Source organism: Kitasatospora sp. NEAU-CNBT7 (assembly GCF_057220535.1).
On record NZ_JBXQQB010000030.1, the window covers coordinates 1 to 107,604 of the forward strand.

Genomic DNA, 107,604 nt, shown 5'->3' on the forward strand with positions numbered 1-107,604 from the left:
AGAGCTCGTAACACGATCTTGTGAATCGGTGCAGGTCGGCCGTAACCGGTACGACGATTGAGCTGTTCGTGATGGCGTGAGCACCAAGCCGTGGGCCGTGGATGACGAGTTGTGGGCGATGATCGAGCCGGTCCTGCCGGCCTGGCCCGAGCGGTCACCGGGACCGAAGCCCGTGTCGGACCGGCTCTGCCTGCAGGGCATCCTCTTCATTCTCTACACCGGGATCCCGTGGCAGCAGCTGCCCCTGGAGCTGGGCTTCGGCTCAGGCCAGACATGCTGGCGGCGCCTGGAGCGCTGGCAGGAGGCCGACGTCTTCGACCGGCTGCACCGGATACTGCTCGCCGAGCTCAACGCGGCTGGCGAACTGGACTGGAGCCGCGCGTGCGTGGACGCCTCCCACGTACGCGCGAAAAAAGGGGACCGGCGACGGGCCCGTCGCCGGTCGACCGCCGCAAGACAGGCAGCAAACACCACCTGATCTGTGACGGTGGCGGCACCCCGCTCCACATGATCACCACCGCGGCCAACGTGAACGACGTCACCCAGACCCTCGCCTTGGTGGACGGAGTACCGCCGGTGGCCGGCCGGGTCGGCCATCCCCGCAAGCGCCCCGACGCCCTCCTCGGTGACAAGGGCTACGACAGCAACCCCAACCGGCGCGAACTCCGCAGGCGCGGGATCCTGCCGGTCATCTCCCGCAAGGGGCAGCCCGACATCAAGGGACTTGGCAAGCTCCGCTACGTGGTGGAGCAGACCTTCGCCCTGCTCCACCAGTTCAAGCGACTGGCCATCCGCTGGGAACGACGCCTCGACCTTCACAACGGCCTCGTCTCCCTGGCCTGCTCCCTGATCTGCTGGCGCCGCCTCAAGAAGGCTGCCCCATGATCGTGTTACGAGCTCATAGCCAGCAGGTTTTCTACATCCCCGGCCGCCTGGTGAACCGGGCGGCCGACGGCTACCGCGGTGAGGGCAAGACCGACGCCCGCGACGCCTACGTGATCGCCGACCAGGCCAGGATGCGCCGCGATCTGCGTCCGATCCGCCCCGGCGACGAGGCCGCCATCGAACTGCGGCTGCTGACCGGCCGCAGGGCCGACCTGGTCGAGGACCGCACCCGCGCCGTCAACCGCCTGCGCGGCACCCTGCTGAGCATGTTCCCGGCCCTGGAACGCTCCCTGGAGCTGACCAACGTCGGACCGCTCAAGCTCCTGATCGGCTACCAGACCCCCGCGGCCATCCGCCGCGCCGGCGTCGCCCGGCTGGCCAAGTGGCTGGCCAACCGCAAGGTCAGAAACGCAAAGTCCCTTGCCGAAACGGCAGTTGAGGCCGCCGAGCGACAGTACACCTCCGTTCCCGGGGAGAAGACCATCGCCACGCTGGTCCACACCATGGCCGAGGAGGTGATGGCCCTCAACGAGCACATCGCCGAGATCGACAAGCTCATCGAGGGCCGGTTTCGCGAGCACGAACTCGCTGACATAGTCCAGAGCGTCCCCGGCATCGGGGCGATCCTCGGCGCCGAGTTCCTCGCCGCCGTCGGCGGCAGCCTGGAAGGCTTCGACTCCCCGGACGCCCTGGCGGCCTTCGCCGGTGTCGCGCCCGCGCCGAGGGACTCCGGCAAGGTCAGCGGCAACCTCCACCGGCCGATCATCTACCACCGCCGGCTCCAGCGTGTGTTCTACACCTCCGCGCTGGTCAGCGTCCGATGCGATCCCAACTCGAGGAAGTTCTACGACCGCAAACGCGCCGAGGGGAAGAAGCACGTCCAGGCCGTGCTCGCCCTGGCCCGCCGACGCGTCAACGTCCTGTGGGCCCTGATCCGTGACCGGCGGTGCTACCAGGTAGCACCGCCGGTCACCGAGGCTGCTTGACAACGACATTAGGAAGCCCGGCCGGTGTACGGCTGGCGCGCGGCGTCCCGCCCGCCGTCGAGCTCCGCGCGCAGGAACGCCACCTGGCGCTCCAACGTCTCGATCCGGCGTGCCGCCGGACCGGATGCCGCCGCCCGATGCCACAGGACAATCAGCCGCTCCACGTCCGCCACCTGCGCACCCGAGCGGGCCAGGGCACTCTGGAGGGCCTCCGCCGCCCACGGGTCCGGCAGGCGCCGGCCGCGCAGGAACCGCGAGAGGCTGGGGGCGCTGACGCATCCGGCGGCGGCCAGCCGGTTCTGGGTCAGCCCGGTGGAGGCCAGCGCGTCCTGCAGCGCCCGGGCGAACGCGGCCCTGTGCGGGGGTGTGCCGTCCTCGATCGGCCACCTGCGCCCGCCCGCCTCCGGACCCGGCGCAACCGGCACGGCGGGCGGGGCGGACGGCGCGGTGGTGGTCCGGGGTGCGGGGTCGTGCTTGCGGGTGAGTTCGGCGGTGCGCAGCCGGGCCCAGGTGTCGGTCCAGGGGCGGGCGCCGGTGGTCGGTGTGTCGCCGGTGACGGCCATGGTCAGAAGGCAGGCGATGACGACTCCTTCGACGGCCTGGCGGCTGGGGAGGGTGGTGCGGGTGGGGGCGAGCGCGGCGCAGAGGGTGGAGGCGGAGATCTGGCTGTGGCGGGCCATCCGCTGGTAGGAGGGCTCGCCGGCCCAGATCCTCAGTTCGCGCAGGGCCTGGAGGAAGGCGGGGACGGTGCGGATGTTTCGGGGTGAGCGGGGCCGGTCGAGGACCTCGTAGCGGCGGGCGGGTTCCTGGCGGTGGCGGGCGATCAGCCACTGTTCGCGCCAGTGCTGCTGCTCTCCCCCGCACGCCTTGGCGTAGGCGAGGGTGACGTCGAGGCTGGGCAGTTTCGTGCCGGAGGCCGCCTCGGACAGCACGGTGGTGCTGTAGCCGCTGAGCCGGGCGACGGCCTTCAGCGGCGGGCTGCCGGCCGCGCGGCGCAGGCGGCGCAGTTGTTCGGCGAGGATGCGGTGGGGGGCGTCGGGGTGGATGGGGGTTTCGGGTCGGGGCACGCGCTGTCCTCCTTCACCAGGGGTGGCGGCGCCGCGCGTTCGAGGGCGCCGCCACCAGGGTGTGGGGTGAGGGTCAGCTGGTGCGGGCGAGGTCGCGGGCGGCGGCGCCGATCGCGATGACGGCAGCGGTGGCGGAGGCGATGTCGTAGCCGCGGGCGAGCAGGATGATGACGATCACCGTGGCGGGCACGAGGGCCCGCACGGTGCGGCGCCGGCCGGCGGGCAGCGGGATCTGCAGGGACGGCAGGCCGGCGGCGGGCGCGGGGAGGGGCAGGATGGTCATGGGTGGTTCCTCTGATCCGGGCGGATGTGCGGTGCGGTCACGGGATTGCCGGCCCGTGTCCGTTCCACCACTCTGGCACGGCCTGAATGGCCGTCAGTGCCGATTTCGGGGTGGCGTTTTCCGGTGATGTGCGCGATGTCGCAGCCTGCGGTCAGCAGCTGGGCAGGCGCCGGGGCGGCCCGGTCGTTTCCGTCCGGCGGACAACCGGCCCCGGCGCGCAGGTCACCGCGAGGGTTGTCCGTGTTCGTGCGAAGTCGTGCGAAGGGACGGTTTCCTCTTCCGGCAACGCCTGGTGACGGGTATCAATCATTCACAGATGCGCTGCCGGTCGTCCCTGCGGCGCCGGGAGACGTGTTCCCTCTGATCCGGGCACTCCCCCACCCCTTCCCGGGGGGACTTCCGAATTGCCGCGGAAGCCCCGGCACCATCGGCGGCACCCGCACACCCGGGGGCCGCCGTTCGGCGTTCCCCCGAACCACCCGCCCCGGCAACGGCACGCCGCCGGCCGGGCAACGGCACGACGCCGGGGTGCGGCCCCGCCGCCCGTAGCCCGGCGCGCCGCAACGGCTACGGTCGACCGCGGGTACAGGTACGGGCACGCGGCGGGAGGCGGGACGGGTGGGCGGACAAGAGCCGGACGACGCCGGCGGGCCGTGGCCGCTGCGGGTCAGGGTGTCGGGCGGGCGCCTGGACCACCGCGCCCGGTCCCGGACCGCGGCCGGCCGCCGCTCCGTGCAGCGGGTGTGGCTCGAGGTGGCCTGCGGCCGGCACCGGATCACCGAACACGACTTGGACCGGGTCCTCTCTGGCAAGGACTGCGCCGCCTGCGAACAGCGGGTCGCGGACGACACCGACCCCGCCCGGGCCCGAAGGCGAGCAGCCGCGAAGGAGGAGGGCCGGGCAGCCGCGCGCCGCCAGGAAAGCCTGTTCCCGGCGGAGTCGGCCATCTGAAGCACACTCCGGCCGGCCCCCACACCGCGGGCGCCGGGCTCCGCCCCGGGCCGGTACGGTCCGTTCGGACGCCGCGGCGGGCGGGCACGGCCGGGGCGCCGCATGCTGGTGCTCCAGCGCCCCGCCGTGGACCCCCGAGCACGGCGGGGCCCTCACCACGATTCCGGTCCCCGTCGGCGGTGCGGCGGGAGCGGCCACGGTCGTCCGGTGCACGGACCGGCCTGGCAGCTACCTCGAAGGCTTGGTGACGGGTCGCCGGCGCCGATTCGCCGCTCGTCCTACCGCGGGCCGGGTGCCGCAGTGTCCAGGGTGGCTGTGCCGGCGGGGCGGGTGCCGGGGCGAGCAGGTCGGTCTCCTCGGATCCGCCGGGCGCCGTGCCACCGCTACAGGGCTCGCGCCGTGCAGGCCTCGCGCTCCCGGTCGACGGCCCCGGCGCAGCGCCCAGGCGATCGGGCTGGACCCGCTTGCGCTTCGACGCGGTGATCAGTCCTGGCCCGGGTCCGTGTCGCTCACCGGGTCCGCGACGTGCGGTTCGGGGCGGGCGGTGCTGTCGCTGCGGGGGCGGAGCGCTCCGTCGGTCAAGGCGGCCAGGGTCCGGCCGAGGTCGGCGAGGGCCTGTTCGCGGGTCAGCCGCTCACGCGGGAGCCGCCGGAAGGCGCGCGGCCGGGCGGCGCGGTGCGCGAGGCGGGCGCGGCGCGGATCGCGGGCGCGGGCGCCCGGCCGTGGCGGGCGCGGGTCGCCGTCCTCGAAGGAGCGGGCGCGCCGTTCGATCTCCTGCTGGATCTGCCGAGCGCAGTTCCAGTTCCACAGCCACAGATTCCGCCACGGGCGGACTTCATCCCTGAGTGCGCGAACGCTCCGGGCAGCGGCCTCGCAGTCCGCGTCGATCGCGTCCGTCTCGAGGCGGGGGAACTGCTCCTCGAGCAGTTCCGCTTCGCTCACCGGGTCCCTCGAGTGCGGCGCCCTGCTGTGGGCGGCCTTCAGGTCGGCACTGACCATTGCCTCACCCTGGGCGATCAGGAGACGGTTCTCCTCGATGAGGGCCTGCTCACGGGCGACGTGCTCGCGCAGCCGACGTCGTTGCGCGGGGGGCCAGGTGCCTTGGGCGAGCAGGGTCCACCACGGGAGCAGGGCCTGGGCGGCAATGCGATCGGCATCGTCCTGCTGGAGATCGGTGGCGTCGGCGCCTGCGGCACAGAGGGTGGCCATGGTCCGTGCGCTCTTTGTCCTGTCGGCGGCTGCCCTCAGGCCCTCGCGGCGATTGCGCAGAGCGACGCAGGCGCGGCCTCGGCCGCCGAGTGCATCGTCGTAGAGCCGGTTGGTCTCCTCGATGACGGGTTCGATCCATGGGTCGGCCTGCTGCATCACCTCGCGGGCACGGGCCAGGGCTTCGGCCAGCTCAGCGTCGGTGCGATCGCGGTGAGGGCGCAGGTCCGGGTTGGGCAGGTCGAGGTAGCGGTCGACGGGGTCGGGTGCGCTGACGTACTCCCGCCTGAGCAGGCCCTCCTGGCCGCGCTGCAGGGACGGATCGTCCGAGGCGCCCGGGGCGGTCAGGCGCAGCCAGGCGTCGGTGAGGCGGTCGGCGTCGGTGCCCGACAGGACGCGTCGTGAGGTGCCGGAGGCGTCCACGGCGTACACGGTGTACACGAGGGTGCCGAAGGTGCGGCGGATCAGGAGGGTGTAGAGGGTCGGGCCGACCTGCCAGGCCGGGCCGACATCCGTGATTTCGTCGCCGTCCTCGTACAGACAGGCTGTCAGGTCGCTGTTGTCCACGAGGCGTTCGACGGCCATGGCGCCCAGCCACGGTGAGTCGTCGGCGTGTGTGTGCCGCTGCCGGTCCACCGGCGGGTCCCCCTTTCCTGGTCTGCTCCGCCCGGGCCGCTGTCCGGGGCGGGACCCGGTCCGGGAAGGGTGTCGGTCCGGGTCCCGCCCTGGGGCCCTGGGGGGCGGCGGCCGGTTCGGGGGCGGCGCCCGGCCGGCCTGGGCCGTGGTCGGGACGGCGGGCCTTGCGGTGGCCCGCCGTCCCGGGGCGCCGGTCCGGGTGGGCCCGGCCGGATGCCAGGCTGCCCCGCCGGGCGGTGCGGGCGCAGCCGGGCCGGGCCGGGGTGTGCCGGTGGGCGGGACGCGGCGCGGCCGTTTCCCGGCAGGCGGGATCGGCGGGGGCAGGAAGGTGCCCGGCGGTCGTTGGCAGGCCTTTCATGACCCTTGTGGGGCGGGGTGCGCCCGTCCCGCGCGGGCCGTCTGCTGCCTGCTCCGGTCTCCTGGCCGGCCGTCACGCGAGGGAAGAGGGTTGGCCGATGTGCGCGACGATGCGGCTGGCGCGCCCCGGGGCGCCGACTCGGCGGGGTGAGGGGTGGTGAGCGCGGCGGCGGAGTCTTACGCCGAGGCCGCGGTGCTGGGCGCGGTCCTGCAGGATCCGCGGCGGGCGCTGGAGGTACGGGGGTGGTTGCGGGCGGAGGACTTCGCCGACCCGTGGCGCCGCGAGATCTACCGGGCGCTGGTGGAAGGACACCTGTACTCGCACCCCGATGTGCTGTCGCGGCCGCCGCACGAGCGCACCCAGGTGTTCGGGTACCTGGTGCTCCAGCAGCTGCAGCGCACCGCGGCGGTGCAGGGCTGGCAGGTGTCCGCCGAGGACTGGGGCCACGTCGCTGCCTATGTGGGCGACCTGCCGCGGCCCGGGAGCGTGCCGAACGCCGCCCACGCGGCCGGCTACGGCCGCGCCGTCGCGCAGGCCAGCCACACGCGCACCGTCGGCGCCCAAGGCGAGTTCGTCGAACAGGCCGTGCTGGCCGCCGTCCTCGCCCGCCCCGACCAGGCGCAGCAGCTGCGCGGCTGGCTGCGCGCGGAGGACTTCGCAGACCCGTGGATGGGGCAGATGTACCGGGCGCTGGTGGAGGAGGACCTCGCCTCCCACCCGGCCGTCACCTCCCGGCCCCCGGGGCCGGAGCGGCAGCAGGTGCTCGGCCGGATGCTGCTCGAGCAGTTGCAGTACAAAGCCGCCGAGCAGGGCTGGACCGTCTCGCCGGCCGCGTGGCCGAAGGTGGCCGGCAAGATCGGGGACCTGACCGGGATCCACCAGGTCCCGCACCCGGAGCAGGCCGCCCTGATCGGGCAGCGGGTGCTGCAGTCCAGCATCCAGCGGCAGGTCGCCGAGGGCGGGTGGCGGGTGGAGCGCAGCCTGGTGCACCCGGGGGCGCTGGCGGCGGGGATGGAGGTCAACTCCATGCTCGCCACGCTGCAGGAGCTGGAGTCCCGCTGGGAGCGGGCGATGGGCAGGCCCGGCGCGGTCGGGGCGAGCATGCCGCCCGCCGCCGGACGCCGGCCGCACCTGGCCGGCACGGAGGATGCCGTGCTCGGGTCGCTGATGCGCGATCCCGGCCAGGTGGAGCAGGTGCGGCAGTGGCTGCGGCCGCAGGACTTCACCGCGCCCGGGCGGGCCGAGCTGTACGCGACGATCACCGCCGCCGCGGACGCCGGCGGCACCATCGACCCGGTGCTGATCGTCTGGGACGCCCACCGGCGCAGTGCTACGCCGGGGGCTCTCACCTCGGACGAGGTGTGGGAGATCGCCTCGGCCGGTGTTCCCGGCGTTGCCGCAGGCGGCGGCCGGGCGCTGGTGGAGGCCAGCATCGTGCACCACGTCCGGTCGGCGGCCTGGGCGATCGAGGCGACGGCCGGCAACCCCGCCACCGCTCCCGGCCTGGTCATCGCGACCGCCCGCGGCCACCTGCAGCACGCCTCCGCGCAGTCCGCACGCCTGGCGCAGGCGAACCGGCACACCGCCGCACCGGCCCGGAGCGCGGTATGACCACCCCCGGCCCACCCGGTGGCCACCGGGCGGGCGACGCGGGGACCCCGCACACGGGCGGCGCCGTCCGCGGGGGCGGGGCCCGGGAGACGGGGCAGGTGCCGCACGACCTGGCCGCCCCGTGGCGGGACCTGCCGATGCTGGCCCTGGTCCTCGCCCAGGCCTTCGCCCCCGCCGCCGCACGCCCCCGATGGGCTCGGGCCCTGTTCGCCCCGTTCTGGCTGGTCGAGATCGCCCTGCAACGCGCCTCGGGCCAGGTCCTGTCGAAGGGGCCGGCCCTGCTCGTACTGCGCCCGCCCCGCCCCGGCATCCGCCACGCCGCCCGCACCCTGGCCCTGCTGCCCTTCGCGGTGGCGGCCCTGTACGCGGCGATGACACCGCCGGCCCTGGCCGGGGCCGCGGTCGGCGCGGCGCTCGGCCACCACGCCCGCGCCGCCGGGGCCGCCGCCGGAACGGCCGCAGGGCTGGCCGCGGGCTGCGCCCTGCTGCTGTGGCAGCTGGCCTGCCTGGGCCGGGCGGCCCGCGTGGGCGCGCAGCTGCGCGCCGAGGCGGGGCAGGTGCGGGGGCGGTGGGTGGAGGTGGCGTCGCTGGCCGGGGGCCGCGACGGGCAGGCCACCCGGGACCTGGTGCGCGAAGTCCTGCAGTGGGCGGACCGTCAGCAGGTCGCGCTGGTCGCGGTGGCGGCCGACGAGCGGCTCGGGCGCCTGTACGGGCGGGCCGGGTTCGCGCCCGCCCGCGCCGCCTCGCCGGTACTCGTCCGCGCCCCCGGGCCCGCCGGGTCACCGTGGCGCCCGGGCACCGGCCGGACCGAGTAGGTCCCGCAGCCACCGGCCAGCCGCGGCAGCTCCGCCGAGGGCCCGGAGCGTGCCTGAGCGGCCGGCCGTTGTCTCGGCGCCTTCGAGTGCTGCTGCACCCGGCCCCGGGCCCGCCCGCTGGGCCACGGCCGGACCGGGCAGGCCGATCGGGCCCGGCGCAGGTGGCCACGCCACTAGCATCGGCGCCAGGCGTGCGGGAGCCGCGCCCTGGGAGGGAGCGATCACCATGGACGGCAACGGCCACCTGGCAGTGCTGCAAGCGCAGTTCGAAGAGCATGTGAGGCGCGGGATACCCGAACTGCAGGCCCTGGGCTACGACCCGAAGGTGTTCCGGATGATGGTCCTGAGGTCCGGGGCGGTCGGCGCCACGAAGCAGCTGCTGGGCAAGCAGGTCGTCACCGACGGCTTCACCAAGCTGTGGGACATGGGCCGGCTGGACGCGAGCGTCGAGTACGCCGTGTGCCTGCCGTGGTTCCGGGACCTGTTCACCGCCGACGAGATCGAGTGGGCCGAACGCCGTCTGCTACTGCACGAATTCCCGGTGCACGCCCAGGACCTGATGCCTCCGCCGTGGTACGTGGAGCTGACCTCGGGCCCGCCACGGCGCACGCCCGAGGAGGACGGCGCCAACACCGGGCAGGGTGCGCAGGGCGGGCCGTCACGAGCGCCCGGCTACAGGGAGATCGTCCAGGCGCTGGAAGCCGTCTCGGCCGACACGGTGGCCACCAGGCCGGCCACGGGGACCGAGGCCGTCCGCTCCCAGAGGCTTCGGGCCCTCGTCGTCGAACGGTCGCAGGGGCGGTGCGAGAACCCGGCGTGCACCAGTGCCGGCTTCGCGGGCATCAACCGCGCCGGGCAGCCCATCCTGGAGGTCGACCACGTCCGGGCGCTGGCAGAGGGCGGCCCGGACCACCCGGTCAACATGGTCGGGATCTGCCCGAACTGCCATGCGGTCAAGACCCACGGCCGCGACGAGGACGCCGGCCCGCTCCGGGCCCTGCTGGCGCAGGTCGCCCGCGAGCGCCACGCGGCCGCCATGGCCCGCACCTGACGCACACCGGCGCCCCGGCGCCCGGCTGCGACGATCCCAGGGATGAGAATCGGAAGGAGAGCCGATGGCCAGTGACGGCAGCGCCCGCACCGGCAGCGCCATGCTGCGATCGTTCCTGGCGCAGCACCTCGGCACGCCCGCCCCGCCGCGCCTTGGCGCCGCTGCGGGCCGGCCCCTGGCGGGCCCCGGAGGCGTGCGGGCGCCGGGCCTTGCGCAGGCCGTCCCGTCGGTCCGCAACGAGATCGCCGGGGGCCTGCTCACCGGCCCCGTCGTGCAGGTCGGCGCCGTGAACGGCGACCTCCTGGTCGGCGGCGGCCGCCCGGTGCGGCCGGACGCCGCCGAGGTCACGGCCTGGACCGGACCCCGCATCGACGACTGCCCGGGTCTGCGGGAGGCCCTGGCGAAGGGCACGGTGCTTCCCACCGCGGCCGAGGCGTTCGGCGAGTTCGGCGGCCACCATTTCCACACGGCCATCGTCCTCAACTCCGGGTCCAGGCCGGTCCACGACGCCACGCTCTGTGTCCCGGCACCCCACGCGGTCCTGCTGGACGGCGAGGAGCCCCTGATGATCGTGGCCGTCGGCCTGGTGCCGCCCGGGGAGCAGGTCGAGGTCGAGATCGGTGACCGCGGCCAGTTCGCGCCGCAGTTCCCCGTCCCGCTGGAGGTCCACCTCACCGACACCGACGGCATCCGCTGGTATCGCGACGACCGCAGCCGGCTCCACCTGCGGACCCCCATCAGGTGAGCAGCCGGCCCCGGCGGGGCCGTCGCCCGGGCGGCCCGGCCCGGCGACCCCCGGTTCAACCTGCGTCCCGGCCCGCCTCGATCCCGGTGACGTACCGTCACACCGCAGGGCGGGCCCGGGATGCCGGTCCCGCCGTTGACGGCCCGGCCGTCGGTGGCCGGTGCGATGATCCCAGGAACGAAGAGGCAACGGGAGGAGAGCAACGTGGGTGTGTGGGACATCAACCCCTACGGCAACGACACCGCCGCGCAGTTCGCCGTTTCCCTGGACCGGGCCGGCGCGCACGAGCGGGAGGGCATCGTCCGCGAGGCGCTGGAGCGGGCGGCCGGGTGTGCAGGGCACCTGGAGGGGGACGACGGGGAGCGGGCGGTGGCCGCGGCCGCCCTGGTGGTCGCGCAGCTCCCCGGAGGGGATCCGGTCAACACGATCTACGGGCCCGCCGGCCCTCTGCCGGTGTTCCCCGCGGGTCTTCGGCCACTGGCGATCGCCGCCCTGGACCGGGTCGCCGCCGGGCGCTCCGAGCTCGCCGAGCGGTGGTCGAACCAGGCCGACGGGGTGCGCTGGCAGATGGAGATCAAGTACCTGCGCGACGCCCTCGACTCCTCGGCGCCGGACGCCCCCGCAGGGTCCTGACCGCACTCCGCTCCATCACCCAACATGTGCGAGCTGATATACACCGGCGGCCCGGGGCGCAGCCGCCCATGGCCGCGGCGCCGGCGCTGCGGGCCGCCGTCCCTAGGTGGTCTGCGCGCCGGCGGCGTGCTCGGTGATCTTGTGCAGCTCGAAGCCGTCGAGGACCTGCTCGATCGCGGCGCCCGGGTCCCAGCCCGTCGCGGTCTGCACCCGGAAGATGTGGTGCAGGCAGTCGAGGGTGAGCTCGGCGCCGCGCACCACAAGCTGCAGCAGCGCCGGGCCAGGCATGGGGCCGGGGCCGACGACGCGGGCCAGGACCGGCGCGGCGCTGTCCCGCAGCGAGAGGCCGCCGGGCAGCTGCTCGGCGAGGGCGAGGCGGGTCAGCTCGACGAAGGCGTGCCCGAACACCGTGGTGTCCGTGGCCAGCAGGCCCGCGTCCAGGCGCTCGAGGACCTCGGCGATCTCCCGTACCTGCCCCGGCGCCGGGGCCACCGCAGCGGCCGGGAGCGGCCCGCCGGGCAGGGGGTGCCGGTCGGCGGCGGTGCGCAGCGCGGTGTAGGCGAGGCGGGCCAGGGCGCCGGTGACGGCGAGGGCAGCGTCGTGTTCCTGCAGGGGCCGGTTGCGGTGCGCGAGGTGGTGCAGGGCGTCGCGGGTGTCGGTGCGCAGCGTGGGGCCGGCCGCCCGGCGCACGAGGTGCAGCGCGTAAAGCTCGCTGTCCTCGTACAGGCGCTGGTACGGGTCACGCGGCACGGCACACTCTCCGGAAGGTCGATGTCGTCGGCCGGGCCCCGGGGTGGGGCCCGGCTGTGATCGGCGGGCTGGTGCGGGTGTCGGCCCGCTGCCGCTCCAAGACGTACCACCCGGGGGTGACAGTTCCCCTGTGACAGTCCCCCGCGCTCCCCGTGCTCAGTTAGGCGGGGCCGGGGAGCCGGCCGTGGTGCGGGCGGGTTCACGGGAGGAACTGGGCGAGGGCGCCGGTGGTGGCCGCGGCGAGGGTGAGGACGGCGGCGAAGGTCGCGGCGGCGCGCATGACGGCTGCGGGGTAGGTGGCGCCGTCGAGGCGCGCCAGGGTGCCCGCCGCCGCGGCGGCCAGTAGCGCGAACAGCACCACCAGAGCGGCGGCGAGGACGACGATGGCGAGACGGGTCACGTGGATCTCCCTGTACGGGGTGGGATGTTGACGTGACCGAGGTTCACGCAAACCGTGTTCGCCGTGGTTCGGGCCGCACGATGATGAACAGCGGCGAACACACGTGACTGGGGGGCGGATGCCGCACGAAGACGGCGGGCTGCAGGAACCGCTGGCCGAGCTGCGCGACAGGCTGGCCGACGCTCTGGCCCGCAAGCGGCTGACCAAGACTCGGCTCGCCGGGCTGTCGGGGCTGGGCCGCACGACGGTCCAGGAGGCGTTCCGGGCCGACGGTCCCGCCCCGACGGCGGAGACGGTGGCGGCGCTGGCAGGCGTGCTCGGCCTGCCGCAGGCGGAGCTTATGGAGCTGCGGCGCAGGGCCGCCGGCGCGGCCGATCCCGGGGCGGGACGACGGGCCGGGCAGGCCGATCGGGGAATGGGATCCTCACGACCTGGAGGTCCACCCCGCCGACGCCGCCAGCGGCTTCGGTGCCCGATCGGAGCGGGCGCTGCCCGGGTACGTCCGCCGTTCCCACGACGAGGTGTTGGCCTCGGTGGTGGGCAAGGCGAAGGCCGGCCGCAGCGGGATGCTGGTCCTGGTCGGCTCCTCCTCCACGGGCAAGACACGGGCGTGCTGGGAGGCCGTCCGGCCGCTCGCGGCCGACGGATGGCGGCTGTGGCACCCTTACGACCCGACGAGGGCCGAGGCCGCGCTCGCCGATCTCGAGCGCGTCGCACCGCGCACCGTGGTGTGGCTCAACGAGGCGCAGCACTACCTCGGCGACCACCGGGCCGGCGAGCGCATCGCGGCCGCCCTCCACACCCTTCTCACCGGTCCCGCCCCCGGCCGCGGTCCGGTCCTCATCCTGGGCACCTTGTGGCCCGAGTACAGCGACCGGTACACGGACTTGCCCGTTGCCGGCGCCCCCGACCTGCACAGCCGGGTCCGCGAACTCCTGACCGGCCGCACCCTCACCGTCCCCGACACCTTCGGCCAGGACGCGCTCGACGCCGCGACCGCCCTCGCCCGGGGCGGCGACCAGCTCCTGGCCGACGCCCTCACCCGCGCCCGCGCCCACGGACGCCTCTCCCAGGACCTTGCCGGTGCACCCGAGCTCCTGCGCCGCTACGAACACGGCAGCCCCGCCGTGCGGGCGCTGCTTCAGGCCGCGATGGACGCCCGCCGGCTCGGCGTCGGACTGCACCTGCCGCACGCCTTCCTCACCGACGCCGCCGCCGACTACCTCGACGACCACGACTACGACCAGCTCACCGAGGACTGGGCCGAGGCCGCGTTCGGTGACCTCGCCCGCCCCGTCCACGGCAAGCAGGCACCCCTGCGTCGCGCCGGTGCCCGCCCCGTGCGACGCCCCCCGGGCGGCCCCGCGCTGGCCGAGCACCTGGACCCGTCCGGGCCGGTGTTCCGCCTCGCGGACTACCTCGAACAGCACGGCCGTGCCAGCCGGAGCAGGCTGTGCCCTCCCGCCTCCTTCTGGCAGGCCGCCCATACCCACCTCGCCGCCCGCCCCGACGACCTCAACAACCTTGCCGCCGCCGCCGATGCCAGGCACCGCCGGCAGTGGGCCCACCACCTGCGGCACCGGGCCGCCGACGCCGGCCACCCCGGCGCACTGACCGTCCTGGCGGAACTTCGGGAGGAGGCCGGGGACCGGGAAGGCGCCGAGACCTTGCACCGCCAGGCTGCCGCCGCCGGCAACGCCTACGCACTGACCAGCCTGGCTCTGATGCGGGAGGAGGCCGGAAACCGGGCGGGCGCCGAAGCCCTCACCCTGCAGGCCATCGATGCCGGCAATACCTACGCGCTGGCAAACCTGTTGCAGATAAGGAAAGACGCCGGGGACCGGGAAGGCGCCGAGGCCCTCGCCCACCGGGCCGCCGACGCCGGCCACGCCTTCGCACTGGTCATCCTGGCGCGGATGCGCGAGGAAGCTGGGGACCGGGAAGGCGCCCAAGCTCTCGCCCACCGGGCCGCCGACGCCGACCTCCCAGAGGCCCTGGCTGTCCTGGCGCGAATGCGAGAGGAGGCCGGGGACCGAAAAGGCGCCCAAGCTCTCGCCCACCGGGCCGCCAACGCCCGCCACCCAGAGGCCCTGGCCGTCCTGGCGCGAATGCGAGAGGAGGCCGGGGACCGAAAAGGCGCCGAAGCCCTCGCCCACCGGGCCGCCAACGCCGGCCACACGATCGTGCTGGCGAGCCTGACGCAGGTGCGGGAGTCAGCCGGAGACCAGGAAGGCGCCGAAGCCCTCGCCCACCGGGCCGCCGACGCCGGCCACACCGATGCCTTGGCCATCCTGGCGCTGATCCGGGAATCGGCCGGGGACTGGGAGAGTGCCGAAGTTCTCTACCGCGTGGCCGCCGACGCCGGCGACGCGGGCGCGATGTCCGACCTGGCGCGAATGCGGGAGGAGGCCGGGGACCGGGAAGGCGCCGAGGCCCTCGCCCACCGGGCCGCCGACGCCGGCCACAGCTACGCCCTTGCCCAGCTGGCGAAGATCCGGGAGAAGGTGGGCAATCTTGACGGGGCCGAAGCTCTCTACCGGCAGGCCGCCGACGCCGGGCAGCTCAGCAGCCTCTTCGACAAGAGATGGCCGCACGGGCTGGATCCCGATGGTTCGCCCACTCCCCCATGGCGCTGAACGCGCCGCTCCGCGGCGCGGGTGAGGGCACACGGGCCCGGCACCGGGCTCGCGGCGGGCACTGATGCCGGGGGCCGGGACGCATTCGCACGGGCCGGGTCAGTGGAGGGTGACGGGGAGGATGAGGTCTCTGACGGGGAACAGGCAGGTGCGGGTGCTGCAGGCGGCGTAGGACACGACGCCCTGGGCGTCGGCGGGTCCGGTGCGGGTGACGGGCAGTGTGACGGTGACCGGCCCGTCGGGGTAGACGGGCACGGCGGTGTCCAGGCCCGGCAGGTCGAGCAGTTGGACCGGCCGGTCGGCCGCGGGGGCCCGGTGGCGTGGAGGCCGCCCCGGACGTCGAGCGCGGTGGGTGTGCCGAGGCCGTCGGTGCCGTCGGCGGGCAGGGTGATGCTGTAGAGGTGGAAGCCGGGGGGCTCGGGCCGGTAGGTTGCCCGGACGCTGTCGGGTGACACCATCACGGTGACCTGCACGCCGCTCTGCTCGGCGGAGACGGTGGTCGTGCCCGCCGGGGCGGGGCGGGTGGTTGGCGGCGCCCAGTGGATGCCCGCGGCCGTCAGCGCGGCGGCGCCGGCCAGCAGCGCGACGACTGCCACGGGTGCCGGTCGAGCGGCCGGGGTCTTCGCGGTTGCGGGCATCACAGGTGGGGCTTCAGGAAGCCGATGATCTCGGCGGCGCTGTTCGGCCGGTCGTTGTCGAACAGGCCGTCGTTGGTGGTCGCCTCGACCGTTCCCTGCGGGGACAGCAGGACCAGGCCCGGTATGCCGGTCTTCCTCAGGTCCAGCCCGTACGCGGCGGCGATGTCCAGGTTGACCGAGGCCTTGCGGGGGCCGGTGTCGATGCGGACCCGGTGCAGCGGCTTGACCATCGTCTGGACCTTGGGCGACTTGAAGGCCTCGTCGAGTTCGGCGCAGCCGGGGCACCAGGAGGCGCCGAAGTCGATGAGGACGGGTTGGTGGTCCTGTGCGGCCTGGTTCAGGGCGTCGTCGATGTCCTGCCATGCCTGGCGGTCGGCGTCGAAGCCCGGGGGGAGGTGGATGGCGGCCGCGGTGGGGCCGGCCGTCGGCGGCTGGGTCGCGGTTGCCTCGGGCGTCGGGGGCGCGCTGGTGGCTGTTGCCGGGGCGGTGGCGGCGGCGGTGGTGACTGCTTGTTGGGCGGCTGCGGGTGCGCCGGGACTGGTGGCGCCGCTCGAGCAGGCCGCGGTGGCCAGGCAGAGCGCGGCGGCGAGGGCGAGTCGGGTGGGGAGGGCGGTGAGGTGTTCGGGCATCAGGCGGGTGCTCCACAGATGATCACGGGGAGTGGGCAATGTAGCGGATGCCCCGGGCCGTGGACTCGTGGATTTTCTTCGCGGGCGGGCCCGGGCGGGTTCGGCGCTCGCGGCGGTGTCCTCGCGCGGGGTCCCGCTCCCCCGGCGGCGTGCCGTGGCCGGCGGCCTGACGGCGGGCCGGGGTGGTCGCGGGCCGGGCGACGGGCCGGTTCAGGGTGCGTGGTGGCCGGGGGCCGGGGTGATGCGCCGGCCGGTGCCGTTGCGGGCGTCGTCGAGGAGGGTGTCCCAGTCGGTGTCGGCCAGCCAGTCGTGGCCGGCGAGGAGCCGGGTCCGGTCGGCGAGGCCGGCCCAGGTTCGGCAGTGCTCGACGCCGAAGGCGTGGGCGTCGGTAGGTAGGAGGCCGGCGCAGGCTGCGTGGTGGTGGGTGACGTGCCATCGGACCGCCGGGGGCTGCGCCAGGATCGCGCCGACCGTCCGGGCGGGGCCGGGGTTCTCCCGTTCCCAGCGGCGCACGGCGCGGTGGTGGTCGGCGAGTTCGCGGGCCGTGACCCAGACCTCGCCGCGGCCTTCGGCGACGGGGTTGTGGCAGGCGTCGCACAGGGCGAGGAGTTCGCCCTCGGCGGGCGGGTGGCCGGTGCCGGTCACGAGGCGGCGACGGCGGGGACGGCGGGCCGGGTGGGGCGCGGCCCCGCGGCGGCGGGGTCCTTGGATGTGCGGCGGGCGCGGGCCGCTCGCCGGCGGATGCGGCGCAGTTCGGCTTCGTCGACGCCGCCCCATACGCCGGACTCCTGTCCGGTCTCCAGCGCCCACAGCAGGCACTTGGCGCGCACCGGGCAGCGGGCGCAGACTTCCTTGGCCACCTCCATCTGGCGCTGGGCGGCCGGTCCACGGGTGCGCAGGGGGAAGAACAGCTCGGGGTCGTGGCCCTGGCAGACCGCGTCGGGCAGCCAGTCGCGCCTGGGGGCCTGGACGATGGGCCGGGGCGGTGTCATCGCATTCCTCGTCTCGTCGTGGTGGCGGGGCGGATGGCGGGGCGCGGCAGCCGGGCCGGGCGGGGCCGCGGGTTCCCGGCGCCCCGGGCGGTGGCCGGGGCGGTGTCGGCGGCCGGGCCGGAGGCGGGGGCGGTGAGGTGCTCGGTGAGGTGCTGGCGGTGGCGGGCCAGGCGTTCGGTGCCGTCGTCGCGCGGGGGCGGGGCGGGCAGGTCCATCACCGCGCGCAGCGCCCTGAGCGCCGCCAGCGTGGCGGGCCTCTCCTTCTGGACGATGTCGTCGAAGCGCCGGCGGGCGGCGTCGTAGCGGGAGCGGGCCTCCTCCAGGCGCGCGGCGGCGGGCCTCAGGTGACGCTCCCTCGCGCGGCCCAGCGTGGACAGGTCCTCGAGTTCGCTGCCCAGGTGGGCCATGGCGTCCTGGGCGCGGGCGAGGGCCTGCAGGTCGGTGCCGTAGCCGAGCCGGTCCGTCAGGCGGTGGTCGGGGCGGGGGAAGTGCTCGGCGACGGCGGCGCGCACCGTGGCGCGCTGCTGCGCCAGGGCCTCGTCCAGCAGGGCGCGCCCGGCGTCGAACGCCGCGGTGTGGGCGGCCTGCTCGGCGAAGTGGACCTCCAGCGGGCGCAGCCCTGCGTTCTGGGCGGCTGTGCGGGCCTCCGCTGCGGCGGCGGCCCCGATCTCGTGCAAGTGCGGCTCGTGGGCGGCGGCGGCGTGCTCCGCGTCGGCGAGGGCGAGCAGGCGGCCGAGGACGGCGTGGCGGCCGGCGGTCTCGGCGAGGACCGTGCGGGCGGGGGCGGTGCTGCCGGCGGGCCGGTCCCAGTGGCCGGCGGCGGTGTCGCGGGAGGTGTCGGCGACGTAGAGGTGGGCCTGGGTGAGGGTGGTGTCGTCGTCCGCGGCGGCGCGCTGGGCGGAGGGCACGCGGCGGCGCCAGTGGAGGGCGGCGTCGGCGTCGGCGGCAGGCTGGGCGGGCAGCGGCAGTGTCGAGGGCGGCTGCAGGACACCGGCGGCGGTGGCTCTGACGCGCTCGCGCACGGCGGCGTCCAGGTGCAGGTGGTCCAGGGCCCCGTCGAGAGCGGCGTCCAGGTGCCGGCGGTCGGCCGCGGGCGCCTCGGTGCGGGCGTGGTCGGCGGCCTGCGGGGCGGCCTGCGGTTCGGTGCGTACGCGGGCGGTGAACGCCTCGATCAGGGCCGGGCGGCGGGCCGGGGCGGCGGTCAGGAGGTCGCGCTGCAGGGCGGCGGCGCCCTGGTGCCAGCACTCGCGCTGGGCGTCGGTCAGGTCGGCGGGAGGCTTGGCGGCGGGGTCGACTTCGGCCAGGCGCTGCTCGTACCAGGCGGCGGCCGCGCGGGCCGCGGGCTGCTCGCCCGCCGACGGAACGGCGTTCAGGATCCGCCAGTTCGCGGTGAGCAGCTGCTTGTCGGAGGCGTCGACGGGGCCCCGGGCCTGCCGGATGGCGCGCTGGGTGCGCATGGCCGTCATCACCATCGGCCACGGGTCCTCGGTGCCGGGGTGGCGGGCGAGGAGTTCGGCGACCACGTCCGGGGCGGGCAGGGCGGGGAACGCCGTGCCCCAGGCGGCGCCGGCGCGGATCCAGTCGGGGCCGGCGGGATCCTGCCCGTCCGGCTCGTCCCGGCGGTCCCACAGGCGGTCCTCGAGCCAGTCGGCCTGGGCGGTGCGCAGCGTGTGGCGGCGCACGTCGCCGGGGGCGAGTTCGGTGAGGGCGCGGTGGACGATGTCGCCCGGCCGTACGGGGTGCAGGGTGTGGTTGTGGTCGGGTCCGGTGGTGTGGGCGATGACCTCGAGGTGGCCGGGGCGGTCGGTGTCGAGGAAGAACTGCGCGGCGGTGGCGGGGTCGGTGGTGAGGAGCGAGGGCCCGTCGGTGCCGGCGAGGTAGGGGTCGGTGTGGACGCTGGTGAGTGCGTAGTACGCGGGCTCGGAGGGCGGCGGCGCGGTCAACGGGCTGCCTCTCTTCCTTCTCGTTCCGGGTGGGGCCTGGTGGGGAGAGGTCGAGCGTGCGCGGGCGGGTGGGGCTGGGGCAACGGCGGTGCGGGCGGGGTCCCGGTGGGCGGGACGGCCGGGTGCGGGCCCTCCCCCGTGGCGGGATCGGTGTCGCCGCGCCGCCGGGGTGCGGGGTCGTCCGGGCCGGCCGGTCCGGCGGCCCGGGGCGGTGTTCTGGTCGCGGGGATCGGCTGCCGGTGGTGACGCTCGGCCAGGGGCGGCGTACGCCTTGCGGGGCCGGTGGTGTTCGGCCTGGGCGCCGGGGTCCGGCAGCCGGGCGGGCGGGGCGGCGGCGGGCCGGGGTGGTGGTCAGCGTCGGCGGCGGCCACCTCTGCGGGGGTGGGAGGGGTTGCCGGCGCGGGGCGGGCGTGCGTGCGGGCTGCCCGGGCCGGTGGTGGCCTGGTGGGCGGCGGCTTCGAGGCGTTGGCGGTCTTCCTCTCGGCGCAGGCGCAGGAGTTGGAGGCGGTCGTCGATGCGGGCGCGGCGGTAGAGGTCGAGGGCGTCGGCGAGGTGCCGGTGCTCGGTGCCGGGGTCGTGTTCGGGGGCCTCGCCGAGCGGGTCGTTGCCGGTGATGTGGTGGCGCAGGCGCCAGTCGGCGACGGCGGCGACCAGGCGCAGGTAGAGGTGCTGCTGGGCGGTGTCGTCCTCGTCGGGGGCGGGGATCTGGTCGATCCAGGCCTCGGGGGCGGCGGTCGAGGTGAGGGTGGCGGCGAGGGCGTCCTGGGCGAGGTGTTCGGCGCGGGGCAGCAGGGGCGGCGGCGCGGGCGCCCTGCGGACGGCGGGCGCGTCCGTGTCCGGCACGACGGCCGGGCCGGTGGTGTGCGGGCCCGCGGCGCGGGTTGCGGGTTGCGGTCCGGGTGCAGGATGCGGGTGGGGGGTGCGCAGCAGGCGCAGGCGGGTGAGGTGGTCGAGGGCCTGGCGGGTCAGCTGCCCGGCCGCGTCCGGGTGGGGCTGGTGGGCGGTGCTGGTGGCGTGGTGCAGCGCGCGGATGCGTCCCTGGAGGGTGTCCCAGGCGGCGGCGAGCTGTTCGGTTCCGGGTCGGGGGCCGGGGCCCGGGTGGTGGGCGGGGACCTTGTGCAGGGTGCGCCAGGCCTCGGTGAGGGCGGCGGTGCGCTCCCAGCGTTCGCGCAGCGCCCGCCCGGCCTCAGGTGGCGGGAGGGGGCCGAGGGGGGCGGCCCAGGCGGGGATGTCGGCGGCGAGGTGACGGTCGATGATGTCGCGGCGCCGGGTGAGGTGGTGGGCCCAGTCGGCGGGGGTGTGGGGGTCGTCGATGGCGGCGGCGGGGGTGAGCCAGTCGGGCAGATCCGTGTCGGTGCTGTCGTCGGCGGGCGGGCGGTTGGGCAGCAGCCGGCGCAGGCGCTGCTCGGCGGTGGCGCGGGCGGTGACGGCTTCGGCGCGCTGCCAGGCGTCGCGGGCCGCGGCCGCGCGGGCCCGCGCCGCCGCGGTGTCGGCGGCGGCCGCGGCGGCGGGGTCCGGTGCGCCGGCGGGTGAGGCGGGGCGGGTGCGGTGGTGGTCCTCGCGGGCGCGGTCGCGCCACGGCATCGCCCGGCGCAGCGTCTGTTCGGCGCGCAGCCGTACGAGGTCCTCGACGGCGGCGAGTTCGGCGCGGTGGTCGCCTTCGTCTGCGGCCCGCCGTGCGGCGCGGCGTGCGGTGCGGAGCCTGTCGGCGAGCTGGCCGGTGGTGAAGGTGCCGTAGGGGCGCTGGGGCCAGGGCGGGTGGCGGCGGCCGTGGGCGGTTGCGGGGCGTGGTGCGGCGGCGGCGAGGGCGTCGGCGGCGTGCAGTTCGGTCAGGGCGCGGGTGCGGTGCTGGTGGGCGAGGGCGGTGATGCGGTCCAGTTGGTCGTCGGTGAGGGTGCGCAGCAGGCGGGTGGTGGGGTGGGGGTCGGCTTCGGCGTGGGCTTCGGCGGCGCGGGCGGTGCGCAGGCGCTGGTCGATGCGCCAGGCGAGGACGGCGCCGGGGACGTCGACTGCGGTCAGGGGTCGCTCCTGGTGGGCGGCGGCGAGGATCCGTTCGGGGGTGAAGCCGGCCTTTTCGGCGCGGGTGAGGGCGTTGGTGACGGCGGTGAACGCGTCGTTGGTGATGAGGGGTTCGGCGGCGGGGCCGAGCGCTCGGCGGGCGGCGGCGGTGTGGCGCAGGCGGGTGGCCTGTTCGGCGGCGTGGGCGTATTCGGCGGTGAGCTGTTGGATGCCCGAGGCGCGTTGCTGCTGGTCGCGGATGCTCTGGCGGGCGGAGGGGGTGAAGCTGCTGTAGGTGGCGATGCGGGTGAGGGCCTGGTCGATGCTCTGGTCGTCCTCGAGGGCGATGTAGAGGTGGTTGGCGGCTCGGCCGCGGGTGGCGGCGACGTAGGCGGCTTCGCGGGAGGTGCGGGTGGTGAGCAGGGCGTGGGAGCGGGTGACGGTCATGCCCTGGGCGCGGTGGATGGTGGAGGCGTAGCCGAGTTCGCAGTGGGTGCGCAGGTAGTCGGCGGGCAGGGTGAGGCGGCCGCGGTGGCGGGTGTGGCGCACGATCGCGTCGCCGGCGGGGGTGTAGCGCTCGATCGCCCACACGTCGCCGTTCTTGACGAAGTCCTTGCCGGCGCGGCAGGTCAGGCGGCGCTGGTTTCGGCGGGTGACGATGAGGTCGCCGACGTGCGCGTGGTGGCCGTCGCGCAGGCGGGCGGGTTTCGGGCGCCACCGTGAGGGCTTGTGGAGTTGGCCGCTCTGCATGCGCCAGGTCTGGGCGCGGCGGTTGAGGGCTGCGACGAGGTCGCGGTCGGGGGCGGTCATCAGCGGGGTGCGGCCGGCGGCGAGGTCGGTGCGCCAGGCGGTGAAGACGGCGTCCGCCATCGCGGCCGGGGTGCCGCCCTTGACGCGGTTCTGCTGCCGGTACCAGGTGAACGCGTCGGCGGGGTCGCCGTCGCGCAGTTTCAGGGAGGCGGCGGCCTCCTGGGGGTGGCGGAAGCGGTGCACGGCGGTGAGGTGGACGGCGCCGACCTCGGTCTGCAGCAGCCGCAGCGCGCCGCCGGCCTCGACGGCGGCGAGCTGGGCGGGGTCGCCGATCAGGCGCACGTGCGCGCCCGCTCCCGCGGCGAGGCGCACGACCTTCGCGAGCTGGGCGGTGGCGGCCATGCCGGCCTCGTCCACGATGATCACGTCGCCCTTGCGCAGGCGCTCGGTTCGGGGCAGGACGAGCCGGCCGGTGGCGGCGAGGTCCTGGCGGTGCAGCCAGGAGTGGAGGGTGTGGGCGGGGCGGCGCAGTTCCTCGGACATGACGTGGGCGGCGCGGGCGGAGGGGGCGAGCGCCACGGTGGTGTGTCCGGCGGCGGTGACGGCGTTCGCGGCCAGGCGCAGCGCGGTGGTCTTGCCGGCGCCGGCCGGGCCGATCGCGGCGGCCAGGGCGCGGTCGGAGGTGGCGAACGCTCGTGCCATGGCGCGCTGTCCGGCGTCCAGGGGGCCCTTGTGGCGGGCGGCTGTTTTCTCGAAGGTCCGCGTCGTGCAGGCGGGGGTGAGGCGGGTGCGGGCGGCGGCGACGATGCGGTCCTCGGCGGCGAGGACGGCGGGGGTGGTGTAGAGCTCGGCGCCGCGGCGGCGGTAGACGCTGGTGCCGTCCGGGCGCTGCAGCGGCGCGAACGCGGGGTTGATGTCGGGCGGGGTGAGGTCCAGGCACAGGCGCTGCAGGGCGTGGTCGCAGATCTGCTCGGCCCAGCCCTCGCCGCCGCGGCCGAGCGTGGCGCGGGTGACGTGGCGGTGGGCCTCGGCCAGCAGGTGGCGCTTGCCGAAGACGGCGCGGTGCAGGGAGACGGTGGCCACCACCTCGCGGGCGGCCGCGTCCACGTCCAGGATCGGCGGGCCTTTGGCGCGGCGCGCGTCACGGGCCGCGGCGCGGACATCGCGCAGCAGGTTGTCGACGACGGGGCGGCCGAACGCGGCCGCCGCACCCAGCTGCCAGCGCTCGCGCAGCACCGCGAGCGGGGTCGCGGGCTTCTTCGCGGGCCGGGTCTGCAGGGCGGCGTGGCGCATCAAGGCGATCCGGGCCGCGAGGGCGGGCTCCCTGCCGTGCTCGGCCCGGTAGGCGGCGACCAGCCGGGGCAGCAGCCGGCGCACCTGCCGGGTGCGGGTGGAGTTCGCTTCGATCAGCTCCGCGCCGATGCCCGCGATCTCCATCACCGGGCGCCGGCCCTGCTCAACGTGTCGCTCGGTCACCGCCAGGTCCAGGGCGGTGCACACCCGCCGCAGGACCTCGGCGTTGTAGAGCTCGGAGGCGGCGACGGCCTGCGCGAGGAGCAGCCGGCCGTCGATGGTGCGCCACCGCCCGTCCGGGCCCTGCACCTTGTTGGCGATCAGCACGTGGTCGTGCAGCAGCGCGTCGCCGCACCGCGAGTCGAAGTGCCGGAACCTCACCGCCACCAGCCCCGTCGTCACATCGTGCTGCGCAACCCCGCCGGGCCCGGTGCGGGTGGCCAGCGCGTTGTCCTCGATCCAGGCGAGCGTGACCGCGATGGCCTCCTCGTGCGCTTTCTCGACCGCCTGGCGGGTGGCGTCGTCGCCCATCCTCCACAGCCAGTTGACCGAACCGGGCGGGCGCAGGACCGGGTGGAACGCGGCCACCGGCTGCCGGGGCGGACGGGTGGAGCGGATGATGTACCGGTTCAGCTCGGCCCCGTCCCTGGGCGCGCGCCCGAACTCGGCACGGAACGCCAGCGCACCGACCTCACGGCGCAGCGCGCGGCGCTCCTCCGTCCGGGCCGGCCGCCCGGCACGCTGCTCCCACGCCTTCACCCGCTGCTCGATCGCGGCCGCCAGCTCGGTGGGCTGCTGCCCGAACCCGTAGAACGCGGCGCCCAGGCGCGCCGCCCGCTGCGCCTGGCGGATTGTCGCGCCGGCGCGCAGCCGCTCGGCGATGATCTCGTCCGCCCGCGGGTGCAGGCCCTCCCCGAACAGGGCCGCCATCTGCGCTTCGGTGACCTCGCCGGCGACGCCGAGCAGGGCCGCGGCCCGGCCCGTCCACACCCCGGGAGGCACGCCGCCGCTCTTCTGGTGCTCGGCCAGGTCGCGGCCGCGGGGCCGCAGTTCGTCGCCGGTGGTGATCTGCCGCATGAAGTAGCGGTAGCCGTCGCCCGGTGTCATTTTCGAGAAGTCCACCGTCACGGGCGCAAGGGTGAGCGCCGGGCGGGCGCAGATGCAAGAGCTGTCGGGATCGCGGTTGCGGCTTCCCGGCCCTGCCCGGCCCGGCCGGGACCACGGCCCGGGCCGCCCGGGCACGGGTGGCGCAGATTGCCGGTGCGGGTGTTGCCGCAGGCCGGGGACGGTGCGGGGGCGCCCGGGGTGGAGGGTGGTGCGGGTGGGGGGCGGTCCGGGTGCGGGGCGGGAAGTTCGGGTGGCTCGGCGGGGTGCGGATCCCGCTGGGCGGGATCCGGGGTGCGGTCCCCTTCCGGCGGGCCGGTGGTGGCGGGTTGCCTGGTGGGGTGTGGCGTCCCGGTGTTGGGGTGCCCGTGGGTGAGAGATGGGGACGTGGGATGGCGAACGGTGCGGGTGCGGGTGCGGGTGGGGTTGTGCGGGGTGCGGTGGCGTCGGTGGCGGCGCGTCGGCGGGCGCGGGAGTTGCGGGCGGGGTACGAGGCGCGGGAGGTGGCGTTGGTGCGGGGGGCGGAGGAGTTCTTGACGTTGGTGGAGCGGACGGGGTCGGTGGTGGAGGGGATCGAGGGGCAGATCGGGGTGTTGGTGCGGGAGTTGGAGGTGGTGCGGCGTGAGGGGTGGGAGCGGGGGGCGTGGGTGGCGGCGGGGATGCGGGGTGTGTTGGTGCGGGGTGTGGGGGTGCGGGAGGAGGAGGTGGCGGATCGGTTGGGGGTGGAGGTGGGTGAGGTGCGGCGGATGTTGGCGTTCGTGAAGGCGTCGGGGAAACCCGGTCCCACGGTCGGCGCGGGGGGCGGGGACGTGGCTGGTGCGGGGGCGGGGGCCGGTGCGGGGGCAGGTCGGGGGCGTTCGGGTGGCGGCGGGAAGGGACGGGGCCGGCGTGCGGCAGGGGGTGACGGCCCGTCGGTCGGGACCGGGACCGGGACCCCGGCGGTGGCGGGTGACGGGCCGGTGACGGCCGACGTGCCGGGACCGGGGGCCGGGGCGCAGCGGGCACCGGATGGTGGCGGGAGTGCGGGCAGTGACAGCACCGTGGCGGCGGGGCCGCGGTCCGGGCCGGACCCGGCGGCGCCGCAGGGCGGAACGGGTGCTGACGGGCCGACGCGCGGGACCGGTGGTGGCGGATCGGTGGCGGCCGGGGCGCAGCGGACGGCGGGCGGCGGGGGTACGGGCGGCGGGCCGGTGGCGGCGGTGCCGGGGGGCGGCCAGGTCCCGGCGGCCGGGCCGGGCTCGGTGGGGCCGGTGGGTGGTGACGTGCGGGGGCCGGTGCCGGGGTCGGTGCCGGGGGCCGGGTCAGGGGCGCAGCGGGCGCCGGGTGGTGGCGGGAGTGCGGGCAGTGGCAGCACTGTGGCGGCAGTGCCACGGTCCGGGCCGGGCTCGGCGGCGTCGGGGGCCGGTCCGGGCGGTGGCGGGGGTGTGACGGCGGTGCCGGGGGCGCGGCCGACGGAAGGCGGTGGCGGCGCGGGCGGCGGCAAGCCGGCCTCGGCTGCGCCGGGTGGCGGGCCGGGCGGCGGCGGATCGGTGGCGGCCGGGGCGCAGCGGAGTACGGGCGACGGCGGCCCGGGGGCCGGATCGGGGCCGGCGGGACCGGCGGGGGCTGCGGCGCCGGGGACGGGGGCGCAGCGGACGGCGGGCGACGGTGGCGGGAGTGCGGGCAGTGGCAGCACTGTGGCGGCAGTGCCACGGTCCGGGCCGGGCTCGGCGGCGTCGGACGGCGGATCGGGTGCTGGTGGGGCTGTGGTGGCGGCGCCGGGGGCCGGGGCGGGCTCCGCGGGGCCGGCGGCACCGGGGTCGGTGCCGGGGCGGGCTGATGGTGTGAGGGAGGAGCGGTGATGGGGTCGGTGTCGCAGGTGACGGCGGGTGAGTTGGATCCGACGTGGCTGGGGGGTGTGTTCGAGGTGGTAGAAGAGGGCCAGGACGGTCCGCTGGTGCACGGGATGCGGTTGGTGTCGTACCGGAAGGTGGTGGGGCGGGAGCGGGTGGTGCTGGTGGGTGAGAACACCAGTGTGGTGGTGGGGTCGTCGGTGGGGTTGGCGTTCCATGTGGCGGCGGTGCCGGGTCGGTTCACGGGCGCGGTCGTCGCCGGGGCACCCGCACCCGCGCCGGCGGCGGTGGGGCAGCAGCAGGTGCAGCAGGTGGCCGCGGTGCAGCACGCCATGCCGCAGCCCGCGGCGCCGGTGCCGGTGCCGGTGCCGCCGGTGCCGGTCGGCGGGTACCCGCCACCCGGACAGGCACAGCCGACGCCCGGGCCCGGGCCGACGGCCGGGCCGGTACCGGGGTCAGGACCCGGGCCGGTGGCGGGTCCGGGGGCGGGTGCGCGGCCGGTGGGCACTCCCCCCGCACCGGCCAGGCCGGGCGGGCCGGTGGCGCCGTGGATGCGCAAACCACCCACAAGCTGACCGGCCGACGGTCCGGCACAACGCGAACAGGGGCCGGTGGACGGCGGTGGCGTGGCGGTGCCCGGCCACCGGTGGGTCGGTGGCCGGGTGTGGGCCGGTGCGCAGGGTGCGGTCAGAGGTAGAAGTGGCCGTCGTTGGCTTCCAGGGCGCCGTTGGAGCCTGCCTGGAGCAGGTCGGATTCACGCTGGTGGCGGGCGCAGAGTACCCAGTGGACGGCGATCTGCTTCGCTTCGTGGGCGTCGAGGACGGCCGAAGGGACCTCGCAACCCTCGCACTGTGTGACGCGGCGTGGTGCGAAGTCGGCCGAGGCGGCAGAGGCGGCGGTCGTGGCAGGAAGGGTGGGCGGGACGGACGGGGCGGTTGGACGGCGGCGGCCCGGGTGGGTGTCCGTGCCGGGGTGCGGGCCGGGGGTGTCACCGGGTTCGGCTCCGTCGGCGATGAGCTGACGGCTGATGTTGTTGCGGGCCGTGTCGCTGAGAGCCACGCCGGGGTGCGGGGCGAGCATCACGTCGATGGCGGGCATCAGCTCGCCGACGGTGGTGATGAACGGGTGCAGGCCCAGGTGCTGGATGAGCTCCTCGCCGTCGTTCTCCCGGAGTTGGGCGAAGACGTTGTGCAGGGGACGGTCGTAGCCGTATTCCAGGTTCAAGGTGTCGGTGAGCGGCAGGGTGTATCGGGACAAGAGAGGACTCCTCTGATCACGTCGGGCGGGCGGTCCCGCGCTGGGCCTGGGGTGGGCCGGGACGGCGCGGGACAGGGGTGCCGACGGGGACGGGTCGTTTGGGGTGGTGACCGCGGGCGGTGCCGGGCGCAGCGGACCGCCGTGGCAGGGGCGTAGCGGGGCGGGGCCGGCGGGGCGGGGGTGGTCGGGGTGGTGGCGGCCGGGACCCCCTGGAGGGGAGTCGAGGGGTCCCGGCCGCCGGGTGTGCCGCCCCTGCCCCGGAGGGGGTGTGGGCGGGGGCGGCACACGGGGCGCCTCGACCCGTGTGGTGTCGGGGAGGCGCCGGGGAGGCCCGCACGGCCGGAGTGGGCACGGCCGCCGGGCGGGAACGGGACGCACTGTAGGGGCGGGAGACGGCCGGTCAACCCCCGAGCGTGCGCGGGACGAGCGGACCGCGGCCGGGCCCCGGCCGGGCGGGCGGGCGGGCGGTCCAGCCGGGGCGCGGTGCGGGCGGTGGCGGGCGGGCTGGTGGTATGGGTGACGGGCGGTGGTGGAGGCGTGGTGGGGCATGGCGGTGCCCGGCCACCGGGGGTAGGTGGCCGGGCGTGGACGGGGCGGGGGCGGGGGCGGGGGCGGAAGCGGGGGCGGGGGCGGGGGCGGGCGGGTTCCCGGTGGGCGGTGGGCGGTTGTGTGACGGCCGGGAAGATGTCGAGGGCGTGGCCGATGCCCCACAGGGCGTGGGCCATGCGCGGGCCGGGGACGGTGATGTGGCCGATGGCGCGGAAGACGTCGGGTCGGTCCTGGGTGCGGACGATGTGGACGGCGGTTGTGGCGCGTTGGCGGACGCTTCCGGTGCTGTCGATCTTGATGCGTTCGGCGATGATGAGCAGACCGGCGGTCGGCCCTTCGAGGAGCCCGGGCTCGCCGGGCGGGGTGTGCGGGGTGGTTCGGGGGGTGTCGAGGAGGGTCTGCGCATAGGCCCGCAGGTGCGCGGGCAGGTCGCCGTCGTCGTCGGGCAGGGGGATGTCGAGGGCGTGGACGCTGATCACGCAGGCGTGGTCGATGCCGAGGTCGGTGAGGGCCGACGGCGTGGGGAGGCCGATGCGGTAGGTGCTGGGCGGCAGCATCCCCCACGGGACGGTGTCGTGGTGGAGGACTTCGACGGTGGCGGCGACCTGGGTGGCCATGTGAGTCGTCTCGACGGTGAGCGGCAGGTGGTGGTCGGTCACGGTGGTCGGGCTCCTTGCTGTCGGTGTGTGCGGGATGGTGTGCGGTGGTGGCCGGTGGGCGGGGGCTCCCCCGGCGGCCCGGGGGGGGGTGGCTGCGGTGCGCGTCGCACGGGCGGGTCGACGGGCACCGTCGGGCAGGTCACCGGCCGGAAGGGCCGAACGGGTGCCGGGCGCAGCCGGACGGGTGCCGGGCGCAGCCGGGGCGTGGTGGTCGGGGTAGTGGCGGCCGGGACCCCCTGGAAAGGGGGTGCGGGGTCCCGGCCGCCGGGTGTGCCACCCTCCGGCCCGGGGGGGGGGGACGCCGGAGGGCGGCACTGGGCGCCACGGCCCACCGGGGGGGTGATGGGGCGGGGCGCCCCGGGGAAGCCCGCACCACCGGAGCGTCGGCGCTCGGCAGCGGCCCGGGCGGGCACAGACACACCGTAGGAACAGCAGACAGCCGATCAACCCCCCAGCCCGGAGCGGCGAGGGACGGGGTCGACCGGAGGCCGGGGCGGGTGGGCAGTCTGGAAGCAGCAGCGGCCGGAAAGGGTGACCGGGCCGGTGTGGGTGGCGGCGGCATGGCGGTGCCCGGCCACCGGTGGGGCCGGCGGCCGGGCAGAGGTCAGGGTGTGGACGGCTGGAGCTGGATGCGAAAGCGCGGGTAGTCGCCGGTGGCGAACAGGCGCGCGATGTCGGCGTCGGTGACGGCCGGGGCGGCGCGGGTGCGGTCGGGGTTGAAGAGGATGGCGGCCGGGTCGCCTCGGCCGTGGACGGTGGGGTGGATCTGGGCGAGGTAGGTGCGGAGCATGCCGAGCAAGGTCAGGCCCAGGAGGGTGCCCCAGACGGCGGCGGCGACCAGAGGGCTGAAGATGTCGCCGAGCTGCTGGCACTGGCTGGTGCGGGATCCGGTGACCGGATAGGTGCCGGACAGGCCGACCAGGGCGCAAACTTCGGGGATGGTGAAACGGCGGCCGGTGTCCTGGCAGTACCAGCCTCGGATCTTGCCGGTGACGGCGGGGATGGTGCGGTCGAGGGCGAACACGTTGCCGCCGCTGGTCCTGCGTTCGCCGCGGGTGTTGATGCGGGTCTGCGGCGGCCAGCCAAGTGCGTGGGCGGCGCTTGTGCGGATGCCGGGGACGGTGACCGGGCCCGGGTTGCTGTGCCAGTGGGCGGACATGATGGCGCGGTTGCGGTTGCTGGCGGAGCCGAAGTCGGCGGCGTCCAGGTTCTGCCACTGCACGGATTCGCATCCGGCGGTGGTCAGTTCGGTCCAGATGTACTCCTGGACCGTCTCGGGCAGGGCCGAGCTCTGCTCGATGACGATCGTCTCGACGGGGGCGCCGATGGAGCGCAGGCCCAGGATCCAGATGACCGGGGCGAGCATGAGTCCGGCGGTGGCTGCGGTCATGTCGTCGACCAGCGACCACAGTTCGGTGATGGGGGCGCCGGACGGCTCGATCATGTGGTCGTGGCAGACGGCCTCGTCGCAGTCGGCGGGGTCGTCGTGGGTACACAGTTCGGAGCCGTCCACCCACACGTTCCCCATGTGGGTGCCGACCTGGTCGATCGCCTCCAGGAGGATCTCCAGGTTCCCGGCGTCGCGGCCGGCTCCGAGTCCGGCACGGGTGAAGTCGATGCACGGCATCGTGCACATGACGCGGCGGGTCCAGCGCAGGGTGGGGTGGCGGGGGTCGATGGTCTTGATGTCGCTTTGGATGACGGTGCAGCCGGCTGCCGTGCTGGTGGCGGTCGGGTTCTTCTCCAGCTCGACGCACACCATGTCGGTGGTGACGCCGAGGACCAGGCGCAGCCCGGCGCAGCCGCCGCCGCATCCGGCGCACACGTTCACTCCGCGGGGCGCCTCGCCGGGGCGGGGCGGGTAGAGCCAGCGGGCGGGCCAGGGTCCGGCGAGCTGGTCGCGTTGGGCTGTGGTGAGGGAGTCGAGGAGAGCGGTCAGTTCGGGCCCGTCGAGAGCGAACCGGTCCTCATGGGTCGGTGTGGGGACAGTGGCTGTAGTGGTCGGGCTGTTGGTGTCGAGGGCGAAGAGCGGGAGTTCCTCGTACGCGGCAGGGCGGACGGCGGCGGGGCGTGAGTGTGGGTCTGGGCAAGCGGGCTCCCGGCCTGGTGAGCGGTGACCGGCGGCCGGGCTCTGCAGCCCGTGAGGGGCGGGAGCGGGCGGCGGGGCGGCGGCGGTGAGCGCTCGCCCCGACGGGGCCTGGCCGGTCTGTTGTGCCGGAAGGTAGGCGCGGCAGTGAGCCGGTCAACGCCCTGGAGGAGCCTGATGACCGAGGCGGCCGGGTGGCCGGACGCGGACGCCACACCCCGCACCCGGCCTGCCCCCTCGTGGTTGCCGGACCGGCAGGCGACGGCGAGCAGCGGGACGTGCCCGGCCCGTGGAGCGCCCCGGCGGCTCGGCCGGGCGAGCCGCCAGGGCAGGCACGGATACAGGGCGGGGGCCGCGCGGCACAGCAGCCAGGGGCGGCCGGAACCGGAACAGCAGCGCCGGTGGGCGGACAGGTGGGCGGCCCCGGGGCCGAAGGCGGAACGGCAGCCGACGCCCAGTGGCAGCGCTAGGGCAGGCCGGTGCGGGGGCGGGCAGCTGTGGCGGGACGCTGGCAGGGCCGGACACGGGCAGCCCAAGCCGAGCGGCCGGCGCCGGACGACGATGGTGCGCGGCGGGCGGCGGGCCAGGGTGGGGCACGGCCAGCCGCTGGTGTGCCATTGTGCCCGGGGATGCGGAGCTGCCGCGGGCCTCTCGATCGCCCCCCCGGGAGGCGTGGGCGGGACGAGACCGACGGGGTGACGCCGCGACGGTGGGGGACGCGAGATCCCGGCCGTCGGCAGGCGCAGGGCCGCACGGCCCTCGGGGCGGCGGGGGCTGACGGGCGGCAGGGCCCCTGGGGTACGCGGGCCCGGAGCAGCGGGGCCGATCGCGGCGGGTCCGGGATCGTTGGGCGTCGGAGCTGGTAGTGCTCGTAGTCGCCTTACGGTGCCCACTCCTTGGGGGTGCAGGGGCGGCCGATGGGGGCCGTGGTGCCTGGCGGAACACCGTCGCGCAGCAGGGGATAGAGGGTCTCGGGTCGTTCCAGGACTCCGTTGGGGCGCAGCGGATCGGGGCGTAGCTGGGTGTCGGCGATGGGCAGGCCGATGTAGGCGGCGCCGGCGAAGTCGGTCCAGGTCGGGTCGACCACGCGGCCGTCGGGGGTGACGCACCAGGCGTGGGCGACAGGAAATGGCACGGAGGCGGGCATGGCGAACCCCTCGGCGTACAGCAGGCCGGGGTGGGTGCGCTCGGTGAGTGCCGCGTTGGCGAAGCACTCTCTCTCGGGCAGCGGTGTGATCTGGGAGGGGAGCCCGCCGGGGGTGAACCAGCGGCCTTCTGCGAGCAGGAGCGCCTGGACCGATTGGTAGGACCAGGTCCGGGTGGGGCGGTGGGAGGCGGTTTCGAGGGCGACGACCGCGTGCAGAAATTCCAGCACCACCGTTTCGGCGGCCATGAGTGTGGCGGAGGTCTGTGGGGTGTTGATGTCGGCTCCTGGTAGCGGTGGTGACGTGGACGCGGGCGGGTCGGACGCACCCTATCCGGTGCCAGCAGGCGCGGGGGAGGGGCTGCAGCCGGCCGGGGCCGGGATTCTCCTTCCCGGCCGTCGGGGCAGCACCACGCATGCCACCGGGCACCAGAACGGGCCGTGGGCCGTGCTGGTGCCCGGTGGGTCGGCCGTCCTGGACTGCCCCACCGCCGCGGGTCCGGGCATGGAAGGAGGAGGCGGCCGGGTGGCGTGGGCCCAGGGGGGAGTGCCGGGTCGTGGGTGCTCAGCCGAAAAGGGTGTCCCGCCGGTTGCGGACGACCTTCTCGATCGAGCGGGTGGCCTCGGCGCCGGGCTGGGCGATGTCCGCGAGGCCGTGCTCGGCCGCTTCGGCCCCGGAGGGGAACAGTGCAACCGGGGAGACGTAGGTGACGACGGCTTCGAAGGTCTCCCCGTCCATGGCGCCGTTCAGCGGGGCGATCCTCGGCGCCAGCAGGGTTGTGCCGTGGCATGCGGCCCAGCCCGCACACACACCTGGCCGGGCTGCCGGCGTCGTGCTGATGGCACAGCCAGACGCGGGTGGGCTGCTCGCCGGTCGAGGCGTCGTAGGCGGGGAGCTTCTCGTACTCGCTCGCGGCCCAGATCCCGGAAGGGACATCACGCCGGTAGGGGCAGGTGTCGCAGGGACGGAGCGCGGGCGGACGGCTCGAGGACGGCACGCAACGAGTATCCGGGTTACGGGACACTGCGGGGGCCCCTTTCAAGCGACGGGATAGGAGGGGGCGGCGGGGCAGGGGCGGGGTGTGGTGGTAGGTGGTGGCGGCCGGGACCCCTGGGGTGTCGGGGTCACCAAGGACGTAGCGCAGTCGCCGCTATTGGCCGGACATCGCGCCACTGCCGGTGGGACTATGCAGCCGTGAGCGACGGCGATCTGCGCTGACGTCCGGGATTCCCCGGCGCCTTCCCGACACCACACGGGTCAAGGCGCCCCGTGTGCCGCCCCCGCCCACACCCCCTCCGGGCCGGGGGCGGCACACCCGGCGGCCGGGCGCGGTCGGCGGGGTGCCGCCAGGCGCAGCGCTGCCAGGCGGCGATGGCTGGGGCGGTCCGGCAGGACGGCGCGAAGTAGTTGGGCGAGTTTGCAGTGGAGGGTGGGCACGGTGAAGTCCGTTCAGAGGTGTGATTCGGCTCGGGGTGTCGCGTGACTCCGGGTGGTCCGGATTCGGGATGGTGTGCTCCCGACGCGGGTCGTGCTGGTGCTGGGAACGCCTGGGCGGGCGGAGGGTGGGGTGGGCGCCGTGGGACGACGCGGGTCACCCGTCGCGGCGGCTCAGCTGGGGCGCACCGTAGCGGCGGCTTCCGGCGGGTCAAGGGCTGCCCGAGTTCGGGCATGCCCGGCTTCGGACTTGTCGTAGTCCGCTTCCCCGGCGGCTTGGCCGGCTGCTGACAGCTCTTGCATCTTTGTCCTGCTGTCTAGGCTGCTGGCATGTCGTCCGGATTCACGGGTCCCGCGCGTGGCAGTTGCGGCCGGCTGGTAGCCCGTGAGGGTCGGTGGCTGCGGTTCGGGTGCGGGTGTGATGTGGTTGGCTGCTGACTCTTGTGGTCGGGGTGCTGCGAGCGGTTCGGAGGTGCCGCTTGGACGGCGGCGCCGCTTGCCGGTGGGCCCGCTTTGGGCTCGCGGCAACGATGAGTGTCAGCGGATACGGCAGGGTCCCCGCTGTGACAGATGAGACCGTGGCCAGTGGTCGCGGTCAGGTGGACGCGGGCTTCGGCGGTCTCTCTCTGGGGCCGGTAGGGCGGAGGCGAAGGCTGACCGACGCTGCTGCAGCGTCCGGTAAGTCAGCGGGGGTTCGGGCGGGTCTGGGGCATTTCGACCACGGGCATGGATCGGCCTGGCTGGCGGTCCTGACAGGCTTCCGCGTCGGCCCGGGTTGGCCGGTGGCGCCGTGGTGCTGTGGAAGCTAGCGGTGCCGTGCTGGGGGCCGAGCCCCATTGGGGCACTGACGGGGTTTCGCCGGGCCGACGATGTGAGCCCGGCAGAAGCCGCTGGGTGTCAGCAGAGAGCTCCGCTTCACCGCGCAGGAAGGTGAGAGAACGGCTCGAGCCAGGTGCCCTCGGCGTCGTGGAAGGTAGGTCGGGCTGTCGGCCACGCCGGGGAACAGTAGACCTGTTAGGCATCGGCGCCGCCGACGCGGTCGATAGCCGTGAGCGCTTCGGGGTCGGCCGGTGCTCCCGGCCGGCTCGGGAACGGGTTGCAGCGGCCGGGGCGGTGATGCAGCGGTGCTTCAGCCTGAGGTGGCGGCCTATCAGGTCGGCGATGGCCCTTGCGCCGGCGGGCGGCGGCCGGTGCGCCGATGGCGTTCGGCGGGACGGCCGGTGCGGGTCGCCGCGCCGCTCGCGGTCTTCGGCTCTGCGCTGACGCGAGGTGAGCGAGGATCTGGCTTCGGTCTCCGCCCGGAGCTGATCGAGACGGTCCTGAAGTCCGTCGGCCTTCGTACGGAGTCTGGCCGCCGATGATCTGAGGTCTGCTGACTGTGCCTCAACGGCGTGCAGGTCGGATGCGATGGCGGCCTCGAGGCTGCGACCGGCAGCCGACGGTCCCCATTGCTGGTGGGGCGCCGTTGCGCGAAGTGCGCGGGCCCGGGTCAGTGCGGCTGTCGCCCGGGCCAGTGCGCCGTCGGCTTCGAGCTTCGCCCGTAAGGCCTTCTCTCGCAGTCGGTGGGCGTCGTCCCGCTGCGCTGCCGGAGTCGTTGCGCGAAGGAGCAGGTATGCGGAGCCAGCCTGGGATCGGCGGGTGGCGTCGTCTGCGGCTCGGTGCAAGGCGAGGGAGCGGCGCAGGTGGGCGTTGGCGGTCCGGAAGCCGCGGGCAGCGTCTCGTGCTTCTTGGGTAGCGGTGCGAGCGTCCTGTTCGCCTTGACGTACGGCGTGCGCGGCCGGGCCGCGGCCCTGCGCGGCGTCGGTCGTCAACGCGGCCGCTGCAGCCTCGGCGGTCGTCGCCTGTTTCCGAAGGTTCGGTACGGCCTGTGTCAGCCAGGCAAGTTGCCGGGCGAGGTCGGCGTGGGACAGGTGGCCGTGCGGGCGTTCGGTCCACCTCGGCGGTGGCTTGGCGGTCGGCCGCGTGTGGTCGTCGTGCCAGAGGGCTTCGAGGTCGTCGAGCGCTGCAGTGTCGGTGCCCGGGGTTCACTCGCGGCCGGCCGCGTCGAGGATCGGGCCGACTTGGCCGATCCTCAGGTCCCGTTCGAGTCGCGCCAGGAGGCGGTGATCGTCAAGGCGTTGCCGGAGTGAGGGCGGCGGGGCCGCGCGCCGGGCGGCCTGGTCCGCCAGGCCGCGGACGTAGGTCTCCGGGGAGATCGTGCCGTCGTCGAGGGCGCGCTGGAGTTCGCGGTCTTCGGTGGCGTCGCGGGCCTGCTCCCGCTGGGCGGCTTCGCTTCGTCGTACCTGGTCGAGGGTGCGCTGCTCGTGGCGGAGCTGCTCCAGGGGATCGGCATAGGGACGCTGCGTCAGGGTGGCGAACACCTCACGGACGGCGGGGCCCATCAGGAGTCGCTCGCGCCATCCGGAGGCCCTGGTGGCGTAGAGGATGTCGCCGACGGCTGTTGAGATCCAGCTGTAGGTGGTGTCGCCGACCGTCCGCTTGTTGTCGGAGGTGCCTGGATCGCTCATCTCGGGCTCCAGTCAGTCGGGCCCTTGGCGGCAGTTTCCTCGGGCGGTCGGCGCGGCCCGGACGTCGTCCCCGTGCGAAGTCGGTGCCTTCTACGGTCCCCGCGGGGACGACGGCGTTCAAGGGTCAGCCGGCAATCGTCCCGCGCTGCGGGAGAGGGCTCGCCCGGTTCCCGGTGAGGGGGATCTGGACCTGCGGCCAGGCGCGCTCGCGATTCGCGTCACCCGCGCCGGCGCCGGCGCCGGCCGTGCGGGGGGAACACCAGTGCGAGAGTGACGCCCAGGGCTACGACCGCGATCGGTGCGAAGAGGTTCGGGAAGCTGGACGCAGGGTCGTCGGAGTTCCACATGGCGCCGCCGGTGAGGAAGCCCACGATGATGAGCAGGTGCGGGAGGTAGCGGATGAACCTGAGTGCGAGAAACGCCAACCCGGCCACGGTGTGGTCCCCCTTTCGGTGCAGAGGTCACGGTAGCGCGAATCGTGCGGATGCGAGGCGGCTTATCCGACGGCGCACGGCGAGGACGGTGGCGTTGGTCTCGGGTGTCGGAGCGATGACGGTCAGCATCGCCAGGAGAGGACGTCCGCTGGCCAGTGCGTCGCTGTCGGGGACGTCCTTCCAGGAGGCGGCGGCCTGGTGGGCGCTGGCGCGTGCGGGCCGGCTCGCGGGTCCGGTGGCGTGCGCCCAGCCGTGGGCGATGTAGGTCCACAGCTCGGCGGCGTAGCAGTAGTCGCCCGACATCCAGGCGAGGTCGGCGCGGACGCCGGCGGCGGTGAGCGTGGCGGGATGACGCTCGCCGTGGGCGGCTGTCAGGCCGGCCAGCAGGAGGTCCGCCTGGTCGGCGGCTCGGGTGAAGTCGTGGGCACGGCCGGCCTCGTAGACCGCTTGCAGGGCCTGGTCGTGCTCGGGCGAGGCGCTGCTTTCGCCGGCGGGGGCCGGTGTCGCTGCGGTGGGTGGGGTGAGCGGCTCCCCCGGGGCCAGTGGGAGGGTGCTCCCGTCCGGGTTGATCTGCAGTCTGAGGCGCTGCTTCGTTCTGGTGTCGTGAATGGCGACTGCGATCGGCGCTCCCGCGCCTGCGGCGTCGAGGGCGAGCTGTTGGGGGACGGCGCGTGCGGGTTCGACACCCGGGGGCACATCGATGGGCTCGTCGTCGATGCGTGCGGCGCCGTCCGGGCTGATGTGTACCTGGGTGTCGGTCACGTCGTTCCTTGGGGTACGGGCAGGGAGCTTGTTCCCCCGGCGCTCGGGAAGGCGGGCGCGGCCCAGCCGCGGTAGCGCATGTGCCAGGTGCCGTCGGTGACGTCGGACCTGGGCCTGATGCCGATGGTTCCGTAGCCGTTGATGTCGGTGCTGGCCACCATGTCTCCTCCGAGGTAGAGGAGGACGTGGCCGTCTTTGCTTCCGCTGTCGTAGAACAAGAGAGCGCCGGGCGGTGGCGAGTTGTCTCCGGGGTGGGCGTCGCCGCTGGCGACGAGGCGCTGCCAGTGGATGTTGGCAGACACGGATCCTGATGATCCCCAGCCGTAGGCCTGCGCGACGAACTTGTCACAGTAGAGGTGGAAGTCCGAGCGGCCGCTGGCGGAGCCTGCTCGTGCGGCCGCGATCGCCTGGTCGGCGCTTCGCGGGTTCGTGGTGGTGAACTGTGCGGCCGGGTCCGGTCCCGTGCCTGTTGCTCCGGCGGGGGTGGGGTCGCAGCCAGCGAAGACCGAGGTGACGGCGGCGGTTCCCCAGGTGGTGCTGACAAGGCCGCCGGCGCTCTGTTCCCACTTGGCGTAGGCGTCGGGGAATCCTGAGCGCTGAACGGCCTGGGCGGCCTGGGTCAGCGGTCGGGTCTGCCAGTCCTTGATCTTGACGAGGCCGTCGTAGAACTTGTTGGCGGCGTAGACAGGGTCGGTGATCTGGGTGACGGTTCCCCAGCCCTGGCTCGGCCGCTGCTGGAACAGCCCGACGCTGTCCCGGTCGCCGTGGTCGAGGTTCTCGAGCGTCGATTCCTGCATCGCGGTCGCGACGGCGATGACGGCCGCCCTGGGGCTGAGCCCGCGGGTGCGGGCAACGTTGGTGATCGTGGAGGCGTTGCGGATCTGCTGTTCGCTCCAGTGGGGGTTCTGCTGGGGGCCTTGCGGGCTGATCGGGACGACGACTGCGGGGCCGTCCTGGGCAAGCGGAGGCTCCCACCCGACCGCGGCAGTTGCCGTCCCCGCGCCCTGGTTGCCGCTTCCGACGGGAGCGAGGGAAGTGGTGCAGGTGGCTGCGTTGGCGTCCGCTGCTGCCCCGCTGCCGCCCAGGAGGATGATCGACATGCCCATCACCGCGACAGCCAGCATGGCGGCGAGCAGTGAGGCGCTCTTCTTCACCGCCTCACTGTGACCCGCAGGTCCGGGTCGGCCTCAGGGCGGGTCGGAGAGCTTCCCGGAGACCGGGATGTCCACCGCATAGTTCCCGCTCGGCGGACTCTCCTGCTGCCGTGGCGGGCTCTCGCTGCCGTGGGCGGGGCCGGGGCGCGTCTAATGGCGGGGCCGGGTGCGCCGTTGCGTCAGCCGGCATTCACAAGGGCCGGCAGGGGGGTTCTGTGGGCGCCGGAGCTACGCGCTCCGCCCTGTCGGCATTCGCCTTGTGACAAGGCGGATTTCACCTTCCGCACCGTGCGGGACCGAGAATCAGGGTGGGCACATGGGACTGCAGGACATCATCCTCGCGGCTGACCCGTCGCCGAAGCCGGGCGGGACGGTCGACGGCCTGGTGACGGGCCTGGCCCCGGACTGGGGACCGTTCGCGTCGGTCGGCGCGACGGCCCGCACGGTCATCCAGGCCATCATGGCGGCGGTGATCCTCATTCTGCTGGGGAAGGCGCTCATCGGCGTGATCCACCTGAAGGTCGGGAACTCCCAGCACGACACGGTGCAGGTCAAACAGGGCCAGAAGGAACTCGCGGGAAGCCTCGTCGCGGCGTTCATCGTGGCATCCATCGGAACGCTGTTCACCATTGTCTACGGCATGGGCATTTGATGCCCCGCCGGGACCATGCCAGCGGCACGCGCGTCCTTCGCAGCGACGAACCGGCCCGGAAGTCGCCGAGTCCGTTGCGCGGGCCGGTCCTCGTGGTCGGTGCAGTCTTCCTGGCGCTGATTCTCGGCGCCGTGCTGATCGGCCGCGGCTCGGACGGATCCGGCGGGGCAGCGGCCAGTCCTGCACCTTCGGAGCAGGCCGGCAAGGCCGCGGGCGGGTCGAGTCTTTCCGGTGCCTCCGCTGCGGGACAGGCCGGTTCGAGGCTGGTCGAGGGTGTCCCCGTCGGGTACAGCAGGTCTCGGGAGGGAGCGGTCGCTGCGGCGGTGAACTTCGAGATCGCCCGCTCGAGCGCGCGCTACCTCACCGACGCCGGGTCCCGTGAGCGCATCCTCAAGACGATCATGGAGTCCGATGCCGCGGCCGGCCAGATCAAGGACGACAACGCAGCGGTGACGCGGTTCTCCTCGGCCCTGGGACTGACGGCCGACACCGTCGACAAGCTCATCGCGCGCGCGTCCCCGCTCGGCTCCAAGGTGGTGAGCTACTCGGCGGAGGTCGCCACGGTGAGTGTGTGGATGAGCGGCGTCGTCGGCCTGCCGTCGTCCAACGCGCCGGTTCCGGTCTCCGCTTCATGGACCACCTACACGCTCGTCCTCGTGTGGCGCGACGGCGATTGGAAGGCCTCGTCCATCACGGTCACCCCCGGCCCGACCCCGCTGCAGTCGACGGGCCAGCAGCCCACATCCACGGACGTCTTCTCCTCGATGGACAAGGACTTCGATGCGCCTCCTTACGTCGGCTGACACACCCCAGCGCCGCGCCGCACTCGCCCTGGGCTTCACCTGGATCGCGACGATCGCCGTCATCACGCCCCCGCCCGCCCGGGCCGACTCGGTCTCGGATGCACTCTGCAAGGTCCCGTTCGCGGACGTGGTGTGCAGCGCCGTCGAGAAGGTCCAGGGCGCCAACGAGTTCGTGGACTTCGCCAAGGACCCGCTCGGGTACGTGGCGAGGTCGCTCTCCAACTCGGTCGTCAGTTCTATGAACTCGCTGACCGAGGACCTCACGCACTGATGGGGATCACCGAGATCGACTGGAGCAATGCCGGGTTCATCCGGACCTACACCATGGCCTTCGGCGCCTCGGTCGTGCTGACGGTCGTGCTGTGGCTGGTGGCCGTGGTGAAGCGCGCCATCCAGGGTGTCGATCCCGTCCAGGCGCTCGGCGAGTCCATCGGGTACCTCCTGCTGTCCGTCATGACGTCCGCCTTCGCGCCGCTGGCCATCGCCTACGTCACCCAGGTCTTCGACGGCATCTCGGAGGCGATGCTGGCACCCGTGGCCGACGACCTGCCGAAGATCGGCTCGGCCGTCGGAGCCATGCTCGGTGTGCTGCTGGTCATCCCCGGAGGGCCGATCATCGTCCTCGCCGTGGGATTCTTCCTGCTGATGGCCGTGCTCGGCGTCTGGCTCGAGCTCATCGTCCGCAACGCCCTCATCTACACCGGCCTGGTCTTCGGCCCCACCGTCTTCTCCGGACTGGTCGACAAGGACCTCTGGGGTCACACCAAGCGCTGGTTCGGGATCATCGTCGGAATCATCGCCTCGAAGTACGTCACCTTCACCACCCTGGCCCTCGCCTCCGCGCTGCTGGCCGGGCGCAGCAGCGAGGGTGCCAGCGTCGCCCAGGCGTTCGGGACGATCCTGACCGCGCTCGCGCTGTTCTTCCTGGCTCTGTACCTCCCGTTCCAGGTCGCCAAGTTCATTCCGATCCTCGGCGACCAGGTCCAGGACGTCTTCGGCTCGCGCAAGCAGATGCAGGGTGGTCTGTCGAATGTGGGCCAGTCCGCCAAGTCGAGCTTCGGCGAGATCAAGTCGAAGCTCGGTGGCGGCTCGGAGGGGGACGACGAGGGCGGAGACGGTGACGAGATCGACGCTGCGGCCGGCGGCGGGGCCGCGCCGGGGGTGGGGATCGCCAAGGCTGCGCAGGAGCGCGGCCAGCAGGAGGTCGAGGCGGCCGCGGCACGTGGTGTCGACGGTGCCACGGCCGCCACGGAGCAGGGCAGTGGGCAGAGCGGCGGGACGGCCGGTGCGGGCGGCGCGGGCGGCGCACCCGCCCGGGACCGCGGTTCGGACGAGCCGGACGAGGATGGAGCAGGCGGGGCGACGCAGGACCGTGTCGGATCCGATCGCGGGATGTCGGGGGCGCAGGACGGGGGCTCGGCCGGCCGTGGCGCAGCCGGCGACGGCACGGGCGCGGTCGCCCCTACCGGATCAGGGTCGTCCGGCGCGGTTGCGGCGCCTGCCCCTGCGCCGGCCGAGGCGTTCTCCGACGGGAGCCCGGTGGAGGAACCACCGGACGACGAGTGACGCGCAACCGGCCCAGAACATCCCTCCCCCGCTGTCAGGATTCCTCATGCCCCGTACGTTTCTCTTCCCCCGCCCCAGGCCGCGCGGTCTGCTGGGCCGACGCCTTGAGATGGACGAGCAGTGGGTGCTCGCCGCGGGCGTGATGGCCGGGCTTCTGCTGCTGTGGATCGCTCCCGGAATCCCGTTCAAGCTGCTCGGGTTCGCGGTGACCGCGGGGTCCTGCGGGTGGGCGACGCTGGCACCTTGGCAGGGCCGCACGTTCCTGCGGTGGTGGGAGATCCGCCGCACGCACCGCAGGCTGCTGCGCGACGGGCGCCTGCTCTACCGGTCGATCGCCCCGAAGGTCGGCCGGCGCGGGGACGGCGCCCCGGGGAAGGTGGCGCCGCCTCCGGGGATCCCGGACGTGGAGTGGATCCGGGCGCGGACCGCGTACGGGGACCTGGCGATCCTGCTGCAGACCGACGAGGCGATGTTCACGGCGGCCATCGAGGTCGAGGGGCAGAAGAACTTCGGAGGCCTCGACGCGGACGACAAGGAGGCGCTGGTCGGCGCGTGGGAGTTCCTGCTGAAGTCGACCGCCGACTCCGGCGGTCGGGTGCGCCGGCTGCAGTGGGTCAGCCGGGTGGTGCCGACCGATCCGAACGCCCACGCCCGCGACGCCGAGGCCCGCCGCGACCCGGCCACCCCGCAGTGGCTGCACGACTCCTACGACCAGCTGCTGCGCACCGTGGCAATCTCCGCCGAGGACCGGCGGCTGCTGATCGTGGTGGGCATCCCCTACGACACGGACCTGGTGGCAGAGGCCCGCCGTTACCGCACCCTGCACGAAGGGTTCGGGATCGTACTCGGCAAGGAGCTCGAGGAGTTCATCCGGCGCCTCGGGCTGGCGCAGCTGCGGTGGGTGCGCAACCTGGACGAGCCGTCGCTGGCGAGCTGGTTGCATCACAGCTACGACCCGAACCACTGGATCAACGACACACGGGGGATGGACCGGGCGACGGCCTGGCCGGCCGAGGTCGACGCCCGCGACCCGGCGGTGATGCTGTCCCGGAGCTGGGAGGGGACCGAGCCGTGGCACAGTGTCACCGCCTGGTGGAAGCAGCTTCCGGTCCTGCCGGTCGGGGTGAACTTCCTCGCGCCGCTGCTGCTGTACGTCCAGGACGTCATCTTCACGGTCGCCGTGACGATGGACCTGGTCACCAGTGACGAGGCGCTGCGGGAGGCGATGGCGGACGTCACCAACGAGATCGGGCAGGCGGACAGCAAGGCCGGGAAGGTCAACGACCCCCGTGAGGCGAAGGACCGGCGCACCGCGACGGCCACGATGCACGACATCGCGAACGGTGCTGCGGGCATCCGGCTCGCGGGATGGGTGACTGTCACCGCCCCGGACGCGGAGAAGCTGCGGCAGCACCGGGATCTTCTCCGGGCCCAGGCCACGCGCGCCAACCTCGCCCTGGAGTGGTGCGACCACGAGCACTTCCGGGCCCACGCGAACACGCTGCCGCTGGCCGGCGGCCTGCTGAAGGGCTGAGCCGGTGCTCGAGATGCTCCGCACGCAGCGGCAGACCCGGCGCCGGGCCTTGAGGACGACCACCGCGCAGGCCTGCGGCCTCTACCCCGCGGTGGGCGCGCCGACCGGCGACCCGCGGGGTGTGATCATCGGACGGGAGATGTACAGCGGGAAGGCGTTCATCTACGACCCGTTCGTGCTCTACGATCCGTCGGCGCGTGAGCGGCTGCCCAGCGGCCACATCCTCATCCTTGGCAAGAGCGGCTACGGCAAGAGCGCTCTGGAGAAGTGCTACGTCCTGCGGCAGCTGCGTTTTCAGGACCGGTCGTTCGCGGTCCTCGACGCGCAGGGTGAGGACGGCGTGGGCGAGTGGGACGCGATCGCCCGGGAGCTGGGCATCAAGCCGATCCGTCTGGTGTACGGCGGAGGCGCCGAGGACGGCGCGGTGCGGATCAACCCGCTCGACCCCCGGATCCCGCCCGAGCACCAGTTCAAGATCCTCTGCTCGATGATCGAGATCATCGACGGGGAGATGAACGCGGAGACCCGCTTCGCCCTCTCGGTTGCGCACCAGGTCGCCGTCACTGCGGCCGCGGCCGCGGACCGGGTGCCGGTGCTGTCCGACGTGCTGAACGCGCTCACCGCCCCGCAGCCGGCCGACCTGGGAAAGAAGTCCGTCACTGCGGCGGAGCTCGGCCGTTGGGGACGCCCGGCGTCGCTGGCCATGGACGAGCTGTGCTCCCCCACCCGGGACCTGGCCGGCCTGTTCGACGGGCCGACGACCGACGGCATCGACCTCGATGCCCGGCTGATCGTCTTCGACCTGACCCGCCTGCCGCGTGAGGGCATGGCGATGCCGCTGCTGATGTCGGTGATCGGTCCATGGCTGCGGTTCGGCTGGATCCGCCCGCACGACCGCACCAAGCGCACGCTGATCGTCGAGGAGGCCTGGCACATCCTCAGCCACCGCCCGGTGGCCCGGTTGTTCGAGGAGTTCGTCCGCTACGGCCGCCGTCTGGGCCTGTCGTTCATGGCGGTGATCCATCACCTGAGCGACGTGGACGTCGACGAGTCGCCCGAGGCGATGGCCATCCTCAAGCTCACCGCCACCCGGGTGCTTTACCACCTCGACAAGGCGGACGCCGATGCCACGGCCGACTACCTTCAGCTTCCTGCCTGGGCCCGGGAGGCCATCGCGGACGGGGCCAGCGTCTGCGCGCCCGGACGAGCTGTCTGGCAGGTCGGCGGGCGTATCTCGCTGGTCCAGCACATCCGGTCCAGCGCCGAGGTCCGGCTGACCAACACCAACAGCAGGATGAGCGAGAAGCCCCGAGAATTCGCGAACGCAGCACCCCTGATCGCCATGAACCCGCGGACGGAGCCCCGATGACCGACCGACCCGCGTTCGCGGGCCTCCAGACCCATTCCCCACGCGTACCAGCGGTGAGGTGGCCGCTTTCGTCGGCCGGGCGGGGTGCGGCATGAGTCTGCATCTGGTGCCGGTCCGGTCGCGCGAGGCGAAGGCTTTCGTCCTGCGCCACTACCGCCACCACCGGCCACCCGCGGGCCAGGTGTTCGCGCTCGGGGCCGCGGACGGAACAGGCGTGCTGCGCGCGGTCGCGATCGTCGGCCGGCCCGTGGCCCGCCATCTCGACGACGGCGTGACGCTCGAGGTCACGCTGACCTGCAGCGACGGGGTCCGCAACGCGAACTCGCTGCTGTACGGGGCTGCGTGGCGCGCCGCGAAGGCACTCGGCTACGCGCGGCTGGTCACCTACACCCAGGAGGGCGAGACCGGGGCAAGCCTGCGAGGCGCCGGCTGGAGGGTCTCGGCCCAGCGCCGGGCTCGTGCCGGCTGGGACACACCGAGTCGGCGTCGTGCATCCAGCGGCGCCGCGTTCACGGCCCGGACGCTCTGGGAGGCACCCCGGAATGGCCCCGATGGAGCAGCGGCGCACGATGCCTTCCCCGATGAGGCACCCACAGTCGCCGCCGTCGACGGTTCGCATCGCACGCCCGCCGCAGGGCACCCTGGGGGTGGCGCGTGAGCATGAACAAGGTCGCCTCGCCGATCTCCGCCACCCGGCTGCGCCTGGGCCGGGACGCTTGGTGGGTCGGTCTCATCTTCGCGTTCGTGGTCCTGGCCGCGCTCGTGTGGCTGGCTGCCGTCCTGTCCGGCCTCCCCGCCCACCGCCGGCCGGCCGGCGTCACCTGGACCCAGGCTGGCGCCGCCTGCGTCGGGGTCTTCATCCACTTCACCGAACCCGCAGCTGCGTTCCCGAGGGGATCCGGCGTCGGCGGACCGGTGCCCTTCTGGGGTCTGTTCGCCGGCGAGGTCGCCGGGGCCTACCACCTCTCGAAGGCCCTGTGGCTGCGCTGGCAGCGCCGCCGCTCGGACGGCGCCGACGGCCTCGCCACCCGCAAGCAGCTCGAGAACGCTATGAGCGAGGCGAAGGCGCTGGCCCGGGTGCCGTCGCTGCGGCCGAGCCTCGCCAAGGCGCCGCCCGGATCGGTCGACGTCCGGGAGGTCGCGGTGTTCTGCGGCACCGCCGACCCGGCGCAGCTGCCGCTGTGGCTCACGATCGAGGAGAGCCTGCTGCTGGTCGCGCCGCCGCGCGAGGGCAAGACGAGCCAGTTCATCCTGCCCGCGATCCTCGAGTTCCCGGGCACGGTACTCGCGACGTCGTCCAAGACGGATGTGCTCTTCTCCACGGCGAAGCTCCGTGAGCGGTTCGGCACGGTCATGGCGCTGGACGCCACCGGGCTGTCCAACTGGCCGTTCCAGCTCGCATGGCCGCTGACCGACGGCTGCGAGGACTTCCAGACCGCCAGGCGGCGTGCCGAGACCCTGACCGCATCCACCAAGAGCGACGAGGGCACCAAGAACGGCGGGTACTTCGTCATGAACGCGAAGATGCTCATCACCTGCTGGCTGCACGCGGCCGCCCTGGAGGGGCGCAACGCCCTGGACATCCTGAAGTGGGCGACCTCGCCCGCGGAACGGGAAGCGGTCGACATCCTCGCCCGGCAGGGCAAGGTCGAGCTGTCCAGGGCGCTGGCGGCGCAGCATGCGGCTGCGCCGGAGGAGCGGAGCGCGTCGTGGCGCACCGCGGAGCAGAGCTTCATCGCGCTGTACGACGAGCGGGTGGCCGGGATCTTCGCGCCGCAGCGGGGGAACTTCGACATCGAGGCGTGGCTGCGTGGTGGCGGCACGCTGTTCCTGATCGGGGACGAGGAGGAGGGCAGCGCGCTGGCGCCGGTCCTTGCGACGTTCGTGCAGGCGATTTTGGACACGGCGAAGAAGGTCGCCGCGCGGATGCCCAACGGCCGGCTCGATCCGCCGCTGGGGTGCTTCCTGGACGAGCTGGCGAATGTGGCGCCGCTCCCGCAGATCCCGAGCTTCATGTCCGTCAGCGGTTCGCAGAACATCTTCGTCGCTGCGGTCCTGCAGAACCTGGCGCAGGCGGAGGAACGCTGGGGGCAGACCGGGGTGCGCAAGCTGTTCGGATCCGCCACCGCGAAGATCATCCTCGGTGGTGTCAGCGACGAACAGGAGCTGAAGTCGTACTCGGCGCTCGTCGGGGAGTTCGACGAGGACACCGAGTCCGTCTCCGACGACGGCGACCGGGTCTCCTCCTCCCTGTCGGTGCGGCGCCGGGCGGCGCTGGAGCCCAGCGACATCCGCATGCTCGAGGAGCGTATGGGCCTGCTGGTGCACCGGCGCACCGCGGCAACCCGGGTCCGGTTCGTCCGTGCGCACGAGGGCCCGCGGGCGGCGGAGATCGCCGCGGCGACCAAGGAGGCGCTCGCGATGGTCAACCCGGAGGTGGTTCCCGATGCCTGACTCCTTGGAGCCGTTGTTCGACGAACTCGCGTCGATCAACGCGGAGCTGACGTCCATCACGGTACGTCTGGCCACGCTCGAGGAGCGGCAGCCGGCCGTCGGCGGCGGGCCGGGCGGGGATGCCTCCGGGGGCGGGCCGTCGGACCGCGCCGCCGGCGCCCCGGTGCTGTGGCGGTCGATGGGCGACGAGCAGAGGGCGGTGCTGTGGCCCGAGTTCGTCGCGTGGGTGGTCTGGCTCGCCGACGCCTACGAGCTGACGACCGAGCAGCTGCCGCGGCAGTGCTGGTGGCAGCATGCGTCCGTCGTGGAGGAGCTCACTGCCCTGTGGACGTCCCACGCCTCTGCGTACGCATCTGATGAGGACGTCGGCGCCTCCCCGTACCTGTGGCAGGACGCCCTGGCCCGGGCCGTGGAGCGGATCAACCGGAACTGGCTGGGTGGGTGCGTCAACGGCTTCCACGAGCCGAAGTCCCGGGTCCCCTTCGGGACCGATGCCGCCTACCGCGATCAGGTCCTGGCGGCCGGCCCGCCCGGCGACCGAGAACCCGACCCGCCGGGCGGCGTTCCGGAGCCGCCGCTGGGCCTCGGCTGACGGCCGCGAGGGCCGGGACGCTGGAGATTCGCCGACGTCTGCGCTGCCTCCGGCAGCCGGGCTGACGGCGGCGAGTGGACACGGCGCTGGCCAACCTTGCAGGGTCGCCCAGGGTGGCCGAGCTACGAGCCGCGGCGTTCCGGGGTCCCCGCTTGTCCCGGGCGCCGGCGATGTCCCTCGGGAATGAATGTGAAGCTCGCGGCGAACGAACCGTCACCACGGCGGATGGCCAGGAGCAGTGGTTGTTCGTGGACCGGGGGCCAGGGTGGTTCGATCCCGAGGTCGGTGCCGTTCCAGAGGTGGAAGAAGACCGCGGGAGCGGATCGGTCGTCGGTGAGGTAGCCGAGTGTCTTCCCGTAATAGGGGTTGGTGCCGCCGATCAGCACCGACGGCGGTCCGAAGGCGGAGGTGACGTCGGGCCATACCCGGTCGTGGGCGGCCCATGAGTCGATGGTGTCGCGCATCGAGGTGTACTCGGCCGCATCCAGCACCCGGTCCGCCGTGAGCCAGCCCTGTCGGTGCGCGAACTCCGCGTAGACGGAGCCAACGCTGTGGCCGTGGTCGGCCGGCAGGTAGTTCTCGAACGCCCCCTTCACGCCCGTCGGGGTCCACGCATTGCGCTGCTCGAGGGCGCGCTGCTCGTCACTCCACGCGTTGGGCCGGCGTTCAACGAAGAGGAGGTGGTCCAGGATCAGCCGGATGCTGAGTTCTCCGCCCCCCATCCCCGGTCGGCGAAGGACGTTGTTCAGTTGGGTGACGAGATGGGTGCGAATCGCTTCCGGGGAGGCGAGAGGGACGGTGGCGGGCATGCCGCCAGTCTCGCGCACCGTGGTCGGCGTGCCGGGCGCAGGGGTGAGAAGCAGCTGGGCGATGCTCCCACGGCCATGGCACCGCCCCTTGATGTACTTAATCCGGTCGATGCTGCCCTCCGAAGGGGCCGCTGTTCCGTCGGGGTGAGGTTGATGTCCACGGGCGTCGGGTCCCGCGGCGCGGTGCGAGGCTCTCATGTCCGCTGGTCAGTGCGTGCTGCCCGGCCGGAAGGGCTTGGCCGGGCCGTGGCACCGGGGTTCACGCGGTGCCACGCCGCTCCCCTCGGGTTCGGTCGCCGGGCGGCGGGCGCCGGTGGTGCCACGTCGGTGCATTCTGTTGTTCGGCGAGCCGTCCCCGCAGCATCTGCGGCCGCGGGGCCGGGTTGCTGGCTGCAGCGGCGGTACGGACCTCGATCTCGGCGGTGATCGATCGCAGTTGCGCGGCCAGGAGGTCCACTGCCTCACGGTGCCGCTGGAGACCGACCGGGCCATCGAGCCCTTCGCCCTGTGCGATGGTGCGGTTCAGGTGCCTCTGGTTCTCGAGAAGAGCAGCCATCAGCCGGGCACGGTGCTCGCTGAGGTCCCGGGTGCTCAGCTCACCTGCCATGGTCATGGCTTCTCTGTTCGCCGGGACTGTCATGCCGGGCCGCGCCGTGCGGCGGGCGGCCGCTGCAGCTTCTGCGCCTGCTGCTGTGCCGCGCGCGCTCCGGCCTTGGGCGAACCCTTCGCCTTCGGGGCGCCGGCCTGGGGCCGCGGTGCCAGGTCTGGAGCCACGCCCTGTATCGCGCCCGCCACGAGGTCGCGCAGCACGGCGGAGTCCTGCTCGGCCGGGCTGGCCGCAGCGACGCTCTGCAGCGAGGCCAGGAGTGCCGGAGCAGCTGCCCGGCCCTGGGTGTTGCGGGTGGCCTTCACCGGTCCGGTGGTCCCGAGGGAGTTCAGGAGGCTTTGGGTGATCTTGCCGTTCGGGGTGTTCGGGCCTTCGCGGCGCAGGTGTTCCTCGGCGTAGGCGTGCAGGGTGGCGCGGATCTGGTCCGGTGTCAGGTCGGTGATCTGTGTCGGGCGGGCGGTTGGCCGGGGGGAGGTCGGTCGGGCCGGCGCCTGCCCGGCTGCGGCGAGCCGCTGGTCGAGGCCTGCGATCTGGTCGGGCCCGATGAGGGTTGCGCGCAGTGCGGCATCCCCCTTCCCCGTGGCGGGGACGGGGCCGACGATGCCGAGGGACTCGAGGGTCTGCAGGGCACGCTCGGCGTCGGCGTAGGGGATGTCGAGCCGGGTGCGGAGCAGCAGCGGGGAGGCGGGGGCGCCTTCCGCGAGGATGCGGGCGGCGGCCCGGATTCCTTCCGGCTGGAGTGCGTTGCCGTCCGGGAGTGCTCGGGGTCGGCCGGTGATCTCCAGTCGCAGGCCCTGCGCGACCTCGTGGAAGAGCCGGGCCGTTGCCGGGTTGGTGCGGCGCAGCGCGTCGGCCCTGGTCTCCAGGTGTCGGGCAAGGTCCGCGCGGGCGGTGATGGGGTCGGGGGTGGGGCGGGATCCTGCGACGAGTTCGGAGGGTTCGCGGAGCGCGGCGTGGGTGGGGAGCGGGAGTCGGCTCTGCCGGGCCGGGTTCGCCGCTTCGCCGGCGGGGTCGTGTTCCCGGGTGAGTGCGTCGTCGCGGTGGGCGTTCAGGATCCAGCGTTCCTGGAGGGCGAGGCGTTCGTGCGGGGCGAGGTTCGGCTTCTCGAGGTCCTGGGTGATCGCGCGTCGCTCGGTGCGCAGGGTCTGGGAGGCGCGGGAGCGGCTGAGGAAGGAGGTGTCGTCGTAGTAGCCCTCGGGCCGGTAGTGGCCGCGCGGCAGGGTTCCGCGCAGGTGCTCGCGGTGCTCCTCGAGACGGTGGCGGGCGCCTCGGGCCAGTTCGGCGCTGCGGGCGGGCGGCTTGTCGCCGCTGGTGCGGGCGGTGGCGAAGTCGCTGAGGAGGTCGCTGAGCTTCTCGACGGCGCGGAGCCAGAGGGTCCTGAGCAGTCCTACCGACTGCAGGTCGGTTGCGAACCGGTTTCCGGTGTCGACGGCGGCCTGGAGGGCGTCGGTCATGCGGTTCCAGAGGGACATGATGCCGTTCCACGGCCGGGTTCCGGCGCGGCCGAGCAGCCGGTCCGTGTCGGTCAGCCAGGTGCCGATTCCGGCGGCGGCTCGTCGGAGCCAGGTGAGTTCTCCGTTGTCGGCGGATTCCGGGCCCTGGGTCGGTTCGGGGGCTTCCCGCCGGGCTGCTGGGGCATCGGCAGCGGCCTGGCGGCGTTGGGTTCGCATGTCCTTGGCGAATTTCTGGAGGTCCGCTTCGATGTCGGCCTGTTCGTGTGCGGCGTCGGGTGTGGGCTGGCGGCCGAGGATGCGGGCTCGCAGGCTGTCGGCTGCGCGGTAGAGGTTGCGCAGGGCGGTCCAGGCCGGGGATCCGCTTTCGCCGCGGGCGGCGAGCTTGTTGCTGAGGCTGAACGCGGCGCCGGCGATGCCTTGGGCGGCGTAGGCGGTCACGGCCCGGGCGAGCCGGTCGAGGCGTTCATCGGGGCTTTGCTGCTGGAACTCGCTGATCGTGGACCAGACGTCGAGGGCTGCGGCGTGGATGCTCTGGATCTTGAGCCATTCGGGCATGGTCAGGTACCAGGCGGCATCGGCCTCGGCCGCGCGGATCGCCGGCCGAAGGGCTTCCGGGCTGTCGGGGCGCGTGTCGGTCTCGGTGGCGGCGGCGTCCTCGGGGCTGAACATCTGCTCGACGTGGGTCCGGAGTTCGGCGATCTCCCGGCGCAGCTGCTGCAGGCGTTCGGTGACGTCGCTGGTGCTGCGGCGGGCGGCTTCGGTGATCGCTTGTGCGGCGTCGTCGGTCAGCCGGTCGATCGGTTCCGGGCCGCTCGAGGGTGTGCTCGGCCCGGTGCCTTCGGCGTGTGCCGGGTCTGCCTGTTCCTGGCTTTCCGCCTGCGGCTGTGCCGGGGCGTCGGCTGTGCCGGCTCCCGGCACCGTTCCCTGTACTACGGTGCGCAGGCCGGTGTCCGGGCTGAGCGGGCCGACGACTCCGGCGCTTTCCAGAGCGTCCAGGAGCTTCTCGGCCGCGGGGTAGGTGAGGTTCATGCGGGCCTGGAGTGCGAGGGGTGAGACTGGGGTGGCGCTGCTGCGCAGGATCCTGGTTGCCTCGGTGATCATGTCGTTGGGAGGGGCCGACATGCCGGGGGCGCCGGGCCGGTTCGAGGGGCGGCCCGTGGCTTCCAGGCGCAGTTGCCGCGCCATGGCCCGGAAGGCGGAGGCGATCTCGGGGTGGTCGTTGGCCTCCTGCGCTGCTCGTGAGGTGAGGTGCTGTGCGAGGACCAGCCGCTCGCCCACGGGGTCCTGGCCGGCCGGGGCCCCTGCGACGAGCGAGGACGGTTCGATGGCGGTGAAGTCACGGTCGATCTGCAGGCGGCGTTGCGCGCCTCGGAAGATGCCGTCGACGGGATCGCCGTGGATCGCGCGATGGTCGTTGTCCTCACCGTAGGCGTTGAGGATCCAGCGCTCTTGCAGTTCCAGCCGTTCGTCGGGTGTCAGGTCGGTGCGCTTGAGCTCGGCGGCGACGCGTTCGCGGGCTGCGGCGAAGGTCGCTCCGCCGGGTTTGCCCATGAGGTGGAGGTACGGGTCGTCGGGACGGCCGGCCCGGCCGGCCGGAGAGGGTGCTGTCACGTGCGGTTGCTCCTTCGCGGGCTGTCCGCCCGGTGGCGGGGTCTGCTGCCGGGAGTCGGCCGAATCGAGGATCCGCCGGAACAGGTCGATCTCCTCGTAGCTGGGGTGCTGGCCGGCTGCGGCGATCAGGTGCCGCACAGCTCCGTCGCCCTCGCCTCGCGCGAACATGGCCGTGGCCTCGACGACCCGCTCCTCGAGCCCGGGCAGGTGGTCCGGTCCTTCACCGAGATGGGATGCCAGGTCCCGGACCAGGTTGAGGAACTGAACGCGTTCCATCGGGGCGACGCTGGTGGACAGTTGTTCGGGCAGGCGCTCGGCCCAGTACGCCAGCCAGCCGGGGGAACCGACCGGCACCGGCACCGCAGGCCCGGTCGCCGAGGGCGGTTCGAGCGGCGCGGGCTCGGCCGGCGGTGCCGGGGTCGCCGGGTGCTCATGCGTGGGTGAGGCGTCGGCCGGCTCGGTGTTCCGGGGTGGCGGTGCGGTGTCCGGGGTGGTCACGGTCGGCTTCTGGGTTCGGTCCGGGTACGCGGTGGATGCCGTCGCGGCCCGGGCTGCGCGCAGTTCGCGCATGGAGGCCTCGCCCAAGGCGTGGTCGGGAAGGTGGGACAGTTCCCGTTCGATCTCCTCGGCCAGGGTCTCCAGATCCAGGCCTAGGACGGCCAGCCGGGGCAGCTGGTGGGAGATCTGGTGCGGGTCAGCGGAGGCGAGGATCAGCTCGACGGCCGTCTCGGTCGCCTTCCATGCCATGGTCGGGTCCTCGACCAGCGGCGCGAGAGCCGCGTCGAGGACGGCGTCGAGGACCGGCTGCAGGCGATCGTGCATGAGGGTGTAGAGCGCCTCGGGGCCTAGCTCTTCGAAGATCCGGCCGGGGTCGTTCTTGACGCGGGGGTCGTCGCTCGCGGGCAGGCGGACCGCGAAGACGCGTCCCTTCCAGCCTCGCAGGAGTTCCCACGCGGAGCGCAGTGCCTTGTCGCCGGCTTCGTCCGGGTCGAAGACGAGAACGATGTCGCGTCGCGGGTCGAGCGCGGCGAGGACCTGGACCTGTTGCTCGGTGAGGGCGGTGCCGCACGGTCCGGCGGGTACGGGTGCGGGGCGGTCCGGCCGGCGCAGGGCCTCGCCTACGGCCAGGAGGTCGAAGGCGCCTTCGGCGATGACGAACGGGCCGCGCTCGTCCAGGGCCTGGCGGTGGTGGCCGAGGCCGAGCAGGGTTTCGCCCTTGGTGTAGAGCGCGGTGTTGCGGGTGTTCACCCATTTGCGGCTGGTGTCGGATTCCTGCAGGTCCCGTCCGGTGAACGCGATCACGCGGCCGTCGGCGCTCAGGATGGGGAAGGTCACGCGGTTGCGCAGGACATCGAACATGCCTCGGTCGCCGGCCGCGCTGACGCCGGACGCGAGGAGTTCGGCGTCGGTGAAGCCCTGGGTGCGCAGTGCGTCCGTCAGGTAGGTGCGCGAGCCGCTGGGGGCGTAGCCGATCCCCCAGTGTGCGGCGGTGCGGCTGTCCGAGGGCACTCGCCGTTTGGCGAGGTAGCGGCGTGCGGGCTCGGATCGCTTGCCGGTGTGGAGGCTGGCGACGAGGAGGTCCTGGGCCGCGGCCAGGAGCTGGTGGAGGCGGTCGGTGGTGGGCGGTGCCGGCGGCTCGGTGGTCTGCGGGTGGTTCGATGCCGAGGCCTGCTGCTCGGTTTCGGGTCCGGTCGCGGCGGGGGCGGTGCTCAGTGCGGTGAGGAGGTCGTTCGGGTTGGCGGCTCGGAGTTCAGCATCGGTCCAGGCGGTGGCGGTCGGGTCCGGTTCGTGGTCGAGCCGGGCCGTCACCTTCGGTCCGTCGGCGGTGTCGGTGATCGCGAGGTGCAGGGTGCGTCCGTCGATGTCCGGTCCGGTGGTGGCGGTGCGGAGAAGGCGGGCCATTCCCGGGTCGGTGTCCCAGACGTCCTGGTACTCGCTGAGCCTTGCGAGCATCGCGGTTCGGGCGATGTCGGCCGGGTCAAGAGTCGCTCGGGAGCCTGCTGGCGTTGTCGGCTGTGCTGCGCTTGCGGTGGCGTCCGGGGCGGGCTGCGTGATGGTGTCGGGCTCGCCTGGGGTGTCGGGGGCCTCGGGATCCGAATGTGCCAGTGTCGGTTCGGGCGTCGGCTCGGCGACCCGGTTCGGGACGGGTTCTTCGGCCGGGTCCGCGGCTTGCGGAACGTCGTGGGTGGCGGGAGTGTCGGGACGTGCCGCTGGTGCCGGGTCCGGCGCTGCGGCGGATGGTTGGGGGGCGCTGGTGCGGGCGATGGAGGTGTTGCGGGCGACGGTGTGGCCGGTCGGTGTGCCGTCGATGTCGAGTTCGAGGTGGACGGCACCCAGTTGGTCCGTGGTGATGCTGAGCACCCGGGCGGTGCGGCGTGTGGGGTGTCCGGGAACGGTGATCGAGATCCAGTCGTCCTCGTGGAGCTCGTCGGCCCAGGCGTGGCCTTCCTGAGGGGTCGCCCGGTCGGGGTTGTGCTCGTACGGGGTCCATTCACGGACGAAGCGGTCGTTGTGGCGGTGGTGGTCGCGTTCGTGGCCGGCGCGGGCGGCCAGCAGCAGGCGCGACAGGCTTTCCGGGTGGGCGCCGGTGTCGGCGAGGTGGCGGGCGAGCGCTTCCTCGAACTGCGGGTCGGCGAAGTCGAGGGGCGGGTTGGCGCCGGCGAGCAGCGTGGTGTGCAGGAGGATTGCCAGCCGGTTGGCGAACTCGACCGCCTCTCCCTTGCTGGTGAGGCGCCGTAGGGCTGCGGGCAGCGGGGTGAGTGCGCCGCCTGCGGGGATGAGGTTCCACCCGTTGTCCGCCTGGAAGGCGCCGAACATGCCGTCGGCCACCGGGGCGAGCGTCCTGGCCTGTCTGGCGGTGTTCAGGGCGGTGCGGCGTTGTTTGTCGCCCTGGTCGGCGGCGTCCAGCAGGGCGCGGGCAGCCGCTGCGTCGGCGGGCCGCGTCCGGCCCGGTGCCGGTGGGAAGGTGAGTGCCACTCGGCCCGGCTTCTTGCGGACGACGCTGATGTGGGCCGGTTCGGCAGTGATGATCTCGTAGCGTCCGGCGCCGGCGCCGGGCGGCCTGACCGTCGGTTCGGTGCCGTGGACCCGGACCGGTCCGGCGGAGGCGATCCAGCCGTCGGGAAGGACGGCCTGCGCGGCCTGAGCCCAGGAGTCGATGTCCCGAAGGCGCCGGTGCGGGTCGATGGCGTCGTTCCAGAACGGCGGGGCGAAGACGGGTGTCGACCTCCAGGCGGGGTGGGCGTGGTCCAGCGCGTCGGCGACTGCGGTCGTCTGGTCGCTTCGGGCCGGCCCGCGGTGGGTGCAGCACAGGCAGACGCCGCGGTGTTCGTGCCCGTTGGTCTCGACGCTCGGTCGGTGGCTGGTCGCGGTGTTGACACTGTCGGGGACGGCGGAGGGGTGCCCTTCGGCGATTCGCCAGGGTGCCTGGGCGAGTGCGGGAGGGGTGATGGCCGCGGGTGCGGGTGTTGCGGGTCCGGTTGCGGGCACCGTTGTCGGGGCTGTCGTGCCGTCGGGGGCTGCGGCGTCGCTCGGCCGGGGAGGTTGCGGGGCCGGCCGTGGCGCCCGCGCGGCCGCGTCCGGACGGGCAGGGGCGCGCCGGGCCGCTCGCTGGTCGGCTCGGGCGAACTCGCCGTCCTCGTCGAGGCCGGGCGTGGTGGCCATGGTGTGGACGATGGCTTGGGCGAGGGTCCGTCCTTCGCGGTCGCGGAACGCCCGGCTGAGCTCGTGCACGTCTGGGGCGTCCCAGGAGAACGGCGCGCCGTCGGCGTCGGTGATCGTCTCCAGTGCGTCGGCGACCATCTGGGCGTGGCCGCGGGTGACGATGGCGCCGACCGTGGTCAGCTTCTCGAGGAACCACGGCAGCCGGATCTCCCAGCCGCTGTCGCTGCCGCGGGTCGCCCGCCCGCTGACGCGCCTGCCGCCGACCGGCAGAATGACCAGGCGGCCGCCGTCGGACAGGCGGACGCGCTCGTCGGCGGCGAGGCGGCACCGTTCCTCGTGGCGCTGACGTGCGGCCCGCCGGTCACGTCCGTCGGGGAGGGGAAGTTCGGCGTAGTGCCGCCGCAGCTGCTCGACCTCGTCGAAGAACGGAAGGTCCGCGCCCTCGGCCTGTGCACCGGCGAGGGTGAGCCCGGCGATCGGTCCGGGCCCGGCTGCCCCCCAGGAGCGGAGCGCGGCAACGAGGTGGTGGAGAGCTTGCCCGGCGCGGTCGGGATCGGCGTTCCGCTCGCTCGTACCCAATGCCAGCGAGGCGATTGTTCGGCCCCATGCGCCGGATGCGGCCCGCTTGAGGACATCGACCGGGTCGTTGTCGTCGCCAGCTGCCGCGGGGTCCTCGGGCGCCGTGCCGACGGGAAGGGCGACGACGGAGGAAGGGTCGACTGTCCGCTGCAGCCGGGTGACGAGGTCGGTGGCCTGCCAGGGGCCCGGCCCGGCAGTCCGCAGACGCACGACGGTGTAGCTTCCGTCGCTGTTCTGGATGCGGACTGTCCGGCCCTCGCCGAGTTCGCCGGGGGCCGGGGTGAAAACCCAGCCGTCGGGGACCTCGACATCGGTGCCGGTCGCCAGGCGCCTGAACAGTCTGGCGAGCTCGTCGGCGGGTGTCACGCCCAGGCGCCCGAGGAGGTGTTCGCCGTGGCTGTGGACGACACGGGCGGCCCTGCGAACGGAGCTGATCGGGTGCCCGGCGTCCACCAGTGCTCGACTCCGTGTGATGTGGTCCTCGTCGCGCAGGTCCTTGCGCGCGGCATGTCGGGTCGCAACGTCCGGATGCCCGGCCAGAACGCGGGCGGCTGCCACCAGCGTCTCCAAGGAGCGGCGGCTCCCCATTTCTCGGGCAAGGGGAAGCAGACCCCGGCGGACGGCCGACGGGTCGTTCTCCAGGATGGTCTCCGCCGCCTTCTCAGTCGTGACCTCGTTCTTCCGGATGAGCGCGTCGAGGAACTCCCACGCCTGGCTGAGGCGCTGGTGGGTGCGCAGGACCGTCAGCGGGCCGGTGAACGGGCCGTCCTCGTCGAGGCTCGGCTCCACCGGGTGATCCGGCGCAGCGGCCGGTTCTGCTGCGGGCGGAACGGTGTCGGCGGTGGTGATGACGTTGCCGCGGCGGACCGCGTAGACGGCGGCGATGTCGGGGAACTCTCCGCTGGTGGTGCGCAGCAGGTAGGGCTTGACCTCGGCGACGGTCTGCCAGTCGTTGTCGCCGATGAGGACGTCGTCTCCGATCCGCAGGGGGTGTGCAGCCCATATCGCTGTGCGGCGTTCGAAGGGGAGGGCGGTGAGGAGGGCGCGCAGGCGGCGGCGTTCGTCGGGCGCAAGGTCGGTGTGGGCGGTCTCGGTGGTGGGCTGCTGCTCCGCCTCGGGTAGTGCGTCAGTTGTGGGCTTGGCCTGCGGGGCCAGGGGGCTGGTGGGAACCTCAGGAGGCTTCGGCCGGACAGCGGCGATGTCGGAGGCTGCGAACTGGATCTCGCGGCCGTGGCGGGTGTGGCCGGTGTAGCGGTCGCCTGCCGGGTGTTCGGTGACGGATTCGACGGTCACCGTGCTGTAGACGGTGACGGCGGCCCGGGTCATGCGCGGGGAGTGCCGGGAGACCGTGGCCGGCGCGTCGAGTCGGGCGAAGGGGCTGTCCAGGTCGATGATGCGGACCTGGTCACCGGCCGCAAGGCGCGGCGGGATCTTGTCGTGGGTGATGGCGGTCCACCCGGTGGGGGCGGCTTGTCGGGCCGTTGCCCGCTCGTGTACGTCATCCGCCAGTTCGAGGCGGGCGTTGCGGAGTACGGTGCGGGGTCCTTCGGCGGTCATCGCGTGCTCGGCCACGGTGCCGCTGACAAAGACGCGGTCGCCAGGGGCAACGAGGCTGCCCTCGGGGTTCCACAGGGCCAGCGAGTCGCCGGCCGGGGTGCGAAGCACGATGCGTAGTGCGGAGCCGGTGGCGGTTGCGACGGTGTCGGCTGCGTCGACTTCGGCAAACAGCGGTACGAGTGCCTGGCCGGGCCGACCGATGTGGTGGGTGGCGTTGGGGGTCGGGGGTGGTTCGCTCACCGTGTCCCCTTCCGAGGGCCGGGCGGTCGTCAGTGCGGGCTGGTCGGATTCGGGCGCGGCGGGATCGGTGTCGGCGGCCTGGCGGGGTTGCGGGCTGTCGCGGTAGGGAGTGGCCCAGGGATCGGGTTCGCCCGGCCGCGGCAGGGTGGCGAGGCGGGCCTCCGTTTCGTGGGCCTGGCGGGCGAGCCACGGGGCGAGGTCGTCCAGGACCTTCTTGTTACGCCGCTCCTCGGCGGTGGCGTCGCCGAGTGCGGTGGCCGCTTCGCGGGCCGCGTCGGCGTAGGCGCGCATCTGCGCCGAGCTGAGGTTGTACCTGTTGTACACACCAGGCCGGAATGCGACCGGGCCCGGAGCGTCGGCCCGGTCCTGGGGAAGCTGCAGGAGGCTGAGTTCGCGCACGCGTGCGTCGGTCAGTCTCAGCTCCGTGGTGGCGTCGCCGGGCAGTGTCGGGCGTTTGTCGTCGCGAAGGTCACGGTTGTGCACGTAGGCGGCGGCCTTCGCGGCCCGGAACTGGGGGATGCCGGCGGTGTCCGGCATGGCGTCGTGCCACTTCAGCTCGTAGGGGGCGCCGCCGCGGGCGTCCTGGCCGAACCAGTAGCGGCGGCCGTCCGATGCGGTGCGTGCCCGGATCCAGCCGATGATGTTCCCGGCCGTGTCCGTGACGACTCCGTGGCCGGCCCCGTCGTCGAGGTGCGAGAGCCGTGCGCCTTCCTCGTCGAGGGAGATGCCTTCGGTGGTGGCGGCCTGGGCAAGTGCTGCGGGCCACGATTCTCGGGAGCGCTGGGGTGCGGGGGTCTCGCCGGGCCGCCACAGTTCGCCGACCGGTCGCTCGGTGAGTCCGTTGTCCTGGGTTTGGATGTGGGCCCTGCCCGCGTCGTCCACCGCGAAGAACCTGCCGACAAGTCCTTGGTGGCCGTGGACTTCCTCACCGAACTCGAAGGGGCTGGGTGTCGTGGCATTCGGGGCAGTGCCGGGGGCGTCGCCACTGTGCGTGTCGCCGGTCGGCTGCTGGTGGGCCAGGTTCGTGGCCGCGTCTTGCCCGGGTGTGGGGCGGAACCGGTCGCGCCACTGCTTCTCGTCGGACTCGGCCTGCGCGATCAGGGCGGCCCGGTCGGCCTGCCGCTCGGCCACTGCGGCGTCCGCGGCCTGGTTCTGCTGGGCCTTGGGCTCTCCGCGCTCGCGGGATGCCCGCCTGGCGGCCCGGGCGGCGTGCGTGTCGCCTTCGGCAAGGGCGGCCTCGTACAGCGCGGCCTTGACGTCGGGGACGGGTTGTCCCGCGTCGACGGCCGGGCCGACGAGAGTCCACACGAGGGTGTTGAGCCGGTCCTGCCAGTCGACCCAGGTCCCGGTGGAGCCGGCGAGCGTGTGGGCGACGCTGGGCGTCACACGGTTGTACGAGTCGTCTCCGGTGAGGCGGTGCGCGAGGTGCTGGTGGCAGATGACGACGGTGCCCAGCGGCGATCCGTTGTCGTCGAGGACCTCCACCAGGAACCGCTGGTCCTTGGCCTTGGATGCGCAGGACCCGAGGTGCTTGGGTCCTCCTTCCGCGCAGGGCTCGTCCATCTCCCGGTAGGTGCTGACGACGCGGAGGCGGTCGTCGGGCACGTCGAGCAGGCCTTGGTGGGTCAACTCGTGGGCTGCGAGCTCGAGGCGGATGCCGTCGCTGTAACGCCGGTTGGGGTTCTCCCCCAGTCGGCCGCGCTGGGAGGTCTCCCAGCCCCACGGGTAGTCGGCGGCGATGGCCTGGCGCCCGAACCGGGCCACGCGCATGACCCCGGGCTCCATCTCCTCGGTCTCGAGCGTGAGCGAGAACGGCACCTGCTTCTTCAGGTGTCCCCAGCGCTCCCACCGGCCGGCCGCCAGCGCCTGCGACTGGCTGTCGCGCCGGATCCAGGCCAGCACCACGGCCTCGGTGGGGTTGTCTCCGAGCCACCGGTAGCCGCCGTTCGACGCCGAGAACGACCAGGGCATCCAGGTGACCCGCCAGGTGTCGGGCCGGTTGTTCTCCTTAGTCAGGCGGTACTCGTAGCCCTCCTTGCTGGTGAAGACCCAGTCCTCGGCGGCGCGAGGCTGGTCCCGAACGTCGTCCGGGTTCTGCGGGCGCTCGTACGGCACGACGGATTCGCCGGGCTCCAGGCTCGCCTGCACGCTCCCGGCGCCGTCGGCGGTGGCTGTATCGGGCTGCGCAGACGGGTCCGCCTGCCCGGCCGCCTGCTCCGGGCCCGCCGCCGTCCCCTCGGTCCGGATCTGCGCGACGGCGTCGAAGATCGCCCGCCAGTCGGTCGAGGTGGCGACGACCGAGCCGCCCGGGCCCACCAGGCGCAGGGGCTCCCCCTGGGTGATGATGTCGCAGGCAACGGTGAAGGACTTCTTGTCGCTGCGGGTGACAGTCCAGGTGTTGTCACCGTGGTCGACGAGGGTCATGCCGTGCGGCGGGATCGGTTGATCGCCCTCGAGTGTCTGGCCGAGGCCGAGCCGTCCGGCCCGCTGGTCCTCCGTGAGGACCGACCGGTCGGGCGTTTCAGGGACCGCGGCCGGCACCGGGGAAGGCTGTGGGCGCTCCGCCGAAGGCGTCTCACCTTGCGGGGGCACCGGGTCGCCTGCTGCAGGTGTGTCCCCGCCGGCGCCGAGCTCGGTGATGGGCGGGGTGCCGTAGGGGTCGTCGGCCCCGGTGTCCGCAGGTGCCTGGGCAGTCGGCGCGGGGGGCCCGAAGTCGCTCTCCCGCATGGCGAGCCAGTCGCGGCCGCTCTCGGTCGGGGCCGCCGGATCGGCCGGCCGTGAAGTGCCGAGGTTGGCGGTGTCGGCGGGAACGTGCTCGGTGAAGGTCTGTCCGTTCCGCTCTCCCGTGACGGTCAGGCAGCCGTCGTCGGCACGCTCGACCGAGCGCAGGACGAACGGCTCGCCCCAGCGGTCGGGGTCGACGACGAGTTCGCCTCGACCGGCGATCTGCGGGCGCGGCAGCCGGGCGCTCTCGCCCGGGGCGAGCTGCGACCAGCCCGCGTAGCTCCAGCCGGCGGGGGTCCGGTCCTCGTGGCGCCGGTGCAGCTCGTGGACGCCCGAGACCGCATCCGGCAATGCCCCGAAGATCATGTCCATCGCGGAGCCGCCGTCGACATCGACAGCCTGGAGGCCGTTGCCGGCCGGCACGACGCAGCCGATCAGGACGCCGTCGGCGGCAGTGACCCGAATCAGGTACGGGGGTGCGTTCTCCGGGTCGGCCATCCACCGGCGCAGCTGGGCACGTTCCTGCTCGTGGCTGACGTTGAGGCCGCGGTGGCGCTCTGCGCGCTGTGCGAGCAGAGCGCGCCTTCGTTCGATCAGGGGTTCGTGCGCCGGGTCGGCAGCGGGCAGACCAAGGTTGTCGAGTTCGGCGGTGACCTCGGCGGAGGTCATCTTGGCCGGGTCGAGCGAGCCCGGGCGGGCATGGCCTGTGGGGGGTTGCGAGTCGGCGGTGGTGATCACGCCGGCCCGGCGACGGGCGACCACCCATCCCGGTCCGACGGGGGCGGAGTCGCCGGTGTCGAGCGAGTTCGTCTGGACGGTGCGGACGGTCTGCCACCAGCCCCGTGCGACGAGGATCTCGTCGTCGGGCTGGAAGTCGACGGGCGACCAGCGGCGCGCGCGGTCGTCAACGGCCGCGGACTCGAGCCGGCGTCGTTCGTCGGGGGTGAGCTGCTCGAGCGGGGCGCTGTGGCGGCCGCCGGGTCGCAGTGCGGCCGCCCGGTCGGCGGCGTCGAGGTAGACGGGGATCTCGCGGCCGCGGTCGGCGAGGCGACCGACCAGCCAGGTCACGCGCTCGTCGCGTTTGATCCGCTGCTTCCAGGTGGTCGGCAGTTCCCAGTGCTGCAGGCGGCCGTCGGCCGTGGCGCGCCTGAACGCGCCGACCTCCTTGCGGACCTGGTCGAATTCCTTGTCCTTGGCGTCGACGCCGTGCAGGCGCGTGAGGGATCCGTTGTGCTCGATCCACAGCTGCGGCTCCACCGTCGCGGCGGCCCGGGTCGGTGTCGCGGGGGTGGCATCGACGGCGACGGCCTGCTCGATGGCCTCCTGGGCCGCGGGCCGCGTTGCTTGCGTGCGCTGCGGAAAGTCGAGGAGGGCTCGCTTGGTGGTGGGGTTGACGATCTCCCAGGGCCCTACGATGGCGTACTCACTGCTGGCAAACGCCTCGGCCCGGTCGGTGGGCACAGCGGCGATGTCGGTTGCGGACTTCTTTGCCGCCCGGCGGTTCCTGGGACCGCCGGAGGGGACGAGCCCGGCACCGTCCGACTGTCGGATCCTGTACTCGCTGGCTCCTGTGCTGGGGTCCAAGGAGATGTAAACCCAGCTCATCAATGGCCGCACGTAGCCCTCCGTCGGCGTTCGTCGGCTTCTTCGCTGCTGTGGTCTGCGGAGTCGAGCAGAATGGTGACGGCTGCTTCCAGAACTGCGACGTAGCTGCGCAGTCGCTGGTTCTCGCGGGCGAGTTCGCTTTCACCTATGCCTCCGGGGGCGGACGGATCCGGGTGGTGCGCAACGCTGGCAGGTGAGTTGGCCCGCCGGGCCGTGCGGGAGGCGGCCAGCTGCTCGAGCATGCGAAGGTGTTCAGGGGCGAGCTCGGCCGGTTGTGGATCCGCTCGAAACAGATGCCCCGTGCCGGATGGGGTCGTCGGGTTGCTGGCCTGTGTTTCCACATCAGGCCGCCGCGCCCACGCGGTCCGCGCCTCCGATGGGCGACGCCGCGCGCGGAGGCCGCAGTGTCGGCGTGGCCGATCGTCGGACCCTCCACGGGGCCGACAGGGAGACGGCAACCATGATCAGGCCCATCAGGAAGACCACGGACAGTGCCGCAGTCGGTGGCTGGCCCACGTGAGTCTCCCCGGAGTTCAAGGCCGTCGGTGCACCGACCAGGGAAAGTCACGGACGTCGGAGGCGCAGCCTTGCAATGGTGGAGTTCCCGCTGGGCGGGAAGTCGCCCAGGTGATCAGCCGTTCGAATGGCCTCCAGCGGGAAGCGTCGGCTTCGGGTCCCATGGTGGTGGGTGGACTGCTGGAAACTGGGGCGGTAGCCCCGAGATGCGGGCTCGCTACAGTGATGCCATGGACGACTACGCTTCCACCAAATTCCTTACTACCGAGCTGATTTCGCCGAGCCGAGCGGCCGCAACGCTGCGGAGCCTGGTCGACGGTCTGGGCGTGGAGCGATCCGTCGTCGTGATCGGCAGCGAGGGCGTGCCGCAGGCGGCACTCGTCTCCTACGACGCGTACCTCGGTCTGCTGGCTGCCGCGGAGGAGGCCGACGCCCGGATGCTGTCGGACCGCGTGGTCGGGTCCCCGGCGCCGGGCGAGGGACTGACGAACTCGGCGCTGGAGGAGTTGGTCTCGGGTCGCGGTGGCATCACACCGAACGCGGCCGACGGTGCAGGGGGGCTTGAGAGTGATGGTGGGCGGGGAGCAGTCGGTCGAGGGGCCTGACTTCTACCGGGCGGATCACCACCCTCAGGTGAGAGCTGATGTCCTGGCGCTGCCGACATCCCAGCTCCAGAGGATTGCGCTCATCCGGATCAGTCAGCTCACTCGGGGCGAGCTGATAGGTAATCCGCTGGGGGCGTTGGAGGGGCACCCGGACCTGTCGGACTGCCGGAAGCTCTATTTCGATGAACGGCAAGGTCTTGACGACACGCGGTACGGCCGGGTGCCCGAGTGGAGGATCGTGTATCGGCTTCGCGATGCACTCCCAGGCGCCGACAAGCGTATGTTGTTGCAGGTCGTCGCTGTTGGGGCGCGTAGCGCGAGTTCGGTCTATGAGACGGCGGGCGCGCGGCTGGGCCGGCCGCGGATCATCCACGCTCCGAAGGCACAGGAGGCGGCGCCCGTCCCCAGGCGGGGCCTGGCCGAGGCGCAGGCTCTGGCTGTGGAGCGGCTGCGCCTGGCACGCGCCCGCCGACGGTAGCAGCCAGGGGATTCCCGTGCTGCGGACCGGGCTTCGGCTACCGGGCCGCTCGGGGTGCCGGTGTCAGATCGAGGTGGAGCGCGGAGAGGCTGTTCACTCCCAGGGAGGGCAGCCGGTGCGTGGGCCGGCCGGCGGCGAGGGCCATGTCGGGGAACCGGGCGAAGAGTCTCGGGAGGGCGATCTCTGCCTCCGCGACGGCGAGCGGGGCGCCGGGGCATCGGTGCGCGCCGTGGCCGAAGGCGAGGTGGCGGTTGTCGTCCCGGGTGATGTCGAACGTGTCCGGGGCGTGGTGGGCGTGGGGGCAGCGTCCGACGGTGGTGATCGGGATGACGATCAGTGCGCCTTCGGGGATGGCGGTCCCGTCGATGTGGAAGTCGGCTGTGGTGAAGCGGGGCACGGTGAGGCGGACGGGTGGGTCCCATCTGAGGGTCTCCGCTATCGCCTGTCTCCAGGTCGCCTGTCCGTCGTGCAGGAGGCGGAGCTGGTCGGGGTGTTCCAGGAGTACGCGAACGGCGGAGTTCAGGAGGTTCACGGTGGTCTCGTGGCCGCCCAGGATGTTGACGAGCAGGGTTGCGGTGACTTCGGCGTCGGTGAGCTGGCCGGCGTCCCTGGCGGTGATGAGGTCGCTGGTCAGGTCGTCGCCGGGCCGGCTTCGCTTGGCTTCGACGAGGTCCTGGAGGGCGCGCGGGAACTGCTGCCAGGTCTTCTGCACCTGTTCGGGGGTGGCGGCGCTGTCGACGACGTTCATGGACAGCTGGTGCAGGTGGTCGCGCATCGCGGGGTCTTCAGGGACGCCGAGGAGTTCGCAGATGACGGTGAGGGGCAGCGGGAGTGAGAAGGCTTGCTTGAGGTCCACGCGGGCGGATGTGCCGATCCGGTCGAGGAGGGAGTCGACGATCGCCTCGATCCTCGGGCGCAGCTTCCTGACGCGGGCGGGTGTGAAGGCTCGCTGCACGGGGACCCGCAGGCGGGTGTGGTGTGTGCCGTCGGTGGTGAGGAGGCTGGGGGCTTCGAAGAACGCTGTCAGGGGCCAGGTGTCGGGGATGCGGCCTTCTCTTCGGTCTCTCCAGTGTCTCGCGTTCTTGCTGATGCGCGGGTCGGACATGACCGTCTGCGCGGCGGCGTGGCTGGTTATCGCCCACGCCTGAACGCCGCCAGGAAGTTCAACCAGGACGGCCGGCCCGGCGTCGCGGAGCTGTCGGGGTTCGGGTCCGTCGGGGTCGGGGGTGGTGGCGATGTGGAGGGGGGATGGTGTGGGCACCGGGGCGCTCCGATGTGGTCGGGTTCGACGGGGGTGAAGGTCACGGGGAGGCTCGCGGGTCCGCGGACGACCAGGGGAGGTCCCCAGACGAGGTCCTCGCGCGGGATGGCGAGCTGCAGATCCGGGATGTGCACGAGCAGGCGGGAGAGTGCGATGGAGACAATCTCGGAGGCGAGGTCCTGGGCCGGGCATTCGTGGTTCCCGGTGCCCCAGGCGAGGTGTGCGCGGTGGCCGACGGCGGCTGCGGGGTCGGAGGGTCTCGTGGCGGGGTCGCTGCCCGAGGCGGCGAAGCTGATGATCACGAGCTGCCCGCGGCTGACCCGGCAGCCGCCGAGCTCCATGTCCTGCAGGGGCCAGCGGTTGAACATGTTCTGCAGCGGGGGGTTGTCCCAGATGACGCGGGCGACGACGTCGTCGACGGTCACCTGGCCGTTGATCACTTGGTCGAGGAGTCCGTCGTCGTCGGTGAGGATCTTGAGTACGGCGTTGGAGATCCATGCGGCGGTGCTGCCGAGGCCGACGCTCAGCAGGAACCAGGCCTGGTCGGCGACTTCGTGGATGTCGACGGCGTCGGTGGGGCCGGCCTGCAGCATCGAGGAGATGAGGTCGTTTCCCGGGTGCCGGTACTTCTCCTCGACCAGCTGCCGCATGATGGCGTCGATCCGCTGGGCGGCCTGGTCGGCCTTCGGGCCGGAGCGGATGAGTTCGTGCACGGACGCGTCGACCTCGTCGGAGAACCGGGAGTCGATGCCGAGCAGGTTCATCATGACCCGCAGTGGCAGCTTCTGTGCGTAGTCGTGCTCGAGGTCCGCCTGGCCGAGGCCGGCGAAGTGGGCGATGAGGGAGTCCGCGAGGTGCGCGATGTCGCGGCGGGTCTGGTGGTCGGGGTTGCTGAGTGCGGCGACGATGGGGGCGCGCAGCCGCGCGTGGCGCGGGCCGTCCGCGTGCTGCACGTGGCGGCGGGCGTCCAGGTGGCGGAGCAGCGGGTGGTTGGCCTGGACGAGGTCCCGGTCGCACCAGGCCCGCGGGTCGCTGGTCCACTGCCCTTCCCTGTCCTGCAGGATGTCACGTTGAAGGGTGACGTCCAGGACCAGCCAGCCCCAGAACGAGCCTGCAGGGTCCAGCTTGACCCGGACCACCGGACCGGCCTGGCGCAGGTACTGGTAGTACTCGAGGGGCCGCTGCTCGAAGGCCGCCCCGAACAGGGGGTGCACCGGGCAGCCGTCGATCCCCGTGCTGGGCCGGCCTGCGTGGTGGGCTGCGCGGCGGTCGCGGGGGCCTTCGGGGGTGGGAGTGGTCATCGGAGCCTTAACAGTCAGCGGGACAGCCACCGCCGGTCCGGGGTCGGACCGGGTGGTGTTGGGCCGGGGCTTGGGCAGGTGATGCGAGGTCCGCCCCTCCCGCCGCGGGTGCACGATACCCAGACGCTGTCCGGCGGCCGCGGGTTCCTACCGTTCACGCTCCGGGACCGGCGTGCAAGGGTGGGTTGGCGTTCTTGCCGACAGGCGGCAACAATGACGCCTCGGGTGGGAGTCTGTGGGGGTTGTTGCTGGTGGTGGAAAAACCTCGGCGAACGGGCCGGCGTCTGTCGGAGCTCGCGCCTGACCTGCACCCGGCGATGAGGGAGTGGGTTGTCGAGCTCCGCCGGTTCTACGTGGGCCTGGACATGACACTCAGTCAGCTCGAAGGCACCCTGGGTGTGGACGTGACGACGCTGTCGCGGATTCTGAACGGCAAGCGTCTGCCAGAGGTCGAGTTCCTGTCACGCCTCAGCGAGGCCGTCCGCGGTGTGACCGGGGCACCGGTCACACCGGAGGTGGCCCAGATGCTGCGGCGCCTGTACTTCAACGCGTGCCAGGTCCACGATCCGCACCGCTACGAGGTGTATCAGCTCAAGGAGCTCTTGAAGGCGGCCGAGGAGCGGGTCAGTGAGGCCGAGCTGACGGTCATCGAGCTCCGCGCGCAGCTGAGGGCCGAGCAGGACCTGCGGGCGCAGCTGGAGTCGGGCCTGAACCAGCTCGCGAGCCGCGCGGTCGGCCGTGACGGCGGCGGCCTGGAGCGTGAGATCGAACGGGCGACCCAGGAGCGTGACCGGGTCGACCGGGAGTATCTGCAGAAGGTCCGGTCGCTGGCAGCGATGATGCACGATGTCGCCGCGTTGGAGGAGGATCGCGAGGGCGCTGCGGAGCGCCTGCGGCAGGCGGAGTTCCGGCTGGAGGAGGAGTTGGAGCGCCGGTGGCTCGAGGCTTCGGACGAGGGGGCCGGCGGCGCCCGGCGGTGGCCGTTCCGTCGGCCGGCACGGCTCGGTGGTCAGCCTTCCGTCAGTGTCGCTTCTGCGGCCGAGGCGGACATGCAGCAGCTCCATGCAGCGTTCGCCAACCTGTCGTACCGGACCAATGCACTCGTCGCCCAGCAACTGGGCACCCTCATCGAGATGGGAAAGTCCGTTCCCGAGGGCGGTCCGTCCGGCCCGGACTCGAGGGCCGATGTGTACCGGCTGGAGAGTCTGGCGACGCGGATCCGCCGCAGCAGCGAGAACGTTCTCCTGCTTGCCGGTGAGGACCAGGGGCGGCTGTGGCCCAAGTCGGCGCCGTTGGAGGAGGTCCTGCGCGCCGCGGCGGCCGAGGTGGAGCAGCAGGACAGGGTCGACATCGGGGCCGTCCCCGACGTCAGGGTGACGGGGCGGGTGGTGAACGGGTTGATCCGGCTGGTCGCGGAGCTGCTGTGCAACGCGACCGCGTTCAGTGTTCCCACGACCCGGGTCGCTGTCGCCGGCCGGCGCATGGCCGATGAGGGCGTGCGCCTGGAGATCCATGACGAGGGCATCGGCCTATCGGCCGATGCGCTGGTCGCGATCAACGGCAGGCTGGCGGACCCTCCTCCGCCCAGCCAGTCGGCGGGCCACCGGCGTCTTGGGCTGGCCGTGGTCGGTCGGCTCGCGGCGATCCACGAGATCAGGGTCCGGTTGGAGCCCAACGCGATGGGTGGCACGTCCGCGCTCGTCGTGCTGGACCACCGGGCCTTCGCGCAGGACACCGCCCGGGCCCTCGGGCCGGGCGGCTCGTGATGGCCGTGAGCGGCCCGGCGGCGCCGGGCCGCGGCAGGCCGGGTGTCTCCCGTGGGCCTGTGTGGTGCTGCCCGGGGGTGGCTTGACAGTGCATCACCTCCGGGTCGTCCCTCGACAAGTACGACTATGCTCCATTGCGGCTTCGTCCCGTTCAGCGCAGTCAGTGGAGCGGGGTGGCAGCAATCGCCGTCCGCGGCGCGGCTTTCCCGATCACCGTGACCCGGAGGGTTCGTGACCAGTACACCAGAGCAGGCGCCGTCGTCCTCGGCGGCGCCGTCGGCCTGTCCCGTCCGGCGCTCCGGGGCCTCCGCCCGGCTGTTCGGGCCGGGTGCCGAACGGGACTCGAAGGGTCTGTACGAGCGGCTTCGCGATGGGCACGGGGCCGTTGCGCCCGTCCTCGTGCCGGGGGATCTCGCCGCCTGGCTCGTCCTGGGCTACCGGGAGATCAAATCCGTTCTCGCCTCGCCGGACCGGTTCACCTCCGATCCGCGGCGGTGGCGGGCCGTGCTGGACGGCCAGGTCGGGCCGGACCACCCGCTGGCGCCGCTGGCGCACTATCAGCCGATGTGCAACTTCGCGGACGGGGCGGAGCACCAGCGGCTGCGTTCCGCGGTGCGCAGCGCCCTGGACAGCTGGGACAGCCGTGAGGTGGGCCGTCACGTCGTGGCGGCGGCCAACCGCCTCATCGACCGTTTCGCGCCGGCCGGTCGCGCCGATCTGGTCAACGAGTTCGCGGAGCAGCTTCCGATGCTCGTCATGACCCAGCTGATGGGGATGCCCGAGCAGGACGGTCCCCGGCTGGTCGAGGCGTGCCGTGACCTGATGAAGGGCACGGAGACGGCCGTCACGAGCAACGAGTACGTGCTGGACGCGCTCAGGGGTCTGGTGGCGCGCAAGAAGCGGCGGCTCGGCGACGACCTGGCGTCGTGGCTGCTGACCCATGAGTCCCGGCTCAGCGACCACGAGGTCGTGGAGCACCTTCGGCTCATCATCGTCGGGGCGAACGAGACGACGAGCAACTTGATCGCCGACATGCTGGAGGTCGTTCTCACCGATCCCGGCGCCCGTGCGCAGCTTCGCGGCGGCCAGATGGCGTTGATCGACGCTCTTGACCGTGTGCTGTGGGACTCGCCTCCGTTGTCGGTGCTCCCTGCGCGTTATGCGGTGGAGGACACGTCGCTGGGTGGGCAGGCGGTTCGCCGGGGCGACATGGTGCTGCTCGGGCTGGCCGCCGGCAATGCCGACCCTGCGATCAGGCCGGACGCCGCGAAGTCGATGGCGGGTAACCGTGCGCACCTCGCGTTCGGGACCGGTCCGCACGCGTGTCCTGGGCTGGACATCGGCCGGTCGATCGCCGATACGGGCATCGATGAGCTTCTGAGGCGGCTTCCCGATCTGTGGCTGGCGGACGAGGAGGCAGAGCGCCCCCGTATACCGACCTGGACGTCCAGTCATCTGGTGGGCCTCGAGGTCACGTTCGCGCCGTCGCCGTCGCCGCCGACGGGCGACCGCATGTCCGCAGGCGCCGTACTTGAGAGGCCCGCGGCAGGAGTGCACGCCCTGGAGCGAGCTCCTGCGCGTGCGCTGCCGCAACGCGGGTCCGGGTGGTCCGATCTGATGCGCCGGATGCACAAGCAGTAGAGCACGCAGCGACACCAGGCCGTTCGGTCCTGGCCTCGGCGGGCTCCCTGCCAAGCCTTGACGCCATCTGGCCAAGCCGAGATATTTGCACCTGCATGATGATCAGTCACCAGCAACCGACACCACGTACCGAACGACGCCGGGCGCTCCCGCGGGATCGCCACGAGAAGGGACCGACCGTGAAAGCCGGGTTGCGATCGATACCACGGGCCCCCGGCTGGCTTCCCGGGATCGGACACATGGTCCCCCTGTCGCGCGGTCCCCTGGCTTTCCTGCGGACCCTGAAGGACACCGGCGACCTCACCCGGGTCCACATCGGCACGATGCCGGTCGTGTTCGTCAACAGCCTCGAGCTCGCGTACGAGGTAATGGTGACCCAGGCAGGGCGCTTCCACAAGGGACGGTTCTTCGACCGGCTCCGCAGCCTGGTGGGTGACGGCCTGGCCACCTCCGACGGCGCGACCCACCGCCAGCACCGCCGGCTCATGCAGCCGATGTTCCACCAGAGGCGCATCGCGGGCTACGCCGAGCTGATGAGCGCACGGGCCCGCGAGCTGGCCGACTCCTGGGTGCCAGGCCAGACGCTGGACGTGGGGAAGGTGATGGCGGAGTGGGTCGTCACCACCCTGGCGGCCACGATGTTCTCCACCGACATCGGAAAGCCGGCAGCGGAGGTCGTCCAGCGCAACGTTCCGATCATCATCGAGAACCTGCTGACCCGGACCGTGTCCCCCAAGATCCTCGACGGCATGCCCATCCCGGCGAACCGCCGCTTCGATGCCGCCACCAGGGAACTGCACCAGGTCATCGACGAGGTCGTCGCGGCCGTCCGCCAGGTGGGCAGCGACGATCAGCCGGACCTCCTGTCGACCCTCATCGCCGCCAGGGACGCGGACAGCGGCGAGAAGCTGTCCGACGTGGAGGTCCGTGAGGAGCTCGGCACGATCCTGTTCGCCGGCACGGAGACGACGGCCACCACCCTTGCGTGGGCGTTCCACGAGATCGCCCGTCACCCCGATGTCGAGCGCCAGCTCCTTGCCGAGATAGATGCCGTAGTGGGCACGCGGCCGGTGACGTTCGCCGACATGGCCCGGCTCCCGTACCTGCGGCGTGTGATCGACGAGGTCGCCAGGCTGCACAGCGTCACACTGCTGATGCGTCGTGCCATCGAGCCGGTGGAGATCGGCGGGGTCCTTCTGCCCGTCGGCACCGAGGTCGCCTTCAGCCTGTACGCCCTCCACCAGGATGCCCGGGTGTACCCCGAGCCCCAGCGCTTCGATCCGGACCGCTGGCTGCCCGGCCGCGGCCCGGAAGTGCGGCAGGCCTTCCTCCCGTTCGGCGCGGGAAACCGCAAGTGCATCGGCGACGCCTTCAGCTGGACCGAGATCACCCTCGCGCTCGCCACCGTGTTGTCCCGGTGGCAGCTGCGGCCGGCGACCGAGGCCGAGCCGCGGGAGGTCGCCGCGGCGGTACCACGGGCGGACCACCTGGCCATGACCGTGATAGCCCGGCACACGTCGGACATTCGCGGCTGAGAGCGCCTGCCGGTCGGCCTGCCGCGCCTTGATGCGACCGGCGAACACGGCGTCCACCCATGCAGATCCGGAACCGGCGTTGCGCGCGGACGGCAGCCGACGGCCGGCAGCAGCAACGCTCGGGCGCGCAGCGGCGAGCATCCGCGAATGGTCGGGCAGCCGTTCGCGGCAGCCCGACGGACGACACCCATGGTCAACGTCTGAGCCACCGTGGTGTCAACGGTGCGAACGACGGCAGCTGCACACAAGTCCCGGGGCAACGGGGTCGACCTGTTGCTCGGGTGGAAACAACCCCACAGTTGTTACCACGCGTCTGCAACAACTCGAGAAACTCTTGTCGCCAACCGTCCCCTGCATAACGCTGGGACGGCGCCACTGCGGGACCGACAGTCGTCCGCGTACCACCACTCGACGGATTCGGCCCCCGATGAAGTCGGCGACGGTCGGCGAGCCGGGGACTCACGCCCAGCCGTAGTTGAGGCGGCAACCAATGCACTCGCACCTTAACGCTTTTGAGTGTCCATCGACATCTCGATCGGGAGGTCCAGATGACCGCGCAGCCGCCCCTGCGGGCGCACCCACCAGAGGACGCCGGCAGTGAGCACAGCAGCTCTGCCGCCCGTGCCTACCAGGTTCTGAGGGCGTTACTCGAGCTGGGTCCGGGCGCCCATCCGCTCTCCGATGTGATCAGCAGCAGTGGGCTGTCCCGCTCGTCCGTGCACCGCATCCTCCAGTCGGGGGTCCACACGGGCACGTACACGCAGCCGAAGTACGGCCACTACGCGGTGGCTCCCACACCTCTGCAGGCGGCCAGCTCCGACGTCCTGACGGCGCTGCCGGCCAGGTCCCCGGCGATCTCGGAGGAGCTCGGGCACCTGCAGCGGCGTACCGGCCAGGTGGCGGCGATCCACAGCCACCTCCTCATCGGTGTCCCCACCCGGGTCTGTGTCGAGGTGGCGCACGGGCGTCGCAGCGACTTCGCCGCGGCGCTGTCCGCCGAGGCCGGTGCCGCCTTCCGGCAGGCACCGCTGCATGTCGACGCCGCGGGCCTGGTGATCCTCGCGAACCTGGACGACGGGGCGCCTTCCGCCCCGATCCTGCGACGCATCCGGATCCAGGGGTACGCGGTGACGAGAGCACCGCTGGTCGGCTGGTCGATGCTCTCGGTCCCTCTGCGACGGGGGAACATCCTCGTCGGATCGGTCAGCCTCCTGGCTCCCGACGCCCATCTCGCCCGGCGGACCGAGCGGATCACCGATGTGACGATGGACGCGGCTGCGGCGATGACCCGCCACCTGGAGCACGTCCGCGCCATCCGGCACGTCCTTCCGCCCCTTGCCCAGGCGTGCTGAGCCGCCGTCGGCACAGTTCGCGCCTTGGTGCGGCGTGGAGCCGAGAACGGCCGGACCAGGCCGAGCAACCGGGGGCGAGGTGGTTCCGCGACCGCCGGGGGCCGAAGACGCACGGCGGGACGGATAGGCAGCCGCTTTCGCTCCGGTGTTGGACGCACCGCGCTCGGCGGCGCCGACCGTCATCGCCGGACCTGGCCGAGTACCAGCTCGGCCGGCCCGGTCGAGGTTCGAGGACCCACCGCCTGCAAGCGGATCAGGTCCCGGGGGAACACCGCCCGGATCGGGTGGGTCGCTCCCTGAAATTTCACCCCTGAAGCCGGAGAGGGCTCAGGGATTCACGCTGTCCCCATACCAGTAGAGACCAAATCATCATGCCTGAATCGGCTCAGCTTTGCCACGCCCAAGCGACATCACTCATCAGCAGTGAAACCGGTGAGTTGCCATCACCTCCCGCCGTCCGAAGCGCCGGTGGGCCCCCGGTTTCACGCCGACCGCCCACCGGATCCGGGCAACAGCCCGCGCCCGGTTCCGCCCGTCCCGCCCTGGCTGCTCGGCACACCCCGGCGCGGTGGCACCGACCGTCCGCCCCAGGAGCGCTCCTTGCACCGCGGGGTGAGCGATGAGTGCCCTCCAGGCTGCGGCCTCGAGGCCCACATCGGTAGACGGTCGGCCCGCCCTGGCTGCGGCCTCGCCCGACGCGGTGCGACGTGGGGCCGTGACCCGGTTCGACGCCTCCTGGGTGGGGCGCCTCACCGGCAACGAGATGCGCGTGCTCAGCAAGATCTCCGACTACATCTACACCTCCGGCAGGTGTTTCGCTGCGGACGGGACGATCGCCGCTCACCTTCGTCTGAGCCGGGGCGGTGTGAACAGAATCCTGGCCGGACTGGAGGACCGGGACCTCAACGGCGAGGGAATGGTCCGCTCCGTCTTCCACCCGCGGACCGGGACCATGGAGCGCTGGGTCAAGCACCCCGCCCCGGACGCGCTGGCCGTGTGCGTGTCCGGGTACTCCCGTGACCAGCTGCCCGGCACCAGGTTCGCCATCTACTGCTACCTGTCCCTGCGGCAGCTGCTGCCCGATCCGACACCGATCAGGAGGATCGCCGCGGACTGCAGCCTCTCCGAGACGACGGCACGGGATGCGGTGGCGGACCTCGTCGCCTCGGGCTGGCTCACCCGGCACGGCGCGCCCGGTTGCGCCTTCCGGTACACGGTCCATCCGGCCCCGGTTGCCGGCATCGCCCCACATCTCACCGCCGCGGCCCCTGCAACTTCCGTGACAGGTACCCCTCATGAAGCCGTGACAGCGGCCCCTGCCGGATCGGTGACACAAACAGGCCCTCTTGATCAAGCTCTTGTGATCAGGCAGGAGGTGGTGGGTGGCTGTTCCCGCGTAGCGGCCACCGCCGTACCGCGCGACGCGGGCGACCGCGAGCCTGACCGGGCACCAGGTGCCCGACCCGGCCCTGGCCGTGGCACCGGCTCCGCCAAGCGCACCGGCGTGAACCTGGGCCAGCAGCGGCCGGCCGGTGGCCGGCTCCCGCAGGACGTCCGGCAGGCCCTGCACCCGGTCGCCGCCCTGTGGGGCCGCCTGCGGCCCGGAGCCCGGGCAGTCGTCGTCGCGGCTGCCCGCAGCGAACTCGACCGGATCTCCTTGTGGTCCGGCACCGCGCACGCCTCGGAGGTACTTCGCGAGCGCCTGGGACAGCGACTGCAAGACCAGGAGCGCAGCGCTCGCGTGACGGATCCGGTCGGCTGGCTGCTGCACCGAGGTCTGCCGCAGCGCGTGGAGTGCCCGCACCCGTCCTGCGACGGGGGAATCCGACTGGACACCGGGGTCGACTGCGAGACCTGCCGGATGCGCATCGCGGACCGCCGGTCCGTCCGCCGCATCCTGGCGGCCGAGATCACCGCCGAACACCCCGGTGCCGACCGCGACGAACGCCGGGCCCTGCACGAACGCCGCCTGCAGAATTGGACGGACCAGCGCGCCCGCTGGCGCGCGGCCTCTGTGCAGCTGCGCCATTGCGACGAACTACGGCGAGCACAGGTCGTGGCCGAGCGCCGGGAGCAGGAGCAGGTCGCCGCGGCGACCCGGCAGGCCGTGGCCTGCGAGGACTGCGGCGCTGCCAACGCTTGCGGTCTGTGCCCGGTGTGCTCGGGCAGGCAGGTGGCGAAGGAGGCCATCGTCGCGTGCGTCGACCACGCGATCGCGGGGAACGCCGACCTCGACAACCCGGCCGAGATCGTCGAGTGGGCCCGCCGCGCCCGCGCCGAGCTCCGCGACCGGATGCTCAGCGCCCGCGCCCCGGGCGCCGACAACCTGATCGCCACCGCATCCGACCGGCTGGTCGCCCAGCACGCGGCCGACGAGTTCCGCGACGCCGCGCTGCGGATCCTCGGCCGGCACCCGGCAGCCGACCGCGAGGCCGGCCAGGCACGTGAGGCCCGTCTACGGGCCGCGCACCGTTACCCCGACCGGCGGGCCGCCGTCACGGCTGCCGACATGGCCGGTGAGTGTGCGCGCCGGCGTGCCGCCGAGTGCCTCCTGGCCGAGCGACTGCAGCGGGTCGAGGCGTACCGACGGAGTGGCCCGACGGCCACGGCGGTACAACCTGTCCGGACCGTGGCCGGGCAGTCGTGAAGGCCATCCGGCACGATCCGCTGTCAGCGCCATTACGAGCCCGCACACAATTGGAACGGAGGCCGACATCGGGACCGGGCCGGGGCAGCCGCTCACTACCAGACCGGACGGGCCTTGCTGCCACTTCGCCGATCCACCCAGAGCGGGATCGAGCACCGTCACCATCATCCCGCCGCAGGCGCCTGGGCCTACTCCGTCTCCCTGGAGAGCAGCTGAGGATCGAGTTGTCCGACGGCGGTAGCTTCGATTGCACTTTCGTAGAGACGTCTGAGGCCCTCACGTCGTTGACGTCTACCTCGGCTGCACCGCGATCAGGAATCGAACGATTCAGCGGACGGCTGCGCGTGGGGACGAGAACTGGCAGGATCGCCCGCATGAGGATTCTCGTCCTGGGTGGTGGCTGGTTCCTGGGCCCTGCGGTCGTAACCGACGCACTTGCCCGCGGCTGGGACGTGACGACCTTCACCCGCGGTCGGTCCGGCAGGCCCATAGCTGGTGCGGAAGCCATGCATGGTGACCGTCAGCGACCCGAGGATCTTGCCCTGCTCGCTCGGCAGGGCCCGTGGGATGCCGTGGTCGACACGTCCGCCTCCGCGTTAAGCCCGCGTGATGTGCTGGCCGGCGCCCGCGCTCTAGAACCAATCGCTAGCAGGTACGTATACGTCTCCACTGTGGCCGTATACGAGGGCTGGCCTTATAAACCCCTAAACACGGACTCGCCGGTGTGGGCAGCGTCGGCACACGCCAACCCAGAGCCTGCTCAGATGCTGGATGGGGCGTCAGGTATTAACCCCGACTATGGGCGACGAAAGGCCGGCACCGAACGTTCCGTGGTCGACACGTTCGGGCTCGCTCGTACAAGCCTTCTCAGACCCAGTGTGATCCTCGGCCCCGGGGAGTACGTGGGCCGGCTGCCGTGGTGGCTGCGTCGCGCCGAGCGGGGAGGACGGATTCTCGCGCCCGGTGATCCCGCGAGGAGCATTCAGTCGGTGGATGTCCGAGATGTCGCCTCGTTCACGCTCGACCAGAGTCATCACGTCGGTCATCAGGTCCACAACCTCGCTGCGCCGATCGGACGCGAGTCGATGGGCGGGTTCCTCCAGGATTGCTTGGACGTTACCAACAGCTCCGGCGAGCTGGTGTGGGTCGAGGACGAGATCCTGCTCCGCCAGGGACTTCGCCAGTGGACAGAGCTCCCCCTCTGGTGGACTCACCCGGGCGTGTCCGCCATCGACGCGTCCTCGGCTGTCGCGGCCGGCTTCCGTAGTCGGCCGCTTGCCGCAACTGTTGCCGACACTTGGACGTGGCTGAGCGAAGGCAACGTTCCAGTACCGCATAGGCGTTGGGCCAGGCACGGGATCGATCCGGACAGGGAGCGAGGAATTCTCGAGAGCGTAGCCTAGCTGTTGCCATCATCGAGGGCGAGCCGTACCGAGCCCGATTGGAGGACCTGCGGCGCAGCTACGAGAGTGAAGTCATCGATCCGCTCCGCGAGTTCCTGTGCGAGTTGAGTGTTCCGGAACGTCGGCGAAGCGAGCTCGCCGCGGATCGCGCTGACCCGGCCAGCGAGCCCAGCACCCCGCCACTCCCGGGGCAGGCTGAAGACCGGGCGAAGAGCGTCAACTGCACCGTCCAGCTCATGGCGCATCAACAGAGCCGCGGCAAGATCGGCATTGGCCTGTGGGGCCACGACCATCGGCAGAGTACCCTGCGATCGGGCAGTGATCAGTTCCAGCGACCACCGGGCTGAGGCTTCGGCGCCGGCGCCATCCCTCAGGAGCAGCAGAGAGGCGCTGTTACTCATACCAACCCGCTCCAGGGTGAAGTCGAACTCGCCCGCCACGCCGTCGTGGATGTCGTCCCTTGCAGAGCAACGGTCGGCCACGCTGCGCAGTATCGCACCGCGTGCCTCATCGGCGCGGCCGAGGTGTGCGTAGGCACGGGCCGCGATCGCCGCCAGCCGGGCCGCTCCCGTGGCACCGACACCGCGGAAGGTCTGCGCCTGCTCGATCTGACGCACTGCCTGGGCAGGATTGCAGTTCCAGTAGTACAGCACGGCTAGGTAGCCGTGAGAGTACGCCTGGAGCGGCCCGTGCTCGGCGACCTGGCCGTAGAGCGCAGCCGCGCGTGTCAGTTCGAACGCATTGGGCATGGAGCCGAGGTCGAACGCGCACGCGGCCAACAGCGCCGACGCCTGGCCGGCGACGAGGAACAGTCGCCCTCGTTGCGACAGCACCTGGGTGCGGTCCAACATCACCTTCACCAGGTCGAGCAGTTCCTTCGCCTGGATGAAAACAACGTGAGGCGGCCTGGAGCTCGTGGACCGTACCAGACGCACCAGATCGTCTTCGAGCTGGTCGAGGCTTAGATCAGGCAGCAACTGGGAGGCTGCCGCAGCGGCGTGGGCACGGGCATCTCGTGCGGTCATAACCACTTCTCTCTCATCGAGCACAGGAGCCTGTGCTGCTTGCAGCGCACGGACCTGCTCGTCGGTGCGGGGCGCGAGCAGCTCGTGCATGGGCCTGCCGAACATGCTCTTGAGGATTGTCGGAGCGGGATGGTGCGGCCGAGTCACATCCCCGTTCCGCCACCGCAGGAAGCTCTTGGTCGTCAGCGTGGGGTTCTTGAATGCAAGGTCGCCGGTGTCCCGGTAGAGCTCCGACGCGACGCGCCGATACTCGGCTTGGAAGGTGCGGAAGTCCATTCTCTCGCGAGTGACTAAAGCATCGAACAGGTTGCTGCTCATGGCGGTCCTTTCGAGACTGCAGACCCAACTGCGAATCGCCTCCCCATTGCCTACCACTATGGCACCGGCGCCTACAGGGGGCCCTGAAGAACTGTCAGCTACCTGTCCATACTTTGTCCTTCGCGTCCGCAGAACGAGAGTCAACTGTCTACCTCGCGGTGGTGGTTATGTCCCGTCGGCAGGTCCACTGTTGATTCCAGCAAGCAAACAAGGCATGGGGCGTTCAGACGCTCCTGGGGAGGAAGCTATGCAGATGGTGGCCGTCCAGCAGTCGAGTCCCCGTCTCCGACGGTGGCAGACCACACTCACAGCCGTCCCGGAAGCGGTTGCCGCAGCTCGCCAGGACGTACGCTCACTGCTCAAGGGGTGGGGGTGGGAGGGCGGGCGGGCGAATGACGTCGTCTCCATCTGCTCTGAGCTGGTGACCAATGCCATCCAGCACGCCTCCCAACCGGGCGGCATGGTCGGACTTCGTGTCCAGGAGGTCGCAGGCGAATGCCGGATCGAGGTCCTGGACGGGCGCCCTGACCTGGCGATTCCCCGAACCTACGTCCCCCGGGGCGAGAGGGGACGAGGCCTGATCCTCGTACGCCAGCTCGCCGATGACATGGCGGTGGCTACATATCAGACGACCAAGAAGGTGTCAGCGAGGGTTCTCCTCACTGCCGAAGACACACCAAGGAGCACCTCGTGAAGACTACAATCCGTCGGACACTGAGCGCCATTGGTCGGCATCGCCCTCCAGCCCGGACTTACCTACAGCCCTACTCTAAGGCAACTCGCCGGGCAGAAAAGGCTCCGAGCGTCTTCGCCCGCGAACGCCCCTGCTTTCCCTCGGAGCCGTTCTGGTGCACCGTGATCGCCTACTACAGCCACGGGCAACCTCTGCGACTGTGGAGCGGCGGAGCACCAGACGTGCGCCTGGCCACGCTCGAGCTGCACCGGCAGGTCGACCGGCTGGTAGCTCAGCTCGAACTGCCCGGCGACAGCGGGCCAGCGATGTGGCTCGGGAGCTATCAGAGCCGCGGCCGAACGATGGACGACCTGGCCGCAGGCCGAAGCCACGCCGTGACCTTCACCCACGGACACGTGACCTATGTCGTCACAGCTGCCACCTACCATGACGCTGATCCGCGCCTGCTCGGCCGCGGAGATCCCTGCCCCGCCTAACCCACGAACGAAGGACGAGCGCAATACTCGCAAACCCCTCGGTTCGCATGCGCTCGCGTGGGCCTTCGCCAGCCCCGCTAAGGCGTTCAGAGAATTGTGTGTCGGTCAGCTGGCGGCTATCGATGTCGTTCGCGTCACCGGCCGACGGCTCAGAACTGAGCGCTCCAGGACATGCTGCTGGCCGGCGTCGTAGTCGACCCCGTGCCAATCGTCGGCGGCGCGCTGTCGAGTTCCTGACTGGCTTGTGCCAGTGAGCGGACTCCGGGCTGGTCACTCGAGCCATGCGCGCGGCCTAGGGGCGGTCGCGGTGGCGATGCCCGCCCCGGACCTGCCCCGGACTCAGCGCAGAACCTGGCTGGTCCCGCCCGACGGCCACCAGTTCCCGACCCACCCGCACAACCTCGCCAACGCGCTACGCCGAGCCCGCACCCAGTTGCGACGCCCTTCCGTACCGCGCCCCTGAATCCCCCGTCCCGACCAGTTGGCGGCTCCATCGGTCGGTACGGGGACCCACCCCGGTCCCTACCAACCCCCGAGGACCGGGGGCGGGCCGGCCGCCTCCGACAGGCCGACCCGCAGCCGGCGGTCCCCGGGCGCGAGCGCCCCGCGAACGCGCAGCGCCCCTGGGGCCCGCCGGTCCCGCCCCGTCCGCCACCCCGACAGGCCCAAGGACAGCGACCATGCTCGTTGACACCACATCGTTCCGACCACGAGCGCTGCTCTCTGCCGAGCGGGCCCGGGTCCTCGTGCGGGCGGCGGCGAGACCCGGACGGGTATCCAATCGCGGGCTGCCGACGCTGTGGAGCGAGGACGTGCAACTGAGACCGGTCATCATCGCCATCCCCGAGGAGGGTGAGCTGCAGTTCCTCCCCAGCCTCCTCGACGGATCCCTGCAAGTCGGACCACCACGTCTTCCCGGACACCTCGCCCCGGTGCTCCTCCTGTGCCCGCCCACCAGGGCTGCCCAGCTCCGACCGTCCGCCGAGAGCGGCGTGATCGTGGCGCCGGCGTGTGACCTCGAGGAACGGCCGGTCCTGCTCGCTGCCTCCGATCTGTTCCTCGCCGGCTCGGCCGAGACTACCTGGGTGGTCCACGAGGTCATGGCCACCGGTCTGCCGGTGATCGGCACCGCTGGTGGAAGTCTGGAACGGGAGATCACGACCGGCGGTCACGACGCGAACGGCCGGCTTGCCGGGCGAGGGGACACCGCTGCCCTCGCCCGTGCGATCGTCCAGGCGTGCCTGTACCGACCCGAGCGGCTGCGACGCGGCACGGCAGCCGCCGAACACCTCCACCGCCAGACCCTCGCACACCAGCAACGGTCAGCCCTCGAGGTCCACCCCGACGGCCGACTTCCTGCGGAGCGTGTGATCGACAAAGACCCACACCCGCATCACCGTCTCCTGGTGATGCGGGGCGCAATCCCGCGCCCCGACACCGGGCCCGTAAGAAAACGCACAGGAGGAACAGATGGCACAGCAGATCCAGCCGCAGGCCCCGGCCGCCCCGGTGGCCTTCGCCGACGACTTCGACCTCGACGTCGCGGCCGTCGAGGTGGCGGACGCCGCCAGCCTGCAGGTGCTCACCGACGACGGCTGCGGCTCCACCTGCGGCGCCTGCACCACCGGCGTGCACTGACCCCGCCCGGCCGGGGTGCCAGGACACACGTCCCGGCACCCCGCCCGCCACCACCCACCCGCCCGCTCCACGACCCGAGGCCACGCCATGCGTCCACCTGCTCCCACGGCTCCCTACCGCGCCGCCGGCGTGGCGTTGGTGCGAGCCGTAGCCCACCCCGACCTGCCGGTGCCCGCCTGGCCGGACCTCACCACCGACGGCACCGGCCTGACACCCCAGCGGGTGGAGTGGCTGCGCGCGGTGTGGGCCGATGACCACCTGGGGGAGGCGCTGTCGCTGGCCGGCCCGGCCCTGGCCTGCACCGTCGAGCAGCTGACCGCCTGTTCGCAGCCGACGGCGCGCGAGGTACGGCGAGCCGTGCTGTCCACCGCCCGGTACCTGCTGCGCGCCCAGGCCCGGCCGACCCCGTTCGGACTGTTCGCCGGCGTGCAGGCGGCCACCTTCCGCCCGTCGTCCTCGGTCCGGTGGGGAGCCGCCCACCGGCCGGTGGCCCGGGCGTCGGCGGCCTGGCTCGCCGGCGCTGTCGAGCGCCTGGAGCGGTGCCCCGCTCTGCTGGCCCGGCTGGAGGTGACAGCGAACACCACCGCCCACGTACGCGGCGACCGCCTCGTGATCCCTCACCAGCCGTTGACCCGGCCCGACGGCAGCACGACCGCCTCCGAGACCACGCTGCGCCACACCCGCCCCGTCGCGTTCGCCCTGGCCGCCGCCCGCCACCCGATCGGCATCCAGGACCTGGCCGACAAGCTCACTGCCGAATTCCCCACCGCACCCGCCGGCCGGATCAGCGGCGCGCTGGACGAACTGGTCGCCTCCCGGGCGCTGATCACCAGCCTCCACGCCCCGGCGACCGAACCGGACCCGCTCGCGTACCTGCTGGCCGCCCTGGAACGGGCCGGCGCCGACGAGGACCCGACCGGCACCGACCTGCTGGAGAACCTGCGGTCCACCCACGCCCTGCTCACCGACCACAACCGACAGCCCGGCCGCGCCGCCCGGACCGCCCTGGACGGCCTCGCCGGGACGGAGCGCCCGGTGCTCGCCGTCGACCTCCTGCTGGACGCCGACCTCGACCTACCCGAGACCGTCGCGCACGAGGCCGCCCGCGCAGCCGAACTGCTCACCCGCGTCAGCGCGTTCCCCAACGGCACAGCCGCATGGCGGGCCTTCCACCAGCGCTTCTACGAACGGTACGGCCGCGGGGCGCTGGTGCCGCTGCTGGACATGGTGGCGGACAGCGGGATCGGCTGGCCCGACGGGTACCCCGGCGCCCGGCCCGCCGAGGCGCCACGGTTCGACGCCCGGGACGAGGTGCTGGCCGCACTCGCCCAGCAGGCGGCCCTGGACGGCAGGCGCGAGGTCATCGTGGATGACGGGCTGCTGGCCGTCCTCGCCTCCGGCCAGGAGCAGCCCCGGTTCCCGCCGCACCTGGAGGTCGTCGCCCGCCTCCATGCCCGAAGCACGCAGGCGCTCGACCGCGGTGAGTTTCTGCTGGAGGTGGTCTCGGCGTCCCGGGCGGCCGGCGTCTCGGTCGGCCGGTTTCTCCACCTCCTCGCCCCGGGGCCCCGGGCGGCGTTCACCGACGTGCTGACCGGTTTGCCGACGATGGACGAGCGGACCGTGACCGCCCAGCTGTCGTTCCCGCCGCTGGACGCCGCGACCGGGCACGTGGCCCGCAGCCTGGCCACCGGCCAGCCGGTGATCAGCCTCGCCGAGCACCGGCCCGCAGCCGACGGTGTCCTGCGGCCGGAGGACCTGGCGGTCGGCTGCGACGGCCGCCGGATGTTCCTGGCGGCGCCGGCCCTCGGCGTCAGGATCGAGACCGCCGCCACCCACGCCCTGAACCTGCGCACCCACACCCCGCCGCTGGCCCGCCTGATCACCGAGCTGTCCCGCGCCCAGGCCGCCCAGGTCACCGAGTTCTCCTGGGCCTCCCTCACCACGCTGCCCTTCCGGCCCCGGCTTCGGCACGGCCGCGTCATCCTCTCCCCGGCCACCTGGCGACTCACGGCCGCCGAACTCCCCACCCGCACCGCACGGTTCGACCAGTGGAATGAGGCACTGTCCGCCTGGCTCGCCGGGCGCCGGGCCCCGCGCCACGTGATGCTCGCGGCCGACAGCCAGGGCCTGCCGCTCGACCTCGACCACCCCGGCCACCGGGCCCTGCTGCGCCACCACCTCGACACCGCCCCGCACGCCGTCCTCGTCGAGGCACCCGACCCCGACAGCCTCGGCTGGGCCGGCGGCCGGGCGCACGAGATCCGCCATCCCCGTCACCACCACCCGGACGCCGACCTGGCCGCGCCTGCCCAAGCCGACGACCGCCCGGCTCCTGCACCGGGGCCACGGCGACGCACCCGGCACCTCCCGGCTGCTCCTCGCCTCGCTCTACGGAGACCTGGAGCGCCAGGACACCGTCCTCACCCGGCACCTGCCCGACCTCCTGAACCGTCTCGGACACCCGGCCTGGTGGTTCGTCCGCTTCCGCGACCCGCGCCCGCACCTGCGGCTGCGCATCGCCCTGCCCGACCCGAACGGCTTCGGCCCCACCGCCGCCGTGATCAGCACCTGGACCGCCGAACTCCACCAAGCGGGTCTGCTCGCCGAGGTGGTGTACCCGACCTCGTACACGGAGACCGGCCGGTGGGGCGAAGGCCCCGCCTGGGCCGCCGCCGAGGAGGTGTTCCGCGCCGACTCCGTAGCCGTCCTCACCCAGTTCTCCCAACCTGCACGGCCCGCCCGACAGGCGCTGCTCGCCGCCCACGCCGTCGCCATCGCCTCGGGCTTCACCGGCTGCACCACCGCCGGCCTGCGGTGGCTCGTCACCAGCGTGCCCGCAGGGGCGCCGACCGCCACGCCCCGGCCGCTGTTCCGCGAAGCGGTACGCCTGGCCGATCCCGCAGGGGCCTGGGCCGCGTTGCGCGCCGAGCCTGGCGGCACAGCGATCGTGGACGCCTGGGCCGACCGCCACCACGCCCTCGCGGCCTACCGCCGCCACTTCCCCGGCCCGCACACCCAGGGCATCGAGGCGGACGACGTCCTCGGCTCCCTCCTGCACTGTAGTTTCGTCCGCGCGCACCGCATCGACTTCGACGACGAAGCCCAGATCCTCTACCTGGCCCGCGCCGCCGCCCTCGCCCGCCTCTCCCGGGACGGTGACCAGTGACCACCCCACATGCCGCGCTGCGGCTGTCGGACCGGATCGCCGACCTGCTCGCCGACCCGGCCAACGCACCCACGGCGTGGACATCCCGGCCGCAGTGGCGCCAGTCCCTCGCCCACGGCGCCCCCGGCATCGCCCTGCTCCACATCGAACGCGCCGCCACCGGCCGAGGGCCGTGGGAGCGGGCCCGCGCCTGGCTCACGCTCGCCGCCAGCACCCCGGTCACCCGTGGAGCGGACAGCTACCTGTACTACGGCGCCCCGGCGCTCACCCACGCCCTCGCCTGCGCAGCCCAGGCCCGGCCCGGCTCCTACCGCAACGCCCTCGCCCACCTGGACGACGCCGTCGCTGCCGACGCGGTGCGCCGCTGCGAGCAGGTCGGGCAACGGATCACCTGCGGCACCCTCCCGGCGCTGGCCGAGTTCGACACCATCCGCGGCCTCGCCGGCATCGGAGCCGTCCTGCTGAGTAGGTCCCCCGAAGGCGCAGCGATCCGACGGGTCCTTGCCTGCCTGGTCCGCCTGACCGAGGACATCAAGCACGACGGCGAACTCCTGCCCGGCTGGTGGACCGCAGACGGCCCGTCCGGCCAACCGGACCCGCGCTTCCCCGCCGGGCACGGCAACAACGGCCTCGCGCACGGCATCGCCGGACCCCTCGCCCTGCTCGCCGTGGCGCTGCGCCGTGGCGTCGAGGTCGAGGGCCAGCGCGCGGCGATCCGGACCGTCCTGGCCTGGCTGGAGCGGTGGCGCGACGGGCATGCCTGGCCGTACTGGGTCACCCGCGAAGACCTGACCGGTCCCGGCCGGCGGCCACCGGCGCCGCAACGGCCGAGCTGGTGCTACGGCACCGCGGGCATCGCACGCGCCCAGCAGCTCGCCGCCGCCGCGATCGGCGACCACCGCGCGCGCCACGACGCCGAGAACGCCCTCGCCGCCGCCCTCGTGGAACCGAAGGCGCTCGCGGCGACCACCGACGTCTCCGCCTGCCACGGCCACGCCGGCCTGGCCCACATCGCCCACCGCGCCGCCGCCGACGCCTCCCCGCGCAACGCCGCCCGGCTGCGCTCCGCCGCCGCCCTCCTCCTGGACACCACCCACCCGCCGCACACCGACCCCGACGAGCAGGCCCGCCGCCTGCTCGACACAGCAGGGCCCGCGTTTCTGGAAGGCGCCGCCGGAACCGCCCTGGCCCTGCTCGCCCCCGCCACCGGCACCACCCCGGCAACCCCCTGGGACGCCTGCCTCCTGACCACCTGACCGAGGACCGATCTGATGACCACCGGCTGGATCCAGCACGACATCACCGTCACCTACCGCGCAACCACCGAGCACCTCGCCGTGCACCGCCTCGCCCCCGCGCTCACCGAAGCCCAGCACACCGGCGAGCTGGACGGCTGGTGGTACATGCGCAAGGACCCCTTCCGGCTCCGCTACCGCGCGGACGCGCCGGCGCCGGCCATCACGGCCCTCCTGGACGACCTCACGAACGAAGGCCACCTCGAGCGCTGGAGCCTGGGCATCTACGAGCCCGAGAACACGGCCTTCGGCGGCCCGAATGCCATGGACGCGGCCCACCGCCTGTTCCACGTCGACAGCCACCACCTCCTCGCCCGCGCCGCCGACCACCAGCAGACCGCCGCCCTCGGCCGGGCCGAGACCACCGTGCTGCTCACCGCCGTCATGCTGCGCGCGGCCGGCCTGGACTGGTACGAACAGGGCGACGTCTGGGCCAAGTTCGCGGAACTCCGGCCGGAAGCACCCGCGGTCGCACCCGAGCGAGCCGCCGAGCCGGCGGCCGCGATGCGCCGCCTGATGACCGCCGACACCCGCCGGCTCACCGATCCGGGCCGGCCGCTCGCCGGCCACGCCCCCTGGATCCGCGCCTTCGAGGAGACCGGGCAGAGCCTCGCGCGGCTCTCCCGCGACGGCCACCTCACGCGGGGGCTGCGAGCCGTCCTCGCCCACCTGCTCCTCTTCCACGCCAACCGCGCCGGGCTGCGCATCGAGCACCAATCCGCCCTGGCAGCAAGGGCGTTGGATGCTGTCTTCCATTCCGGTGAGGACCCCGCGTCCTCGCAGTCCACCATCCGCACAACCACTAGGGTCGCCCACGTGACTACTCTCAGCGACACCACCGCCACCCCGTCCGCCGAGGAGCTCCGCGACAGCCTCACCAACCGGCTCCTCACCCAGAAGGCCATCACCACCTGGGCGGTGGAGAACGCGTTCCGCACCGTGCCCCGCGAACACTTCCTGCCCGGCTTCCCCCTGGACGCGGCCTACGCGGACAACCCCACCTACACGAAGACCGACGGCTCGGGCGTGCGGATCAGCGCCGCCTCCCAGCCGTGGATCGTCGCCATGATGCTCGAACAGCTCGCCGCCCGGCCCTGCGAGAAGATCTTCGAGTCCGGCGCCGGCACCGGCATCAACGCCGCCTACCTCGGCGTCATCGTCGGCCCCGACGGCCACGTGGTGACCGTCGACGTCGACGACGACCTGGTGGACGGCGCCCGCAAGCACATCGCCGACGCCGGCGTCACCAACGTGGACGCCGTCCTCGGAGACGGCGCCCTCGGCCACCCCGCCGCCGCCCCCTACGACCGCATCATCGCCACCGTCAGCACCAGCGAGATGCCCACCGCCTGGCTCCAGCAGATCAAGCCCACCGGGCGGATCGTCCTGCCGCTGCGGCTGCGCGGCACCGCCTCCCGCTCGATCGCCTTCGAACGCGCAGAGGCCGGCTGGCGCAGCACCGACAGCCGGCTCGCGGTGTTCATGCCGCTGCGCGGCAGCATGGACGACGCCCGCCGCACCGTCACCCTCACCGCCCAGGACGATGTGACGCTGCAGGTCCACAAGGACCAGACCAACGCGGTGGACGCCGACGCCCTGCTCGGCGTCCTCGACGGCGAGCGTCACGAACGCTGGACCGGCGTGAACGTCCCCGCCGGCACGACGTACGAGTTCATGGACCTGTGGCTGTCCTGCACGCTCCCCAACGCCCTGATGCGCATGAGCGTGGCCGACACCGCCCAGGAACGCGGCATCGCCCGGATGTTCGGCTGGGGCTCCATGGCGACCGTCAGCGGCTCCTCGCTCGTCTACCTCACCATCCGCCCGGCCGAGTCCGGCGAGGACGGCCGCAAGGTGTACGAGACCGGTGTCATCGGCCACGGCCCCGACGGCGCCGCGCTCGCCGACCTCGTGTCCCAGGAGATCCGCACCTGGGGCACCGCCTACCGCGACCGGGCGGTGCGCTTCGAACTCCCCGACGCCACGGCCACCGCCGACCCGGCCGCAGGCGTCTTCGTCCTGCCCCGCCCCAACCACCCGATCACCGTCATCTGGGAGTAGCCCGCATGCAGCTGACCGGAGCCATGGCCCAGCGCTTCCCGCTGGTAGCCCGGATCCGGCCCGCATGCCTGCCGCTCGAGGCCCGCGTCGGCAAGCTCCAGGAGCTCGCCGACGCCGGCACCCGGCGCGCAGACCCGGGCCTGGCATCCACCGTCTTCAACCAGGCCGCGCTGCTCGCCTCCGACCTTGTTCTGCCGGACCTGGCCCGCGAGCTGTGCCACCAGCACGCCGCCCTGTACCTGCGCGCCCGCCCGCTTGCCGCGGTGAGCGCGATCCGGGCCCTGGAGCCGATCGTCAACCTCGCCCGCCTCCACATCCGGGCCGGCCACGGCGACAGGGGCCACCACCTGCTCGCAGCCCTCTACAGGGCTGTCACCGACGGCGCCGAGACGACGGTGGACGGCATCACCGTGCCCGCCGATCTCACCGACGACCCGGCTCAGAGCGCCGAGGTACGGCGATGGCTGTGGAGGGTCCTGCTCGCCGACGGCACCCGCGCCCTCACCGGCGCCGGCCGCTGGCAGGAGGCACTGGAACACCTGGAGCGCCACAACGGCATCGGCAACCGCATCCTCGACGGCCGCCAGGTCGCCGTCCTCGCCCGCGCCACCACCGGAGACAGCGCAGGCGCGCTCTCCCTCCTGGAATCCACCGAGCCCGGCGAGGAGTGGGAGAACGCCGTCACCGCGGTCCTGACCGCGCTGTGCCGCCCCAGCAGCCGCACCGACGCGCGGGCCGCCATCGACCACTGCCGGCGGCTGCAGGACGGCGAAGGCCTCGCGCTGTTCACCACCCGGCTCGTGCTGACCGCGGTGGATGCCACGTCGCGCACGGACCCCCAAGGCTCCCGAGGCCTCGCCACGCAGCTCACCGCCCGGACAGCGAAGTCACCCGACGGATACGCGATACGGGAGATCCTGCAACACGACTTCTGCCGCAAACACCTGAACCCGACCGAGGCGCGCACTCTCGCGACCACCTCCGTCGCCTGCGCGCTCGGCACCCGCACTATGTCGACCGTCATCCGCTGCCAACTCGAGGATTCGCTCGCCCAAGCCGCCAAGGTGCTCGAAACCATTCCCTTGACCTGGCCGTTCCAGCAGGCACTCCCTCAGGGTCCATGACGCTGACAACCGCTCACCCGCAGACGCCTTGACCTGCCCGACCTTTGCAAAACCGCTGGGATCCAACCGGTCTGTTATCTCGCCTTGACCGATGACGAGCGCTAAATGCTAGTTCGCTGGTCGCAGCAGGCGACGTCGTCGCAGGCGGCTGCTCAGCGGTGTCAGATCGTACGCGGCTGCACGGACGAAAAGTCGAATCAAAAGGTCGCCGCCGAGCTCGGCATCTGGCCACAGACAGCTGGCAAGTGGCGACGGCGCTTCCTGGAGCACCGGCTGGGGGGCACGGATCCGGCGCAGAGGCAGCACAGCCTGCTCCGCGTCCCGGCCGCACGCTGAACCTCCGCACCGGCCACCTACCGGTGCCACCTGCGGCGACCATGAACGCGATGAACACATGCGCGGCCCCAACTGTGTCCGGAGCCATTCGTGCCGCGTGCCCGGACCGTCCAGGACACGTTGACCACCTCGAAGGGAAGCGGGCGCCACAACGGCGCACCGCCCGCGGCCCGTCCGAAACGGCCCCGGCAGCCCTGCCCGCGAACCGAACGAAAGAACACCCCTCATGATCGACACCCGTGCCACGAGCAGCACCAGCGACGCCCTGCCCGACGACCTCCGGCGCTGGCTGGCCAGCACCGAACTGCCCCCGGTGACCCGCAGCACCGACACCTCCTGGAATCGCGACGACTCCAAGGTCTGGCGGCTGGACACCGAAGCCGGCACCGCCTTCGTGAAGATCAGCCCGACCGGCGAGGACCACGACCGCGAGGTCTACGCCTACCGGCACGTCGCCGCCGCCCTCGACACGCACGAGGCGCCACGCCTGATCGCATCCAACGCCGGCCTGCACGCGATCCTCACCACCGCGCTGCCCGGCTCCGTCGTGCGCGACCTCCCGCTGGAGCGGGAAGCCGAGCAGCGGGTGCACCGCCTGGCTGGCGCCGTCCTGGGCCACTGGCACGCCTGGCCCGAACCGGCAGGCGCGCAGGCCCGCGAGCGCATCCTCCAGCAGGCCGCTGACCAGGCCGTCGAGGCCGCCCGGTGCCTCGACAAGGCTGGCGAGCACCTGAGCCAGGCGCAGCGGGGGCTGGTGCGCAAGGTCGCCACCGACCTGCCGGTGCTGGCCGCCCAGGTGCCGGTCGTCTTCCTGCACGGCGATTTCTCGCCCCGCAACTGGCTCTGGGACGCCGAACGGGAGAGCGTCGGCCTGATCGACTTCCAGCTGGCCGGCCACGGCCTGGCGGTGGACGACCTGGTGTGGCTGTTCGGCGCCCAGTGGCCCACCCGACCGAGCCTCAAGGACGCCTTCCTCGCTGGCTACGGCCGCCCCCTGACACAGCCTGAGAAGCTGCTGCTGCCGCTGCTGACCGCCCGCCTCGCCGTGTCCTACCTGACCACCGGCGTCACCGACGGCAACCAGCTGCTCGTCGACCGGGGCCGCACCGCTCTGGACCACCTCACCAGCGGCAGCTGACCCGCCCGTGCCGGGGGCCCGGCCCGCGGTGCCGGGCCCCCGGTCCCCTCAACCTTCTGACCAAGGAGCGGCCACGGTGGTCGAGCACTACCTCGCCGGGGAACTGCGCGGCAAGCCCTCCCACGGCAACGCCAAGTTCTGCTTCAAGTCGACGCTGTTCGCCGATCGCCAAGGCCGGCCCCAGGTCGTGCGCGAGCACGGCGCACTGGCCGTCATCGACGCCCACCGCGAGATCGGGCCGCTCGCCGCCCGCTTCGCCGCCGGCCTCGCCATCGCCCGCGCCCGCACGTTCGGCGCCGGGATCGTAGGCACTCGCAACGCCCAGCGCTACGGCATCCTCACCGACTCCGCCGAGCGGATCGCCGCCGCCGGCATGGTCGCCATCGTCACGAACACCTCGCGGCCCGAGGCCACCCCGACGGCGGCCGCACCCCCGTCCTGGGGGTGAACCCCCTCGCCTACGCCGTCCCCACCCTCCACGGCCCGGCGTCAGCGGACATGTCCACCACGCTCGCGCCGACGGGCGTGCTCTGGGAGGCCCGCCACGCAGGCACTGACCTCCCCGACGGCTGCTTCGCCGAGCCGAACGGCACCCTGACCATCGACCCCTACCGGGCCCAGACGGCCGTGATCTTCGGCGAGCACCGCCGCTTCGCGCTCTCCCTGCTACTGCAGATCCTCACCGGCAGCCTGTTCGGCTTCCCCATGTGCGAGCGCATCCGCGACACGTGGACCACCGGCTACACCGTCATCGCCCTCGACCTTGGCGTACACAGCGGCGACGCCGCGGCGGCCAACACCCGCCTCTTGGAGGACATCGCCCGCGGCCGCACCCGCAACGCCCTCCCCCTGCGCCTGCCCGGCCAACACAGCCAACACAGCCAACACAGCCAACACAGCCAACAGCGCCAGCACAGCGCGTTGCGCGACGGCGCCCTCGACTTGCCGGCCACCGTGCACTGCCGCCTGCTCGCCCGGGCCGGCCACCGATCAGCGGTTGCCATCCGTGAGTGTCAGTGTGATGTTCAACTCAAACTCGAAACGTACTTGGGTCGCCCACACCCGAGGCGGTTGCGCTGGAACCAGACAATGCGCCGTCGCCACTTGGGGACTCGGAGAGGGGCTGGCACGGGCCATACAAGCGGGTCGTCCATCGGGCTGTGGGTCACGACAGCCTTCTTTCCGTGCACGGGATTCGTTTCGGGGTGGGGCAGAAGATCGACAGGATCCGGGCACTCGGCCCTCCGACCGGACGGCCGTGGCGGGCGGAGGCATGGCGCCGCGCAGCGACGGCACAGAATGGGCCGTTCGACCAGCTCGGGCCGTGGGGGGGGGTGGCGTCTGGTCAAGCCCGCGAATCGGCGAGCCTGCGGCGCGGGAAACGACTGGTGCGCCGTGGCGCCCTGGTGGTCCCACGTGGCCGGGCCTGCTGGGCGGGCCCGGCCGGGCGGAGCTGACGTGCCGTGCGGGATCCTGGGCCGTCGGCTGGTACGTCGGCCTGGTCATCGGGACCGCGCCGTGAACCTCGCTCGCGGCAGTAGCTGGGCGTCGGCTCGTCTCGCGACCTACCGGATTCGGTCCAGGAGTCGCCGGGCTTCGTATTCCACCCGGGATCCGGCCTGGCGCAGGGTCAGGTCAGGGTCGGATAGGTCGAGATTGGTCAAGCCTTCGCGGTTGGCGGGGTCGCGGCAGGCCTCGCAGTCCGCACAGTTCGGGCAGCCGTCGCACCTCAGCACGTTGACGCTGTAGAGACCTTCCCAGTGATCCGAGATCCGCAGATGGATGTCGGGACGGTCGGGAATGGACCCAGGGAGTGTGAGAGTCCAGGTGGTGTCGGATTGAGTGTCAGCCGGAGCCGTCGCGTTCAGGAGACCTTCGACAACGGTGGCGACGTCTGCGAGATCGAAGGTGGTTCGGTTCAGGTCGGTGCCGGGAGCGGTCGGGGTCGGATCGGTGGTCATGAAGGGCGGTCCTCGTTGTGTGGCGGGTGATCGGGGAGTTGGGTCGCCGGAGCTCACCCGGTCGTCGGCGGCTCGGCGCCCGACGGGCTTGCCGCCGAAGATCCGGCGGACGAACCGGTAGAGCGCGGCCGGGGCCCCGGGAGGCGTCGTTCGTTCCTCCCGGTGCCGTCGGCTCAGGCGTCCGCTGCGCGTACCGCGTGCCGCACCACGCCGCGGACCACGGACCTGGCCTTGGAGCTGGGCGCGTGGGCAGCGCTGCCGGCCAGCATGTCGACCAGCGCGGCGCGCTGCTTGGGCTGGACGAGGCTCGGCCCCGCGGCGCGAGCGATGGCGTCGGCCAGCGGCTTGTTGATCTTCCTACGCAGCTTGCCGAAGTCGAGTTGCGTCGACGGCTGCGTCGAGTTCCGCGCCCCCGATGGGGTCGTCGCCGGCCTCGGGGAGGGTCGCCGCCATGTCGGCGGCCGCCATCGCTGCGAGCTCGAGGACGATTGCGTCGTACCTCGCGAAGTACTGGTAGAACGTGGCCGAGGAGAGGTTCGCAGCTCGGGCAATTTCAAGGACCGTGGTCCTGGCGTAGCCGGTCTCGTTGAGAGCACGGGCCGCCGCCGCGAGAAGGCTGTCGCGGCTGGCCAGAGCCTTCGCTCCGAGCTCTCGGCTGCCGTTTGACTGGGTGGTGGTGGGCATGGCTGTGCTCCGATTGTGAGAGGGAGTCTGGGGCCGCCGGGTCCGGCATGAGGTCGCCCGGAACGGTGGCAGCAGAGCTGTACTCCGGCGGGGCCGTGAAGGCCCGTGGTTGTCGACGCCTGGCGTGGCACGGTGCAGGCCGCTCTGTGCGGTGGACGGCCCATGGCCACCGGAGTGGCCGGGTTGACGGATCGCAGGCTAGCGGGATCTGTCGGCCGATCAATCCCGCTGACCAGGGTGCTTGGACGCGAACATGGGCCGGGTCCTTGGCGGGGGCCGGGACCGGAAGTTGCAAGGCAACCAAGGCTGTCAGCTGCCGCTCGGGGACAGGGCGGGATCCCCAGCGGCGCGGCGGTTGGCGCCCCACCGGCTGCCTGACAGCTCTTGCATCTTTGAACCCCCTTGGGCGGACTGTGCGGCACCACGAAGAGGGCCTGGCGCGGTCGCGCCCGGCAGGACGCATCGCTCCAGGATGGAGCGGGTGGCTGCGCTCGCGGCATGGAGATGGAGCAGGTGCTGGGGTCGCTGCGTCGGGTGATGGCGGGCCGCTGCACCGGCGGCTGTCGCTGCGGCAGTCGAGGCCGCCCGCACTGGCCCGCGGGGCGAACACCCCGACGCTGGGGGATCGGTGCGCTGCCCGAGTGGGCTGTGCTGGAGGCCCGCTGGCTGCTGGCCGAGCTGCAGCAGGCGTTCGGTTCGACGCTTCGGCTGCCCAACACCCTCGCGGCCCACGACCGGGCTCCGGCCCGGCAGCGCCTGCGGGAGACGCTGGACGGCCTGCTCGATCCGTCGGCGGCGCCGGGCGGATCGGCTTCGAACACTGCCCCGCCGACGACCCCCGCTCTCCGCTACGCGCCACGCGCGACCGGCTGGCTCGCGCGAAGGAGCAGCCGAAATACTGTTGTCGGTCGACGCAGAACCTGGTGGCGGAACGCGCAACCTGCCGACCGGGTGCCGGCGGGCCAACGGTCCTGACGGCAGGATCTGATGCTGTCGACGGTGCCCACTTCCTCCGCGTGGCCGGCACCGATCCAGCAGGGCGCCAACGACCGGACGGCCGGACCTCGACGTGCGCTGCCTGGCGCCGCTGGGCCGGCCGCCCTTCAGTCGGTCTCCTGTTCACCGCGCCGGCCCGGTTCCGTCACCTCACCGGCGGGCGGCGGAGTGCCTACTTGTGCGCGCCCTTGCGACGGCGGAGGAGCAGCAGGACAGCGGTGCCCGCCGCGAGCGCGGCGGAGCCGAGGAGCGCGAGGGCGGTCGTGCCGTTCGCGCCGGTCTCGGCCAGCTCGTTCGTCGCACGGGTCGGTCCGGGGGCCGCGGGGTGGCTGGAAGGCGCCGCGGGGCTGGTCGCGGTGACCGGTACGGCCGGGCTCCTGCTGGGTGTGGTGCTCGGCGCCGCGGTGGGGGTTGGGGTCGGGGTCGCGACGCTGAACTCCGCTGCCGTGTAGCCGACGAACTGGGTGCAGGTGTCGGTGCCGATGACGCCCCTGGGTGCGGCGGCGGCCGGGGTGCGGGCGCCGGTGGTGGGCGATGCGGTTCCGGCGGTGGGCGGCGCGGCGGCGGTGTCCGCCGTCGGGATGGTGACGAACTCGCCGGTGTCGTCGCTGATCAGGTCGGAGCCACCCGACTCGGTCGCCTCGTAGTGGCCGGGGGCGGCCGATCGGGTGGCTCCGATGCGGATCTGGAGCGTGATCTTCTCGCCCCGGGCGAGCTGGTAGGTGCCGGTGTCGATGATGTTCTGGTTGTTGCCGGTGCCGAAGTTCACGGCGGCCCACTCGCCGCCGGGCCGGCGGAGCTGGACGGTGATGGCGGTGCCGGTGCTCTGGTCGGGGGCGTCGGCGGCGCTGATGTAGAGCGATGTGCGGAAGTTCTTGACGTCGTGGCCGGTGGTGTTGTCGAAGACCGCGATGTTCTCCTGCACAGGGCCGCCCGGGGGCAGCGTGGCGCCGTTCTGGCCGGTCCACGTCGCGGTGAGCTCGGTGTGGGTCTGGACGCCACTGCTGCAGGTGGGGGCGGCGTCGGCGGTTCCGGCGGCCAGGCCTACGCCGGCGACAGCGGTGATGACCGCTGTGGCGGCCTGGAGGCGGCGTGCACCCACGTGGGACTCCTTGCTCGGGGATGGGTTCGGCGACGCGGCCAACGGCCGGAATGCGCGTCACCGGCGGCCGCAGGCCGTTGCTCCGCGGGAGCGGGCACCGGCCGGGCGCAGGGGGATCCTGCTCGTTGGATGGTGGAGCAGCGGCGCCGCGGGGCGCTGCGGTCCGGTTAGCCCGTCCCGTCCGACGGGAGCGTGAAGCTGGTACTTCCCGCATGGCGGGATCTGGAGCAGGGGTCCATCGACAGGTGCGGGGCCCGCGCGAAGGTCCCGTGAGAGCATGGCTGTCTCCTGGGAAGGGACAGGCTGGATGACTTTCACCGATGGGCAGTTGAGCTCGCTGGCGGCGTTCGCGGAGCAGCGCAGGGAGCGTGAGCGTTCGGCGCCGGTGGCGGCGGCCGTGATGCTGGAGCGCCTCGCGGCCGGGGAGGCGGAGCTTCTCGGGGACTTCGTGGGTGCGCCGGTGAAGTACCTGGACCGGTGGTGGCGTGCCGGGGAAGGTGTCTGGGAGCCTCTCGACGAGGCGGCGGGCAGAGCCCTCGATGACGATGCCGCGCGGTGGAGGCTGGCGGTGGCCGCGGAAGCGGATGCGGTCGGTGGCGTGGAGTCCGGGGACCTGGGGCAGGTCGACGGGCTGTGAGCGAGGCGGCGCAGGCGGCGGTTCTGGGCGCCGTCCTGCGCGAGCCGCGCCGCGGGCGTCAGGTCCGGACCTGGCTGCGGGCCGCTGACTTCACTCCCGGATGGCACCGGGAGGTCTACACCGTTCTGGTCGAGCAGGGCCTCTACGCGCAGGCACCGCCGCCGGGTGACCTCGCATCCGATGCGGCCGACGTCACGGCGGTTCAGGTGTCCGCGGTGGTCGAGAGGCTGCGCCGTCGGGCCGAGGAGCGCGGGCAGTTCGTCGACGGTCCGGGGTGGGATCGGGTGCGCAGGGACGTCGCTGCGCTGGCCGATCAGGTTCCCGATGCTGCGCGCATCGTCGCGTACGGGCAGATCGTGGCGCGTGCCGCGGTCGAGCGGGCCGCCGGCCTGGATGGCGGTTCGGTCGAGGAAGCGCTGCTGTCGGTGTTGCTGGCTCATCCGGGGCGGGGCGCGCAGCTGCGGCAGTGGTTGCGGGGTGAGGACTTCGCCGATCCCTTGCTCGGCCGCATGTACCGGGTGCTGGTCGAGGACGGTCTGTACGGGGAACCTCGGGTTGCCGGCGCGGCCGGTGAGGACGCCGCGCGGGTGACCGCGACCGCGCTTCGGACCGCGCTTGTCACGGCGGCCCAGGAGGATGGGTGGGAACCGGGGCAGGGCGGGTGGCCGGCTGTGACTGCCCGGCTGGCCGAACTCGCCGCCGGAGCGTCGGATGCACGTGCCGATCACGTGGTGCCGCTCGGCAAGCAGGTTCTCCAGCTGAGCATCCAGCGTCGGGTGGCTTCGGCCGGCCGTCATCTGCAGCGTGACGTGGCCGGGCTGGCCGCGGAGCGGGCCCACTCGCCTGCGATGGCGGCCGAGGACCCGGTGCGGGCCGTAGCCGAGCTTCAACAGCGCTGGGACCAGGTCATGGGTCGCACCGCTGCCTCCGTCACGAAAGCCATCGCGGGACGTTCCCCTGAACACCGGGCCACCGAGACCGCCGTCCTCGCGTCACTCCTGAAGGACCCGGGCCAGGCCGTGAAGGTCAACGAGTGGCTCCGGGCGGACGACTTCACCGTTGCGGATCACCAGTTGCTCTACCGGTTGATCATCACGCGGGCGACGGCCGGCGAGCCGGTGGACGCGATCCTGCTCGCCAAGGATGCCCGCAGGAACGGTTGGCACGGCCTGGACGAGGCCGTCATCAACGCGGTCGGCGATTCCGGGCGCCCCGGGGAGGCCCAGGCCCGTGGGCGCGAACTGCTCGCTGCCCGGATCAGTGTCCATGTCCAGGGCGCTGCCGACGCGGTCGCCGGCAGCGCCGACAGCCAATCCGCTGCCGTCGCCCTCGGCCATCTTCGGCGCGCGGCCGCACAGGCCTCCCGCGCGCGGGAGGCCCACCCGCCCAGCAGTGGCAGTGGTGCGCTCGTGCCGCGGACCTCCAAGCCGCCGCAGGTGTGACAGCCCGAAGGGTCGGCGGGCGAGCAGCACGGCAGTCGGCGCGGGTGGCAGGACTCCGGTCTCAGCCTGCCGGGTGCCGTCACGGACGGCTGCTCCGGCCCGGTCGAGCTACCCCAAGGAACACGGCCGAACGCCGAACCGTGACCCGCGTCTTCCCTGCCCAGTTCTGCGGGCTGCCGGCCGGGTTGGCCGTGCGGCTTGAGTCCGCGGCACGAACGGCTGCGGGACACTGGGCTTCCATCACGCGCCATGCCGGCCCGCGCCGCCAGGGCACCCAGTCCCCACTCGCCTACCGCGTCCGGGAGTGCGGTCGTTCTGGTGGCCCGGGCGGGCGGATCCGCTCACGGCTGAGGCATGCTCGTGGTCCCGTAGCGGTCGTAGAGGCCCTCGAGCCGGGTGCCTTCGGCGTCGAGGATCTGCTTGAGGGGGCGAAGGTCCGCCGCCTGTTTGTTGATCGCCTTGTTCTGCAGGTCGGATTCGGTCGCGAACCAGATGCCGACCAGGTTGGTGTCCTGCTTGCAGGCCACGTCGGCCCGGGCCTGGGCGAGCTCCTGCGCGTCGGGGGCCGGCTCGTTGACCGACCCGAGGCGTTCGGGCGCGCTCAGTGGGTCGGCGACGTCGTAGCCGTGGGCCTTCATGCATCCCGACCACGCGGTGACGGCCGCCTCCACCTTCGGGTCGCTGCGGGATTCGGCGAACGTCTCGGCCTTGATGGTGGTGACGATGCCTTCTCCCCCGCTGCCGGGGCCGCCCGGTCCGCCGCCAGCGCCGGGGACGAGCCTGTCCAGCTCCGCGAGGCAGCCCTGTTCCGGAACGGCAATCCCGCCCACCACGGTGACCCGCGTGCCGTCCCTGGGGTCCGCTCCGAGCAGCACCGTGCGGGCCGCCTCGCTCATCTGCCCGATCGTCGTGGGCACGAACGTGGCAGCGGGTCCGCCGGCCGCGGGCGGCAGGTGGTATCCCCACGTCCGGGCGGCGTCCGCGTCGCTGATGCCGTAGCGGCGGGTGACGACGCCGTAGGCGACACGCGACGCGTCGGTGATCTCGGGCCGGGGCTGCCTGGGGTAATCCTGGCCGAAGCGCGCCATGCACGCTCTGGCCGCCTCACTGCGTACCCAGCTGTATTTCAGCGCCTGGTCGGGCGTCAGCATGTATGCCTCGATGGGCAGGTGAAGCCCCTGGGCCCCGCGGGCTGCGGCCGGTGTGGGAACGGGCACGGTGGGGGCGATCGCGGGCGCCGCCGCGCAGCCGGCGGCGGCCAGCACGACCGTGATCGCCGCGAGTACCGCCGCCGGTCGCGCCTCGCGGGTTAGCTGTGCGCGGTTCGGCGGGTGGGCGCCTTCGGGCGGGTGTCCGGTGGTGTCGGCGCGGCGCTCGCTGCTGCCGCTGCTGGCCGGGCGGGTGCCCGAGGTGAGGCTGCCCCGCGCGGCCGGGCCGGTGGGCGTCGGCCGCGCAGGGTGAGCGGGCCCGGTCAGCACTTGACCTGCACGCTCTCCTCCTTGTTCCTCAGCTCGGTGGTGAGGTTGCCGCCGCGGCCCGGGGGCACCCAGTTGACGTCGCCGCTGAAGACCGTGCCGGAGAAAACTCCGACGTTGCAGGTGCCCGAGTTCTCGACACTGGCCGCGTTGTGCCACACGTCCTGGCCGGAGCCGGCGGAATCCCAGCCGTCGTAGTGGAACTTGTCACCGTAGAGGGCGGAGGTTCCGAACCACTTGGACTCCATCCAGATGGCGCCGTTCGCGCCGCGGCTGTAGTAGAGGCACGCGTAGGTCGCGGCGTCGCTGCCGACGGTGCAGCGAACGGGGGCCGACCAGGTGCCCCAGCCGTTGACCCAGGCGCTCGACGCGTGGGCCTGCCCGCTCCAGGTGACGATGCCGGCGGCGGCGAGCGCGAGCGCGCCGGCCGTGAGTCCGAGCTTGCGGGCGACGGGGGTGCGGGCGGCGGTGAGTGCGGTCATTGCTGTGGCCCTTTCGGTAGTCAGGTGGAACAGAGGTCCAGGTGTGGCGAGGTGGGGTGGGTGTGCGTGCCGCAGGTCAGGCGGCCGCGGGGACCGGGTCCGGGATGGGGAGGCTGTCCGGGTGGCGTTCGGCGAACGCGAGCGCCTCGGTGAGGGACTCGGCCACCGGGGCGCCGGTCGCCTCGAGTGAAGTGCGCGAGTGCGATCCGCCGGCGAACAGGACGACCGTGATGCCGGCGTGGGCGGCGGCGGCCGCGTCGTCGGCCGTGTCGCCGATGGCGACGATCCGGTCCTTGGGGATCCCGAGGTCCTGGACGTGGCGGACCATCGCCTCGCCCTTCGTGCCGCCGGTCGGACCGAGGCGGCCCTGCGCCGTCCGGAAGAGGGTCCCGACCCCGTGCTGCGCCACCTCCGCGAGCATGCGCTCGTGCTCGTGGAGGGACAGCAGGGACTGGGTGCCGCCGCGTGCGATCCAGTGGAGGAGCGCCGCGCGGGCGCCGGCCATGAGGCGGCCGGTGCGCGGCAGGTGGCGCTGGTAGGCGGCCTGGTAGGTGTCGTCGGCCCTGCGCCATTCCTGCGGGGTCAGATCCCGGCCTGCGAGCCGGGCATAGAATTGCGGTACGGGAACGCAGTACTTGTCCCGGTAGGTGGCCATGTCGACAGTGGGCAGGCCGACGGCGGCGAGCGATTCGTTGACCGCGACCAGTCGGGCCGCGTTGTCGTCGAGCAAGGTGCCGTTCCAGTCCCACACAATGTGCCTGATGGGGCTTCTCATTCGTCCGATCTCTTATCTTTCGGCCGTATCGCGACAGGTGGTCAAACCCGGCATTTTCACGGGATTACGGGTGGCAGCAGCGCACTGCCTCTCAGGTGGGTATGTGGTGGTGCGCCGGTGTCCGGGCGGCGGGGAATTCACCGGACCGGTCCGACGACTGCAGCTTGTGCGACGTAGTGCAGTACTCCCTGCTCGGCGCGATTGCCCGTCCTGTGTCGGCGGGACCCCGTGTGCGGGCGAGGTGAACGGTCGTCCAGGCGAGGGCGGCCCCGGCAGCAATGACGGCGCAGGCGTACGCGGCCTGCGGCCCTTGACGGTCGGCCAGCACTCCAGCGGCGCCGGTGCCCGCCGCGCTTCCGATGCCGACGGCGGCGACGAGCCAGCTGAATGCCTCGGTGGTGACCGACGGGTCGACCGCCCGGCCGACCCGCTCGAACATGCTGCCCAGCAGGGGACTGAGCGCCAGCCCCGGCAGCACCGCGAGGCCCGTCATCACCGCGGTGCCGGCGTGGACGGTGGCCAGGGGGATCCAGCCTGCCGTGAATCCGCCGACGAGTACGGCCAGGGTGCGGCCGGTCACCGGAGTACGGCGGCGGCCCAGGAGCAGCCCGCCGAGGAAGCTTCCGGCGCTGAACGCTCCGAGGAGCAGTCCGGCGGCCGCCGGGCGGCCGGCCTGCACCGCCCACGCTGTTGCGGCGACGCTCTGGGCGCCCAGCGCCACGCCGACCAGGGCCAGGACGCAGGCGCCCGCCCGCAGTTCCCGTGAGCGCAGGGCCCCGGGAGAGCCGGCCCGGTTGCTGGTTCCCCGCCATGCCCTGGACGGCGGGGCCGCGGTCATGGCCCACGTCCCGAGCAGGCCCACGACGGCGAGAGCGCCGAGGGCGGCCTCGGGCCGCGCAACGGTGACCACTGCGGTGACGAGGAGCGGTCCTAGCGCGAACAGCAGGGACTGGGATGCGACGTCCAAGGCGAAGGCGGCCGTGCGCAGGTGCGCGGGGACGGTGTGGGTCCACAGAGCCCGCAGCGCGCCCTCCAGCGGCGGCGTGGCCAGTCCTGCGATCACCGCTGTCAGCGCCGTGGCCACGTGGTTGTGCTGGTCCAGGACGGCGAGTGCGAGCAGGGCTGCGCCGGCCGTGGATGCCGCGCCGAGAAGGGGGACCCGCTGGCCGTGGCGGTCCGTCAGGCGTCCGAGGGCCGGCTGGCCCAGCGTTGACGCCAGGCCGTACGGGCTGGCCACCGTGCTGGCCCAGGTGTAGTCGGCGCCGCCAGCGACCGTGCACAGCAGGATCGCGAGGGGCGCCGCGGCGACCGGGAGCCGCCCGAGCAGCGATCCGAGCAGCACGCGCGGGACGCAGGGCGTCGCAAGCACCGGGCGCAGGCCCCGTGCCGGGCCGGCTGTTCGCGCGTCGGAGTGGCTCGTGGTGGTGGCAGACATGTCTTCCCTGCTGGGTGGCGGGGCACGGGCGTGTTCTCACGGGTTCTTGTCGCGGGCGCGCCGGAATCCGGCTCGGCGAGTCCTTCGCCGTCGCCGATTTCCCGCCTTGGCTGCTTTCGCCCGTCGGGCGGATTCCGCGCTGCGGATTCGGCGCTGCGCAGTGATCCTGGCCGCTTCGGGATTCGGCCGGTCCACCGCGGAATGCTCCTCCTTGGTCGACAGCTTGGCGGCCCGGCCCGGACTGTTTCAGGGACGGTCCGGGCCGGGCGTGGAAGCGTTCCGTGCCCGCTTCGCATCGGACGCTAGCCACCGGCTGGCGGCGCCGCACAGGTTCGGCCCGTATCGCCGGGAGAAAGGCCGCTGGACGGGAATTCGGTGGCGCTGTTTCCCGTCCTGCGGAATCCAGGGAGCGTCCCGGCGGGGGCTGGGACCGCCGTCCCGGAGCGATCCCCCGCGACTTCTCGACGCGACCCGGCGCACGCGGCGGCGGCGCAGGCGCCTATCGTCGGCGCATGGGCTACGCACCGGACGTCCGGCTGGCGGCCGGGGCCGACGAGAGCCAGCTCCTCGCTGCCGTTTTCATCCCAGGGACGTGGCTCGGGTCGTCCTACCATGATCCGCCGACGGCCGCTGAGGTCGTCGAGGTGACCACGATCCGCATACCCAGCGGCCGGGTCATCGTCGACTCGCCCTGGCCGGCGGACAGCGCCCCTCAGCTGCGGACACGGGCGGGCCGGGAACTACTGGAGCGGATCCCGCCAGGTGCCTAACGGGTCGAGGCGGCCTGGACCGAAGCCCCGTATGAGTTCATGGGCGAGAGGTTCGACGGTAGGGAGGTTGCTGCGGTCCGTCTGTGTGTCACCGCGGACAACGTGGCGATCTGGGAGATGGCGCTCGCCATCGGCGACGACGTCGGCGCGCTCCGCCCTGGCGAGCGGATCGGGTTCAACTCCGAGACGAACATGGGCAGTCTTGCCGACGCCGGCGCCTGGAGTCCCTCACCGCCCCGTTCCGCCGGTTCTGGCAGGCCACCGAGGCCGGCCACCTGCAGCCGCGTGCCACCGAGATGCTCGGCGACGGCTCCTTCGAGTGCACGAGCGACGAAGCCGTCGGCGCGGATCTCGTCACGATCCCGGCTGAGGGGCCTTGCGTCGTCTGGCTCGGACGAACGGCGGCCGGGAGCATCGCCACGATTGTCATCATGGCCAACAGCCGGCCGTCGGTCCCCGAGAGTGGGGGCGCGTCGTAGTCGGCCCCGACCGGGCGAGCACGGAGCCGGGCAGGACCACAGGTTCGGCAACGAGCAGCCCGGACACGCAGTGCGATCTCTGCGCTGTCCGGGGCGGGCCGGTCACGCTCACGCGTGAACGCCCGCCCGGCCGCCGCCGCGGGGGTGCGGCTCAGAGCCTGAGGCAGCGTCACCGTAGGGACTGAGGACGTGCGCAAGGGGTCCGGTCCCCCGGTGCCCTCGATCTCCCGGGACCGGCGGAAGCGGACCGGCGTCCCACCGACACAGCCCGCCGCCCGGGACTCGCCACCAACCGCGCTCTCGATCGGCGACCACGGCGCGACTCCACGGCGCCCGACAGCCATTTGGGCCGAGGACCCGCCGAGCCCAGACCCGGACCGGACCTGCGGACCGGCGCAGGAAGGCAGCAGCCGCGGCAATCCCGGATTACCGCCTCACCCCCCTTGACCGGCGCCGTGGCCGGGCTACCGTCCCGTTCCACCGCGCCGCCACCGTCAGGTCCGGGCGGCGCCCGGACACCTTGAAGTCGGCCTCGAGCAGGCCCCACGAGACGAGGACCCCATGCACGCCATCACCGGCCGACAGGCCGAGACCTACCTGGACAGCATTGACGACGCCCTGACAGCCGCAGGGCTGCGCCCCGCCGACATCGCGGTGGGCGACTCCGACGACATCACCGACGGCGGCCTGACCGTCCTTCCCGGCGCGGCCCTGACATGGCCGGCCGGCCACCCCCTGCTCGACACCGTTCGCTTTCCGCACGGCGCCGTCGCCACCTGGACCACCGCGGCGGGATGGCGGGCAGCAGCGTTGCGGCCCAACGGCACCAGTGACACCCCGACCGGGCTTCCGCTGCCCCGGCTCGGTGCGCCGGACCGGGTGGTCGACGTCATCTCCCGGCTGCTGCTCGGCGCGAACAGCTCCGAGGGTTCCGATGGCGCCGGAGCTGAGCCGGACGACCGGCGGTCGACGGGCCCCGGCGGCGGCGCGGTATTCGGCACCGGCGGTCCTGCGGACGACCCGGTGTTCGCCGTCCTGCGTGCCGAGATCTGGGGGCACTTCCACAGCGCTCCCCAGGGCCGCGACCCATACGGTCGCTTCGCCTCCCGGCTCTCCTTCCCCGTCACGGACGACGGAACGGGTTGGAGCGAGAAGGGTGCGCAGGTCAGCTACGGAGACACCGTCATCGTCGCCGACCTCGACGGGTACCTCGACATCCTCGAGACGATCGCCGGCCGGACCCCGGTGATCGAAGGTCCGCTGGTTCTCAGTCTGTGACCCCGGCGCCCCTGCAGGCCGCCGCCATCTCCACCTCCACCCGCGCGGCGTACCGTCCGCGCGCCACGGTCCACCTTGCCGGCGCCGCTCTGCCCGAGGACCGCCCAGCAAGGGGGAAGTGACCACTTCCCCTCTCGGGGAGAACCAACCAGCCCCGCCAGGCCCAGGGGTCTTGGCATCACACAACCCAGGAGTTGACATGCATGCAACAAAACTGACGCAGCCTTCACCGTTCCCCGTCATGTCGGACATGGCGGACCTGTTCGACGACGACCCGCAGTTCGCCCGCATCGTCCGCAGGGCCGAGCTGCTGTCCCACGCCCGCGGACTGCCACGCTGGCTCAAGGGCAACGCCGTCGACCTCGTGCTCGTCCTGCTCTCGGGGCAGGACCTGGGCCTGACCACCTGGGAGGCCATCAACGCATTCTATCCCGACGACGCCGAGGACAGCGGCCTGGCGCTCTACGCCTCGGCCCAGCGAGCCCTCCTGCACCGGGCCGGGTGGGGCTGGCGCATCGTCGAGAGCAGCGAGGAGCGCTGCACCGTCGCCCTCACCGACCCCGACAGGCCCGGCCAGGGCGAACTGGTCGTCACCTACACCATGCGCGACGCACAGGTGGCCGAGCTGACCAGCGGCCCGAGGGCCGACTTCTGGCGCCGCTACCCCCGGCAGATGCTCTACGCCCGCGTCACCACCCTTGCTGTCAACGCCCACGCCGCGCACCTCGCGCAGGGCGCTTCCCGCGGCTGGGGCGGCCTCCTCGCTTCCGACCCCGCGCCCGCACCGGTCACCACCGAAGGCCTCCCGCCCGAGGCCACCGTGACGGCCACCGAGAGCCTTCCCGCTCCCGCCCGTCCGTTCCAGGACCCGGTACCGGCGCCCGCCCTCGACGGCGAGACGCCCATCCCGGACGCCGGAACCATCGGCACCCCCGAAACCCCGGGGCCGCGACACCCGGCCCCACCGCAGCAGCAGGAGCGCACCGGCGACGAACCTGCCGCACCCGCCCGGACCCGTACCGCCACGGCCGTTGCGACACCGTCGCCGGCCATCGCCGCAGTCGACGAGCTCCCCAGGCACTCCCCGAGCATCACCGGTCGGCACAGCACCGGGCGAGCCGACCCGGCCCGCCCTCAGGCACGACACCCCGAGCCTGCCCCGCACCCGGGTCCCGCACCGACCAGGGTCACCGCCGGCCCGGATCCACGCGAGAGCGCCTGGTCCGACCTGCAAGCCCTGGCGCGCGCCCTCACCCCGAACGGCGTCTACCAGGTACTGATGGACAACAGCGCCAGGACCGAGAAGGAGAGGAACGCGGGCAGGCTCACCGACGAGGACGAGCAGACCATGCGGGCCGCCCACCTGGCCCTCGGAATCTCCCCCCACAAGATCTACCGGCACCTGCGCAAGCCCATCGCTCCGTCAGTGGCCGAGCCCGACCAGAGCCCGCCGTCCCCGCTCGCGCTCGCACCCCGGGCCGAGATGCCTGAGCTGTGCCGCTGTGAGGAGTCCCGCCACCACGACGACTGCCCGGACGCAGCGCGATGAACCGCACCGACCTCGAGCTGCACCGCCGGAAGTTGGAGGAGGCACTCAGCGCGGTCTTCCGTGCCGCAACCGCGGACAACCACCATGACCCCGGCGCCCTGTCGATCTCCGGCCTCGGCGGATGCACCCGCTGCGCCGCCTACCAGCTCGCCGGCTGCACCCCGACCGACGACCGCTCCCACCAGGAGCAGCGCGCCTCGCACCTCGGCCAGGCCGTCCACGACTGGGTACTGCCCTGTCTCGCCGCCCAACTGGGCGTCGAGCTCACACTCGTCGAGCACGATGTCGTCCTCCCGGTTCGCGGCCTGCTGATCCCGGGCAGAGCGGACCTGTTCACCCCCGCCGTCGGCAGCGGCATGCTCGTCGACCTGAAAACCCACGGCTACGACCAAGCGGACAGCGGCGACGAACCCTCGCGCGCCCGTCTCCTGCAGCTCTACGGGTACGCCATGGCGCTGCGCAGGGCCGGGTATGCGGTGCAGGATGTGGCGGTCGTGCCGATGTCGCGGATCCACGGAGGGACCTCCGGGGTGTGGATCGGCGAGTTCGGTCCCCGGCAGGAGTCCCTGGTCGACGCCCGGGTCCGGGACCTGCTGCGACATGCCGAGGCGCCGGCGTTCGCACCGCGCGACGCCCACCGAGGCCCCGGACTGGACATCGTCTGCGACTCCTGCCCGTTCATGTCGCGCTGCTGGCCGGGCGCCGAACCCGCCCAGGCCGCCGAGGTGCGCAGCGATGCGGACGTCGTCGCCCATGTCATAGGCCACGCGGAGGCCAGTGCGCAGGAGAAGGCTTGGAAGAAGGAGAAGGAGTATCACGCGGCGTCGCTCGCTCTGACCCGCCCCGGCCGCTATGAGGCCGGCGGGTTCGAGGTCGAGGTCAAGACGGTCCCCGGCGGGAAGCGCCTGAACCAGAGCAGCGCCAAGGAACTGCTGCTCAGCAACGGCCTGGAGGTGCCGATGACCACGGACAGGGCGTCGCTGCGTGCTCTCGTCAACCGTCAGCCCCCGTCTGAGGCCTGACCGTGCTTGCACCGCCGCAGGCTTCCCTGGAGATCGTGCGCTGGGAATCGCGGGCCGCTGCGATTCTCGGCGCAGGCTGGGCCAGCTGGGCCCCGGCCCCAGTTCGGCGCCCGGGGGCCCGGGCGCACCCTCGGCGCTCCTGCGCCGGCTGCCCGAGCGGATACGAGGCGGCGGACAGCCCTGTTGTCCGGGCCGCCGGGCCGACCTGTCAGCTCGGTGGAGTCTCCGGGGAGCCAGCTGGGCGGCCGTCAATGATGCCCATCCGTCGCGGTATTCGAATTCCAGACGGGATTGATCGGCCGACACGGTTCCTTAGGTTCTGCCTCACCACCGAGTCCGGTGGAGAGAAGCAGCAGGAGGACACGTCTTGAATCCTCAGTACCAGAACGTTGTACAATTCAGCGGAGGCATCGGCTCGTTCGCTGCCGCCGTCCGAGTGGTGAGGCGGTACGGGCCCGAACGGACTACTCTGCTCATAGCAAATACGCAGATTGAGGACCCCGATTTGTGGCGCTTCACACAGGACGCCAGTCGCGCACTTGCAGTTCCGATCGTGCGGGTCACGGACGGCCGTGATCCTTTTCAGGTTTTCCACGACAAGGGGTTTCTCGGGAACAGTCGAATCGCCTCGTGCACGCGGACGCTGAAGATCGAACCGTGCCTCAAGTAGCTGAAAGCCAAAGCCGATCCGGCGCTGACGACGTTGTACATCGACATAGACGCCAGCACTCATGACCGCCAGCGCATCCCGCCGATCGCCAGCAACTGGCAACCTTGGAAGACCTCGTTCCCCCTTTGAGCTCGTAACACGATCATGGGGCAGCCTTCTTGAGGCGGCGCCAGCAGATCAAGGAGCAGGCCAGGGAGACGAAGCCGTTGTGAAGGTCGAGGCGTCGTTCCCAGCGGATGGCCAGTCGCTTGAACTGGTGGAGCAGGGCGAAGGTCTGCTCCACCACGTAGCGGAGCTTGCCAAGTCCCTTGATGTCGGGCTGCCCCTTGCACGTAGCGGAGCTTGCCAAGTCCCTTGATGTCGGGCTGCCCCTTGCGGGAGATGACCGGCAGGATCCCGCGCCTGCGGAGTTCGCGCCGGTTGGGGTTGCTGTCGTAGCCCTTGTCACCGAGGAGGGCGTCGGGGCGCTTGCGGGGATGGCCGACCCGGCCGGCCACCGGCGGTACTCCGTCCACCAAGGCGAGGGTCTGGGTGACGTCGTTCACGTTGGCCGCGGTGGTGATCATGTGGAGCGGGGTGCCGCCACCGTCACAGATCAGGTGGTGTTTGCTGCCTGTCTTGCGGCGGTCGACCGGCGACGGGCCCGTCGCCGGTCCCCTTTTTTCGCGCGTACGTGGGAGGCGTCCACGCACGCGCGGCTCCAGTCCAGTTCGCCAGCCGCGTTGAGCTCGGCGAGCAGTATCCGGTGCAGCCGGTCGAAGACGTCGGCCTCCTGCCAGCGCTCCAGGCGCCGCCAGCATGTCTGGCCTGAGCCGAAGCCCAGCTCCAGGGGCAGCTGCTGCCACGGGATCCCGGTGTAGAGAATGAAGAGGATGCCCTGCAGGCAGAGCCGGTCCGACACGGGCTTCGGTCCCGGTGACCGCTCGGGCCAGGCCGGCAGGACCGGCTCGATCATCGCCCACAACTCGTCATCCACGGCCCACGGCTTGGTGCTCACGCCATCACGAACAGCTCAATCGTCGTACCGGTTACGGCCGACCTGCACCGATTCACAAGATCGTGTTACGAGCTCT

Annotated in this window: 74 protein-coding genes and 6 pseudogenes; 45 read left to right on the top strand and 35 right to left on the bottom strand. The window is 72.8% G+C overall.

Going from position 1 to position 107,604, the window contains the following annotated elements; translation table 11 throughout:
- Positions 1 to 118 precede the first annotated feature (118 nt).
- Together AC2TEW_RS29905 and AC2TEW_RS29910 are read left to right on the top strand one after the other, a co-directional pair.
- A protein-coding gene (locus tag AC2TEW_RS29905) for an IS5 family transposase (RefSeq protein ID WP_484626548.1) occupies positions 119 to 885 on the top strand; the annotation gives its coding sequence in 2 pieces (ribosomal slippage) (positions 119 to 425 and positions 425 to 885; 768 coding nt in all).
- A gap of 11 nt (positions 886 to 896) precedes the next feature.
- A pseudogene (locus AC2TEW_RS29910) lies at positions 897 to 1,871 on the top strand (IS110 family RNA-guided transposase); the annotation flags it as partial.
- Between the two features lie 8 nt (positions 1,872 to 1,879).
- On the opposite strand, the gene AC2TEW_RS29915 reads toward AC2TEW_RS29910, so the two are convergent.
- Together AC2TEW_RS29915 and AC2TEW_RS29920 are read right to left on the bottom strand one after the other, a co-directional pair.
- Complete coding sequence (locus AC2TEW_RS29915; RefSeq protein WP_484626480.1) at positions 1,880 to 2,938, bottom strand: helix-turn-helix domain-containing protein; 1,059 nt, start codon at positions 2,936 to 2,938, stop codon at positions 1,880 to 1,882.
- A 73-nt stretch (positions 2,939 to 3,011) separates the two neighbouring features.
- The gene (locus tag AC2TEW_RS29920) at positions 3,012 to 3,221 is read right to left on the bottom strand and encodes a hypothetical protein (RefSeq protein ID WP_484626481.1); all 210 of its coding nucleotides are present in this window, start codon (positions 3,219 to 3,221) and stop codon (positions 3,012 to 3,014) included.
- 618 nt (positions 3,222 to 3,839) lie between these two features.
- Between AC2TEW_RS29920 and AC2TEW_RS29925 the strand changes: the two genes are divergently transcribed.
- A complete protein-coding gene (locus AC2TEW_RS29925; protein WP_484626482.1) occupies positions 3,840 to 4,172 on the top strand; it encodes a hypothetical protein in 333 nt (110 codons plus the stop codon).
- A gap of 483 nt (positions 4,173 to 4,655) precedes the next feature.
- Here the strand turns inward: AC2TEW_RS29925 and AC2TEW_RS29930 are convergent, their stop codons facing one another.
- Positions 4,656 to 5,963 carry a hypothetical protein gene (locus AC2TEW_RS29930; protein ID WP_484626483.1) on the bottom strand — a complete coding sequence of 436 codons (1,308 nt, stop codon included), beginning with the start codon at positions 5,961 to 5,963 and terminating at the stop codon, positions 4,656 to 4,658.
- 565 nt (positions 5,964 to 6,528) lie between these two features.
- Between AC2TEW_RS29930 and AC2TEW_RS29935 the strand changes: the two genes are divergently transcribed.
- From AC2TEW_RS29935 to AC2TEW_RS29955, 5 genes are all read left to right on the top strand, one after another.
- A complete protein-coding gene (locus AC2TEW_RS29935; RefSeq protein WP_484626484.1) occupies positions 6,529 to 7,983 on the top strand; it encodes a DnaB-like helicase N-terminal domain-containing protein in 1,455 nt (484 codons plus the stop codon).
- A gap of 98 nt (positions 7,984 to 8,081) precedes the next feature.
- Complete coding sequence (locus AC2TEW_RS29940) at positions 8,082 to 8,798, top strand: hypothetical protein (RefSeq protein WP_484626485.1); 717 nt, start codon at positions 8,082 to 8,084, stop codon at positions 8,796 to 8,798.
- A 226-nt stretch (positions 8,799 to 9,024) separates the two neighbouring features.
- Positions 9,025 to 9,849 (top strand): HNH endonuclease, encoded by an 825-nt coding sequence (locus AC2TEW_RS29945; protein ID WP_484626486.1) that lies wholly within the window; start codon positions 9,025 to 9,027, stop codon positions 9,847 to 9,849.
- A 64-nt stretch (positions 9,850 to 9,913) separates the two neighbouring features.
- Positions 9,914 to 10,594, top strand: a complete 681-nt coding sequence (locus AC2TEW_RS29950; protein WP_484626487.1) for a hypothetical protein — start codon at positions 9,914 to 9,916, stop codon at positions 10,592 to 10,594.
- A gap of 204 nt (positions 10,595 to 10,798) precedes the next feature.
- On the top strand, positions 10,799 to 11,227 hold the full coding sequence (locus tag AC2TEW_RS29955; RefSeq protein ID WP_484626488.1) for a DUF4259 domain-containing protein: 429 nt from the start codon (positions 10,799 to 10,801) through the stop codon (positions 11,225 to 11,227).
- 102 nt (positions 11,228 to 11,329) lie between these two features.
- Here AC2TEW_RS29955 and AC2TEW_RS29960 read toward each other — a convergent pair whose 3' ends face one another.
- Together AC2TEW_RS29960 and AC2TEW_RS29965 are read right to left on the bottom strand one after the other, a co-directional pair.
- Complete coding sequence (locus tag AC2TEW_RS29960; RefSeq protein ID WP_484626489.1) at positions 11,330 to 11,977, bottom strand: hypothetical protein; 648 nt, start codon at positions 11,975 to 11,977, stop codon at positions 11,330 to 11,332.
- Between the two features lie 199 nt (positions 11,978 to 12,176).
- Entirely contained in the window at positions 12,177 to 12,377 is a 201-nt protein-coding gene (locus AC2TEW_RS29965; RefSeq protein ID WP_484626490.1) for a hypothetical protein, read from the bottom strand.
- Positions 12,378 to 12,910: 533 nt separating this feature from the next.
- On the opposite strand from AC2TEW_RS29965, the gene AC2TEW_RS29970 reads away from it, so the two are divergent.
- Positions 12,911 to 15,013, top strand: a complete 2,103-nt coding sequence (locus AC2TEW_RS29970) for a tetratricopeptide repeat protein (RefSeq protein WP_484626491.1) — start codon at positions 12,911 to 12,913, stop codon at positions 15,011 to 15,013.
- 99 nt (positions 15,014 to 15,112) lie between these two features.
- Here AC2TEW_RS29970 and AC2TEW_RS29975 read toward each other — a convergent pair whose 3' ends face one another.
- From AC2TEW_RS29975 to AC2TEW_RS30045, 15 genes and pseudogenes are all read right to left on the bottom strand, one after another.
- Positions 15,113 to 15,268 carry a hypothetical protein gene (locus AC2TEW_RS29975; protein WP_484626492.1) on the bottom strand — a complete coding sequence of 52 codons (156 nt, stop codon included), beginning with the start codon at positions 15,266 to 15,268 and terminating at the stop codon, positions 15,113 to 15,115.
- Between the two features lie 382 nt (positions 15,269 to 15,650).
- Entirely contained in the window at positions 15,651 to 16,280 is a 630-nt protein-coding gene (locus tag AC2TEW_RS29980; RefSeq protein WP_484626493.1) for a thioredoxin family protein, read from the bottom strand.
- Positions 16,281 to 16,490: 210 nt separating this feature from the next.
- The gene (locus AC2TEW_RS29985) at positions 16,491 to 16,925 is read right to left on the bottom strand and encodes a hypothetical protein (protein WP_484626494.1); all 435 of its coding nucleotides are present in this window, start codon (positions 16,923 to 16,925) and stop codon (positions 16,491 to 16,493) included.
- Positions 16,922 to 17,272 carry a WhiB family transcriptional regulator gene (locus AC2TEW_RS29990; RefSeq protein ID WP_484626495.1) on the bottom strand — a complete coding sequence of 117 codons (351 nt, stop codon included), beginning with the start codon at positions 17,270 to 17,272 and terminating at the stop codon, positions 16,922 to 16,924. The genes AC2TEW_RS29985 and AC2TEW_RS29990 overlap by 4 nt, the downstream gene beginning before the upstream one ends.
- Entirely contained in the window at positions 17,269 to 19,215 is a 1,947-nt protein-coding gene (locus AC2TEW_RS29995) for a hypothetical protein (RefSeq protein WP_484626496.1), read from the bottom strand. Before AC2TEW_RS29995 ends, AC2TEW_RS29990 begins: the two co-directional genes overlap by 4 nt.
- Positions 19,216 to 19,566: 351 nt before the next feature.
- Positions 19,567 to 24,384, bottom strand: a complete 4,818-nt coding sequence (gene mobF, locus AC2TEW_RS30000) for a MobF family relaxase (protein WP_484626497.1) — start codon at positions 24,382 to 24,384, stop codon at positions 19,567 to 19,569.
- A 2,495-nt stretch (positions 24,385 to 26,879) separates the two neighbouring features.
- Positions 26,880 to 27,449, bottom strand: a complete 570-nt coding sequence (locus tag AC2TEW_RS30005) for a hypothetical protein (protein ID WP_484626498.1) — start codon at positions 27,447 to 27,449, stop codon at positions 26,880 to 26,882.
- A 1,812-nt stretch (positions 27,450 to 29,261) separates the two neighbouring features.
- Complete coding sequence (locus tag AC2TEW_RS30010) at positions 29,262 to 30,482, bottom strand: DNA cytosine methyltransferase (protein ID WP_484626499.1); 1,221 nt, start codon at positions 30,480 to 30,482, stop codon at positions 29,262 to 29,264.
- Between the two features lie 1,141 nt (positions 30,483 to 31,623).
- The gene (locus AC2TEW_RS30015) at positions 31,624 to 32,136 is read right to left on the bottom strand and encodes a hypothetical protein (protein WP_484626500.1); all 513 of its coding nucleotides are present in this window, start codon (positions 32,134 to 32,136) and stop codon (positions 31,624 to 31,626) included.
- Positions 32,137 to 32,452: 316 nt separating this feature from the next.
- The gene (locus AC2TEW_RS30020; RefSeq protein WP_484626501.1) at positions 32,453 to 32,698 is read right to left on the bottom strand and encodes a DUF6283 family protein; all 246 of its coding nucleotides are present in this window, start codon (positions 32,696 to 32,698) and stop codon (positions 32,453 to 32,455) included.
- Positions 32,673 to 32,912 (bottom strand): annotated as a pseudogene (locus AC2TEW_RS30025) (DUF6283 family protein); the annotation flags it as partial. The pseudogene AC2TEW_RS30025 and the gene AC2TEW_RS30020, both read right to left, overlap by 26 nt.
- A 2,434-nt stretch (positions 32,913 to 35,346) precedes the next feature.
- Entirely contained in the window at positions 35,347 to 35,829 is a 483-nt protein-coding gene (locus AC2TEW_RS30030; RefSeq protein WP_484626502.1) for a hypothetical protein, read from the bottom strand.
- A 218-nt stretch (positions 35,830 to 36,047) separates the two neighbouring features.
- Positions 36,048 to 36,254 (bottom strand): hypothetical protein, encoded by a 207-nt coding sequence (locus tag AC2TEW_RS30035; protein ID WP_484626503.1) that lies wholly within the window; start codon positions 36,252 to 36,254, stop codon positions 36,048 to 36,050.
- A 36-nt stretch (positions 36,255 to 36,290) separates the two neighbouring features.
- Complete coding sequence (locus tag AC2TEW_RS30040) at positions 36,291 to 37,025, bottom strand: hypothetical protein (RefSeq protein ID WP_484626504.1); 735 nt, start codon at positions 37,023 to 37,025, stop codon at positions 36,291 to 36,293.
- Positions 37,022 to 38,179, bottom strand: coding sequence for a transglycosylase SLT domain-containing protein (locus AC2TEW_RS30045; RefSeq protein WP_484626505.1), 1,158 nt, complete (start codon positions 38,177 to 38,179; stop codon positions 37,022 to 37,024). Before AC2TEW_RS30045 ends, AC2TEW_RS30040 begins: the two co-directional genes overlap by 4 nt.
- Before the next feature lie 316 nt (positions 38,180 to 38,495).
- Between AC2TEW_RS30045 and AC2TEW_RS30050 the strand changes: the two genes are divergently transcribed.
- From AC2TEW_RS30050 to AC2TEW_RS30090, 9 genes are all read left to right on the top strand, one after another.
- Positions 38,496 to 38,831, top strand: a complete 336-nt coding sequence (locus AC2TEW_RS30050; RefSeq protein ID WP_484626506.1) for a DUF8827 family protein — start codon at positions 38,496 to 38,498, stop codon at positions 38,829 to 38,831.
- Positions 38,831 to 39,634 carry a DUF8175 domain-containg protein gene (locus tag AC2TEW_RS30055; RefSeq protein WP_484626507.1) on the top strand — a complete coding sequence of 268 codons (804 nt, stop codon included), beginning with the start codon at positions 38,831 to 38,833 and terminating at the stop codon, positions 39,632 to 39,634. The genes AC2TEW_RS30050 and AC2TEW_RS30055 overlap by 1 nt, the downstream gene beginning before the upstream one ends.
- Positions 39,612 to 39,905 (top strand): hypothetical protein, encoded by a 294-nt coding sequence (locus tag AC2TEW_RS30060; protein ID WP_484626508.1) that lies wholly within the window; start codon positions 39,612 to 39,614, stop codon positions 39,903 to 39,905. Before AC2TEW_RS30055 ends, AC2TEW_RS30060 begins: the two co-directional genes overlap by 23 nt.
- A complete protein-coding gene (locus tag AC2TEW_RS30065) occupies positions 39,905 to 41,200 on the top strand; it encodes a hypothetical protein (protein ID WP_484626509.1) in 1,296 nt (431 codons plus the stop codon). Before AC2TEW_RS30060 ends, AC2TEW_RS30065 begins: the two co-directional genes overlap by 1 nt.
- A 46-nt stretch (positions 41,201 to 41,246) precedes the next feature.
- Positions 41,247 to 42,734, top strand: a complete 1,488-nt coding sequence (locus AC2TEW_RS30070) for an SCO6880 family protein (protein WP_484626510.1) — start codon at positions 41,247 to 41,249, stop codon at positions 42,732 to 42,734.
- A 13-nt stretch (positions 42,735 to 42,747) separates the two neighbouring features.
- A complete protein-coding gene (locus AC2TEW_RS30075) occupies positions 42,748 to 44,103 on the top strand; it encodes a putative type IV secretion/conjugal transfer ATPase (protein ID WP_484626511.1) in 1,356 nt (451 codons plus the stop codon).
- A gap of 91 nt (positions 44,104 to 44,194) precedes the next feature.
- Entirely contained in the window at positions 44,195 to 44,761 is a 567-nt protein-coding gene (locus tag AC2TEW_RS30080) for an XF1762 family protein (RefSeq protein WP_484626512.1), read from the top strand.
- A gap of 2 nt (positions 44,762 to 44,763) precedes the next feature.
- Positions 44,764 to 46,557 (top strand): type IV secretory system conjugative DNA transfer family protein, encoded by a 1,794-nt coding sequence (locus AC2TEW_RS30085; RefSeq protein ID WP_484626549.1) that lies wholly within the window; start codon positions 44,764 to 44,766, stop codon positions 46,555 to 46,557.
- Positions 46,550 to 47,149: a hypothetical protein gene (locus AC2TEW_RS30090; protein ID WP_484626513.1), complete on the top strand. Its 600-nt coding sequence runs from the start codon at positions 46,550 to 46,552 to the stop codon at positions 47,147 to 47,149. Before AC2TEW_RS30085 ends, AC2TEW_RS30090 begins: the two co-directional genes overlap by 8 nt.
- Before the next feature lie 122 nt (positions 47,150 to 47,271).
- Here AC2TEW_RS30090 and AC2TEW_RS30095 read toward each other — a convergent pair whose 3' ends face one another.
- The 4 genes from AC2TEW_RS30095 to AC2TEW_RS30110 all read right to left on the bottom strand — a co-directional run bounded on the left by AC2TEW_RS30095 (position 47,272) and on the right by AC2TEW_RS30110 (position 62,240).
- Complete coding sequence (locus AC2TEW_RS30095; protein ID WP_484626514.1) at positions 47,272 to 47,958, bottom strand: hypothetical protein; 687 nt, start codon at positions 47,956 to 47,958, stop codon at positions 47,272 to 47,274.
- 259 nt (positions 47,959 to 48,217) lie between these two features.
- Positions 48,218 to 48,565, bottom strand: coding sequence for a hypothetical protein (locus AC2TEW_RS30100; protein ID WP_484626515.1), 348 nt, complete (start codon positions 48,563 to 48,565; stop codon positions 48,218 to 48,220).
- Between the two features lie 29 nt (positions 48,566 to 48,594).
- The gene (locus AC2TEW_RS30105; RefSeq protein ID WP_484626516.1) at positions 48,595 to 61,854 is read right to left on the bottom strand and encodes a DUF6349 family protein; all 13,260 of its coding nucleotides are present in this window, start codon (positions 61,852 to 61,854) and stop codon (positions 48,595 to 48,597) included.
- A 143-nt stretch (positions 61,855 to 61,997) separates the two neighbouring features.
- Entirely contained in the window at positions 61,998 to 62,240 is a 243-nt protein-coding gene (locus tag AC2TEW_RS30110) for a hypothetical protein (RefSeq protein ID WP_484626517.1), read from the bottom strand.
- Between the two features lie 504 nt (positions 62,241 to 62,744).
- Between AC2TEW_RS30110 and AC2TEW_RS30115 the strand changes: the two genes are divergently transcribed.
- Both AC2TEW_RS30115 and AC2TEW_RS30120 read left to right on the top strand, forming a co-directional pair.
- Positions 62,745 to 63,119, top strand: a complete 375-nt coding sequence (locus AC2TEW_RS30115) for a hypothetical protein (RefSeq protein ID WP_484626518.1) — start codon at positions 62,745 to 62,747, stop codon at positions 63,117 to 63,119.
- On the top strand, positions 63,076 to 63,597 hold the full coding sequence (locus tag AC2TEW_RS30120) for a hypothetical protein (protein ID WP_484626519.1): 522 nt from the start codon (positions 63,076 to 63,078) through the stop codon (positions 63,595 to 63,597). The genes AC2TEW_RS30115 and AC2TEW_RS30120 overlap by 44 nt, the downstream gene beginning before the upstream one ends.
- A gap of 37 nt (positions 63,598 to 63,634) precedes the next feature.
- Here AC2TEW_RS30120 and AC2TEW_RS30125 read toward each other — a convergent pair whose 3' ends face one another.
- Entirely contained in the window at positions 63,635 to 64,552 is a 918-nt protein-coding gene (locus AC2TEW_RS30125; RefSeq protein WP_484626520.1) for a cytochrome P450, read from the bottom strand.
- 176 nt (positions 64,553 to 64,728) lie between these two features.
- On the bottom strand, positions 64,729 to 66,159 hold the full coding sequence (locus AC2TEW_RS30130) for a cytochrome P450 family protein (RefSeq protein WP_484626521.1): 1,431 nt from the start codon (positions 66,157 to 66,159) through the stop codon (positions 64,729 to 64,731).
- Between the two features lie 251 nt (positions 66,160 to 66,410).
- On the opposite strand from AC2TEW_RS30130, the gene AC2TEW_RS30135 reads away from it, so the two are divergent.
- The 6 genes from AC2TEW_RS30135 (at position 66,411) to AC2TEW_RS30160 (ending at position 76,503) form a co-directional block, all read left to right on the top strand.
- Entirely contained in the window at positions 66,411 to 67,925 is a 1,515-nt protein-coding gene (locus AC2TEW_RS30135) for an ATP-binding protein (RefSeq protein WP_484626550.1), read from the top strand.
- A 231-nt stretch (positions 67,926 to 68,156) separates the two neighbouring features.
- Positions 68,157 to 69,566, top strand: coding sequence for a cytochrome P450 (locus tag AC2TEW_RS30140; RefSeq protein WP_484626522.1), 1,410 nt, complete (start codon positions 68,157 to 68,159; stop codon positions 69,564 to 69,566).
- A gap of 179 nt (positions 69,567 to 69,745) precedes the next feature.
- On the top strand, positions 69,746 to 71,101 hold the full coding sequence (locus tag AC2TEW_RS30145) for a cytochrome P450 (RefSeq protein ID WP_484626523.1): 1,356 nt from the start codon (positions 69,746 to 69,748) through the stop codon (positions 71,099 to 71,101).
- A 548-nt stretch (positions 71,102 to 71,649) separates the two neighbouring features.
- Complete coding sequence (locus tag AC2TEW_RS30150; RefSeq protein WP_484626524.1) at positions 71,650 to 72,453, top strand: helix-turn-helix domain-containing protein; 804 nt, start codon at positions 71,650 to 71,652, stop codon at positions 72,451 to 72,453.
- A 715-nt stretch (positions 72,454 to 73,168) separates the two neighbouring features.
- Positions 73,169 to 75,100, top strand: coding sequence for a hypothetical protein (locus AC2TEW_RS30155; protein ID WP_484626525.1), 1,932 nt, complete (start codon positions 73,169 to 73,171; stop codon positions 75,098 to 75,100).
- A 374-nt stretch (positions 75,101 to 75,474) separates the two neighbouring features.
- Positions 75,475 to 76,503: an NAD-dependent epimerase/dehydratase family protein gene (locus tag AC2TEW_RS30160; RefSeq protein WP_484626526.1), complete on the top strand. Its 1,029-nt coding sequence runs from the start codon at positions 75,475 to 75,477 to the stop codon at positions 76,501 to 76,503.
- On the opposite strand, the gene AC2TEW_RS30165 is transcribed toward AC2TEW_RS30160, so the two are convergent.
- Complete coding sequence (locus AC2TEW_RS30165) at positions 76,500 to 77,846, bottom strand: hypothetical protein (protein ID WP_484626527.1); 1,347 nt, start codon at positions 77,844 to 77,846, stop codon at positions 76,500 to 76,502. The genes AC2TEW_RS30160 and AC2TEW_RS30165 overlap by 4 nt on opposite strands.
- 253 nt (positions 77,847 to 78,099) lie before the next feature.
- Between AC2TEW_RS30165 and AC2TEW_RS30170 the strand changes: the two genes are divergently transcribed.
- The 12 genes and pseudogenes from AC2TEW_RS30170 to AC2TEW_RS30225 all read left to right on the top strand — a co-directional run.
- Complete coding sequence (locus AC2TEW_RS30170) at positions 78,100 to 78,540, top strand: ATP-binding protein (protein WP_484626551.1); 441 nt, start codon at positions 78,100 to 78,102, stop codon at positions 78,538 to 78,540.
- A 161-nt stretch (positions 78,541 to 78,701) separates the two neighbouring features.
- Positions 78,702 to 79,016 (top strand): hypothetical protein, encoded by a 315-nt coding sequence (locus tag AC2TEW_RS30175; RefSeq protein ID WP_484626528.1) that lies wholly within the window; start codon positions 78,702 to 78,704, stop codon positions 79,014 to 79,016.
- Positions 79,017 to 79,696: 680 nt separating this feature from the next.
- Positions 79,697 to 80,239, top strand: a pseudogene (locus AC2TEW_RS30180) (glycosyltransferase); the annotation flags it as partial.
- A 247-nt stretch (positions 80,240 to 80,486) separates the two neighbouring features.
- Positions 80,487 to 80,654, top strand: coding sequence for an FxLD family lanthipeptide (gene fxlA, locus AC2TEW_RS30185; RefSeq protein WP_484626529.1), 168 nt, complete (start codon positions 80,487 to 80,489; stop codon positions 80,652 to 80,654).
- An 87-nt stretch (positions 80,655 to 80,741) separates the two neighbouring features.
- Positions 80,742 to 82,763: pseudogene (locus AC2TEW_RS30190) on the top strand (lantibiotic dehydratase family protein); the annotation flags it as partial.
- Positions 82,764 to 83,085: 322 nt separating this feature from the next.
- A complete protein-coding gene (locus tag AC2TEW_RS30195; protein WP_484626552.1) occupies positions 83,086 to 83,820 on the top strand; it encodes a thiopeptide-type bacteriocin biosynthesis protein in 735 nt (244 codons plus the stop codon).
- Positions 83,817 to 85,076 carry a lanthionine synthetase C family protein gene (locus AC2TEW_RS30200; RefSeq protein ID WP_484626530.1) on the top strand — a complete coding sequence of 420 codons (1,260 nt, stop codon included), beginning with the start codon at positions 83,817 to 83,819 and terminating at the stop codon, positions 85,074 to 85,076. Before AC2TEW_RS30195 ends, AC2TEW_RS30200 begins: the two co-directional genes overlap by 4 nt.
- 15 nt (positions 85,077 to 85,091) lie before the next feature.
- Positions 85,092 to 87,176, top strand: a complete 2,085-nt coding sequence (gene fxlM, locus AC2TEW_RS30205) for a methyltransferase, FxLD system (protein WP_484626531.1) — start codon at positions 85,092 to 85,094, stop codon at positions 87,174 to 87,176.
- Positions 87,177 to 87,181: 5 nt separating this feature from the next.
- Complete coding sequence (locus AC2TEW_RS30210; RefSeq protein ID WP_484626532.1) at positions 87,182 to 88,300, top strand: hypothetical protein; 1,119 nt, start codon at positions 87,182 to 87,184, stop codon at positions 88,298 to 88,300.
- Positions 88,301 to 88,405: 105 nt separating this feature from the next.
- Entirely contained in the window at positions 88,406 to 88,636 is a 231-nt protein-coding gene (locus AC2TEW_RS30215; protein WP_484626533.1) for a helix-turn-helix domain-containing protein, read from the top strand.
- Positions 88,637 to 88,862: 226 nt separating this feature from the next.
- Positions 88,863 to 89,774 (top strand): aminoglycoside phosphotransferase family protein, encoded by a 912-nt coding sequence (locus AC2TEW_RS30220; protein WP_484626534.1) that lies wholly within the window; start codon positions 88,863 to 88,865, stop codon positions 89,772 to 89,774.
- Between the two features lie 76 nt (positions 89,775 to 89,850).
- Positions 89,851 to 90,608, top strand: a pseudogene (locus AC2TEW_RS30225) (Ldh family oxidoreductase); the annotation flags it as partial.
- Positions 90,609 to 91,339: 731 nt separating this feature from the next.
- Here the strand turns inward: AC2TEW_RS30225 and AC2TEW_RS30230 are convergent.
- Together AC2TEW_RS30230 and AC2TEW_RS30235 are read right to left on the bottom strand one after the other, a co-directional pair.
- The gene (locus tag AC2TEW_RS30230) at positions 91,340 to 91,735 is read right to left on the bottom strand and encodes a hypothetical protein (protein ID WP_484626553.1); all 396 of its coding nucleotides are present in this window, start codon (positions 91,733 to 91,735) and stop codon (positions 91,340 to 91,342) included.
- Positions 91,736 to 92,092: 357 nt separating this feature from the next.
- Positions 92,093 to 92,419 carry a helix-turn-helix domain-containing protein gene (locus AC2TEW_RS30235; protein ID WP_484626535.1) on the bottom strand — a complete coding sequence of 109 codons (327 nt, stop codon included), beginning with the start codon at positions 92,417 to 92,419 and terminating at the stop codon, positions 92,093 to 92,095.
- 498 nt (positions 92,420 to 92,917) lie between these two features.
- On the opposite strand from AC2TEW_RS30235, the gene AC2TEW_RS30240 reads away from it, so the two are divergent.
- Positions 92,918 to 93,394 (top strand): hypothetical protein, encoded by a 477-nt coding sequence (locus tag AC2TEW_RS30240; protein ID WP_484626536.1) that lies wholly within the window; start codon positions 92,918 to 92,920, stop codon positions 93,392 to 93,394.
- Positions 93,395 to 93,587: 193 nt separating this feature from the next.
- On the opposite strand, the gene AC2TEW_RS30245 is transcribed toward AC2TEW_RS30240, so the two are convergent.
- Positions 93,588 to 94,517 carry an LPXTG cell wall anchor domain-containing protein gene (locus tag AC2TEW_RS30245; protein WP_484626537.1) on the bottom strand — a complete coding sequence of 310 codons (930 nt, stop codon included), beginning with the start codon at positions 94,515 to 94,517 and terminating at the stop codon, positions 93,588 to 93,590.
- 307 nt (positions 94,518 to 94,824) lie between these two features.
- Here AC2TEW_RS30245 and AC2TEW_RS30250 point away from each other — a divergent pair, with 307 nt between their 5' ends.
- The gene (locus AC2TEW_RS30250) at positions 94,825 to 95,154 is read left to right on the top strand and encodes a hypothetical protein (protein WP_484626538.1); all 330 of its coding nucleotides are present in this window, start codon (positions 94,825 to 94,827) and stop codon (positions 95,152 to 95,154) included.
- Positions 95,151 to 96,596 (top strand): DnaB-like helicase N-terminal domain-containing protein, encoded by a 1,446-nt coding sequence (locus AC2TEW_RS30255; RefSeq protein ID WP_484626539.1) that lies wholly within the window; start codon positions 95,151 to 95,153, stop codon positions 96,594 to 96,596. The genes AC2TEW_RS30250 and AC2TEW_RS30255 overlap by 4 nt, the downstream gene beginning before the upstream one ends.
- Before the next feature lie 341 nt (positions 96,597 to 96,937).
- Here AC2TEW_RS30255 and AC2TEW_RS30260 read toward each other — a convergent pair whose 3' ends face one another.
- The 4 genes from AC2TEW_RS30260 to AC2TEW_RS30275 form a co-directional block, all read right to left on the bottom strand.
- Positions 96,938 to 98,074: a hypothetical protein gene (locus AC2TEW_RS30260; RefSeq protein WP_484626540.1), complete on the bottom strand. Its 1,137-nt coding sequence runs from the start codon at positions 98,072 to 98,074 to the stop codon at positions 96,938 to 96,940.
- The gene (locus AC2TEW_RS30265; protein ID WP_484626541.1) at positions 98,068 to 98,553 is read right to left on the bottom strand and encodes a hypothetical protein; all 486 of its coding nucleotides are present in this window, start codon (positions 98,551 to 98,553) and stop codon (positions 98,068 to 98,070) included. Before AC2TEW_RS30265 ends, AC2TEW_RS30260 begins: the two co-directional genes overlap by 7 nt.
- A 76-nt stretch (positions 98,554 to 98,629) precedes the next feature.
- Positions 98,630 to 99,328 carry an HAD family hydrolase gene (locus AC2TEW_RS30270; protein WP_484626542.1) on the bottom strand — a complete coding sequence of 233 codons (699 nt, stop codon included), beginning with the start codon at positions 99,326 to 99,328 and terminating at the stop codon, positions 98,630 to 98,632.
- Positions 99,329 to 99,419: 91 nt separating this feature from the next.
- Positions 99,420 to 100,670 (bottom strand): MFS transporter, encoded by a 1,251-nt coding sequence (locus AC2TEW_RS30275; RefSeq protein WP_484626543.1) that lies wholly within the window; start codon positions 100,668 to 100,670, stop codon positions 99,420 to 99,422.
- A gap of 902 nt (positions 100,671 to 101,572) precedes the next feature.
- Between AC2TEW_RS30275 and AC2TEW_RS30280 the strand changes: the two genes are divergently transcribed.
- The 4 genes from AC2TEW_RS30280 to AC2TEW_RS30295 all read left to right on the top strand — a co-directional run bounded on the left by AC2TEW_RS30280 (position 101,573) and on the right by AC2TEW_RS30295 (position 105,861).
- Positions 101,573 to 102,130 carry a DUF4241 domain-containing protein gene (locus AC2TEW_RS30280; RefSeq protein ID WP_484626544.1) on the top strand — a complete coding sequence of 186 codons (558 nt, stop codon included), beginning with the start codon at positions 101,573 to 101,575 and terminating at the stop codon, positions 102,128 to 102,130.
- A gap of 443 nt (positions 102,131 to 102,573) precedes the next feature.
- Complete coding sequence (locus AC2TEW_RS30285; RefSeq protein ID WP_484626545.1) at positions 102,574 to 103,290, top strand: hypothetical protein; 717 nt, start codon at positions 102,574 to 102,576, stop codon at positions 103,288 to 103,290.
- A 241-nt stretch (positions 103,291 to 103,531) separates the two neighbouring features.
- Positions 103,532 to 104,839, top strand: coding sequence for a hypothetical protein (locus AC2TEW_RS30290; protein WP_484626546.1), 1,308 nt, complete (start codon positions 103,532 to 103,534; stop codon positions 104,837 to 104,839).
- Positions 104,836 to 105,861, top strand: a complete 1,026-nt coding sequence (locus tag AC2TEW_RS30295; RefSeq protein ID WP_484626547.1) for a PD-(D/E)XK nuclease family protein — start codon at positions 104,836 to 104,838, stop codon at positions 105,859 to 105,861. Before AC2TEW_RS30290 ends, AC2TEW_RS30295 begins: the two co-directional genes overlap by 4 nt.
- Before the next feature lie 812 nt (positions 105,862 to 106,673).
- Here AC2TEW_RS30295 and AC2TEW_RS30300 read toward each other — a convergent pair.
- A pseudogene (locus AC2TEW_RS30300) lies at positions 106,674 to 107,528 on the bottom strand (IS5 family transposase).
- Positions 107,529 to 107,604 lie beyond the last annotated feature (76 nt).

Coding starts and splice junctions, on each gene's coding strand:
- AC2TEW_RS30285 (WP_484626545.1), top strand. CDS start 102,574: ATGCACGCCATCACCGGCCGACAGGCCGAGACCTACCTGGACAGCATT.
- AC2TEW_RS30150 (WP_484626524.1), top strand. CDS start 71,650: ATGACCGCGCAGCCGCCCCTGCGGGCGCACCCACCAGAGGACGCCGGC.
- AC2TEW_RS30100 (WP_484626515.1), bottom strand. CDS start 48,565: ATGGCAGGTGAGCTGAGCACCCGGGACCTCAGCGAGCACCGTGCCCGG.
- AC2TEW_RS30085 (WP_484626549.1), top strand. CDS start 44,764: ATGAACAAGGTCGCCTCGCCGATCTCCGCCACCCGGCTGCGCCTGGGC.
- AC2TEW_RS29990 (WP_484626495.1), bottom strand. CDS start 17,272: ATGACACCGCCCCGGCCCATCGTCCAGGCCCCCAGGCGCGACTGGCTG.
- AC2TEW_RS30230 (WP_484626553.1), bottom strand. CDS start 91,735: ATGACCACCGATCCGACCCCGACCGCTCCCGGCACCGACCTGAACCGA.
- AC2TEW_RS30270 (WP_484626542.1), bottom strand. CDS start 99,328: ATGAGAAGCCCCATCAGGCACATTGTGTGGGACTGGAACGGCACCTTG.
- AC2TEW_RS29980 (WP_484626493.1), bottom strand. CDS start 16,280: ATGCCCGAACACCTCACCGCCCTCCCCACCCGACTCGCCCTCGCCGCC.
- AC2TEW_RS30290 (WP_484626546.1), top strand. CDS start 103,532: ATGTCGGACATGGCGGACCTGTTCGACGACGACCCGCAGTTCGCCCGC.
- AC2TEW_RS30240 (WP_484626536.1), top strand. CDS start 92,918: ATGGAGATGGAGCAGGTGCTGGGGTCGCTGCGTCGGGTGATGGCGGGC.
- AC2TEW_RS29930 (WP_484626483.1), bottom strand. CDS start 5,963: ATGGCCGTCGAACGCCTCGTGGACAACAGCGACCTGACAGCCTGTCTG.
- AC2TEW_RS30165 (WP_484626527.1), bottom strand. CDS start 77,846: ATGAGCAGCAACCTGTTCGATGCTTTAGTCACTCGCGAGAGAATGGAC.
- AC2TEW_RS30015 (WP_484626500.1), bottom strand. CDS start 32,136: ATGGCCGCCGAAACGGTGGTGCTGGAATTTCTGCACGCGGTCGTCGCC.
- AC2TEW_RS30095 (WP_484626514.1), bottom strand. CDS start 47,958: ATGCCCGCCACCGTCCCTCTCGCCTCCCCGGAAGCGATTCGCACCCAT.
- AC2TEW_RS29945 (WP_484626486.1), top strand. CDS start 9,025: ATGGACGGCAACGGCCACCTGGCAGTGCTGCAAGCGCAGTTCGAAGAG.
- AC2TEW_RS30130 (WP_484626521.1), bottom strand. CDS start 66,159: ATGACCACTCCCACCCCCGAAGGCCCCCGCGACCGCCGCGCAGCCCAC.
- AC2TEW_RS30080 (WP_484626512.1), top strand. CDS start 44,195: ATGAGTCTGCATCTGGTGCCGGTCCGGTCGCGCGAGGCGAAGGCTTTC.
- fxlM (WP_484626531.1), top strand. CDS start 85,092: ATGACCACCGGCTGGATCCAGCACGACATCACCGTCACCTACCGCGCA.
- AC2TEW_RS30115 (WP_484626518.1), top strand. CDS start 62,745: ATGGACGACTACGCTTCCACCAAATTCCTTACTACCGAGCTGATTTCG.
- AC2TEW_RS30070 (WP_484626510.1), top strand. CDS start 41,247: ATGCCCCGTACGTTTCTCTTCCCCCGCCCCAGGCCGCGCGGTCTGCTG.
- AC2TEW_RS30030 (WP_484626502.1), bottom strand. CDS start 35,829: ATGAGCGATCCAGGCACCTCCGACAACAAGCGGACGGTCGGCGACACC.
- AC2TEW_RS30065 (WP_484626509.1), top strand. CDS start 39,905: ATGGGGATCACCGAGATCGACTGGAGCAATGCCGGGTTCATCCGGACC.
- AC2TEW_RS30160 (WP_484626526.1), top strand. CDS start 75,475: ATGAGGATTCTCGTCCTGGGTGGTGGCTGGTTCCTGGGCCCTGCGGTC.
- AC2TEW_RS29950 (WP_484626487.1), top strand. CDS start 9,914: ATGGCCAGTGACGGCAGCGCCCGCACCGGCAGCGCCATGCTGCGATCG.
- AC2TEW_RS30090 (WP_484626513.1), top strand. CDS start 46,550: ATGCCTGACTCCTTGGAGCCGTTGTTCGACGAACTCGCGTCGATCAAC.
- AC2TEW_RS30250 (WP_484626538.1), top strand. CDS start 94,825: ATGACTTTCACCGATGGGCAGTTGAGCTCGCTGGCGGCGTTCGCGGAG.
- AC2TEW_RS29920 (WP_484626481.1), bottom strand. CDS start 3,221: ATGACCATCCTGCCCCTCCCCGCGCCCGCCGCCGGCCTGCCGTCCCTG.
- AC2TEW_RS30055 (WP_484626507.1), top strand. CDS start 38,831: ATGCCCCGCCGGGACCATGCCAGCGGCACGCGCGTCCTTCGCAGCGAC.
- AC2TEW_RS30295 (WP_484626547.1), top strand. CDS start 104,836: ATGAACCGCACCGACCTCGAGCTGCACCGCCGGAAGTTGGAGGAGGCA.
- AC2TEW_RS30210 (WP_484626532.1), top strand. CDS start 87,182: ATGCAGCTGACCGGAGCCATGGCCCAGCGCTTCCCGCTGGTAGCCCGG.
- AC2TEW_RS30235 (WP_484626535.1), bottom strand. CDS start 92,419: ATGCCCACCACCACCCAGTCAAACGGCAGCCGAGAGCTCGGAGCGAAG.
- AC2TEW_RS30075 (WP_484626511.1), top strand. CDS start 42,748: ATGCTCCGCACGCAGCGGCAGACCCGGCGCCGGGCCTTGAGGACGACC.
- AC2TEW_RS30220 (WP_484626534.1), top strand. CDS start 88,863: ATGATCGACACCCGTGCCACGAGCAGCACCAGCGACGCCCTGCCCGAC.
- AC2TEW_RS30265 (WP_484626541.1), bottom strand. CDS start 98,553: ATGACCGCACTCACCGCCGCCCGCACCCCCGTCGCCCGCAAGCTCGGA.
- AC2TEW_RS30050 (WP_484626506.1), top strand. CDS start 38,496: ATGGGACTGCAGGACATCATCCTCGCGGCTGACCCGTCGCCGAAGCCG.
- AC2TEW_RS30060 (WP_484626508.1), top strand. CDS start 39,612: ATGCGCCTCCTTACGTCGGCTGACACACCCCAGCGCCGCGCCGCACTC.
- AC2TEW_RS30170 (WP_484626551.1), top strand. CDS start 78,100: ATGGTGGCCGTCCAGCAGTCGAGTCCCCGTCTCCGACGGTGGCAGACC.
- AC2TEW_RS30215 (WP_484626533.1), top strand. CDS start 88,406: ATGCTAGTTCGCTGGTCGCAGCAGGCGACGTCGTCGCAGGCGGCTGCT.
- AC2TEW_RS30280 (WP_484626544.1), top strand. CDS start 101,573: ATGGGCGAGAGGTTCGACGGTAGGGAGGTTGCTGCGGTCCGTCTGTGT.
- fxlA (WP_484626529.1), top strand. CDS start 80,487: ATGGCACAGCAGATCCAGCCGCAGGCCCCGGCCGCCCCGGTGGCCTTC.
- AC2TEW_RS30110 (WP_484626517.1), bottom strand. CDS start 62,240: ATGCTCGAGCAGCTGGCCGCCTCCCGCACGGCCCGGCGGGCCAACTCA.